At 74.0% G+C, this 112,019-nt stretch carries 97 protein-coding genes, 1 tRNA gene and 2 pseudogenes; 41 read left to right on the top strand and 59 right to left on the bottom strand.

Annotation, left to right across the window (positions count from 1 at the left end):
• The 5 genes from ACFQ6N_RS06615 to ACFQ6N_RS06635 all read right to left on the bottom strand — a co-directional run.
• On the bottom strand, window positions 1-3,127 hold a 3,127-nt coding region (locus tag ACFQ6N_RS06615; RefSeq protein ID WP_380647361.1), incomplete at its 3' end, for a hypothetical protein.
• Window positions 3,124-4,509: a DUF2398 family protein gene (locus ACFQ6N_RS06620; protein WP_380647362.1), complete on the bottom strand. Its 1,386-nt coding sequence runs from the start codon at window positions 4,507-4,509 to the stop codon at window positions 3,124-3,126. The genes ACFQ6N_RS06615 and ACFQ6N_RS06620, both read right to left, overlap by 4 nt.
• Window positions 4,506-6,140, bottom strand: coding sequence for a DUF2397 family protein (locus tag ACFQ6N_RS06625; RefSeq protein ID WP_380647363.1), 1,635 nt, complete (start codon window positions 6,138-6,140; stop codon window positions 4,506-4,508). Before ACFQ6N_RS06625 ends, ACFQ6N_RS06620 begins: the two co-directional genes overlap by 4 nt.
• A gap of 747 nt (window positions 6,141-6,887) precedes the next feature.
• Window positions 6,888-10,103 (bottom strand): AAA family ATPase, encoded by a 3,216-nt coding sequence (locus tag ACFQ6N_RS06630; protein ID WP_380647364.1) that lies wholly within the window; start codon window positions 10,101-10,103, stop codon window positions 6,888-6,890.
• On the bottom strand, window positions 10,100-11,422 hold the full coding sequence (locus ACFQ6N_RS06635; RefSeq protein WP_380647365.1) for an exonuclease SbcCD subunit D: 1,323 nt from the start codon (window positions 11,420-11,422) through the stop codon (window positions 10,100-10,102). The genes ACFQ6N_RS06630 and ACFQ6N_RS06635 overlap by 4 nt, the downstream gene beginning before the upstream one ends.
• Window positions 11,423-11,559: 137 nt before the next feature.
• Between ACFQ6N_RS06635 and ACFQ6N_RS06640 the strand changes: the two genes are divergently transcribed.
• The 4 genes from ACFQ6N_RS06640 to ACFQ6N_RS06655 are packed head-to-tail and all read left to right on the top strand — an operon-like array spanning window position 11,560 to window position 16,430.
• Window positions 11,560-12,393: a hypothetical protein gene (locus ACFQ6N_RS06640; RefSeq protein ID WP_380647366.1), complete on the top strand. Its 834-nt coding sequence runs from the start codon at window positions 11,560-11,562 to the stop codon at window positions 12,391-12,393.
• Between the two features lie 44 nt (window positions 12,394-12,437).
• Window positions 12,438-13,577 (top strand): hypothetical protein, encoded by a 1,140-nt coding sequence (locus ACFQ6N_RS06645; protein WP_380647367.1) that lies wholly within the window; start codon window positions 12,438-12,440, stop codon window positions 13,575-13,577.
• Window positions 13,574-15,085, top strand: a complete 1,512-nt coding sequence (locus ACFQ6N_RS06650; RefSeq protein WP_380647368.1) for a hypothetical protein — start codon at window positions 13,574-13,576, stop codon at window positions 15,083-15,085. The genes ACFQ6N_RS06645 and ACFQ6N_RS06650 overlap by 4 nt, the downstream gene beginning before the upstream one ends.
• Entirely contained in the window at window positions 15,075-16,430 is a 1,356-nt protein-coding gene (locus tag ACFQ6N_RS06655; RefSeq protein WP_380647369.1) for an AAA domain-containing protein, read from the top strand. The genes ACFQ6N_RS06650 and ACFQ6N_RS06655 overlap by 11 nt, the downstream gene beginning before the upstream one ends.
• A 326-nt stretch (window positions 16,431-16,756) precedes the next feature.
• On the opposite strand, the gene ACFQ6N_RS06660 is transcribed toward ACFQ6N_RS06655, so the two are convergent.
• The 9 genes and pseudogenes from ACFQ6N_RS06660 to ACFQ6N_RS06700 all read right to left on the bottom strand — a co-directional run bounded on the left by ACFQ6N_RS06660 (window position 16,757) and on the right by ACFQ6N_RS06700 (window position 27,451).
• Window positions 16,757-18,052 (bottom strand): hypothetical protein, encoded by a 1,296-nt coding sequence (locus ACFQ6N_RS06660; protein ID WP_380647568.1) that lies wholly within the window; start codon window positions 18,050-18,052, stop codon window positions 16,757-16,759.
• A gap of 563 nt (window positions 18,053-18,615) precedes the next feature.
• Window positions 18,616-18,987 (bottom strand): annotated as a pseudogene (locus ACFQ6N_RS06665) (DEAD/DEAH box helicase); the annotation flags it as partial.
• Between the two features lie 1,326 nt (window positions 18,988-20,313).
• Window positions 20,314-20,811: a hypothetical protein gene (locus tag ACFQ6N_RS06670; RefSeq protein ID WP_380647370.1), complete on the bottom strand. Its 498-nt coding sequence runs from the start codon at window positions 20,809-20,811 to the stop codon at window positions 20,314-20,316.
• A gap of 51 nt (window positions 20,812-20,862) precedes the next feature.
• Window positions 20,863-21,864, bottom strand: coding sequence for a hypothetical protein (locus ACFQ6N_RS06675; RefSeq protein ID WP_380647371.1), 1,002 nt, complete (start codon window positions 21,862-21,864; stop codon window positions 20,863-20,865).
• A gap of 98 nt (window positions 21,865-21,962) precedes the next feature.
• The gene (locus ACFQ6N_RS06680) at window positions 21,963-22,832 is read right to left on the bottom strand and encodes a hypothetical protein (protein WP_380647372.1); all 870 of its coding nucleotides are present in this window, start codon (window positions 22,830-22,832) and stop codon (window positions 21,963-21,965) included.
• Window positions 22,829-24,208, bottom strand: a complete 1,380-nt coding sequence (locus ACFQ6N_RS06685) for a hypothetical protein (protein WP_380647373.1) — start codon at window positions 24,206-24,208, stop codon at window positions 22,829-22,831. Before ACFQ6N_RS06685 ends, ACFQ6N_RS06680 begins: the two co-directional genes overlap by 4 nt.
• A gap of 74 nt (window positions 24,209-24,282) precedes the next feature.
• Complete coding sequence (locus tag ACFQ6N_RS06690; RefSeq protein ID WP_073818279.1) at window positions 24,283-25,110, bottom strand: ATP-binding protein; 828 nt, start codon at window positions 25,108-25,110, stop codon at window positions 24,283-24,285.
• Entirely contained in the window at window positions 25,104-25,871 is a 768-nt protein-coding gene (locus ACFQ6N_RS06695) for an ATP-binding protein (protein ID WP_073818276.1), read from the bottom strand. The genes ACFQ6N_RS06690 and ACFQ6N_RS06695 overlap by 7 nt, the downstream gene beginning before the upstream one ends.
• Window positions 25,868-27,451 (bottom strand): transposase, encoded by a 1,584-nt coding sequence (locus ACFQ6N_RS06700; protein ID WP_380647374.1) that lies wholly within the window; start codon window positions 27,449-27,451, stop codon window positions 25,868-25,870. Before ACFQ6N_RS06700 ends, ACFQ6N_RS06695 begins: the two co-directional genes overlap by 4 nt.
• Before the next feature lie 491 nt (window positions 27,452-27,942).
• On the opposite strand from ACFQ6N_RS06700, the gene ACFQ6N_RS06705 reads away from it, so the two are divergent.
• Window positions 27,943-28,266: a hypothetical protein gene (locus ACFQ6N_RS06705; RefSeq protein ID WP_380647376.1), complete on the top strand. Its 324-nt coding sequence runs from the start codon at window positions 27,943-27,945 to the stop codon at window positions 28,264-28,266.
• Between the two features lie 2,036 nt (window positions 28,267-30,302).
• On the opposite strand, the gene ACFQ6N_RS06710 is transcribed toward ACFQ6N_RS06705, so the two are convergent.
• From ACFQ6N_RS06710 to ACFQ6N_RS06720, 3 genes are all read right to left on the bottom strand, one after another.
• A complete protein-coding gene (locus tag ACFQ6N_RS06710; protein WP_380647377.1) occupies window positions 30,303-31,283 on the bottom strand; it encodes a hypothetical protein in 981 nt (326 codons plus the stop codon).
• Window positions 31,284-31,342: 59 nt separating this feature from the next.
• Complete coding sequence (locus tag ACFQ6N_RS06715) at window positions 31,343-31,912, bottom strand: RNA polymerase sigma factor (protein ID WP_380647378.1); 570 nt, start codon at window positions 31,910-31,912, stop codon at window positions 31,343-31,345.
• Window positions 31,913-32,315: 403 nt separating this feature from the next.
• A complete protein-coding gene (locus tag ACFQ6N_RS06720) occupies window positions 32,316-33,140 on the bottom strand; it encodes a maleylpyruvate isomerase family mycothiol-dependent enzyme (protein ID WP_380647379.1) in 825 nt (274 codons plus the stop codon).
• Between the two features lie 166 nt (window positions 33,141-33,306).
• Between ACFQ6N_RS06720 and ACFQ6N_RS06725 the strand changes: the two genes are divergently transcribed.
• Window positions 33,307-33,501: a hypothetical protein gene (locus tag ACFQ6N_RS06725; protein WP_380647380.1), complete on the top strand. Its 195-nt coding sequence runs from the start codon at window positions 33,307-33,309 to the stop codon at window positions 33,499-33,501.
• A 684-nt stretch (window positions 33,502-34,185) separates the two neighbouring features.
• On the opposite strand, the gene ACFQ6N_RS06730 is transcribed toward ACFQ6N_RS06725, so the two are convergent.
• Window positions 34,186-34,491, bottom strand: a complete 306-nt coding sequence (locus ACFQ6N_RS06730; RefSeq protein WP_380647381.1) for a hypothetical protein — start codon at window positions 34,489-34,491, stop codon at window positions 34,186-34,188.
• Between ACFQ6N_RS06730 and ACFQ6N_RS06735 the strand changes: the two genes are divergently transcribed.
• Both ACFQ6N_RS06735 and ACFQ6N_RS06740 read left to right on the top strand, forming a co-directional pair.
• Entirely contained in the window at window positions 34,481-35,089 is a 609-nt protein-coding gene (locus ACFQ6N_RS06735; protein WP_380647382.1) for a hypothetical protein, read from the top strand. The two genes, ACFQ6N_RS06730 and ACFQ6N_RS06735, sit on opposite strands and share 11 nt — an antisense overlap.
• A 199-nt stretch (window positions 35,090-35,288) precedes the next feature.
• Window positions 35,289-35,729 (top strand): hypothetical protein, encoded by a 441-nt coding sequence (locus ACFQ6N_RS06740; RefSeq protein ID WP_380647383.1) that lies wholly within the window; start codon window positions 35,289-35,291, stop codon window positions 35,727-35,729.
• 102 nt (window positions 35,730-35,831) lie between these two features.
• Here ACFQ6N_RS06740 and ACFQ6N_RS06745 read toward each other — a convergent pair whose 3' ends face one another.
• The 5 genes from ACFQ6N_RS06745 to ACFQ6N_RS06765 form a co-directional block, all read right to left on the bottom strand.
• Window positions 35,832-36,863, bottom strand: coding sequence for a medium chain dehydrogenase/reductase family protein (locus tag ACFQ6N_RS06745; RefSeq protein WP_380647384.1), 1,032 nt, complete (start codon window positions 36,861-36,863; stop codon window positions 35,832-35,834).
• A 143-nt stretch (window positions 36,864-37,006) separates the two neighbouring features.
• Window positions 37,007-37,867: a DUF3592 domain-containing protein gene (locus tag ACFQ6N_RS06750; RefSeq protein ID WP_380647385.1), complete on the bottom strand. Its 861-nt coding sequence runs from the start codon at window positions 37,865-37,867 to the stop codon at window positions 37,007-37,009.
• A 172-nt stretch (window positions 37,868-38,039) separates the two neighbouring features.
• Window positions 38,040-39,143: a hypothetical protein gene (locus tag ACFQ6N_RS06755; RefSeq protein ID WP_380647386.1), complete on the bottom strand. Its 1,104-nt coding sequence runs from the start codon at window positions 39,141-39,143 to the stop codon at window positions 38,040-38,042.
• Window positions 39,144-39,280: 137 nt separating this feature from the next.
• Entirely contained in the window at window positions 39,281-40,051 is a 771-nt protein-coding gene (locus ACFQ6N_RS06760) for a VOC family protein (protein ID WP_380647387.1), read from the bottom strand.
• A gap of 94 nt (window positions 40,052-40,145) precedes the next feature.
• On the bottom strand, window positions 40,146-41,042 hold the full coding sequence (locus ACFQ6N_RS06765) for an SDR family oxidoreductase (RefSeq protein WP_380647388.1): 897 nt from the start codon (window positions 41,040-41,042) through the stop codon (window positions 40,146-40,148).
• Window positions 41,043-41,141: 99 nt separating this feature from the next.
• Between ACFQ6N_RS06765 and ACFQ6N_RS06770 the strand changes: the two genes are divergently transcribed.
• Window positions 41,142-41,561, top strand: a complete 420-nt coding sequence (locus ACFQ6N_RS06770; RefSeq protein WP_380647389.1) for a MarR family winged helix-turn-helix transcriptional regulator — start codon at window positions 41,142-41,144, stop codon at window positions 41,559-41,561.
• A gap of 78 nt (window positions 41,562-41,639) precedes the next feature.
• On the opposite strand, the gene ACFQ6N_RS06775 is transcribed toward ACFQ6N_RS06770, so the two are convergent.
• Entirely contained in the window at window positions 41,640-42,119 is a 480-nt protein-coding gene (locus tag ACFQ6N_RS06775; RefSeq protein ID WP_380647390.1) for a MarR family winged helix-turn-helix transcriptional regulator, read from the bottom strand.
• Between the two features lie 104 nt (window positions 42,120-42,223).
• Here ACFQ6N_RS06775 and ACFQ6N_RS06780 point away from each other — a divergent pair, with 104 nt between their 5' ends.
• The 3 genes from ACFQ6N_RS06780 (at window position 42,224) to ACFQ6N_RS06790 (ending at window position 44,703) form a co-directional block, all read left to right on the top strand.
• Window positions 42,224-42,616, top strand: coding sequence for a nuclear transport factor 2 family protein (locus ACFQ6N_RS06780; RefSeq protein WP_380647391.1), 393 nt, complete (start codon window positions 42,224-42,226; stop codon window positions 42,614-42,616).
• Between the two features lie 93 nt (window positions 42,617-42,709).
• Entirely contained in the window at window positions 42,710-43,756 is a 1,047-nt protein-coding gene (locus ACFQ6N_RS06785) for an SPFH domain-containing protein (RefSeq protein ID WP_380647392.1), read from the top strand.
• On the top strand, window positions 43,753-44,703 hold the full coding sequence (locus ACFQ6N_RS06790) for a hypothetical protein (protein ID WP_380647393.1): 951 nt from the start codon (window positions 43,753-43,755) through the stop codon (window positions 44,701-44,703). Before ACFQ6N_RS06785 ends, ACFQ6N_RS06790 begins: the two co-directional genes overlap by 4 nt.
• Before the next feature lie 27 nt (window positions 44,704-44,730).
• Here the strand turns inward: ACFQ6N_RS06790 and ACFQ6N_RS06795 are convergent, their stop codons facing one another.
• Window positions 44,731-45,492, bottom strand: a complete 762-nt coding sequence (locus tag ACFQ6N_RS06795; protein WP_380647394.1) for an SDR family NAD(P)-dependent oxidoreductase — start codon at window positions 45,490-45,492, stop codon at window positions 44,731-44,733.
• Window positions 45,489-45,911, bottom strand: coding sequence for a VOC family protein (locus ACFQ6N_RS06800; RefSeq protein WP_380647395.1), 423 nt, complete (start codon window positions 45,909-45,911; stop codon window positions 45,489-45,491). The genes ACFQ6N_RS06795 and ACFQ6N_RS06800 overlap by 4 nt, the downstream gene beginning before the upstream one ends.
• Window positions 45,912-45,957: 46 nt before the next feature.
• On the opposite strand from ACFQ6N_RS06800, the gene ACFQ6N_RS06805 reads away from it, so the two are divergent.
• On the top strand, window positions 45,958-46,731 hold the full coding sequence (locus tag ACFQ6N_RS06805) for a GntR family transcriptional regulator (RefSeq protein ID WP_380647396.1): 774 nt from the start codon (window positions 45,958-45,960) through the stop codon (window positions 46,729-46,731).
• A 127-nt stretch (window positions 46,732-46,858) separates the two neighbouring features.
• Window positions 46,859-47,179: a hypothetical protein gene (locus ACFQ6N_RS06810; protein ID WP_380647397.1), complete on the top strand. Its 321-nt coding sequence runs from the start codon at window positions 46,859-46,861 to the stop codon at window positions 47,177-47,179.
• 25 nt (window positions 47,180-47,204) lie between these two features.
• Here the strand turns inward: ACFQ6N_RS06810 and ACFQ6N_RS06815 are convergent, their stop codons facing one another.
• Window positions 47,205-48,011: an alpha/beta fold hydrolase gene (locus ACFQ6N_RS06815; protein WP_380647398.1), complete on the bottom strand. Its 807-nt coding sequence runs from the start codon at window positions 48,009-48,011 to the stop codon at window positions 47,205-47,207.
• 204 nt (window positions 48,012-48,215) lie between these two features.
• On the opposite strand from ACFQ6N_RS06815, the gene ACFQ6N_RS06820 reads away from it, so the two are divergent.
• Window positions 48,216-48,428 (top strand): cold-shock protein, encoded by a 213-nt coding sequence (locus ACFQ6N_RS06820; protein ID WP_380647399.1) that lies wholly within the window; start codon window positions 48,216-48,218, stop codon window positions 48,426-48,428.
• A 166-nt stretch (window positions 48,429-48,594) separates the two neighbouring features.
• On the opposite strand, the gene ACFQ6N_RS06825 is transcribed toward ACFQ6N_RS06820, so the two are convergent.
• Window positions 48,595-49,500 (bottom strand): MBL fold metallo-hydrolase, encoded by a 906-nt coding sequence (locus ACFQ6N_RS06825; RefSeq protein ID WP_380647400.1) that lies wholly within the window; start codon window positions 49,498-49,500, stop codon window positions 48,595-48,597.
• A gap of 199 nt (window positions 49,501-49,699) precedes the next feature.
• Between ACFQ6N_RS06825 and ACFQ6N_RS06830 the strand changes: the two genes are divergently transcribed.
• Window positions 49,700-50,662, top strand: coding sequence for an AraC family transcriptional regulator (locus tag ACFQ6N_RS06830; RefSeq protein WP_380647401.1), 963 nt, complete (start codon window positions 49,700-49,702; stop codon window positions 50,660-50,662).
• A 305-nt stretch (window positions 50,663-50,967) separates the two neighbouring features.
• On the opposite strand, the gene ACFQ6N_RS06835 is transcribed toward ACFQ6N_RS06830, so the two are convergent.
• Both ACFQ6N_RS06835 and ACFQ6N_RS06840 read right to left on the bottom strand, forming a co-directional pair.
• Window positions 50,968-52,257, bottom strand: coding sequence for a hypothetical protein (locus tag ACFQ6N_RS06835; protein ID WP_380647402.1), 1,290 nt, complete (start codon window positions 52,255-52,257; stop codon window positions 50,968-50,970).
• Window positions 52,258-52,509: 252 nt separating this feature from the next.
• Window positions 52,510-52,821: a hypothetical protein gene (locus tag ACFQ6N_RS06840; protein WP_380647570.1), complete on the bottom strand. Its 312-nt coding sequence runs from the start codon at window positions 52,819-52,821 to the stop codon at window positions 52,510-52,512.
• Between ACFQ6N_RS06840 and ACFQ6N_RS06845 the strand changes: the two genes are divergently transcribed.
• Both ACFQ6N_RS06845 and ACFQ6N_RS06850 read left to right on the top strand, forming a co-directional pair.
• Entirely contained in the window at window positions 52,742-52,978 is a 237-nt protein-coding gene (locus tag ACFQ6N_RS06845; RefSeq protein WP_380647559.1) for a hypothetical protein, read from the top strand. The genes ACFQ6N_RS06840 and ACFQ6N_RS06845 overlap by 80 nt on opposite strands.
• 188 nt (window positions 52,979-53,166) lie before the next feature.
• Window positions 53,167-53,448 (top strand): hypothetical protein, encoded by a 282-nt coding sequence (locus ACFQ6N_RS06850; RefSeq protein ID WP_380647403.1) that lies wholly within the window; start codon window positions 53,167-53,169, stop codon window positions 53,446-53,448.
• 64 nt (window positions 53,449-53,512) lie between these two features.
• Here the strand turns inward: ACFQ6N_RS06850 and ACFQ6N_RS06855 are convergent, their stop codons facing one another.
• Complete coding sequence (locus tag ACFQ6N_RS06855) at window positions 53,513-54,550, bottom strand: glycosyltransferase family 2 protein (RefSeq protein ID WP_380647404.1); 1,038 nt, start codon at window positions 54,548-54,550, stop codon at window positions 53,513-53,515.
• Between the two features lie 354 nt (window positions 54,551-54,904).
• Between ACFQ6N_RS06855 and ACFQ6N_RS06860 the strand changes: the two genes are divergently transcribed.
• The 4 genes from ACFQ6N_RS06860 (at window position 54,905) to ACFQ6N_RS06875 (ending at window position 58,651) form a co-directional block, all read left to right on the top strand.
• On the top strand, window positions 54,905-55,105 hold the full coding sequence (locus tag ACFQ6N_RS06860; RefSeq protein ID WP_380647406.1) for a hypothetical protein: 201 nt from the start codon (window positions 54,905-54,907) through the stop codon (window positions 55,103-55,105).
• 160 nt (window positions 55,106-55,265) lie between these two features.
• Complete coding sequence (cynS, locus tag ACFQ6N_RS06865; protein WP_380647407.1) at window positions 55,266-55,736, top strand: cyanase; 471 nt, start codon at window positions 55,266-55,268, stop codon at window positions 55,734-55,736.
• Between the two features lie 93 nt (window positions 55,737-55,829).
• Complete coding sequence (ligA, locus tag ACFQ6N_RS06870) at window positions 55,830-57,932, top strand: NAD-dependent DNA ligase LigA (protein ID WP_380647560.1); 2,103 nt, start codon at window positions 55,830-55,832, stop codon at window positions 57,930-57,932.
• A gap of 107 nt (window positions 57,933-58,039) precedes the next feature.
• Window positions 58,040-58,651 carry a DUF3592 domain-containing protein gene (locus tag ACFQ6N_RS06875; protein WP_380647408.1) on the top strand — a complete coding sequence of 204 codons (612 nt, stop codon included), beginning with the start codon at window positions 58,040-58,042 and terminating at the stop codon, window positions 58,649-58,651.
• 31 nt (window positions 58,652-58,682) lie between these two features.
• Here the strand turns inward: ACFQ6N_RS06875 and ACFQ6N_RS06880 are convergent, their stop codons facing one another.
• Window positions 58,683-60,272 carry an alkaline phosphatase family protein gene (locus tag ACFQ6N_RS06880; protein ID WP_380647409.1) on the bottom strand — a complete coding sequence of 530 codons (1,590 nt, stop codon included), beginning with the start codon at window positions 60,270-60,272 and terminating at the stop codon, window positions 58,683-58,685.
• Window positions 60,273-60,500: 228 nt separating this feature from the next.
• On the opposite strand from ACFQ6N_RS06880, the gene ACFQ6N_RS06885 reads away from it, so the two are divergent.
• Window positions 60,501-61,268 carry a GntR family transcriptional regulator gene (locus ACFQ6N_RS06885; protein ID WP_380647410.1) on the top strand — a complete coding sequence of 256 codons (768 nt, stop codon included), beginning with the start codon at window positions 60,501-60,503 and terminating at the stop codon, window positions 61,266-61,268.
• A 104-nt stretch (window positions 61,269-61,372) separates the two neighbouring features.
• On the opposite strand, the gene ACFQ6N_RS06890 is transcribed toward ACFQ6N_RS06885, so the two are convergent.
• A tRNA-Glu gene (locus tag ACFQ6N_RS06890) sits at window positions 61,373-61,441 on the bottom strand.
• 142 nt (window positions 61,442-61,583) lie between these two features.
• Between ACFQ6N_RS06890 and ACFQ6N_RS06895 the strand changes: the two genes are divergently transcribed.
• The gene (locus tag ACFQ6N_RS06895; protein WP_380647411.1) at window positions 61,584-62,600 is read left to right on the top strand and encodes an AraC family transcriptional regulator; all 1,017 of its coding nucleotides are present in this window, start codon (window positions 61,584-61,586) and stop codon (window positions 62,598-62,600) included.
• A gap of 491 nt (window positions 62,601-63,091) precedes the next feature.
• Here the strand turns inward: ACFQ6N_RS06895 and ACFQ6N_RS06900 are convergent, their stop codons facing one another.
• The 3 genes from ACFQ6N_RS06900 to ACFQ6N_RS06910 form a co-directional block, all read right to left on the bottom strand.
• A complete protein-coding gene (locus tag ACFQ6N_RS06900) occupies window positions 63,092-64,105 on the bottom strand; it encodes a DUF4232 domain-containing protein (RefSeq protein ID WP_380647412.1) in 1,014 nt (337 codons plus the stop codon).
• Between the two features lie 191 nt (window positions 64,106-64,296).
• A complete protein-coding gene (infA, locus tag ACFQ6N_RS06905) occupies window positions 64,297-64,518 on the bottom strand; it encodes a translation initiation factor IF-1 (protein WP_380647413.1) in 222 nt (73 codons plus the stop codon).
• 43 nt (window positions 64,519-64,561) lie between these two features.
• The gene (locus tag ACFQ6N_RS06910) at window positions 64,562-65,383 is read right to left on the bottom strand and encodes a GNAT family N-acetyltransferase (protein ID WP_380647414.1); all 822 of its coding nucleotides are present in this window, start codon (window positions 65,381-65,383) and stop codon (window positions 64,562-64,564) included.
• A gap of 463 nt (window positions 65,384-65,846) precedes the next feature.
• On the opposite strand from ACFQ6N_RS06910, the gene ACFQ6N_RS06915 reads away from it, so the two are divergent.
• Window positions 65,847-66,110 carry a hypothetical protein gene (locus ACFQ6N_RS06915; protein ID WP_380647415.1) on the top strand — a complete coding sequence of 88 codons (264 nt, stop codon included), beginning with the start codon at window positions 65,847-65,849 and terminating at the stop codon, window positions 66,108-66,110.
• Between the two features lie 112 nt (window positions 66,111-66,222).
• On the opposite strand, the gene ACFQ6N_RS06920 is transcribed toward ACFQ6N_RS06915, so the two are convergent.
• The 4 genes from ACFQ6N_RS06920 to ACFQ6N_RS06935 all read right to left on the bottom strand — a co-directional run bounded on the left by ACFQ6N_RS06920 (window position 66,223) and on the right by ACFQ6N_RS06935 (window position 71,487).
• The gene (locus ACFQ6N_RS06920; RefSeq protein ID WP_380647561.1) at window positions 66,223-67,716 is read right to left on the bottom strand and encodes an SDR family oxidoreductase; all 1,494 of its coding nucleotides are present in this window, start codon (window positions 67,714-67,716) and stop codon (window positions 66,223-66,225) included.
• Between the two features lie 166 nt (window positions 67,717-67,882).
• Window positions 67,883-69,247: an FAD-dependent oxidoreductase gene (locus ACFQ6N_RS06925; protein WP_380647416.1), complete on the bottom strand. Its 1,365-nt coding sequence runs from the start codon at window positions 69,245-69,247 to the stop codon at window positions 67,883-67,885.
• 272 nt (window positions 69,248-69,519) lie between these two features.
• Window positions 69,520-70,617: a chemotaxis protein gene (locus ACFQ6N_RS06930; protein WP_380647417.1), complete on the bottom strand. Its 1,098-nt coding sequence runs from the start codon at window positions 70,615-70,617 to the stop codon at window positions 69,520-69,522.
• A 279-nt stretch (window positions 70,618-70,896) separates the two neighbouring features.
• Window positions 70,897-71,487 (bottom strand): lytic polysaccharide monooxygenase, encoded by a 591-nt coding sequence (locus tag ACFQ6N_RS06935; RefSeq protein ID WP_380647418.1) that lies wholly within the window; start codon window positions 71,485-71,487, stop codon window positions 70,897-70,899.
• A 465-nt stretch (window positions 71,488-71,952) separates the two neighbouring features.
• Here ACFQ6N_RS06935 and ACFQ6N_RS06940 point away from each other — a divergent pair, with 465 nt between their 5' ends.
• Both ACFQ6N_RS06940 and ACFQ6N_RS06945 read left to right on the top strand, forming a co-directional pair.
• The gene (locus ACFQ6N_RS06940; protein ID WP_380647419.1) at window positions 71,953-73,995 is read left to right on the top strand and encodes a hypothetical protein; all 2,043 of its coding nucleotides are present in this window, start codon (window positions 71,953-71,955) and stop codon (window positions 73,993-73,995) included.
• 172 nt (window positions 73,996-74,167) lie between these two features.
• Window positions 74,168-76,390 carry an MMPL family transporter gene (locus tag ACFQ6N_RS06945; protein WP_380647420.1) on the top strand — a complete coding sequence of 741 codons (2,223 nt, stop codon included), beginning with the start codon at window positions 74,168-74,170 and terminating at the stop codon, window positions 76,388-76,390.
• Window positions 76,391-76,485: 95 nt separating this feature from the next.
• On the opposite strand, the gene ACFQ6N_RS06950 is transcribed toward ACFQ6N_RS06945, so the two are convergent.
• The 4 genes from ACFQ6N_RS06950 to ACFQ6N_RS06965 all read right to left on the bottom strand — a co-directional run bounded on the left by ACFQ6N_RS06950 (window position 76,486) and on the right by ACFQ6N_RS06965 (window position 83,916).
• Window positions 76,486-79,605 (bottom strand): phosphocholine-specific phospholipase C, encoded by a 3,120-nt coding sequence (locus ACFQ6N_RS06950; protein ID WP_380647421.1) that lies wholly within the window; start codon window positions 79,603-79,605, stop codon window positions 76,486-76,488.
• Window positions 79,606-79,806: 201 nt separating this feature from the next.
• The gene (locus ACFQ6N_RS06955; RefSeq protein ID WP_380647423.1) at window positions 79,807-80,106 is read right to left on the bottom strand and encodes a hypothetical protein; all 300 of its coding nucleotides are present in this window, start codon (window positions 80,104-80,106) and stop codon (window positions 79,807-79,809) included.
• The gene (locus ACFQ6N_RS06960; RefSeq protein ID WP_380647425.1) at window positions 80,103-80,588 is read right to left on the bottom strand and encodes a hypothetical protein; all 486 of its coding nucleotides are present in this window, start codon (window positions 80,586-80,588) and stop codon (window positions 80,103-80,105) included. The genes ACFQ6N_RS06955 and ACFQ6N_RS06960 overlap by 4 nt, the downstream gene beginning before the upstream one ends.
• Window positions 80,589-80,709: 121 nt before the next feature.
• Complete coding sequence (locus ACFQ6N_RS06965; protein ID WP_380647426.1) at window positions 80,710-83,916, bottom strand: BTAD domain-containing putative transcriptional regulator; 3,207 nt, start codon at window positions 83,914-83,916, stop codon at window positions 80,710-80,712.
• Window positions 83,917-84,227: 311 nt separating this feature from the next.
• On the opposite strand from ACFQ6N_RS06965, the gene ACFQ6N_RS06970 reads away from it, so the two are divergent.
• Complete coding sequence (locus ACFQ6N_RS06970) at window positions 84,228-85,616, top strand: uracil-xanthine permease family protein (protein WP_380647428.1); 1,389 nt, start codon at window positions 84,228-84,230, stop codon at window positions 85,614-85,616.
• Window positions 85,617-85,769: 153 nt separating this feature from the next.
• On the top strand, window positions 85,770-86,492 hold the full coding sequence (locus ACFQ6N_RS06975; RefSeq protein WP_380647429.1) for a heparin lyase I family protein: 723 nt from the start codon (window positions 85,770-85,772) through the stop codon (window positions 86,490-86,492).
• A 72-nt stretch (window positions 86,493-86,564) separates the two neighbouring features.
• Here ACFQ6N_RS06975 and ACFQ6N_RS06980 read toward each other — a convergent pair whose 3' ends face one another.
• From ACFQ6N_RS06980 to ACFQ6N_RS06995, 4 genes are all read right to left on the bottom strand, one after another.
• A complete protein-coding gene (locus ACFQ6N_RS06980; protein ID WP_380647430.1) occupies window positions 86,565-86,777 on the bottom strand; it encodes a DUF397 domain-containing protein in 213 nt (70 codons plus the stop codon).
• 10 nt (window positions 86,778-86,787) lie between these two features.
• Window positions 86,788-86,985 carry a DUF397 domain-containing protein gene (locus tag ACFQ6N_RS06985; RefSeq protein ID WP_380647432.1) on the bottom strand — a complete coding sequence of 66 codons (198 nt, stop codon included), beginning with the start codon at window positions 86,983-86,985 and terminating at the stop codon, window positions 86,788-86,790.
• Window positions 86,986-87,187: 202 nt separating this feature from the next.
• On the bottom strand, window positions 87,188-87,400 hold the full coding sequence (locus tag ACFQ6N_RS06990; protein WP_380647434.1) for a DUF397 domain-containing protein: 213 nt from the start codon (window positions 87,398-87,400) through the stop codon (window positions 87,188-87,190).
• The gene (locus tag ACFQ6N_RS06995; protein WP_380647435.1) at window positions 87,397-88,227 is read right to left on the bottom strand and encodes a helix-turn-helix domain-containing protein; all 831 of its coding nucleotides are present in this window, start codon (window positions 88,225-88,227) and stop codon (window positions 87,397-87,399) included. The genes ACFQ6N_RS06990 and ACFQ6N_RS06995 overlap by 4 nt, the downstream gene beginning before the upstream one ends.
• A gap of 139 nt (window positions 88,228-88,366) precedes the next feature.
• Here ACFQ6N_RS06995 and ACFQ6N_RS07000 point away from each other — a divergent pair, with 139 nt between their 5' ends.
• Window positions 88,367-88,627, top strand: a complete 261-nt coding sequence (locus tag ACFQ6N_RS07000) for a hypothetical protein (protein WP_380647436.1) — start codon at window positions 88,367-88,369, stop codon at window positions 88,625-88,627.
• Window positions 88,628-88,674: 47 nt separating this feature from the next.
• Window positions 88,675-89,163, top strand: coding sequence for an NUDIX domain-containing protein (locus tag ACFQ6N_RS07005; protein WP_380647437.1), 489 nt, complete (start codon window positions 88,675-88,677; stop codon window positions 89,161-89,163).
• Between the two features lie 65 nt (window positions 89,164-89,228).
• Here ACFQ6N_RS07005 and ACFQ6N_RS07010 read toward each other — a convergent pair whose 3' ends face one another.
• Genes ACFQ6N_RS07010 through ACFQ6N_RS07020 form a run of 3 tightly spaced genes read right to left on the bottom strand, consistent with a single transcriptional unit; the run spans window position 89,229 to window position 89,885 of the window.
• Entirely contained in the window at window positions 89,229-89,441 is a 213-nt protein-coding gene (locus tag ACFQ6N_RS07010; RefSeq protein WP_380647438.1) for a DUF397 domain-containing protein, read from the bottom strand.
• Between the two features lie 9 nt (window positions 89,442-89,450).
• Window positions 89,451-89,663 carry a DUF397 domain-containing protein gene (locus ACFQ6N_RS07015; RefSeq protein ID WP_380647439.1) on the bottom strand — a complete coding sequence of 71 codons (213 nt, stop codon included), beginning with the start codon at window positions 89,661-89,663 and terminating at the stop codon, window positions 89,451-89,453.
• A gap of 12 nt (window positions 89,664-89,675) precedes the next feature.
• On the bottom strand, window positions 89,676-89,885 hold the full coding sequence (locus ACFQ6N_RS07020) for a DUF397 domain-containing protein (protein ID WP_380647440.1): 210 nt from the start codon (window positions 89,883-89,885) through the stop codon (window positions 89,676-89,678).
• A gap of 404 nt (window positions 89,886-90,289) precedes the next feature.
• Between ACFQ6N_RS07020 and ACFQ6N_RS07025 the strand changes: the two genes are divergently transcribed.
• Window positions 90,290-91,084 carry a GntR family transcriptional regulator gene (locus ACFQ6N_RS07025; protein ID WP_380647442.1) on the top strand — a complete coding sequence of 265 codons (795 nt, stop codon included), beginning with the start codon at window positions 90,290-90,292 and terminating at the stop codon, window positions 91,082-91,084.
• Between the two features lie 82 nt (window positions 91,085-91,166).
• Here the strand turns inward: ACFQ6N_RS07025 and ACFQ6N_RS07030 are convergent, their stop codons facing one another.
• Entirely contained in the window at window positions 91,167-91,727 is a 561-nt protein-coding gene (locus ACFQ6N_RS07030; RefSeq protein ID WP_380647444.1) for an NUDIX hydrolase, read from the bottom strand.
• A gap of 369 nt (window positions 91,728-92,096) precedes the next feature.
• Here ACFQ6N_RS07030 and ACFQ6N_RS07035 point away from each other — a divergent pair, with 369 nt between their 5' ends.
• The 3 genes from ACFQ6N_RS07035 (at window position 92,097) to ACFQ6N_RS07045 (ending at window position 97,814) form a co-directional block, all read left to right on the top strand.
• A complete protein-coding gene (locus ACFQ6N_RS07035) occupies window positions 92,097-93,479 on the top strand; it encodes an MFS transporter (RefSeq protein ID WP_380647445.1) in 1,383 nt (460 codons plus the stop codon).
• A gap of 229 nt (window positions 93,480-93,708) precedes the next feature.
• Window positions 93,709-96,555, top strand: a complete 2,847-nt coding sequence (locus ACFQ6N_RS07040) for an ATP-binding protein (protein WP_380647446.1) — start codon at window positions 93,709-93,711, stop codon at window positions 96,553-96,555.
• A 155-nt stretch (window positions 96,556-96,710) separates the two neighbouring features.
• Window positions 96,711-97,814, top strand: a complete 1,104-nt coding sequence (locus ACFQ6N_RS07045; RefSeq protein ID WP_380647448.1) for an NADH:flavin oxidoreductase/NADH oxidase — start codon at window positions 96,711-96,713, stop codon at window positions 97,812-97,814.
• Between the two features lie 118 nt (window positions 97,815-97,932).
• On the opposite strand, the gene ACFQ6N_RS07050 is transcribed toward ACFQ6N_RS07045, so the two are convergent.
• Both ACFQ6N_RS07050 and ACFQ6N_RS07055 read right to left on the bottom strand, forming a co-directional pair.
• On the bottom strand, window positions 97,933-99,084 hold the full coding sequence (locus tag ACFQ6N_RS07050; RefSeq protein WP_380647449.1) for a sensor histidine kinase: 1,152 nt from the start codon (window positions 99,082-99,084) through the stop codon (window positions 97,933-97,935).
• Complete coding sequence (locus ACFQ6N_RS07055) at window positions 99,081-99,755, bottom strand: response regulator transcription factor (protein ID WP_380647450.1); 675 nt, start codon at window positions 99,753-99,755, stop codon at window positions 99,081-99,083. The genes ACFQ6N_RS07050 and ACFQ6N_RS07055 overlap by 4 nt, the downstream gene beginning before the upstream one ends.
• 173 nt (window positions 99,756-99,928) lie before the next feature.
• Here ACFQ6N_RS07055 and ACFQ6N_RS07060 point away from each other — a divergent pair, with 173 nt between their 5' ends.
• The 3 genes from ACFQ6N_RS07060 (at window position 99,929) to ACFQ6N_RS07070 (ending at window position 102,789) form a co-directional block, all read left to right on the top strand.
• Window positions 99,929-100,660, top strand: a complete 732-nt coding sequence (locus ACFQ6N_RS07060) for a M15 family metallopeptidase (protein ID WP_380647451.1) — start codon at window positions 99,929-99,931, stop codon at window positions 100,658-100,660.
• A 248-nt stretch (window positions 100,661-100,908) separates the two neighbouring features.
• Complete coding sequence (locus tag ACFQ6N_RS07065) at window positions 100,909-101,799, top strand: endonuclease/exonuclease/phosphatase family protein (protein ID WP_380647452.1); 891 nt, start codon at window positions 100,909-100,911, stop codon at window positions 101,797-101,799.
• 159 nt (window positions 101,800-101,958) lie between these two features.
• Window positions 101,959-102,789, top strand: coding sequence for a M4 family metallopeptidase (locus tag ACFQ6N_RS07070; RefSeq protein ID WP_380647453.1), 831 nt, complete (start codon window positions 101,959-101,961; stop codon window positions 102,787-102,789).
• Between the two features lie 114 nt (window positions 102,790-102,903).
• Here the strand turns inward: ACFQ6N_RS07070 and ACFQ6N_RS07075 are convergent, their stop codons facing one another.
• From ACFQ6N_RS07075 to ACFQ6N_RS07095, 5 genes are all read right to left on the bottom strand, one after another.
• A complete protein-coding gene (locus tag ACFQ6N_RS07075) occupies window positions 102,904-103,956 on the bottom strand; it encodes a hypothetical protein (RefSeq protein WP_380647454.1) in 1,053 nt (350 codons plus the stop codon).
• Window positions 103,953-104,849: a hypothetical protein gene (locus ACFQ6N_RS07080; protein WP_380647455.1), complete on the bottom strand. Its 897-nt coding sequence runs from the start codon at window positions 104,847-104,849 to the stop codon at window positions 103,953-103,955. Before ACFQ6N_RS07080 ends, ACFQ6N_RS07075 begins: the two co-directional genes overlap by 4 nt.
• A complete protein-coding gene (locus ACFQ6N_RS07085) occupies window positions 104,846-105,769 on the bottom strand; it encodes a hypothetical protein (protein ID WP_380647456.1) in 924 nt (307 codons plus the stop codon). Before ACFQ6N_RS07085 ends, ACFQ6N_RS07080 begins: the two co-directional genes overlap by 4 nt.
• A 72-nt stretch (window positions 105,770-105,841) precedes the next feature.
• Window positions 105,842-106,753 (bottom strand): hypothetical protein, encoded by a 912-nt coding sequence (locus ACFQ6N_RS07090; protein WP_380647457.1) that lies wholly within the window; start codon window positions 106,751-106,753, stop codon window positions 105,842-105,844.
• A 281-nt stretch (window positions 106,754-107,034) separates the two neighbouring features.
• Entirely contained in the window at window positions 107,035-108,078 is a 1,044-nt protein-coding gene (locus ACFQ6N_RS07095; protein ID WP_380647458.1) for a GlxA family transcriptional regulator, read from the bottom strand.
• A gap of 71 nt (window positions 108,079-108,149) precedes the next feature.
• Between ACFQ6N_RS07095 and ACFQ6N_RS07100 the strand changes: the two genes are divergently transcribed.
• From ACFQ6N_RS07100 to ACFQ6N_RS07110, 3 genes and pseudogenes are all read left to right on the top strand, one after another.
• The gene (locus ACFQ6N_RS07100) at window positions 108,150-108,497 is read left to right on the top strand and encodes a cupin domain-containing protein (RefSeq protein WP_380647459.1); all 348 of its coding nucleotides are present in this window, start codon (window positions 108,150-108,152) and stop codon (window positions 108,495-108,497) included.
• 131 nt (window positions 108,498-108,628) lie between these two features.
• Window positions 108,629-109,303, top strand: coding sequence for a hypothetical protein (locus ACFQ6N_RS07105; protein WP_380647460.1), 675 nt, complete (start codon window positions 108,629-108,631; stop codon window positions 109,301-109,303).
• 331 nt (window positions 109,304-109,634) lie between these two features.
• Window positions 109,635-111,242, top strand: a pseudogene (locus tag ACFQ6N_RS07110) (M4 family metallopeptidase); the annotation flags it as partial.
• Between the last annotated feature and the right edge of the window lie 777 nt (window positions 111,243-112,019).

Consider the following 112,019-nt stretch of genomic DNA (forward strand, 5'->3'; position numbering starts at 1 on the left):
GCAGGGCGGCTAGACGAGCCCGGGTGGTCTTCTGCTGGGGGCGCGCATCGTCCAGCCGTTCCCGGGCGGAGGCGAGCGCGAGGTCGCAGGCGGTGAGGTGCTTCTCAGCTTCGACGGCGTGTTCGCGGGCTGATGAGAGTTCGGAGTCAAGGCTCGTCGCCTGGGCGACGGCCTGCTCGTAGCGGCGTGCCGCGTCGTCGGAGTCGCCGTGGGACTGTGTCTCGGTGAGCTCGGCCTGGGTCTCGAGCACCGTGGTGTGTGCGGTCCGGGCAATGTGCTGAAGTTCGGCGAGGTGCTCGGCGAGAGCGGTTTCGTCCGGGAGTGTCCGAAGGGCGCGCTCAAGTCTCGGCAGTAGCCGCGAGGTCATCTGCTGTGAGCAGTCGGTGAGTGTCTGGGTGCGTGTACGGCCGTCCTCGATCAGGTCGGCCAGGCTGTCGGGGTCGGCAGGCAGGTCCAGGCTCCGTGCGCGGGCCGTCCAGTCGGTGTTCCGGCGTTTGTGCTCGGCCGCGGCGTCGTCGGCGCGCTGGCGCAGGGCCCGGGCCGTGTCGTGGCGTCGGTGCGCTTCCTTGGCGGTGCGGGCCCGTTCCGCCTCGGCGTTGGTCAGCTCGCCTCGTGGAGGGAAAGCCCGCGCCTGACGGCGGACCGCGTCGCGCTGCCGTCCTCGATCGGCGGCGGTGTCGCGCTCGTGGCCGGCGAGGATTTCGAGTTCCTCGGCGGCCGCGTCGAGTTCGTCGGCTCTGACTCGTGCTGTTGCCAGACGCGTGCGGGCGCCAATGTGCGAAGCGGCGGGGATCTCGGCGACGGCGGCTCGCGGGTCTGCGGTGAGGGGGCCGATCGCGAAGGTGCCGTCGCGCCCGATGACCGGGGCGGCGGTACCTCGGTGGCCGGTGGCACTGTCGGCCAGGGCGATGCGTTCCAGGACTGCCCGGGCGAGTTCCGCCTGCGGATGGCTGGGGACGACGGTGAGGACGGCGGTCAGATTGCCCTCGCACGGGCTGGCGCCCGCAGGGCTGACTCGCCAGGCGTGAGTGGCGGCGCCGTCCGCGTGTAGATGGGCTCCGAGGATTCCCGAGTTGGCGAGCGCCAGCTCGATGAGTGCTTTCTGGTCGTCCTTGTGGTCGGCTTCGGGGTGCCATTCGAGCAGCGCGCCGAGTGCGGTGTCGTCGTCTCCGGGGCCGGCCCAGTCCGGGCGCGGCAGCGGGAGCAGCTTTCCGGCGCGCAGGCGGCGGGCGTCGTCGCGGTTCTGTCGGGCCGCGTGGTCATAGGCGGCTGCGGCTTCGAGGTGCTGCTTGGCTTGGTTGTCGTGGGCGGCTGCGGCGCTCTCGCCGGTGTGCAAGGCCTGCTCGGCCCAGGTGTTGAGCTGGTCGCGTACGGCGGAGGGTTCGGCGTGGGCGAGGGCTTCGACGTCGTCGGTGTCCCAGATCTGCTGCGCGTCGCGGTGGGTGGCCGGCTCGTCGGTCAGGCCGCGCAGATGTGGGTGTGCGAGCGCCCACCGGGCGACGTCGGCGAGTGTCTGATGGGCAGCCGAGCGGGCGGCCGCGGTGGCGCGCTCGTGGGCCTGGTCGGCTTCGTCGTAGGCGTTCTCGGCGTCGGTCGCCTTGCGATGCGCGGTTCGGGCTTCCGTGTCGGCGGCGGCGACGCGCTCGTGGTCCCGCAGGACGAGTGCGGCCTTGTCCGCTGTGGCGCGACGTTCCTGGGCTGCGGCCGTCCAGTCGGTGGCGAGGTTTCGCAGGCTCGCGTCGTCGTGTGTGAGGGTGATTCCCGGCCCCGGGTCGACGGCTTGGTCGGCGACGGTCCGGGTGGCGCGGGCCCGGGGGTAGTGGGCGATGAGGGTTTCGAGCGCGACGGGCCGGGCACCTGCGTCCTGCGCGGCCGCCGCGATCTCTTCGATGTCGCCGATGACGTCGTCGAGGGCGTCTCGGCCCGTCGCGGTCTGCTTGCGGGCCTGCTCGGCTGCGGCGCGCAGGCTGGCGTAGCTGCTGGCTGCGGCGCCCTGTTCGGCTTTGAGTCGCTTGCGGAGGTCCATGGCGCGCCCGTGGGACCGGTAGGCGTCGCTGGTTTCGATGGCACGGGCTGCGGCCTGGGCCGCGGTGTGGGAGTCGTTGAGTCGTTGGACCTCGGCGGCGGCCCGTCCGGCGGCGGACTGCGCTTCGGAGAGTTCACCGCCGCGCTGTTTGACGCGCTTTTCGCGTGTCCGGGTGTCGGTGTCTGACTGGCGGGCGGCGGTGTAGGCGGCGCGGGTGACGTCGACGACGTGCCCAGTCCACACACGGGCGAAGTCCTGCAGGTAGGTGGCGGCGTGTTCGTCACGTTCGAACGCGTCGCGGGTGGTGTTGGACTCGGCGAGGGCCTCGGCGGTGGCCGAGAGGACGTCGCCGGCCACACCGGGGAGGGACTGGCGCAGCGCGTCGGCGGCCGCGGCCGGGGAGACGTCGCCCAGCAGTGTCGGGTTGCGGACCTCGCGCAGGCGTGAGGCGAGGAGGCGCAGTTCGTCGGCGGTGGTGGACCAGATCCGGGCGGCGAGGTGCTCGACGTAGGACTCGGGGTCGGGGAACACGTGTCCGCCGGCGGCCTGGATGCGGGCGGTGAACTCGTCGATTTCGAGTGCGCCTCCGTTGGGGCCGCGCAGCGCCAGTTCCTTGAGCGGGCGGCCGGGCACGGTGAAGGGGACGACGTTCACGGCAGGTGTGGAGCTCGGCGAGTATTGGAGGCGGACGCCGAAGCTCACCACGGGGGCGGCGGTCCCCTGCGCGGCGCTCGCGGCTCGCTCGTCGTCCGGGGTGGCGAAGGTCAGCCACAGGTATCCGTAGCGGCGGCCCTTGGTGAGCGCTCCTTCGCTCATCAGCCCCTTCAGTGTGGTGGGACGTGCCTTGCCGGCGGCGAGCTTGGCCGCGTTCAGATCGAGCAGGTACGGCCACAGGGCCTCCAGCGCGGTGGTCTTGCCGGTCCCGTTAGGGCCACGCAGCAGCAGCCGTCCTGAGGCGGCTGGCAGGTCTAGATCGCCGTAGCGCCATACGTTCGACAGCCCTGCGCCGGTCAGGCGCCAGCGGCCGCCGAAGCGGGTTGCGTCTCCGGCCGGCGGAGGTGTCAGAGGGGTGCTGAAGTCCAGGTCGAGGATGTCGCTCACAGGAGGTGCTTCTCCGGGGTCTCGTCGGCTGCGGATTCGCTGAACAGTCCCTGCTGGACTTGGACGGGCCTGCTGTTCTTCGTGGCGGTTCGGCGACGGGTCGGGGTGTTGCGGGACCGCACGGTCTTGGGGACCGCGGTGCCCTCCGCCGCCCAGCGGCCGGCGGTGGGGGCGAACCACCAGGTGAAGCTGGCCTGTTCGCCTGCTGCGGGCTGCGACGGGGTGAGTCGGGCGAGGTTGGCGCCGGTCAGCAGGTCGCGGACTTTCCCGGCGAGCAGGGCCGGGTCTTGCGCGTACTCGGCTCCCCAACCGCCCTTCCCGGAGGCGTTGTTGTCCGCGAAGCCCGCCAGTGCGGCCAGCACCTGGTCCTCGGCCAGGCCGCGCCAGCCTGGTCCGGGGCCGCCGTCGCGGGTGCCGCCCAGGGCGGCGTGGTCGAGCAGCAGCAGTGCGGCATGCGCGATGGTGCCCGGTGCGGGGAAGGGGATGGGGCCGAGTTCGCGAAAGTGCCGGAAGGCGTCGTCCGGGACGACGAACGCGGCACCTTCAGCGCGGCGCTCCAGGACGAGCCCAAAAGCGTCGGCCAGGGGGCCGCCGTCGTCGCCGCGTACCCGCTGGCTCAGCCACTGTGCCTCGGCGTCGTCCAGGAGCGCGCTGTGCACGCAGGTATCGTCGACGAGCGCGCGGCGCATCCGGCGGGCCGCGTCCGGTTCGCGCTGCACCTGCTCAAGCCATGCGTGCGGGTCGGAAGCCGGATCGAGGGCGCCAGGGTTGGCGATGACGTAGGCCAGCCGGGTGTGGTGGACGGCGAGCAGCACGGGGGCCTGCTCGTCGTACAGGTAGCTGTCGAGATCGCCGTCGAGGCGCTCGATGACGCCGCGTTCGTCGAGCATGCGCAGGCCCGCGAGGATCGCGCGGCGCTCGGCCATGTCGTAGGCGACGGGAAGTCCGGCTTCTGCGGCAGCGGCGCGCGCCTGGGTGACGAGGTGCCCGACAGCGATGCGCGGCAACATCGACTCGGCAGCCGCCATCAGCAGGAAGAACCAGGAGCACACGGCGGGGCTCGGCCCTTGGGTCGCCCATTCCCGCGGACGCGGGGGCGGACTCTTCCGAAGCCGCACCAGGTCGCGTTCGATGATCAGGACCCAGCCCATGCGGGCCACCGCAGAGCGCAGGGCGGGCGCGTTGCGGCGTACTGCGGCGATCAGGTCGTCATGGCGGCCGCCGACCAACCACGGTGTGGCGGCCAGACGGCGCAGAAGCGTGGCGACCTCGGTGTCGGCCTCGGGTCGCCAGGCTTTTCGCCTGCGCAGCGGCTGGCGGGCGGGACTGGCATCCGGCCCTGGTCCGGGCTCGAGTGGCCCAGAATCCGTCCTCTCGCTCATGCTGCGCCTTCCTGTCGAATCACGGTGTCGGGGCCCTCATCCGCAAGAGGGATCAGTGGGCCGAGGCGCGGAGTGAGGCGCAGCGCGACGCGTGCGGCGGTGTCGTGTGCGGTCGCGGTGCCCGCGACCGCGGCGAGGGCAGCGGCCGAGGGACGGCGGCCGGGCTGGTGGAACAGGGCGATCCGGCCGGGCAGGAGGACGCGCCAGGTGGGGGCGGTCAGGGTGCCGGTACCGCGGCCGGTGTGGACGAGGGTGCAGGCGAGCCCGTCGCTGATCCCGGTGCGCCGGGGGCCTGTTGCGGTGGTTCGGGCGGCGGCCATGAGAGCAGCCAGTGCGGCGCGGGCGGCGGCCTCGTCCAAGTGCTGTCCTGGAATCGAGGCCAGGACCCTGGCAACGGCATCCGTGTGCTCGGCCTGCCGGCGTGCCCGGGCCTGGGCGACCTGTGCCCTGGCCGCCGTGTCGTCACGCGGCTTGGCACCCCCGCCTCGCGGGCCCGAGCGGCCGGTAGTGCGCAGCAGGGTCGGTACCGGGACTTGGGGCCCGCCGCGCCAGGACGGGTTGCGGCCAGTGTCGTCCTCGTCGGCCTGCCCGTAGAGCTTGCGCCAGGAGTGGTCACCCACTGCGGCTTGAAAGATCTGCACGCCGATCTCCGGTGTCAGCACCGCCCGGGCGAGGCTCAGAGCGCGGGTGCGGGTGGAGACAACCCCTGACGACGAGTGGAGCCGGCGCAGGTTGGCGTGCATGCTCGGCAGCGCCCGGACCAGGCGCAGCGAGAACCGTGCCGCTCGTCCGCCGCGGACGTCGAACCAGTTGCACAGTCCCTGCCAGTCTTCCGCGCGTCCTCCTCGGGAGGCGCTGAGAGCACCGGCGGCGATGAGGTCGCGGGCCTGGGAGGCGTCCACGGCGGCTTGGGCCAGCAGGCCGAACCACGGGCGGAGCACCGCCAGCGCTGCGGCCGCCCGTGCGGAGCCGGAGTCGAGCTCGGAGGCGACGCGGGTGGCGTAGTCGACGAGCAGGCCCTTGAGGTCGTTGGTGCGCTCTTCGTCCAGGTCGAACCGGTCGGCGAGGCCCACCAGCGCGTCCTCCGCGCCGACCAGGGCGGCGTCGAGGTCGTCATGGCTGGTGAATACCGTGCTGACCGCGTCCAGCATCGCGGTGTCGAGGCGAGTGGCGGCCAGTTCCCCTGTGCCCAGGGCTACGGCTAGCTGCTCGAGGTGGGTGACGATGCGGCTCAGTGACACGATCGGGATTTCCCGCACGGTCGCGGTCCCCGCCAGGACCTGCCGGTAGAAGCGCTGGACGTGTCGGCCTGCGGGACTGGCGGTGTAGCGCCAGTTCCGGGCGAGGATCTCGACGTAATGGCGGGCCCGGGTGGTGTCGGACCGCACAGAGACCGCTCCCATGGCTTTGAGCGCGTCCAGGCGCGCCTCGGCCAGGCGCGCCTCCATGCACAGTCCCGTCGCCGCCAGCGCAGCCGTGACCTCAGCGACCGTCAGGTCGGTGACCGACCCCTCCAACACATCCATGATCGCGATGTAGTCGCCGGACTCCGGCCGTACCAGGTATCCCACGACCTGGCGCGCGTCGCCCGCGCCGCTGGCCGCTTCGGGACTCTGTTCGTCTACTGTCACCACTCCCCCGGTCGCGCCGATAAGCGCATGCCCGATCTCCCGACGGAAAAGTAGCCCCCTCCCCTGACAGCGCATCGGGGTTCCCGTCAATTCACACAAATCTCCGCCGTCATGCATGACTGGAATGCGCTGCTCGACACTCGGAGCGGAACGCAGGACTGTGACCGGGCCACACCTGCACCGAAGAGGCCTCAGACCTGTTCATGAGCTGCGCTTTACGCACCCGAACGCACCGACATCCGAAGCCGGAGCGGCACCGCGGCACACGGGATCGCCGCAGTGCCACCTCACGAATTCAGCCATTCCCGCGAGTGCCTCGACAGTGGCTAGCATGCCAAAGAAACATGCCACAAATTCGATAGTGCGTTCTATTAATGCAGCCCCGTCGCGCCCAAGCCACCCAGTGCGCCGGGCCGCGTACGCCAGGGGCGATCGTTGCAGACCGAGTACCCGACCCTCGCCGCTCAGTTCGACGGCTGCGCCGAGAACCCTGGTCTGACAACCGCCATGCTCGCCCCCGCTCTGCCCTGGAGTCACGCTGGCGCTGCGCCAACTGCCGGCCCCCAGGGTCAAGTCGAGCCGGGACCGAATCGAGAGCTCCAACCACGGCCAATCGGCCTGCGACTTCCTGCTGGCAGCAAGCCGACTGCTGACCGGACATCCGGGCGACTGGGACGTCTGCTCCGCACGTGCGGGGGGCTCCCGCCGTCCGGATATCACCGTAGTCGGGCTCGGCATCGCTCCGCGCTACTGAGTCAGTGTCTGTAGGCCGCTTGCCAGGTCGGTCTGCACCAGTTCGTCGCGCTCGGCCGGTGTCAGCCAGCGAGCGGATGACCCGGCAGGGGACCGTTCCACCCAGAGCACGTCGTCGACGGCTTCGGCAACGGCGTGCAGGTGGCTGATCACCATGACGAGCCGGTCACCACCAACCTGAGTGCGCAGCACCTCGAGAGCCGCGTCAAGGGCGGCGGTGTCAAGGGCGGCGAAGCCTTCGTCAAGGAACAGAGAGCCGAGGGTAGGGCCGCTGTGGGAGTGCAGCTCGGCCAGCGCCAGCGCCAGGGCGAGCGAGGCGAGGAACTTCTCTCCGCCGGACAGCCGATTCGGGTGGTGGACGACTCCGGAGCTGCGGCTGATGATGTCGAGGTTTTCGGCGAAGCCGAATCGGTTTTCGGACATTTGCCCGAGCAGGTCGCTGGCCACGCCGAGCAGTGCATGGGTGCGCAGTGCGGTGAGGTGGCCCAGGAACTTGGCGTCGACCAGTTCGCGGCGCAGGACCTCCGATGCCTCGTAGCGGGCGGTGCCCGCAGTGATGGCAAAGTCCAGGTCAGCGGCCGGCTTGATCAGATTCTGTGCTTCCTGGCTCTTCTGGCGCTGGTGTTCGGCTTCTTTGGTTGCCTGTGCCACTGCGGCGACGAGGGGGTGGAGTGCTTGGGGTGCCGTCAGGTCGGCTACAGGATCGAACCCTTCGATGTCGGCGAGCGCGTGGGCGTGTTGGTCAAGGCTGCTCTGTGCGGCGGCTACGCGGTCGGTGGCGGTGTTGGCGTGTTCGGTGAGCTTGTCGCTCAGGGTCGAGGTGGTCGTCGACAGTTCGGCGGCATACTGGCGGACCTCGGCGATCGTCGGATCGGCCGAGATTCTCGGCACCTGGTGCCGGTCGGTCGCGTCGAGATGCGTGAGGGCGTCGGTAGCGGCCTGGGCCCATGCGTCCAGGTTGCCGCGCAGTTCGGTCAGCGGGCGCTCGAGTCTGGTGCGGGCCTCCTGGTCGAGGGCGCGCTGGTCAGCGAGCACCCCGGCCTTCTTCGCCCGTTCGGCTTCCCTCTGGTCGAACAACTCTTGGACTTCGGCTTGACGAGCAGCGACGGTGGTGGCGGCAGCGGCGACCTGGTCGGCGGCCACGTCGATTGCCTCGTGCGCCAGCATCGTTTGGATGCGGAGAGGAAGCGCGCGGACCTCGGCGGCAGTCTTGGCCACGGCGCGGGTGTGCCGTTCGGTGGCTTTCGCGGTGTCGTCGGTGTGGCGCCGATGGGCGTTCTTGCGCGCTGTCAGGGTCTTGCCGTCTGCCTCGATCTTGGCGGTGTGGCGGTGTACCTCGGCCTGCAGTTCCTCAGCGTGGTTGTCGGCTGCCTTTTCGCATGCGCTGATCATGTCCGTGACCGGCGTCGCTTCTCGCTCGGAGTGGTCAGGCTGTGTGGCACCGGTGGCGGTGCGGGCAGCCAGGACAGCGGTGGCCGCAGCCAGCGTCGCCGAAGCTGACTCGGTGTCGAATCCGGTACCGGTTTCGGCGGCGAGAGTCGCGAACTGCACGAAGGCGTGTACCGCTTCCACAGTTGCGTCTTGCGCCTTCTGCTGAGCGATCTGGTGGTCCCTCTCGCGTTCACGCACCGTCTCTTCGGCTGCGGCCGCAGCGGCGCGGGCCTTGGTGAGTCGGTTGGTAGTCGCGTCACGTGTGGTGCGCGCCTGGCTCAGCTGTGCTCTCGCTGCGGCCAGCTCGGCCGTGTCGGCCGTGTCGGCCGTGTCGGCCGCAGCTTCGGGTTCGAAGTCGATCGGGAGTTGCTGGTGGCATACGGGGCAGTCTCCCTCGGGGCTCAGTTCGGCGGCGATCGCGGCGGCCTTGTCGCGTAGTTGGAGTGCCTCCAGAACCGTCTGGGCGACCATGAGGCCGCTGTTCGCTGTGGCTGTTTCCTCTTCCAACGGGCCGAGGGTCTCCCGGGCGGATTCGCGTTTGACTACTGCGGCGGTGTGTGCGCTGGCGGTGTCGGCAACGCGGCGGGCCACCAAGAGGGCTTCTGCCACTCGGGTGCGGGCAGTGGTAGCGCTCGTGCGGATCTGCCTGCTCGTCACCGCCGCGGCGAGGGCTGCTTCTGCCAGCGGTTCACCGTGCTTGGCGCGTTCGGCCAGATCCGTTTCAGCTGTGGCGATGGCGGTGTGTTCGTCGGCGATCTGGTCGGTGAGCGTGGCGAGTCGGTCGCGCTCGCTGCGGTGTTCCTCGGCGTCCGCCGCGAGGGTCTCCAGGAGCATGGCGGCCTTGGTGAGGGCGTCCCGGCCTTCTCCTTGCGTGTCTGCCGCGGTGATCGCTGTGGTCAGCTCGGCTTCCAGGGCTTCTGCTCGAGCCACACGTCGGTTCAGGGTGTCATGCCGCGCGGCGATGTCGGTGGCGACGGGCTCGAGTGCGTCGAGGACGGTGTTGACGCCAGCTACCGTGCGCGTCGAAAGGCTTTGGGCGGCGGCGGCGGCGCTGGCCGCGACGCAGCGGGCTTCGGCGGTTTCGTTCCGCAACGCGGTGATGCCGTCGATGGCGGTGCCCAGGCGATCGGCGCGGGCTGCGGCAACGGCGGCGGCCGAAGCGGCCTGTTGGGCGTCCTGTGCGGGGCTGTCCGGCATCCCAGCGCGCTTGGCTTTCGCATCACCCAGAAGTGTCTGGAGTGTGCGGGTGTGGCGGTCAGCCATCCGGTGGACTGACTCCAGCGAATCGGCGCCGAACAGTTCGCGCAGCCGCTCGCTCCGCTCCTTGGGGGCAGCGGTGAGGAGTTGGTCGAACTTGCCCTGTGGGAGCAGCCCGACACGCAGGAAGGTGTCGTATCCCATCTGCAGCGTGGTCTGGATGCGGGTGTCCACGGCGGTGGCGCCGTCGGTTTCCTCTCCAGTGTCGAGGTTCGTGAGGTGGTGGCGGCCGGCGTTCGGGTTGGTGGCGTGCATGGTGCGGTGGACGTGCCAGCGTTGTCCGTCGTGGAGGAAGGTGAGGTCGACGCTCATGGCCTTGGCGCCGTCGGCGATGAGCTGGCGGGATTCCTTGGCGGCCCAGGTGCTCTTGCGGAAGAGGGCGTAGGTGATGGCGTCGAGCAGGCTGCTCTTGCCGGCGCCGGTGTCGCCGAGGGCGGCGACCAGGCTTTTGCCGGTGAAGTCGATGGTTGTCCGGCTGGGGTAGCTGCGGAACCCGGTGAGGTCGAGCGTCAGTGGCTTCATGCCGTCGCCTTGGTCGCGGTGGTGTCAGTTCCGGTCAACAGACTTGAGCGGTCGATGGCGTCGAGGGGCCGGCCTGCGATGGCCGCAGTCAGCAGGGTCTCTTCGCAACACGGTGCGGGGTCGTCGGGGTCCGGTTCGGCTTGCAGGTGCGCGAAGGCGGCCATGGCGCGGTCCAGAGCCGGGCCTGTGGTACCGCGGTCGGACAAGTAGTCGCGCAGCAGATCCTCGATGTCGGGCAGTTCCTGCGTGGAGGTCTTCCGGTCCAGGACGCGGTCGGGTGCAGCGGCGCGACGCTCGTCGATGGCGACGATCGTCGCTTTGGGCAGCATCTTGGCGAGGGTGTCGGGCAGGGCCGGGTTAAAGGCCTCCACGGTCACTACCGCTTTCACCCAGGCGTCTCCGACGCGGCCGGCGCGCTGCGCGATCTCTTCCAAGGTGCCCTCCAGGCGGATCAGGCGGCGGCCGGAGGACAGCGGTACAACGTCGATGCTCGGCGCGGCACCCGGGCCGATCTCGGCCAGCACAACGCTCTTGGTGTCGCCAGCCTCGCCGAAGTCCATCTGCAGCGGGCTGCCGGCGTAGCGGGCCGGGAATCCGGCCCGGCCGACGGATTGCGGCTTGTGGATGTGACCGAGGGCTCCGTAGGCGACGGCGGGCAGGTCAGCGGGTGCGGCCGCGTAGTCCGCGGCGATGGAGATCTGCCGTTCCGAGTAGGAGGGGGTGGCCCCTTCGACGAACAGGTGGGCGGCGAAGACGAGGATGTCCTGGGCGCGGTGCCCGGTGGCCAGGCGGCGGTAGACGTCGGCCTGGACTGCACGCATCCGCTCGGCGTAGGCCGCGGTCATCAGGGCCGGGTCGGTGAAGTCGTAGGTGAAGCGGTTGGGGTGCAGGTAGGGCAGTGCTCCGATGCGCAGGGTCGACTCGCTGTTCTTGGTGGGGTATTCGGCCACCAGCAGTCCGTCGGGGCGGGCGTCGGTAGCGAAGCGGACCCTGGCCTGGTCTCCTGCGCGGGTGCCCATGTCGTTGAGGACGAATTCCAGAAATGCCAGGACGTGGGGGGTGTCGTGGTTGCCGGCAACGACGACCACCGGGGCGATCGTGCCGAGACGGCGCAGTGCATGTGCTGCGCGACGCATGTCCTCCAGGCCCGGTCGCGAGCTGTCGAAGAGGTCGCCGCTGTGCACGATCAGGTCTGGGGCCCAGTCGACGGCGATCTCGATGATCTCGTCCAGGACGGCATCGACTTCGGAGTCGCGCCGGAAGCGGCCGATCTGGCGGCCGAGGTGCCAGTCGGAGGTGTGGAATACGCGTCCTGTCACGGGGCGCCTCCCGGAAATGGTGGCGCGGGGCGGTGTGGTCCGCGCCGCAGCGGTGGAGTGGGTCAGGCTCTGCCGACTGTACACCGCATCTCAGGAAGAAGTCTGGAAAACTCTGGAACTCTGGTAGCGTAGGGAACATGAGTGATCCGCTGGACGCACTGGAGAAGAGCATCAGCACCCTGCGCCGCGCGATCCGCGACGCGGCCACCGCCGGCGACACAGAACGGGCCGGCGAACTGCGGGCGCAACTGCGCCGCGCCGAGAAAGCGTGGGACACCCTCATCGACACCGGTGAGCCGGCCACCCCGCCTCCCCGGCCAGCACCGCAGGCGGCCCCGGTCGTCCACGGGTCCCGGCTTCCGGCGCGCGAGCACGTCCACCGGGCCCTGATGCTGCTGGGGACCCCGGCGGCACCGAAACTGATCGTCAGCGTGCACGAGGCGTTCTTCTCCGGAGAGCTGTCCGCCTCCAAGCTCTCCAGCCTGCGCCGGGACGAGGAACGCTCCTACCGCTCCAGCCCCGGAGCCCGCCCGTACTACCTGTGCCCGGCCTTGGCGCACGACCTGCTCTCACCGGTGCGCGCCTTGGTGACGATCAGCACCTGGCCCCTGGAGCAGCGCATCATCGGCCCCCTGTCGCAGCGTGCCGACTACCTCACCGGCACAATCGGCATCGCCGCGGCGGTGCGCACCTCGGGCGAAGCGGCCACCCCGACGGCCGTACAGCTGATGTGGCGGCTCGCCACGAACATCCCCGACGCGACACCGAAGAGCATTTCCAGCCTTGAGAGCGCACCGGACCCTCGGCGGGTGATCGAGGCGGCCCAGGCGGAACTGGACGTGCACGCCGACGCCGACCGCGCCACCCGGGCCGAGGCTGCGCGGCGGGCCCGCAAGTCGCTCAGTGATGACCAGCAGTTGTTCGGCGCCCCGCCGCACAATGTCACCCGGCTGCAGGCCCGGCGGGCCTGACGGCCGTCCCTCACCTCATCTCCCCCGCAAGGATTTCCGGCACCGTGAACGCACCAGTCGATGACCGCCTGACGGCGCTGCGCGGTTCCGCGCAGCGCCGGGCTTACAACGCCAGGTCCCTGGCCGCTCTGGAGAACAACCCGCGCTGCACACTGCGGGCTCTGCTGGACGCCTCCGGCTCCGACAAGGCCGCGATCGCCGAGCACGCCGGCTACCCGTCCGCCTTCGGCCAGTCCTCCTTCGCCCTCGCCCGCGGCAACGTCTTCGAGGCGCTGGTGAAGGCCAACGGCTACGCCGAGCTCCTTCGCGTCCTGCGCGAGACCTTGGGGCTGACGGTGGCGGAGGTGGGCAACAGGGACCTGAACGATGTCGGCGGCGACGGCCGGTGCGAGGTCCGCCATGCCCACACCACACAGTTGCTGGTGAAAGCCGCCCAGGGAACCGGCGACAGTGCCCTGTACGACCACCCGATGCTGCGCCTGACGGTCGGCGGGCACGCGGTGTTCCTGGAGCCGGACCTGGTGGCCTTCCGCGTGAACGATCGCTTCTACATCGTGGAGATCAAGAGCTTCCCGATCATCGACGGCCAGGCCGACCCGGTGCAGGTGAAGTCGGCGACCACGCAGGCCTGTGCCTACGTCATCGCCCTGCGCGACATGCTCGCCCAAGCCGGGATCGGCCCCGCAGCGGTGTCCGACCAGATCGTGCTGGTCGCGCCGAAGGACTTCACCAACCGCCCCACGGCGGCGTTCGTCGACGCCCGCAAGCAGGTCGCCGCCCTGACCCGGCAGCTGGCCCGCCTCGAGCGCATCAAGGACCTGGTGGACCTGCTACCCGAAGGCCTCACCTTCGACCTCGCCTCCGACGGGAAGAAGGCGCAGCGTCCCGTCGAGGAGCTGACCGAGGCCTTGGACCAGGTGGAGGCGGCGTACCGTCCGGACTGCCTGAACCACTGCGAGATGGCGTTCTACTGCCGCTCCCGCGCCCGTGAGCAGGCCTCGCTGGATGTCCTGGGACCGGCGGCGCGCGAGCAGTTCGGCGGCATCGACACCGCGACCATGGTCATGGGGCTGGCCCGCGGGGAGCTGACGCCGACCGCCGACCAGAGCGAGATGGCCGTCGCGTTGCGGCACGCCGCCCGGCTACGGACCGAGTTGGACCAGACGTTCAGGGGTGCGGCATGAGCATGGTGTCGGCGTTGGCGCGGGTGCAGGCGATGGAGTCGATGACGGCGATGACGGTGACCGCCTACCGTCACCGGCGCTTGTCGGACCGGCCGCTGGTGGTCATCCCTCTGACGATGGCCGGGGAAACGGGGGCGCCGCTGGCGGCGATGGTCGGTGCCTCCAAGAGGGACGCCACCTTGCTGGTCGTGGAGCAGCCCCGCAACCGCGACCAGCGGTTCGCGTTCGCCGCCGCACTGGGCGAGCGCGTGATGGACTACATCAACTCTTTCCGGCAGGACCGCCGCGGGGAGGGAGAGAGGTCCTGGTACAGCGACGCGCCTCAGCTCCTGGTCCCGAACACCGGTGGGATCAAGGCGTTGGCCGACCTCGGGCGCATGTGCCGCTTCCGATCGACCACCGGACCGTACGCGGTCGCGGACGTCGTGCCCGAGTTCGGCATGTGGCTGACGTTCCTGGTCGAGCGGGCCGAGCAGGAAGGCACCTGCCTGCTGCTGCCTGTCACCGGTATGCTCACCGAGCACTGGGCCACTGGCCAGAGCACCCTGGAGGACCAGAACCTCGCCTCCCTCATGGCCTGGATCTCCCCGCCTCCCGGAACGGACGTCGCGCAGGCCATGGCCGACGCGGAAAGCCCGGACATCTGTCCGCCTGCGGGCCCCACGACATCCCCCCAGTTCGACAACCGTGACCTGGCACCGGCGATCAAGCGCTTCGACGCCGCACACACCGCCGGGGACCCGGTGGCCCTGGCCGCCGCCCAGGCGGAACTGCGGGAGTTGATCGCCGAGCAGATCCAGCCCACCTGGCGCATGATGTGGGACGCCATCTCGTTGCTGCGCTCCGTCCCCGAGGCGCCGAGGGCCGCCGCTCGCTTCGGGCGCGACTGCGCCGCCTTCACCTCCTATTCCGACTACCGGGACGCCGGCGGACTCCCGCAGCGTAAGAAGGACACCGCGATCGGCGCGGCACGGCGTCTGGACCGGCTCGAGCAGGCGCTGGTCGAGTTCGAGTTCGACATGGCCTTCGACGACCCGTTCGTGCTGGCTGACCGGCGCAGCGCCGGGGAGGCGTTCGCGGGGACGGTGGTGGCAGCCGATCCCGGCCGGGTTGTCACCAAGGCCAGCACCCGGCGGGTGCTGCGGCCGCTCGTCACCATCCGCACCGACGACCCCGTGCGCCTGGCCGCCGACACCGAGCTAGCCAGCCCACACATGCCGGCCGGTCACAAGGCCAAGATCGTCTCCGTCCTGCCCGACGACGACTCGACTCTGGTCACCGTGGAGATCACTGGCGGTATGGGCCGCGCCCTCGTCCCGAAGCCGGGCAGTGTTCCGGTCCTGGACCATTACATCGCCTACCTGCCCGACCCGGGCTGGCGTCCGGCGGCGGAGTTCCCCGCGTCCGACAGCACCCCGTGGACGCATCACTCCCCGGCCCAGGCGCCAGACGCCGACGCCACCGAAGCCAAGAACGCCGCCGCAGAGGGATGGGGCCATGACGACTGACACCACCGCACCCGACCCGCACCCGGATCCGATCGCCGCCGCGAACGCCACCACCGCGCAAATCCTCACCGACCTTGCCCGCACCACGCAGCGGGCTGTCGTCGTCGACTCCCCGCCCGGCGCCGGCAAGAGCACCCTGGTCGTCCGCGCGGCCCGTGAGCTCGCCACCAGTAACGAACGCCCCATCATCGTCGCCCAGACCAACAACCAGGTCGACGACCTGATCGAACGGCTCGCCGAGGCCAACCCGGGCACGCCCATCGGTCGGCTGAGCTCCAGCGCCTACACCGCCCCACCGGCCCTGAACAACCTGACGAACCTGACCGTCGGCCGCACTCTGAACGACCTCTCCGGCTGTCGGATCATCGTCGGCACCGCCGCCAAGTGGGCCGCCGTCCGCGACGCCACGTTCAAGTGGGCGATCTTGGACGAGTCCTACCAGATGCGCTCCGACATGCTGCTGCGGATCGTCGAGCGTTTCGACCGGGGTCTGTTCGTCGGTGACCCCGGCCAGCTGGACCCGTTCACGGTTGTCGGCGCCGAACGCTGGATCGGGCTGCCGTACGACCCGACGCTGAACGGCGTCACCGTGATGCTGGAGCACAACCCGCGCATCCCCGTGCACCGGCTTCCGGTGTCCTGGCGCCTGCCGGCGTCCGCCGCCCCCGCCATCTCCCAGGCCTTCTACCCCTTCAACAGCTTCACCGCCGGAACCGGTGAAGGGGCGCGCACGCTGGAACTCACCACCGCCGGATTCGGCGGCGGGCACTTGGACGAGACGATCGCAACGGCTTTCACCACCGGCTGGGCCCTGCACGAGCTGCCACGCCGTCACGTCCCGCGCACCGACACCGAAACCCTTCAGACCGCCGCGGATCTCGCCGCCCGGATCCTCGCCCGCGGGGCGTTCGCCACCTGCGAGCGCTACAGCGACGGCCACCACCTGGGGGCCAGCGACATCGCCATCGGCGTCGCCCACCGCGACCAGGCCGACCTGGTCCGCCAAGCCCTGAACCGCACCGGCCACCCCGCCTCCACGCGCGTGACGGTCGACACCGCGAATCGGCTCCAAGGCCGCGAGTTCGAGATCGTCATCGTCGTCCATCCTCTGTCCGGACGCCGGGACGCCACTGCCTTCCACCTGGAAGCCGGACGCCTGTGCGTCCTCACTTCCCGCCACCGGCAGGCCTGCATCGTCGTCACCCGTGAAGGAATCGCCGACCTCCTCGACAGCCACCCCTCCACCGACCCTGTCCACCTGTCCGTGCCGGCCAAGTTCCCCGACGGCTGGGAAGCCAACCAAGCCATGCTCGCAAAACTCGCCCAGCACCGTCCTGCCACGTGACACCCCATGAGCATCCGTCAGAGGTCGCCGAGATCGCACCGCGCCGACCACCTCTGACGGGACGCCTGTCTCACCCGATAGCCATCCGTTGCACCGCCCCAGATCGGTGTCAGCTGAGATGCGACCCGTCGTACAGCCCGCCGGTTCCGGCACGTCCCCTCTTCGGCGTTGCGGGCGATGGGCGCCATCGGGTGCCGCGGGTCCGGTCAGTCAGCTACCGACCAGTGGCTCCGACTCGCTCCGGCTCGACTCAACATGCTCCCGGACCGGACAACACGGCCGACCAAGGGGGTCTGGGTCTCTTCCGGTTCGCGTTCCCGTACTGGTCAAACCGAGGTTCTGTTGTATGTGCTGGGCCAGCCAGCCGTGGTGCGGTCCCCTCGCGTGAAGACGGCGGCGCCGATTTTCCCTGCCGATGGATCATCGTGCTGCGGAGCCGGGTGCGGGATCTCGAGGACAGTGCTGGTGCTGGTGTGCCAGCTGGTCAAGGTTCCGTTCCAGGTGATCACGGTTGCTCCGCGCGGGGCCCGGATGTGGGCTCGGTCGGCGTGGAGGGTGATCTCGGTGCCTGTGGTACGGGATGCGAGGAGGGTTCGGTAGTCGGCCGGGGTGAGGCGGCAGGTGCTGGGCGCCGTGGTGCCGGGCCAGTCCGGTGAGTCGATGCCGCGGGCGCGGGCGGCCTGCCACATGGTGGGGACCAGGGCGTGGGTGTGGGCGGGGGTGGCCATCTGTTCGCACATCCACAGCAGTCGGCCGGCCCCGCGGGACGGGCCAAGGGTGCGCCAGCGGATGCGCTGGGCGAGGTCGGCGGCGGTGATGGCGATCCAGGGGTGGACAGTGGCGAGGGGGCCTTGGGCGCCGAGCCAGGCGAGGTAGCGCTGTGCGTCGTCGAGGACGGGGGCCATGGAGTCGGCGGGGATGCCGCGGATGTACGCGGGCCGGCCGCGGAAGGCGCGGGGTGCGCGGGCGACGAGGAGCAGGACGGCGCGGGCGAGGTCACCAGCGACTGGCTGCCAGTCCTCCTCCTCGTCCTGGTCCGCGTCTGTGGTGGCCTGGTCGGGTTGGCCGAGGGTACGCAGGACGTTGTAGAGCTCGGCTTTGGCGCGGTCGGTGAAGGGGGCTTGTTCGAGTGCGGGCAGGCGGGTGGCGAGGGTGGTGATGAGGGCGTCTTCCGCGGTGTCCGGGTTGTCAGGGACGGGGAGGTGGGCGGTGGCGTCGGCGAGGGTGGAGGCGAGGTCGGCGTCGACCATGAAGCGGCTGGTGAGGCGGCCGAGTTCGGTGGCTTGGATGCGGTCGTCGCCGCCGTCGGGGTCGGGGGTGCGGGTGAGGTAGGCGGTGTCGGTGAGGAAGTCCGTGGCGTCGTGGAGGGGGTCGAGGGGGTGGAGGCCTTGATGGAAGGCGAGAGTGCTCTTCCACCAGTTCTCGGCCTGAGTGGTGGTGGCGAGGCGGTTCTGGACGGCCTCGGCGAGAAGGTGGTCGGGCAGACGGTCGCGGATGCGGGAGGTGACGGTGTATCCGGCGGCGAGGCGTGCCTGCCAGTGGTGGCGTTCGCTGGGGGCGGCGAGCAGGTAGGCATGGCCTTCGCGTTCGCCAGCGCCGATGCGGCCTGCACGGCCGAACATCTGCTGGACATGGACACTTCGATACGGCTCATGCCGATCTGGGTGTCGCGGACGATGACGGCGCGGGCGGGGAGGTTGACGCCGGCGGCGACGGTGGAGGTGGCGACGAGGATGTCGGCCTGGCGGGTGCAGAAGGCCTGTTCGGCTTCGCGTTTGTGGGGCCAGTCGCGGTAGTGCAGGCGCACGCCGGCCTTGGTGCACAGGCGCTCCACGAGGTCGCTGTCGTCCGCGTCGGCGCCGGTGGTGTCGACGCCGCGGTCATGGGCCAGGGCGAGGGCGGTGGTGCGGACCGAGCGTTTGCTGCCGCAGAACACCAGGACGCTGCCGCCGTCGGCGGTGTGGTGGCGCGCGAGGTCGACGGTGCGGCGGGTGCGGGTATTGCTACGGGTCGCCCAGTCGGTTGCGTCGGCGTCCGGTGGCATGGCCGGGAGCTGCCAAGTCAGGCGGGTCGGGCGCCAGGGCGAGCGGATGAGGCGGGCGCCGAGCCATTCGGCGAGCTGGTCGGTGTTGGCGATGGTCGCGGACAGGCCCACGATCCGTACCCGGGTGGCGTCCTCGCGGACCCGGGCCAGGAGTGCCTCCAGGACCGGGCCTCGGACAGGGTCGCCGAGCAGGTGGATCTCGTCCACGACCAGGCAGCCGACCTCGGCCAGCGCGGCGCGCAGGGAGCCTGCGCGGCAGATCGCCTCGAACTTCTCGGTGGTGGCGACCCACAGATCGGCCTCGCGGATGAGGTCGGTGTCGACGGCGGCTTCGCCGGTCAGGCGGACCACGCGCAGCCCGGCGCGGCGCCAGGCGGTGAGGTCGCGGTCGAGTTCGTCGGTGAGGGAGCGCTGGGGGACGAGCCAGGCGGCTTTGCGGCCGCGCTGGTGGGCGGTGAGGGCGGTGACCATGCCGATCGCGGTCTTCCCAGCTCCGGTCGGGGCGACGACCATGGCGTGCTCGTCGCCGTCGGTGATGGTGGGGACGGCGGCGGCCTGGACCGGGTTGAACGCCGGGTGGGGCAGCAGCGTCTTCCACGCCTCGGGGACGATGTCCTCGACGGGCACGAACGCCTCGGTGTCGCCGACGGGGAGCTCGTCCAGTGCGTCCCACTGGGCGGCGAACGCGTCCCGGGCCGCGTATGCGGCGGGCCCTGCGGCCGGTGTCGCCGCGCCGCCAGGCCAGGCGGCCAGCTCGACGGGCGCACCGAGGTCGGACACCGTGGTGACCACCTCGTCCTCAACCCAGTGCGCGGCGGTGCGCACCTGGGCGCCGAGGCCGGTGAGGGTGTCGCGCAGGGTATCGAATCGCTCCCCCGCCGGGATGACGGCCCTCACGTCGGTGGCGGCGCGCAGCGCGGGCTCGGGCACGTTCCAGGCGGGGTTGGTGATCTTTCCCCACCACAGGGCCCGCGTCTCCTTCTGGGCGGGCAGGGGCAGGTCTTCGGGCCGCGCCGGGCCCACGGGGGCGGGTTCGCGGGAGGGGTGGGGCAGGCGGATCGCCGTGACGGTCACGCCGGGCCCGCTCGGGCACGGGCCCGTAGCGAGTCCCGCCGCCAGCCGTGCCGCGGCGCGGGTGGTCACCGCAGGAGGGGTTTTTGTACGCCGAGGTCCGGGGGCGGCGGCCGCCGCGGGTGTGGCCGGGGTGGTGGGGCGCAGGAGTTTGTCGTAGGTCTTCACGCCGAGGTCGGCGAGCGTGAACGCAGTTGGGCAGGCGGGGCAGACGATGGCGACGTACCGGTACTTGCGCCCTGCGGACTCGTACGGGCGGCGAAGCGAGTGCAGTACGCCGGCGCACTGCGGGCAGGGGCGGGGCACCTGCTCCTGGTAGGTCCAGCCCGGCTCGGTGAACCGCTGCTGCAGCCCTGTGGCCGGCAGGTCGCTCCCCCACTTGTCACGGACGAGCTGTTGGACCGTCAGATCGCTTGCCTCGGTGTATGTTTCGTGCACGGTGCTCACTGTGGCAGCCGGGTAGCCGCCCGTACCAGAGGCACTCGGACAGTGTCGCGGCCCCGTGCCGATAGCGCCGTCAGCGGCAGGGGCCGAACCTTCGTGCTCAGCGCCGATTTGGCCGCCTTCGCTGCCGGGCGGGATGCGGCCGGCGCGGTTCAAGGTGGTGATGCTATCCCGCTGGTGTTCCGGTGTACCGCAGAGGGCCAGGGAGCCCTTGTTGTTCGCCGGTGCGAGAGTTGGAACCGCGCTGGGGTTAGGCTCGGGGACGCGGCCCGCTCAACGTGGTGCTGGACAAGTGCCGCTGGGGTACGTCAGGGCTGGGGTTGCTCAGTGGAACAGTGCTTCGACCAGGGCTGCGCGGAACTGACGCTGCCTGACTCCAGTGGCGATGGCCTGCGGTGCCGGATCCCCTGTCAGGCCGATACACATGACGACGGCTCCGGTCTTCTCGAGCATGTGCCACATGTCGTCGGTGAGGCGAACAGGTACTGCGATGCGGACGATCTCCGGGTCGGTGCTGTGCTTTGACTCGTCGTAGAAGCCTTCGAAGGTACGGTTGGCCGAGTTGAAGACGGCCTTCCAGCCATGGTCCTGGGCGGGCACGGCGGGCGCGTCCCACACGGGCCAGCCGAAGTAGTCCTGCACAGCGGTGGTCGTTGCGGATGTGTGGCCGGACAGCACCAGGGTGACGGTGCGCACCTGATTTGCCGTGATGACGGTTGTCTTGCCTTGGAGTCGGGCGCTCACCTTGCCAGGCGCTAACAGGCCGATGTGCGTGACCGCCATGTTGAGCTGAGCCCACAAGTCCCGGGGACGTTCTGCCATGCCCCCAGCATCGGGTAGGCGGGGTGGTGTGTTGGGCTCTATCCGGTTGGTTCATTCTTTCGGGTGAGCCCGTGTACGCGGCGGGTTGGAACGCGCTTGGCTCCTGTTGAGAACCTGACGCTCGAACAGGCCGCAGATGTGGGCTGCTTCGTCCACGGCTCTCCTGTCCCATGGGGCGAGTTGCATGCTTTGGCGGCCGGGCGGTCTCCCGTCCAGCTCCGCGAAGCGGCCGGCTGCGGAGATCAGGTCGGCTGCCCAGGGCGGTACGGGAAGATCGCCGCCGCCGGTGCGGGCGACGGACAGCCGGAGCGGCGCGTCGGAGCGTCCGGTGACAATCCGCTGTGCCAGCGCGGCGGCGTGCAGAGGGTGGGCGACGCGTGTGTGAAGCCGGTGGACGAGCAGGACCGTCGCATGGTCGGGCTCGGGTGGAAGTCGCCCGCCGGCGGGCAGTGCGAGCAGCGTGCGGCCCAAGCGGCGGCCTGCGGCGGCCAAGCGGCTGTGGTCGAGCGGGTGGTGCGTGGGCTGGATGAAGCCCGGCTCATCCGCGTGGGGTGGGATGTGCGTGGCGGCCTCCCACCAGGCGTACCGGTCGGCCGGCGGTGGCGGGAGCGGTGCGCTGACGGCACGGCGGGCGCCATCCAGGGTGTGCACGTCGTGGTGCGGCAGGAAGGCCAGGGCGGAGGCGAGCGCGGGCGGGAGGGGTCCATGGCACAGCAGGGTCAGGTGGATCCCGGTGAGTTCCCGCAGGGCGAAGAGGTGCTCGAAGTGGCGGGAGCTGATGCGGTGGGCGCGGGTGACGATGACGTGCCCGATGTACAGGGCAGTGGTCCAGGCGGCGACAACGCGCCAGGCGGTGTCGGTTCCACCGGCCCAGTGGGCGGCCTCCTCGTTTCCCGGGAGCAGGTGCTTGTTCAGACTGCGCAGGAGGTCGTGGGCCAGGGATGCGGGGGCGGTGGCCACGGGGGTGGGGTGGACGGTGATGCGGCCCAGCGCCGGGGTGTGGGCGGTCAGGGCCGCCGACATGAAGGCGTGGTCGTCGTGTGCATCGTGCACCACGGTGAGCGCGGGCAGATCCGGATTACCTGGTCCCGGTGACCAGGTGGGCCGCCACTGCCCGGAAGTGGCGGCGGGTGCGGCGGCCGGACGCGTCGTCATCGCGATCCTGGTGGTTGCGGTATGGCTCCGGCGGGCACGGGCCTGGCCACGGGATCGGCGAGAACCGCGGCCGGGTAGTCGACATGCCGGAGCTGTTGCGGATCGGCCACGGCGGCGCGGTGGCCGAGGACTTGGCTGTCGGCTGGAGCGGGGGTGTCCGTGAGGGGATGGCGGGCCAGACCGAGGGCGAACAGCACGTCGGGGTGGACGGCCGGATGCCCGCCCGTGGGGGCGAGCAGGCGGCGGTTGGCCAGGCGCGGAATCTGCTCGGGCGACAGCTCCAGGGGAAGGCCCTCGGCGGTGCGGCGTAGCAGGCGGGTGACGGCGGCGGCCTCCAGCGGGCTGAGGGAGGCGGCAGTGTGGCCGGTGCTGTGGAGGTTCTGCCGCTGCTGGCCGGTGAGCAGGCCGGGCATGGTGGTCAGGTGGATGCTGGTGTCGGTGTGGACAAGCCGGTGGGGGCTGTCGTGCTGTTCAAGGTGTGCGGCCAGGGCGGTGGCGGCGCGTCCCAGACGGTGGGCGGGCCATTCCAGGGCGCTGGCCAGGTCGTCGGGGTGGATACGGCCGGCTTCCATGAGGGCCGCGTGCAGCACGATGGCGTGGGTGGCCGTCTGCGGGCCGGGGCGTGAGTCCTGGGCGTGGGTGCGCAGGAGGGATTCCGGGGAGGTGGAGAGGGCGTGGGCCAGGTGGATCAGGGCTGCGGCGGGGAGGGTCTGCGGGGTGAGATGGGTGTCCCAGTCGGCGGTGGGGATGCCGGTCAGTGCGGTGAGTTCGTCATCGCCCAGCCGGCAGTCCGTGGCGCGCTCGCGCAGGAACGTAAGGTCGAAGGCGAACAGACTGGTGCCGGTTGGCGGGGCTGGGGCGGTCACGGGCGTAACTCCACAAGGCGCGGCAGGACATCCGGGGTGGGCGGGGCTGGGGTGTGCAGGCGCCAGCAGCGGGCGGTGGTGTGCCAGTCGTCCCCGGGGTGGGGATGGACCAGGGTGGGGATGGCGAGCCCCGCGTCGGCGACGAGGGCCTCGAGGCGTGGCGTGGTGCCGAAGCAGTTCGCGAACAGGCCGTGGTGGTCGGCGGTGCGCGGGGATCGGCGACGGAATTCCACGGCAGCGCGCAGCAGGGGTCGGGCGCGGGGCGGGACGGCGTACATGTGCCGGGGACCCGGTGCCTGGCCAATGTTGATCCGTGAGTCGCGGTCGATGGCCACCGTGGCGTGGTGGTGGTCGACGCTCTCGATCTGGGTCATCGACAGCAGGTCACGGCTGGTGCCGGTGAACAGCATGGAGGCCAGCGCGGCGGCGCGCAGCGGGTTGGGCAAGCGCCAGGTGATCGTGTGCAGGACGCGCGGGGTCAGCGGCACGGTGGTCAGGCCGGGCCCCGCGCAGTCGGTGAGGTCGTCGGGTACGTCGAGCAGCACCGAGCGGCTGAGGAAGCCGGCCTGGGCGCCGCGCACGCGGGCCACGGTGTGCTGGGGGCTGGGGCTGGAGACGGTCAGGCGGGCCAGGAACAGGCGTACGGCCTCGGTCTCCTGGAGGGTGAAGGCGGTGGGCTCGGCGGTGCGTCCGTCTGCGGGTCCGGCGGTGGGTGGCGGGGAGGGCACGGTGCGGGCCAGCCAGGTGCGGGCGGCGGCGTAGCCGGCGCGGTACTGGCCGTCGGTGTGGGTGAAGTGGACGTCGTTCTGGCGGCGCCAGCAGTCCGCGCGGAACGCAGCCATGCCGCTGCGGGGCAGGGTGGGCAGCGGGTGGGCATGATCGCCCGGCGGAGGGCCGTGGCGGCGGCCGGTTGCTGGTGGCCCGATCGCCTCGAGGACGTCGTCCGCGCCCCGTACCCCCTGCGCGTCGGTGAGGCCGGCGTCGTGAAGGCGCGTCTGCAGGTGCTGCTCGTCGGCCGGCTCCGGAGCGTGGGCGATCAGGGTCAGGCGGATGCCGGTGTCCGCGCGCCAGACGGCGAGGCGGCGCAGGCGCTCGAGGGTCAGGCGGTGGGCGCGCAGCACGATGGCCTCGTGCACGTCGGTGGCCAGGGTCCAGCAGGTCACCGCCCGCCAGGCCGGGTCGGTGGACATCCGCTCGGCCTCGGGACGGGAGAAGCCGTCGCGGCCCATGGCGCGCAGCACATCCAGCGCGAGGTAGGCCGGACTTGTGGTGTGCGGGGTGGGATCGACGGTGATCCGGCCGCGGGCGGGATCGGCCCGCTGGTAGGCGGCCCGGTGCACCGCGTGGTCGTCGTCGCCGTCCAGAAGCAGCCTCACCGGCCACGGCGCCGCCCCCGTCGGCGGTGTGGTGACGGCCTGTGGGCCGGGGACAGCAGGGAGTGTGGGGGCGGTCATGGGCGCCGCCCGCCGTCGACCTTGTCGGCCACGGCCTGTAGCAGGCGCTGGTCGGGCGCGGCAGCTCCGGTTGTGGCCAGAGCCCGCTGAGCGTGGTGCGTGAGCACGACCCAGCGGCGCAGGCAGCCGTCGGCGACACGGGCGTCCAGCGCCTGCAGGTCGCCGGGCGCGACACTGCGCCACAGCGGATGCAGAGCAGGCACTGCCCGGGGGACCTGGTCGCGGGTGAGCGGCCAGATGAAAGGCCAGCCGGCGGTGCGGGTGGCGAGCATCCGCTGGGCACGCAGGTGCCGTTCGCCCCGTGACTGGGCGATCAGGACCACGCACAGCCCTTGGGGAAGGTCGTCGTGCAGGAAACGCAGGTACTCGAAGCACGACGCCGACATCCGGTCGGCGTCCTCGACCACGACGATCCGCGGCTTGAGGGCCAGAGCGCGGCGGATCCAGGCGTCGGCGGCCCCAGGGTCGGCAGGCGCCTCGCCGCGGAGCTTCAACGTCTTGTGCAGGCAGGCGCGCAGGTCCGTCGGCGCCGGCTGAGCCCGGAAGTCCAGCGGCAGCAGCTCACCGAGACGGCGGGCGGCGGTGTGGACGGCAAAGGTCTTGCCGACCCCGGCGTCGCCCAGCACGCACACAAAACGCCCCTGGGCGTACGCGTCGGCGAGCGCATCGCCCACGGCGGACATCCCCGGGGTGAGCAGCGTCCGCACACCCGGGGTGGCGAGGAAGTGCAGGCCGGGCGGGGCGGCGTCTTCCAGGACGGCGAAGAGTTCCGGGGCGGCGGCCGGCCCCGGGCCGGCCGGCGGCGGGGGCGGGGTGGTCAGCACCGGGCCAGGGCCCAGTCCACGATGCGGTCGTCGATCTTGTCGGCCTTGAAGTGCGCCATGCCCTTCAGCACGTGTTTGGTGACCTTCACCCACTCACGGAACGATCCGAGCGCGTACTGGGTGTCGATCCGCTGCAGCAGTGCCTCGTCCACGCCCTTCCACACGGGGTGGGAGTCGGGCACGGTCTTGAGGATCTCGTCCTCGGTCATCGCCAGGATCTCCAGGCGGATGTAGATCCGCGAGGCCAGCGCCGGATCGCTCTGCAGCGTCTCGTACGCCTCCCGGCCGCCGACGAAGAGGATGGCGGGCTTGGGGTCGCAGTTGTCCCACAGCTTGCGCAGGAACTCGAAGTTCTCCCGCCGGTACTGCTGGGCCTCGTCGCACACGATCACGTACGGACGCCGGGGCAGGGACTCACGCAGCAGCTTGTCGAACGCGGTCGGGGTGCCGGGCATCTTGCAGCTCAGGTTCATCTGGTGGAACAGCTCCTCGCGCAGGTCCTTCGGGCCGGGGCGGGAGCGGGCGAAGTCCAGCGGGAGGATCAGATCGGGGTTCATCTCCTGGATCGTGGCGCGGGTGCCGAAGCTCTTGCCGAGCCCGGCATCCCCGTAGATCACCGACATCGCCCTCGATTCGACGGTATCGACGACGGTGTCCTTGATCTGCAGCAGCGTGTCGGTGGCGACCAGCGACGACTCCTCAAGGCCGAGGAAGAACTGCGGTCGCAGGTCGGGGCGGCGCTGCGGCGCGGTGGTGGTCATGCGTCCTCCGAAGACGGATCCGAGGTGGTGGCGGCTTGGCCGGGGCGGGCCCAGCCAGCCGGGATGGGGGTCAGGGGCGAGTAGGGCTCCGCGCGCCGGCGCGGCATGGCAGGTGATCTTCCGCTGGAGCCGGCGAGTTCATCCCGTACCTCACGCTCAGTCATGCGCTTTGCCCGTACCGGAAGTTCGGCCTGGGTGGAGGGGAGGTAACGCTCCCGTTTTCGCTCGCCGGAGCGTTTCAGAGCCCGGCGCAGCGCAGCGCTGTGCTCATCACGGTCGGCCAGGACCTTGGCGCGCAGTTCCTCGGTGGCTTCGTCGCTGAGAAAGGCCCGGCCGAGGTAGCGGTTGCCACGGAAGGTGTACAGGTCGATCTCGTGGCTGTGGTGCGGCATCCACCGGACCCGCACCTGAACGCCGATACGGCCGACGCCCATCTCGGGCATGTAGCAGCGGCCCGCAAACTCCACCCCGTGACTGGTGATCTTATGAACCCGGTTGTCGCTCTCCAGCATGAAGGCGCGCAGCTCTACCGCACTGGGCTCCGGCCGGATCTCGGTAGGATCGGACAGCCACGCCTGCAGCGGTGTCATCTGGGTACGTTCCACCACGTGCTTCGTGTTGTGCTCGTGGACCCACGTGCGTAGCAGGTCGACGAACGCCTCGAACGTCAGCGGCGGGTCCTGGTCACCCACCAGCCGACGGTGATCGAGCAGGGGCGCCTTGCTGTAGCGGGGCAGGTCGGCGAAGAACCTGGTCACGCCGGTACGGTTCAGCCGCTCCACCCCGCCCTTGTGGCGGGCACTGCGCACCCGGTGGACCGGCACGCCGAGCAGCCCGAAGGCCCGCTGGACGGTCTTGGACAGGAAATCGGCGCCGCCGTCGATGCGCACCAGGCGCGGCAGCCCGCCGGCCGGCCCGTACGGGTCCTCGCGCAGCACCGCCGACCGCAAAGCCGCCAGGACCGATCCCCGGTGTGCGGAGCCTGCGGTGACCGCCCAGCCCATCACGTGGCTGGTGCCGCGGTCCTCGAACCACGTCACCCACACCTTCGAGGTGGTCTGGTCCGGCATCATCACCACCAGCGGGGCCTGCTTGTGGTCGCCCTCCCACACCTGGTTACGGGCCACCGGGGGCCGCTTGAAAGCCGGGTCGAAACCACGGGCGGCCGGGATGCCCTGGCGCAGACCCGCCATGAAACCCGGATCGAGGTCACGGGCGATCGCGTCGTGCAGTGTGGTCAGCCCCACCGGCTCCTCCCCCGCCGCCAGGGCCTCGCGTACCAGCTGCTCGTGGGCACGCCTCACGTTGCCCTGGTAGTCGGCGAGCACATCGACGATCTCGTCGGTGATCCGCAGACGCTTCCTGGCGGGCTTCTCCGACGTACCGCTCTCCTCGGCCTCCTTGAGCCAACGCCACACCGTACGGATGCTCACGCCCACCGCCCCGGCCACCAACCTCACGTGAGCGGTTGTCAACTCCCCCGCCCCGCGCAGCCCGAGCAACTGGGCCACCGCGGCAGGCCGGAGCTCATCCCGATGCCGACCCAGGCCCCCCGCCGGGGCGTCCTCCAGCGCGGTCACCGGAAGCAGCACCGGCGGGGCAGGCAGACGGATAACGAAACGGCGATCACAGCGCAGTCCCCAACCCCAACAGTGCTGGCATTCAAGCAAGTTCATCCCAGTGAGCTCACCGACAGGCGAACCCGAACGCGAGACTACGAGCCGAAAGCCAACCCCCGACCCAGCCACTCACTCGAACAGGTGACGCCTTGCCGTTCCCGTCACCCCGACGCGCGCGCGTGCTATCTGCCCCACGGCCACCACAGGTCCCGGGCGGCCGGGACCTCCGCAAGACCCGGCGCACCAGGGCCCCCGAGCACCAAGATCAATAAAACGAAGGAGATGCGGCGAGCACGACATCGGCCGATACGGCTTCATGTCACCGAGACATCCGGAGAGATATCACCATGATCGACCAATCAGCTGGCTTTGAGCAGCGCTGATACCGCCGCCCATCAGTGACATCCGATCCGAACATCCCAGTGACATCACGGCCGAACTTCACACCGTCTATGCCTGTCGAGCTCGGCATCCCGGAATTCCCCCACGAGGAGCTACCCGGCGGGATCACCTGCCGGCACAAGCCCTGGAACGGTGTCCTCGTCAGGGTGGACCGGATCCCCTTCGAGGCCGGAGACGGGCTCGCCTTCGACGTCACGGTCTGCAACGACGCCCACGGGCGGATCCCGGCCGCGACGATCCGGCACGTCGTGGACATCACCGCCGACACCACCACGGTCGACTACACCATTCCGATCGACAGCGCGGCCGACAGCAGCCTGGCAGGCAGCAGGCCGGACGGGCGGACCGCACGCCCAGACCGACCCACACGGTAGACGGCGAGCAGGGCACCACCAGAGCGACGACGCGCACGGGGCCGGGAACGGCGGGAACGGCGTGCCGCGTCCACCGAGGCCGGCAGCAGCCCGGACCACAACCCGAAACACGTCGCCCGAAACCACCCGGAGTACGGGCGCCGGAACCCCTGGTGACAACACCTGGTCCGCCGGGAAACGGCACCGAAACCCCCGGGGAAAGTCCCGCCGTGAAACGTCGTGACACACCCTCGGAAGAAAGAGCGGGAACAGGCAGGAAAGTAGGTTTCTCCCCCTCTTGCCCGGCTCGTCCGTCCGCCCGCCCGACAGGGACGACCAGGCCGACGGTCACGGCACGTGATCAGGGTCCGGTCCCGAGAGCGGGCCTGAACCCAACCGCACAGCATCCCGAATCGGTTGGACCAATCCCGCTCCGAGGCCAGGAAACCCCGAAAAAACGGGGATCCCCGCCACGCCGCTGGAAAAAGGTCACACACCGAGCCGACGGAACCGGACGCTCACAGGACGGGCCGGCGGGGCGACAGGCGAGACCCGGGGCGGACAGGCGGACGACACCGGGCCCGGCAACGGGCAGAGCGACCCGAGCGACCGGGGAGCTGCGGACAGCGGACAGCGGACAGCGGGGATGGCTCGGACGGGCACGTCGCTCCTGAGCAGTCGAACGGCCTCCGGCCCGGCGGACCGGCGGAACGGCGGCCGGAACGGCAAGCCGCGCCGACGAGAGCAGCCTCGGCCCAGAGGCGGCACGGTGAAAACCAGGCGCCGGCGCCGGAAGGGCGTGGCCTCGCCCGCCCGCTCGGCCTCCTGGCTCCGGACGAAGCAGCACCGCCAGGTCGAGACCGAACTCCTCGAGCAACTCCCGGCGCAGCGCGCCGGACGGGGTCCACACCGCCCTCGACCACACCACCGCGAAGCTGGTACCGGAGGCCGTCCTCCCCACTGACGGCCGACCAGGCAGAGACGGCCGTTGTGGATCAGCGCCGCACACACCCCCACCCACACCGGCCCGGTGGCCGGTGGTCACCGCCGGACCCAGACTGGCCAGGCGGGCTCCTGCCGGATGGCGCGGACGACCACCCCACCCAGGGTCAGATACTTGCCGGACCAGGCCCGGCAACACGCAGTGCTGCCCAACCGAGCCGGGACAATACGGACGACACGCCACGGCAGCAGGCAGCGGCGGCAGGCGCAGCACCCCGACACCCGGGCGCTGACGGGCCTGGGGGCCGTCACAGACGGCTGCGGCGCACCCCGGGCGGCCCGAAGCCGGCCTCCTCAGGCCTTGCCAGCCGCAGCAGCCCTCCCTCGCCCGGGACCCGGCGATCGCGGCACAGGCGACAGCAGCCGTGACCGCCACAGGCAGGGCAGCCATACCGACCCACGGCTCGTGGAACACGATCGCCACACAGCCCGCGACCGTGAACCGCCCAGATACCGGACGGCATCGAGAGGACACCGCCTGCAGGCCTCATACAAAGGCCAGACCCAGACCAAGGATCAGAAAACTGGACGACAGACCCCCGGGCCACCAACCCTGACCACGACCCGAACCACCCCGCCCCCACCACCACCAGAACCAAGACGACGACGGCCAGCCGGCAGGCGGCAGGCAGGGCCCGGGCCAGCGGGTGAGCGGCCGGCGGGTGAACAGGCAGGCGCCCGAGTCCTTCAGGAGTCCGCGCACCGCGCCCGTGTCCGTGTAACTGGCCCAGGGCCAGCAGCACGTCCCACAGGGCTTCCAGTTTCCAGGCAGGCAACGCGTCCAACGCCACCAGGCCGACACAGCCGGCCTCGGATACCGTCTCGGCCAGTGCCGTGGCGGTCATCACCGCGACCCGGTAGACGTGGGTGGGCAGCAGGAGGCGGCCTCCACCGCCCCGGCCCCCGCGACCGCGGCAAGGTTGGTCCGGCACTCGGCCGCCGAGGTAGGCGACACCCCGGGAGAGTCGCCCGTGTCGATGTCGTCGCCGTCCTCGACTGCGCTGTGGCTTCCACGGGCTGCAATGGGGTGGTGTTCTCGGCTGGGGGAGGGCGAGTCAGACTCTGGTCACGTCCCGGGTTCCGGTTCCTGGCCGAATGATGTAGATCCCGGAACCGGGCAGTGTTTCCCGTGAGTCCTCCCGGAGGCGGTCGACGCTGATCTCGGCGGGCCACCGGGTGCGCAGTTCGGACCAGCGGACTCCGGCGAGGTCGACGCGGGTGAGGTCGGTGGTGCTCAGGTCCGCGGCGGTGAAGTCGTCCAGGATTTCGGAGAGGAATTCCAGGTCCAGGTTTTCCGGTTCACCGAGTCCGAGGAGTTCTCCGACCTGCGCGGCGAGTGCCCGAGTGAGGTATTCCACCTCCTGTACGGCGCGGGTCAGATCGCCTCCGTGTACCGCGTACATGAACACCTGGCAGGCTCGCAGGAATTCTGCGATCGCCGGGTGTTCCGCGCTTCTTACGCGTTGGTCGATCGTCGCCGCCATTTCCCGTACGAGGACTTGTCCGACCTTCCCGGCCTGGTCGATAGCCGGGTAGTGGGGTTCGAGCAGCGCGACGATCTCGTGTGCCATGTCCCGGAGTTCCCAGGCGAGGGCGGCTCGCCGGTCCAGTTCGTGGGCGATGCCCTGGGCGACCCTCTGGGCGGCGAACACGGCCCTCTTCAGCGGCATCCGGTGGTAGCGGCCGAACCCGAGGCCGTAGGTGAGGTCCTGTGCCAGCACCACCGTTCGGATCAGCAGGTCGGCGAGGATCGCCGAGGTGACCAGTGGGTGTTCGCGTAGCGCGAGCCGCTGCTCGGGGCCGATCAACTCGAACCGCTGGTGCATCAGGCCGATGTCGTAGAGGGGGGCGGCTGTCTCGTCGAACTCGGTCCTGGTTGTGGTCCGGGACATGATGGACACCAGTCCGGCCTCGACGTCCAGTACCGTGTCCAGGCCGTCGGTGAGATCCTTGTGCCGGGCGCACAGCATTACCTCGCGCAGTCCGGCTTCCACGTCCAGGTGGCTTTCGAGCCCTTCCAGGAAAGCGGTCTGCAACGCTGTCAGTCGGTCCGAGAATTCACGCGTACGCCGTTCCGGAACGAAGTGCTCGCCCATCAGTCCCCCTCTCGATCGGTCATTCTGCTGGAAACGGCTGCGCGTGCTTTGAACAGACTGGCCCGGACTGCCGCCGCTTTCAGTCCCAGCTCGGCCGCGATCTCCGTCGGTGTGTAGCCGTCGAGCGTCCATGCCAGGACCTGTCGTTGGCGGGCGGGTAGGCCGCGCAGCAGGCGCAGGATCTCCTGTCGCTGTTCCCATGCGGCGGCCTCGCCCGGTGCGGGCAGCAGGGAGGTCGGTTCGAGGGCGAGTTCGTCGATGCTCTCCTCAACCTGGCTGAAGGCGCGCACCAGTTCACGGGAGGCGACTCTTCGGCTCCATGCTTCCGGTGACTGGATGCGGTCCCACCGCTCGAACGCCTTGAGCATCGTGTCCTGGGCCAGGTCCGAGGCCAGGGCCGCCGGGGCTCCCTGCCACATCAGGAACGCCGTCAGTCGGAGGACGAACGTGCGGTAGAAGTACGCGAACTCGCCGTTCCGGGTGTTGGTTTCGCTCTCTTGCCCGGAGGCCGAAAGGTGTCCGAGGGACGCCGCGGAGGTGGCCTCCCCGTCCGGACCGGTTTCACTCATGCGCGCCGCGACCCCGCTTGTCCTGTTCCGCCGGGCGGCCCGGATCGGCTTCGTCGGTGTCATGTGCGCGGAGCGCCAGGACGACCACTACCGTCGGGGGCGGGGGCGATGACGGCGACGGAGGTGGCTGGGGCCGGTCCCGCCGGCGGGGCCGCAACTGCCCCATGAGGGTGGCCAAGGCTCCCACCGCTCCCAGTGCAGCTGCCACAACCGAGCCCGTGACGGGGTCCACTGGCGCACTCTCCTGCTCTCGTTCGACGCTTCCATGACCAGGAGGCCCGGAGAGGGCGCAGCGTTAACCGGGCCGGGGATTTCGTGACACCTCCCGGCCGGGCTGTGGAGGAGGGTGGGGTGGGTGGGATGGGGTGGGTGGGATGGGGCGGGTGGTGGGTGGTGGGTGGGGTCAGGGGGCGGTGAAGAGGGTGGGGAAGGTGGGGGCCAGCCATGGGCGGCGGCCCCAGGGCAGGATCCGGCCGCGGGCGAGGGCGTCGCGGGCGCTGTAGCGGCCGAGGGCGATCAGGAAGAAGGTGACCGGGCCGGTGAGGATCGTGCAGTCCGGGCGCTGTGGCGGGTTCCGGTCCACTGTGGCCGTGCCGTCGGTGAAGGTGACGGTGAAGCTGTCCAGGCGGTGTATGCGCAGGTGGTAGCGGGCGTTGTGGCCGGCTGCGGCGCGCGGGTCGACCACTCGCGGCATGGCGGTGCGCAGGAAGGGCAGGGAGAGTGCGACGCGGTGGCGGTCGAGCGGGTGGGGTCGGTCCAGGGCCAGGGCGATGTCGTAGAGGTGGCCGAGCATGTGGGTCAGCAGGTAGGCGCCGAGGGTGTCGAGGTCCATCGGGCCCAGCGGGGTGCGGACCGGTGTGCTGCCCGCGCGTGGGCCGGCTGCCGCTGTGAACTCCCGTGTCCACCGGGCGATCCGGGTGGCGAGCACGTCAGGGTCCCGTAGCGGGTGGGCGGCCAGGGCCGCCGCGTTGGCCGCGGCCAGGCCCTGGGGTGTGCCGTCGCCGTAGGGCCGTTCCTCGCCCGCGGCCAGGGCCGCCATCAGTTCGTTGGCCGTCGCCAGGTGGGCAGCGGCTTCGGCCACCGTCCACTGGGCGCCGCGCAGCGCGGTGGCGCCCCGGCAGCCGGTGAGCAGGGCGGCGGCTTCGTCGCCGACCGTGGTCAGTGCCTCGAACAGTGCGGCGCGCGCGGCACCGGGAGCGGGCACGGGCTCGGGATGCGGGAGGGTCATGGTGGTGAACACTGGCCCGCCCCGCAGCCCTTTGTCCAGGCCCCCGCGCGTACGGGCGGTCAGGCGTCGCGGTGGTGGAGGGCGAGGTTCGCCGGCAGGGGAAGGAGGCAGGGGCGATGAGCAGGACGGCCCAGGCTGCGGCGGTGGAGGGCCCGAACCGGTCGGCGTGGCTGATGGTCAGGTGGTGCAGCGCGGTGTCCGGCAGTACCTGGTGGATGCGCAGCATCAGGCCGCGGTGATGGACGCGGCGCTGTGGCGCAGCAGGGTGGTGAGGGCGAGTCCGGTCAGTGACATGGCGGCGAGGGCATGGCTGACGCGCGCGGGGCTGGGAACGGCGGGGTTGGTGTGCCGCGTCTGCTGAGGCTGGCGGCTGCCCGGATCACCGCCCGAAACACGCCGCCGATCCGGCGCCCGGCACTCGGCGCAGAGAGAGCTCTCGACAGGGCGGCGGAAAGCTCCGGCGCTGCTCACAGCATCCCGTGATTCTCAACCGATCGCACAGGCCTGCGGGTCAGAAGTGCTCGGACGCCCCGCCGCCAACGCGTGCAGAACCAGCACGTACGTCGGGGCATGCGGTGGGCCCCACCGAGGGCTTCTCGATCTGTAAAGCCTCAGCCCATGAACAAGAGCGACCGGGGATCCACCGGCTACCCGCAGACGGGCGGTCTCGCCGTTCGGGAGGGGGATCCCACCGCGGAGAGGGTCGACGAACAGGGGCGAGGAACGTCGTGCGTTGCGAAATTGACGGTGGGAGAGGGAGGTTGGCAGGCTTGTCGGAGTCTCGGGGCCAGTGGTGGCGACGTGAACGGGCTCGGCGCTGTTCGGGGCCGGGCCCGCGTTCGTTCACCGGGCCGGGTGTGCCCGCTCTGGTATGTCGTGTCGGCCTGGGAGCTGGCTGCTGCAGTTGGTCAGCCAGGCGCCGAGTGCCGGGGAGGGGTCGCCGGCGTGATTCGCGGCGTAGTAAGTCCTGCTGACCGTGCTCTTGATGGAGCCGCCGGTGGCCGGGCCGACGATGCCGTCCGGGCTCAGGTTGTGCCCGCTCTGGTTAGTGCACGACGGCGTTGTAGGTCAGGTTGCCGAAGTCGTTGTCGATCTGCGGGCCCGCGCTGTCCACGTAGTCGAGGCCCTGTTGGAGGCAGTCGACGGCCGGGCCGGAGTTGCCCTTCGCGGAGGAAGCGGGCCGCCGGGTCGGGCGAGTATGGAGGGTGGCGTACGGGTGGCGGAAGGGGGTCCGTCGGTTGCGTGGAAGGCGTCGCGCCGTGCTTTCCTGTCGCGTCCGGTGGCGGCTGCGACAGGACGGGGCGGCAGGAGGCCGGGCGGGGGCCGGGCGGGTGTGGGCGTTGCTCGTCAACTGGGTTGGTGTCATTCTCGGTTGGCCGGTGCGGGGGTGGGGAGGGAGGGTGGGGCGGGTGCGGATGGTGGTGCGGGTGGGGGTGGGGGTGTTGGCGGCGGCGCTGCTGGGCGGGGCGGTGTGGTTGGCCTGGGTGGTGACCGCGCAGCGGATGGGTGCGGCGATGGGGCTGGGCCCGGCGGATGGTGTCGTCGTGGTGGAGCGGTGTTACGAGGTGTCCGACGGCGAGGGCAACAGTGACGGCACCGACTGCCAGGGCCGTTTCACCCCGGCCGGCGCCGGCGGGGACCAGGCCCGGCCGATCGTGGTGCGGGGCGCGACCGGGAAGCATCGGGCGGGCACCCGGCTGCCGGTGCGGCTGGCCCAGGGTGTGGCCCACGAGCCGTCGTCGTCGCCCGCCGTCAAGTACGGCGTCGTCGCCGGCATGATCCTCGTCGCGGGGGCTGTACCGGCCGGCTGGCTGTTGACCGCTGCCTGGCGCGGGCGGGCCCTGGAGGGCACCGTCCTGTTCGGCGCGGTCTTCGCTGGGCTCACGGCGGTGGCGGTTCTGGGTATCGCCGTGGGCTTGTTCGCCGGGATCGTCGAGGTGTTCCTCTGAACCGGGGGCGGGGGGCGGGCGGGTGTGACGGGCGGGTGTGGCGGGTGGTGTGACGGATTGTTTTCGGTCAGGTGTGCCGGTGCCGTGGTCCGGGGCTTCCGGGGAGTCGATCACCGCCGCTAGGGTACGGCCGTCCCCGCCCCTTCCCTCCCCCGCCGCCGTGGACGGCTCGGGGGACGAACGATCGGAACGCACCCACGTGACCACGATCCTGCGCCGGCTGACCACCCGTGTCGCGCGAGCCGCTGCCGTCGTCGGCGTGCTCGCCGCGGCCCTCACCGGCGCGACGGCCGGCAGCGCCTCCGCGACCGGTGGCTGGAGTTGCTCCGGGGCACCCGTCCCGGCCGGCTACGTCATCACCATGTACAACGCCGGTGGCTGCAACAACCACGGTGCGTGGTTTCAGCAGCCTGCCCAGAACCGGCTGTGGACCTGCTCGGGTTCGCCGATCGTCTCCGGCTACGTCCTGACGAACTACAACCCCCAGGGCTGCAGTGGTGTCGGCGCCTGGTTCCACGAGCTCGTCCGCAACGGTGTCTGGACCTGCCCTTACTCTCCCATTCCGGCCGGCTACCGCAGCACCAGCTACGACGCCCGTGGCTGCAACGGTCTCGGTGCCTGGCTCACCATCAAGGCTTGAGGCGCGGCAGGGCACGGGGGTCGGGGACGGCGGGGGCGGCGGGGCGCGGGGGACGGCGGGGGTGGCGGGAGACGGGGGCGGCGGGCGGGGGCGGGTGGCCGGTCACGGGGTCAGGACCACCTTGCCCGTGACCGTCCCCGACTCCGCCAGCCGTAGCGCCTGTGCCGCGCGGGCCAGCGGCAGCCGGGCCGCGATCGGGGCGGTGACCTCGCCCCGGGCCACGGCGGCGAACACCTCGGCGAGGTCCTGCCGCAGCCGCGCCCGGAACCGGCCCCCGTTCAGGGAACGGCCGGCCCAGATGTTGTAGAAGTACGCCCGCCGCCCGTTGGGCAGCGCGTTCCACCACCAGGTCCGGCCCAGGACCTTGAGGACGGGCCACTGCTGGGACCCGGTGTCGTCCCGGGTGGACGCGCTGCCGTAGGCGACCAGGACCCCGCCGCGTGCCAGCAGTCCCCAGGAGTCGACGACGCTGCGTCCCCCGACGTGGTCGAACACCGCGTCCACCCCGCCGGGTGCCAGCGCGCGGACCAGTTCCGGCACCCGGCCTGTCCGGTAGTCGACCGGGGCCGCGCCCAGTGCCCGGACCGCGTCGTGGTGGCGCTCGGACGCCGTGCCGATCACCCGCGCGCCCGCGGCACGGGCCAGTTGGACCAGCACCGACCCCACACCGCCCGACGCCCCGTGCACCAGCACCGTGTGTCCCGCGCGCACCCGGGCCCTGCGGTGCAGCATCTGCCAGGCCGTGATCCCGTTGACCACCACGGTCTCCGCCTGTGCGGCGCTCAGGCCGTCCGGGACGGCGACCGCGTCCGCCGCGTCCACGACCACGTGGCTCGCCCAGCCCCCGACCTTCACCAGCGCCGCGACCCGGCGCCCCAGCGTCTGCGGGTCGACGCCCGGCCCCGTCGACAGGACCCGGCCCACCAGGTCGTAGCCCGGGACGAATGGGAACGGCGGCTGGTCGTAGTACCGCCCCCGGCGCATCTGCTGCTCCGCGAAGGACACCCCGGCAGCCTCCATCACGATCACGACCTGCCCCGGGCCGGGTTTCGGCACGGCCGCGTGGCGGATCTGCAGGCCCTCCGGCTCCACGATGCCCGGCAGTACGACCTCGACAAGGCGCTCGCTGGTCACGGCCGTCCCCTTTCATAGAAGGTTTTGCGTTCGCTATAAGTTCTAACGCGCAGGGGCGTGAGAGTCAACAGCGATCGTGAGACCTTCTAACAAAAAGGGGTGGGGGCGTAACGAGGGACAGGGGGGAGGCCGGGTGTCAGGCCTCAGAGCAGGACGACGCCCGCCACGGCCGCGGCCGTCACGACGACCAGGCCCGCCACGTTGATCCCGACGTCCGAGCGCAGCGACCGCTGGTCGCCCGCGTGGTCCAGCGTGAACAGCGCCGGGTCGTCCGGCCGGTAGTGCAGCGTGACCTCCCGGCCGCGCGCGCCCGCCGGATCGGCCACCCCCGACACGCAGTACGCGGTGACGGCCTCGCCGTCCCGGGTCGTGAACGCCACCACCGGCGTGACGGTGGTCAGTTTCGCGCCCTCCGAGTCGGTGCTGACGTCCTTGAGCACCGCGACGAAGCGGCCCCCGGCCTCGACCATCGAGGCCAGCTTCTCCCGGCGCGCCCGCACGTCGCGCACATTGCCCGGCAGGTAGCAGGCGATCGAGACCGCCCACGGCCCGGCGAAGCCCACCAGCAGCCAGGGCCACCCCCACTCCAGCGCGGCACCCGCCACCAGCCCGGCCCAGACCAGGAACAGCGCGAACACCGGCAGGCCCAGCCCCCGGCCGGCCTCCTGCCCGGCGTCGGTGAACCGGTAGGCGTGCGGGTGCCCGGGCGGGTAGCGCACCCCGACCTCCCGGCCCGTCCACGCCGCGCTGATCCGGTCGCCGCGCTCGCCGTCGTTCGTCACCACGACCTCGCCGCCGGTGGCCGGATCGCGGTAGGAGACCACCACCGGTATCCCGTAGCGCCCCGAACCCCCGTGCCGCACCTCCCCCACCCGCACGATCCGCCCGCGCACCCGCACCGCCCGCTGGGCCCGGGTCGCCCCCGCCAGCGACCGTCCGAACCCGACCACCGCCAGCGCCCCGCACACCGCGCACCACAGCGCCAGATACCCGCGCCAGCCCATCCGCCCACATCCTCCCGCCACCACCACGGGGACACCCCCCGTGCGCAAGACCTACCACGCCGGACCTCCCAAGTCGCCCCGCTCCCTTCGGCCTTGGCGTACCGGCCGGCCTTGGCATACCGGTCGGCCTTGGCGCACCGGACCCGGCAGCCGGACGGGAGGAGGCAGGCACTCAGCGCACCGGGCTGCGCCGCACCACCTCGCCCCGGCCGTCCGCCTCCAGCGAGGCCGTGCCGCCCGACCCGGTCACGGTGACCCTGATCGTGAGGGAACCGCCCAGCCGGTCCACGGTCAGCTGCCAGCTCTGCGGCGAACCGGTGCCCAGGCTCCTCCTGGCCTCCTCCACCAGCGCGGGCACCCGGTCGTACGGCAGCGAACGCGGGTCGAACCGCGCGGCCCCCGCGCCACCGGGAGGGAACACGACCGACAGCAGCCGGTCCTGCACCACCACGGTGAGCGCCTGCCGGCTCTCCTCGCCCCCGGTGAGCGAATCGACGGCCCGCCGCAACTCGCCCTCGTCCAGCAGCGAGCGGCCCTCGCCGAGGGCGACCGTGCCGGACGCCGACGTCACCACCGTCGTCGTCGTCGAGGAGAACGTCGTGGAGGTGGTGGAGGTGGTGGAGACGGCCGACGGCTGCGCGGCGGGGTCCGCGTCGAAGAGTTCGGCGCGGAAGAGCGCCACCACCAGGGCCGCGCCGAGCAGTATGCCCAGCAGCGCGACGAAACCGCCCGCGGACCCGTCCACCCGGTCACCCGCCGGCGCCGGCCTGGGCACCGAGTCGATCCGGGCCCCCGCCGCCCGCTCCTCCCACGCGGGCGTCGGCCGCTTCACGATCCGCACCCGCCACGGCCGGTCCGGCGGGTACTCGACCACCAGGACGCCGCCCCGCCGGTAGTCCGGCAGATCGACCAGGTTGACGTCCTGGGTGATCCGGACCCGGAACGCGGGCCCCTCGTCCGGTGCGACCGTGAGGTCGAAGCGGACCGGGACGTCGCTGTCCTCGCCCCTCACCGCCGTCACGTCCTCGATCAGCGCCAGCGCCGTCCGGGGCACGACGGCCGCCTCCCGCGCCCGCCTCGGCGCACCCGCGAGGAGCGTCAGCAGGCCGTAACCCGTGGGCACGGCCAGGCTCGTGACGATCAGCGGCACGTCTTCGAGGACGCAGCCGACGGCGAACGCGGCGAGCGAGCCCCCGATCACACCACCCGTCAGGAGGCTCCGGGCCAAGCCGAGAGGGGTGTTGGGGGTGGGTGGCGCGGCCGTGGTCGTCGTCATAGGGGCGATTGTGGCGTTCCCCGGTGACAGGCGACAGGCCCCGGGCGCCACCGGCGGAAGAACGGGCCCCGCCCGGCACGGGCACGCCGGGCGGGCGGCGGGCGGGGCCGGGCAGGGGCGGGGCAGGGAGTGTGGGGTCAGCCGTCGGCGCGGGGGGCGAAGACTCCGAAGGCGGCGCCCTGGGGGTCGCGGATCACCGCGAGCCTGGGGCCGTTCTCCATCTCCACGTCGACGGGGCCGTGCAGGACCTCGGCCCCGAGCCGGGTCGCGGTCGCCGCAGCCGCGTCCACGTCGGCGACCGCGAAGAACGGGCTCCAGTGGGACGGGACCTCGGGCGGGACGGAGTCGTCCATGGCCATCACGCCGCCGAACATCCGGTCGGCCAGTCCGACCATCGGGTAGGTGCCGTGCGGCCAGACCCGCCAGCCGAAGACGTCGCGGTAGAAGGCGAGCGCGGCGTCCTTGTCCCGGGTCGACAGGTCGGCCCAGCCGAACGCGTTCGGCTCCTCCACCACGCCGAAGCCGCCGAAGGCGCGGGCCTGCCAGAGCGCGAACGGCGCACCCGTCGGGTCGCTGAGCAGCGCCCAGCGGCCCAGGTCGCCGACCTCCATCGGTTCCATCCACACCCGGGCGCCCGCCGCCGTGGCGGCCGCGCAGGTGCGGTCGACGTCGTCGGCGGCGAAGGACAGCAGCCACATCACCGGCTGCTGCGGGTTCATCAGCGGGGCCACGGCGGCGGCGGGCGCGCCGTCGTGGGAGAAGGTCGTGTAGCCGCCGTACTGGGGGTCCGGGTCGGCCTCGGCGCTCCAGCCGAACAGTCCGCCGTAGAACTGCAGGGCTGCGGGGAGGTCGCGGGCGCTCAGCTGCGCCCAGCACGGGGAACCAGGGGTGATCTCGGTCGCCTTCACCACACTGCCTTTCGACGTGGTTTCCTGCTGCGCGGTGTCGGTTCACCATTTTCGCCGGTCAGGGGGAAGGCGGCGAGTCCGGGCGGCGCCGCTGCTACGGGGCGACCCATCCGCCGGTGAGCGTCTGGACGGCCGATCCGTCGAGGTCCTTGAGCTTGGTGGCGGCGAAGGCACGCGCGGCGTCGGAGGTGAGCAGCCGGAAGGCGGGGCGCGTGGCGGTGAGCCACTCGACGATCCGGGTCGCCACGTCCTGCGGCGTCTGGGCGTTGGCGAAGGCGTCGCGGGTGCGGGCCAGGTAGGCGGACAGGGCGGGGGCGTACGGTCCGGCCTGCTGTTCGGCGTCGTGCGCGAGGCCCACGTTGGCGACGAACTCGCTGGCCACCGCTCCCGGTTCGACCACGCCGACGGACACGCCGACGGTCGCCGCGACCGGGGCGAGGGACTCCATGAAGCCCTCGACGGCGAACTTGGCGGCGCAGTAGGCCTCGTTGAAGGGCTGGCCGATCACGCCGCCGACGCTGGTCACGGTCAGGACGCGGCCCCGACTCGCGCGCAGCAGGGGCAGGGCGGCCCTGGTGACGTGCAGGACACCGAAGAAGTTGACCTCCATGACGGCGCGGACGTCCTGCACGTCCTCCTGTTCCAGGGTGCCGACGTGGCCGGCGCCGGCGTTGTTGACGAGCGCGTCCAGCCGGTCGAGGCCGGACAGGCAGGCTTCGACCGAGGCGGGGTCGGTCACGTCCAGGGCCCGGACGTCGACGGTGGCCCCGGCCCGGTCCGCGGCGGCGAGCAGCGCGTCCGCCTTGGCGGTGTCGCGCATCGTGGCGATCACGTGCCAGCCGGCGCGGGCGGCGGTGACGGCGGTGGCCAGGCCGATGCCGGAGGAGGTGCCGGTGATCAGGACGGTCCTGGTGGGCCCGGTCGAGTCGGCGGGGTCGGTGGTCTCGGTGGTCGTGGTGGTCTGGGTGGTCTGGGTGGTCTGGGTGGTCATCGGGGCGCCCCTCATATGCTTATGGTTCATAACCAATATGAGTCATAACTATGTGAGCCGACATTCAACCCTGTCAAGCACCTGGCTACGCTGGACCCCATGCCCAACCCATCGGATGACCTCACCGGGGAGGTCGTCGGCCTCTTCGCCGCCGTCAGCCGCCGCTACGCCCAGGAGTCCGAGGCCGCCGCCGCGGCCCACGACCTGACCCCGCTCCAGGCCAAGGCGCTGCTCGCCGCCGAGAGCCCGGTCCCGACCCGGCGCATCGCCGAACGGCTGCACGCGGAGCCGTCCAACGTGACCGTGATCGTCGACCGGCTGGAGTCGCGCGGCCTGGTCGAGCGCAGCCTCGACGAGGCCGACCGCCGGGTCAAACGGGTCGCCGCCACGGCGGCCGGCCGCGCCGTCGCCGCCGACCTGCGCGCCCGCACGCCCTTCGCCGCCGACCCGCTGGCCCGGCTCACGGCGCAGCAGCGCGAGGCCCTGCGCGAGCTGCTGCGGCTGGTCCTGGAGGCCTGACGCCGCACCCGGCGGGGCGGGGCGGGCCGGGGACGGAGGGGGGGAAGGGGGCGGGAGGGGCGGGCCGAGGGCGGGCCGTCAGCCGAGGAACGGGCCCTCGGTGAAGCGGCGCAGCTGTCGGGCGAAGGCCTCGGCCTCGCCGGCCGGCCAGTCGGCCAGGCCGGCGGTGATGTGGGCTGCCAGGCGCTCGCGCAGTTCGGCCACGGCCTGTCGGCCCGGTCCGGTCAGGACGAGCAGTTGGGCGCGGCGGTCGGCGGGGTCCGGTTCCCGGCGGACCAGGCCGGCGGCTTCGAGGCGGGAGGCCCGGCGGGTGACGCCGGAGCGGTCGAGTCCGACTTCGGGGGCCAGGTCGGCGGCGCTGCGCGGCCCGGTCCGGGCGAGGGCGCTGAGTACCGGGTAGGTCAGTTCGTCCAGTTCCCGGCCCATGCCCTCGGTCAGGCGCCGGTGCAGTCGTGTGCGGGTGGTGCGCCGCAGCAGGAGGCCCAGCGCGTCGGCGATCTCGTCCCCCGTCCCGTTTCCCGTACGGCTTGCGGTCTCGTTCTCTGCCTGGTTGTCCATGCCATCAGATTAGCGTGCACGGCGCACGCATTGGGTGTTACAGTTTCCGAGATGCGTGCGCAGCGCACGCATTTTCGGAACCACCCCCACCGAAGGGACATCCCGTGACCCGCACCGGCATCGAGGCCGCCCTCGCCGACCTCCTGTTCGACCGCGACCTCACCGTGCCCGAGGCCGTCGATCGCCACTTCGCCCCCGGCTACCGCCAGCGCACGAATGGCGAGTGGGCCGACCGCGCCGGGTTCGCCGACCACATCGCCCACCTGCGCACCCTCGTCGCCGACGGCCGCGTCGAGGTCCACGAGGAACTGCGCGACGGCGACCGGTACGCCGACCGGCACACCGTCCACCTCACCAAGAAGGACGGCTCCACCGTGCGGACGGAGGTGTACGTGTTCGCCGACCTGGCCCCCGACGGCCGGTTCAGCCGCCTGGAGGAGACCACCCTGATGCTCGAAGGGGCCGACGCCGACCGGGGCATCGGCAGCGCGCGCTGACGGCGCGGCCCGCCGGGGCACCCCTGTTTTCGTCATCTTGACGAAAACAGGGGTGCCCCCATATCGTCGACATGACGAGAAGGGGGCCCTGCGATGGCCGACATCACCAGACGGTTCGGGCTGCGCCACCTGCGCGCCGTCCCCACCGCGCACATCCGCCACCTGCGGCGGGGCCGGGTCACCCACGACGGGCCCGGGCTCGCGTTCTGGTTCCGGCCGCTGACCGCGGCCATCTCCGAAGTACCGGTCGACGACCGGGAACTCGCCATGCTCTTCCACGCCCGCACCGGCGACTTCCAGGACGTCACCGTCCAGGCCACGCTCACCTACCGGATCACCGACCCCGCCACCGCCGCCACCCGCGTCGACTTCGGCATCGACCCCGACACCGGCGCCTGGCGCACGGCCCCGCTCGACCAGCTCGCCACCCTGCTCACCGAGACCGCCCAGCAGCACGCGCTCGGCCTGCTCGCCCGCACCCCCCTCGCCGGCGCCCTCGCCGACGGGGTCGACGCCGTACGCGAACGGATGGCCGAAGGCCTCGCCGACGAACCCCGGATCACCGCGACCGGACTCGCCGTCATCGCCGTCCGGGTGGTGGCCCTGCGGCCCGAACCGGAGGTCGAACGGGCACTGCGCACCCCCGCCCGCGAACGGGTGCAGCAGGAAGCCGACCGGGCGACCTTCGAACGCCGCGCGGTGGCCGTCGAGCACGAACGCGGCATCGCCGAGAACGAACTCGCCAACCGCATCGAACTCGCCCGCCGCGAGGAGCAGCTGCTCGCCCAGCAGGGCGCCAACCGGCGCCTCCAGGCCGAGGAGGAAGCCGTCGCCGACCGGGTCCGCGCCGACGCCGAGGCCACCCGCCGCACCCGGCTGGCCGCCGCCGAGGCGCAGGCCGCCCGCGAACTCGGCGACGCCCGGGCCTCCGCGGAGGCCGCCTGGCTGACGGCCCACCAGCAGGCGGACCCGGCCGTACTGCGGGCCCTGGCCCTGATGCGACTGGCCGAGCACCTGCCGCGGATCGACAGCGTGACACTCACCCCCGACGTACTCACCGGCCTGCTCGCCCGCCTCGGCGCCCCCGGCCCGACCGCCGGAAGCGGGGGCACCGGCGGCGGGGGCGGGGGCGGGCGATGACGCTCGCACCGCGGGTGGTGCTGGTGCACCGGCGCACCGAGTACGCGGAACTGGTGGCCCGCCACGGCACCCCCGGCCAGGCCTCGTTCTTCCTCGCCTCCCGGGGCCGCTCCGCCCGGGACGTCGAACAGCGCCACCACCGGCACACCGCCGCGCTCGCCGAGGCGGCCGCCGCCGTCCCCCTGGACTGGCGGCGCACCCGGGTCGAACGGGCGGACCTGCCGCGCTTCCTGTTCGAGCCCGGGGACGTGGTGGCCGTGGTCGGCCAGGACGGGCTGGTCGCCAACGTCGCCAAGTACCTGGACGGCCAACCGGTGATCGGCGTGGACGCCGACCCGGGCCGGGACCCCGGCGTCCTGGTGCGCCACCGGGTCGACGCACTGCCCGCGCTGCTGCGGGCGGCGGCGCACGGCACCGGGCCGCTGGAGGAACGGACGATGGTCGAGGCCGTCACCGACGACGGCCAGCGGCTGCTCGCACTGAACGAGGTGTACGTCGGACAGCCCGGGCACCAGACCGCCCGCTACCGCCTGGGGACGGACGGCGGGGCTGAGGACGGCGCGGCTGAGTGCGGGCACGGCGGCGGGGCGGCGGACGGCGGCGGGGCCGAGGAGGCCCAGGCCTCGTCCGGCGTCCTGGTCGGCACCGGCACCGGCGCCACCGGCTGGTGCCGTTCGGCCTGGCTGGAACGCGGCGGCCCCCTCGCCCTGCCCGCCCCCGACGCGCCGGAGCTGGCCTGGTTCGTCCGCGAGGCCTGGCCCTCCCCCACCACCGGCACCGACCGGGTGCACGGCCTGCTGACCGCCGGCCGGCAGCTGGTGCTCACCGTCGAGTCCGAGCACCTGGTCGCCTTCGGCGACGGCATCGAGACGGACGCCCTGGACCTCACCTGGGGACAGAGCGTGCGGCTCGGCGTCTGCGCGAGCCGGCTGCGCCTGCTGGGGTGAGCCCGCGCGGCGCCGGCCGACGGCCGCTCACAGCCGCAGGTGCGACGCCCCGTTGAGGTCCAGGACCGTGCCCGAGGCCCAGGTCGCCTCGGCGGAGGCCAGGTACAGCACCGCCGCGGCGACCTCCTCCGCGGTGCCGACCCGGCCGAACGGGCTCTGCTCGCGCAGGGCCTGCCCCGACGGCCCGGCCAGCCGGTCGGCGACCCGGTCGGTGGCGGTGAAGCCGGGGGCGACCGAGGTCACCGAGATCCCGTGCGGCGCCAGCGCGACGGCCAGGGACTGGCCGAGGGCGTGCAGCGCGGCCTTGCTCGCGCCGTACGCGGGGTGGTCCGGCTCGCCGCGGAAGGCCCCGCGCGAGCCGATGTGCACGATGCGGCCCGGAGCACCGCGGTCGATCAGAAGGCGCGCGACGCAGTAGCTCAGGTCCGCCGCACCGAGCAGGTTGACGTCGACCATCCGGCGCCAGACCCGCTGCCAGTCCTCGTACGACACCCCCGCCACCGGGTGGGCGTTGTCCTGCGAGGTGGCCACGGCCGCGTTGTTGACCAGGACGTCCACGCCGCCCAGCCCCGCGTGCGCGGCCCGCGCGATGCGCTCGGCCCCGGCCGGGTCGCCCAGGTCCCCCTCCACCAGGACGTGCCCCTCGCCGGGCAGCGCGGCCAGGGTCCGCTCGGCCTCGGCCCGGCTCGACGCGTAGTGCACCGCGACCCGGTCGCCGGCGGCGGCGAACGCGTGCGCCACGGCCCGGCCGATGCCCCGGGAGGCGCCGGTGACCAGGACGCCCCTCATCGGGCGAACAGCCGGCTCTCGTCACGGAACGCCTTGAACTCCAGGGCGTTGCCGGCCGGGTCGAGCAGGAACATCGTCCACTGCTCCCCCGGCTGCCCCTCGAAGCGCAGGGACGGCTCGATGACGAACTCGGTACCGGCCTGCGCCAGCCGCCGGGCGAGGTCGTGGAAGGCCTCGACGTCCAGCACCAGCCCGAAGTGCGGCACCGGGACGGGACGGCCGTCCACGGTGCCGTGCCCGGCGGCACCAAGCCCGGGACCGGCGACCAGGTGCGTCACCACCTGGTGGCCGTGGAAGTCCCAGTCGACCCAGCCGTCGGACGAGCGGCCCTCCGGGAGTCCGAGCACACCGCCGTAGAACGCCCGGGCACGGGCCAAGTCGTCGACAGGGAAGGCGAGATGAAACGCGGGACGAGTCATGCCCTCCACCTTGCGCCCCGCTCCGACCCGATGTCAACATTCGGACATGAACGATGAACCCCTGCGGAAGGCAGTCCGTCGCGGACTCGCCGACGAGGTGGCGGACCGGGTCCGCGACGCGGTCTTCGACGGACGCTTCCCGCCCGGCGCCCCCCTGCGCGAGGCCGAACTGGCCGCGTCACTGGGCGTCAGCCGCGGCGCCGTGCGCGAGGGGCTCGCCCGGCTGCAGCACGAAGGACTGATCCGCACCGGCTGGCACCGGCCCACCACCGTCGTGGCGGCGACCGCCGCCGACGTGGAGGAGGTCTACCGCGTCCGCGCCGCCCTCGACCGGCTCGCCACCGTCACCGCGATGCGCCGGGCGACCCCCGGCCGGCTCGACGAACTCGACCGCCTCGTCGACGAGATGGCCGCCGAACTGGCCGCCGGCGCCGGAGTCCCGCGACTGCTCGCCCTGGACATGGCCTTCCACGACCGGATCTACGCGGCCGCCGGGAACAGCCGCCTCACCGAGGCCTGGCAGACCCTGCGCTCCCAGGTCTTCCTCTTCCAGCTCCAACGGGTCTCCCTGGCCGGCGGCCAGTACCGCGCCCTGGTCGTCGACGAGCACCGCGAACTCGCCCGCCTGCTCCGGGCGGGCGGCGGCGAGGAGGAACACGAGCGGCTCGACCGGCTCGCCGCCGAACACGTCGACACCGCCCGCCGCAGCCTCCTGGCCCTCCTCGCGCAGCCGGACGGGGCGCAGCCAGGCGGGGCAGACACGGACGGCACGGGCGGCACGGACGCGGGTACAGGCGGCGCGGCGGCGGCGGCCGGGTGAGTGCGGAGGGGTAGCAGAAGGGGGCCGTCGGCGCCCGCCGGGGCCGGAACCGGTTTGGATCACGCGGCGGCCGGGACGGACACTGAGGGCCGGTCAGCCGGATCCGGCGGCGCGGAGGGGGCGGGACGTGGAACAGGCCGTGCAGTGGTACGGGGTGCGGTGCGTGTTCGAGTGGACGGCCGGGGACGGGCGGACCTACGAGGAGCGGATCACCCTCTGGCAGGCCTCCTCCGCCGACGAGGCGATCGCCCTCGCCGAGGCGGAGGCCGGCACCTACGCGGCCGACAACCGCCTCGGCCACCTCGGCTTCGCCCAGTCCTTCCGCCTCGACGGCCCGCCGGGCCAGGGCGCCGAGGTGTTCTCCCTGCTGCGGGACAGCCCGCTGGAGCCGGACGCCTACCTCGACGCCTTCTTCGACACCGGCTCCGAACGCCGGCAGCGGCACTGAGCGCGCCCCGGCGGGCGGGGCGCGCTCACGGGCGGAGGATCCGCAGCGCCGCGTCGCGAACGGCGGCGGCCAGAACGCGGGGGCCGGTGACGTGGGCGGCGTGCCCCTGGCCGGCGAGCGTGACGGTCCGCGCGTCGGGCAGGACCCCGGCCAGATCGGCCAGCCGCCGGCGCAGGTGGGCGGGGCTGAGGTCGCCCTCGATCAGGGTCGTCGACAGGGCGAGTGCCGCGAAGCGGCCGACTCCGACGCCGAGCGCGTCCAGCGCCTCGTCTTCGGCGATCTGCGCGGCCGCGTACGCGCACAGCGCCGCCCGCAGGCGCGGGTCGGCCACCAGGGCCTCGGCCGTGTCCGCCGGCACCCGCACGATGTCCCGCAGGTGGATCCGCACCGCCTCGACCGGGTCCCCGGCGTCCAGCGCCGCCCGGGCCCGTACCCCCGCCGCCCCGGCGACCGGCTCCCCCGTCGGCAGCGGCGGTTCGTAAAGGACGAGTCCGGCGAACACGGACGGGGCCGACAGGGCGGCCTCCAGCGCGGCCACCGCGCCCGAGGAGTGCCCCACCAGCACCACCGGAGGCTCCAGGAGGCCCGCGACGGCGAGGACGTCGGCCGCCTCGACCGCCATCGAGTGCGGCAAGGCGATGTCCGCACCGGGAACGTAGATCCGCCGCCGGATCCGGACCACCCGGAAGCCGTCGGCGAGGTGGCGGGTGACGCCGTCCCAGGACGTCGCGTCCCCGCCGCCGGGGTGGACCACCAGCAGGACCGGTCCCGACCCCTCGTCGAGGGCGGTGACGGGTCGGCTGTCGTCGGAGGATGCGTGAAGCTCGGTCATGCCCGCCAGGCTCCCCCGGCCCGCCCGCATCCCGCTCTCGTCCCGCCGGGATCCGCCCCGGCCCACCGGCAGGACGCTGACAGACCGCTGACACGCCGCCGGGCAGACGTGACCGGCGGCACGCGCGTGACCTTTGGCACCCGTTCCCTCACCCAACGTGAAAGGATCGCGGTCGGCAACGGTTCGCATCAGCAAGGGGAGAACATGGCGGAGCGCCAGAACGGCACGGTCAAGTGGTTCAACGACGAGAAGGGGTACGGGTTCATCACCCCCGAGTCCGGCCCCGACCTGTTCGTTCACTTCCGGGCGATCGAAGGGGACGGCTTCAAGTCCCTGGTGGAAGGCCAGAAGGTCACCTTCGAGGCCGTCCAGGGCCAGAAGGGCATGCAGGCCGACAAGGTCCACGTCGAGAAGTAGGCCCCGGCGCGAACGGGCGAGTCCCGGCGTCCACGGCGCCCACCGGCTCCGGCCGGTGCCAGGGCGCCCGGCAGGGACGCCGGGCTCCCCGGCGTGCCCGCCACGGTGCGCGGGCGGACGCGGGCCGCACCCGGACGGGACCGGACGCGGCGGCCCGGGCGGCCCCTCACCGCACCCAGTCGGCCGCGAAACCCGCTCCCGCCTTCCTGACCCGCGCCGCGCCGGCCCCCGCGAAGTGCGCCGGTATCACCAACTCCCGCTCCGCCGCCGCCCGTTCCAGCACCCGCAGCCGGCTCGCCGCCGCCTGGGCCTGGTCCAGGCAGAAGCAGCTGTTGCACGAGGGATGCGCCAACTGCACCGGCGAGTGCATCAGGTCCCCCACGAACACCGCCCGCTCGCCGGCCGACTCCACCCGCAGCACGGACGAGCCCGGCGTGTGCCCCGGCGCCTCCTCCAGCACCAGCGCCGGGCCGAGGCGCAGCGACCCCGACCACTGCACCGCCTGTCCGGCCGCGATCACCGGCGCCACGCTGTCCTCGAACACCAGGTCCCACTCCGCCCAGCGGGCCGGGTCGACCGCGGCGCCGTCGCGTGCCGGGTGGCGGGCCGCCGGGTCGAAGAACGCCCGGTCGGCCGCCGGCAGGTAGTACTCCGCGTTCGGGAAGGTGGGGACCCAACTCCCGTCCTTCCCGGTGGTGTTCCACCCGACGTGGTCGGCGTGCAGGTGGGTGTTCACCACCGCGTCCACATCCTCCGGGCGTACCCCCGCCGCCAGCAGCTCCGGGAAGTGCCCCTCGCGCCGGTGGAACATCGGTGTCCCCGGGCGCTCGCGGCCGTCGCCGACCCCGGTGTCCACCAGGACCGTCCGGCCCGCGCTGCGCACCACCCAGGTCTGCAGCGCTCCGATGTAGGAGCCGGAGGCGGGGTCGTAGTGCTCGGGTGCCGGGACGGCGTCGCCGTCGGCCCAGGCCTGTTCGTCGAGGCCGGGCACGATCCTCGCCGCCGGTGCGAACGGGCCCTGGTACTCCAGCACCCGGATGATCTCCACGTTCCCCACCACGATCCGCTCCACGGCTCGCCCTCCACGTTCTGTTCGTGCGTGTTCCCGCTTGCTGTCTGCTCCTTGAGCCTAGGAAGCCCGGGTGAGCCGCTCAATGCGCCAGAAGCTCGCTCCGATACGCGATCGGCTCACCCCGGTGCCTGCGGCACCCGCCGCCGGCCCCCGCCCGGACGCCCCGCCCGGGCGCTCCGGGGGCGGCTACGATGGCCGGGTGGACGTGGTCAGCGACGCGATCGCCGCCGTACGGGCGGGCCGGCCCGCCTCCAACCGGCTGAGCGTGGCGGGGCGTTGGGGCGCGCGGATCCCCTCCTACGCGGGCGCGGGCTTCCATGTGGTGCTGTCCGGCAGCTGCTGGCTGCTGTCCGACGGCGGCGAGTCGCTGCGGCTGGGGCCCGGCGACGCGGTGCTGCTGCCGCACGGCAGCGGGCACGCCCTGTCCGACGAGGAGTTGACGGCCTCCCGGGCGGCGCGCCTGCCGGCGCTGGAGGACCTGCTCGACTCCCGCCGGGGCCCGGGCTCCGCGACCTCCCCAGGCGGCCCGCACGACCCGGCCGACCCGGGGGCCGTCGGCGCGGCGGACCTGCTGTGCGGCAAGTACCGCCTCGACCACGGGCTCGGGCACCCGCTGATGCGCGAGCTGCCCGAGGTCGTCCACCTGCCCACCCGCACCGGCGAGCATCCCGAGCTGCGTGCCGCCGTCGACCTGCTGGGTGCCGAGCTGGCCGCCGCGCGCCCCGGCGGCGAACTCGCCGTGCCCGGGCTGATCGACCTCCTGCTCGTCTACCTGGTGCGCGCCTGGACCACCCGGCGCGGCGCCGACGGCTGGGGCGCGGCCCTCACCGACCCGGTGGTGGCCGCCGCGCTCGCCGCCGTCCACGAGGAGCCGGCCCACCCGTGGACGGCCGAGGCCCTGGCCGCCCGCGCCGGGGTCTCCCGCGCCACCCTCACCCGGCGCTTCAGCACGCGCACCGGCCGCCCGCCGATGGCCTACCTCACCTGGTGGCGGATGACCCGGGCCGCCGGCCTGCTGCGCGACACCGCCGAGCCGCTGGAAGCCGTCGCCCGCAAGGTCGGCTACGCCAGCCCGTACGCGCTCTCGCACGCCTTCGCCCGGCAGTTCGGCACCACCCCCGGCCGCTACCGCGCCGCCCGGGACGCCGCCCGCGCGGCCTGAGCCCGCGCGCCTCGGGGCAGCCCGGCAGCGGCGCAGGCACGGGCCGACCCGGAGACGGACGCGGGCGAGGACGCGGGAACACGTGCGGGTGCGGATGCGGGTACGGGACATGGTGGCCCCCTTCCTCCGGCGGCCCCGGTGGCCGCCGTTGCGATACCCCCGAGCCTGGCCGGTGCACCCCCTCGCGCACATCTGCCGATCGGCACAACCGTGGCGCTCTCCCGGGCCGTTCGCCCTGCTGATCGGCAGGGCAGACGGCAGGGCGAACGGCAGGGCAGACGGCAGGGCAGACCAGGGCGGACGCCCTACGCCTGGGCGGCGAGCGCGTGGGCCTCACGCAGGGTGCCGGCCGCCAGGGCGTGCTCCTCCTGGACGAGTTGTGCCATGGCCAGGTCGGTGACCGCCCGGACCAGGCGCCCGGTGCCGCCCTCGGGGTCCACCTCGTGGAGGCGGCGCTCCAGGTCGATGCTGCGCCGCAGCCGGGGGACCGTGGTGCCGGCGTAGTTGTACGGGCGCTCCCCCAGGACCGCCATGCGCAGGTCGCGCCGCCGCCTGAGGATGCCGAGGGCGGCGAGCGGTTCGCGGCCGTCCGGCAGGGTCATCGAGCCGCGGGCGCTCTTGCCCTCGGGCATGCCGGTGCCGGCCTCGACGGCCCGGACCAGGTCGCCCAGCCCCTTCTGGAAGGACGTGTACAGGCCGCCGGACCAGTGGAGGTGGTTCACCCCCAGCACCGGCCGGAGGCGTTGCCCCGGATCGACGGCGACCGGCTCCGGCGCCTCGGCCGCGGCCTGTTCGTCCCGCACCCCGGAGCGGGCGAACAACGCACTCCGCACGGCTTCGTGGAAGCCGAAGTCGGCGGTGCGGGTCCGGGCCGGCAGCCGTTCGGCGGACCGCGCGGCCTCCTCCAGCAGGTCCCGGGCCTGAGCGGGGCGGCCGAGGTCGGCGAACCACAGCGCCGCGCCGGCCGCCCGCAGCGCCATGAGGGGACTTCGGTCCTGCCCTGCCTTCTGGTCGCGCTGGTGGGCGAGCGCCTCGTGTTCGACGGCGACGGCCTCCTCGGTGCGGCCGGCGAGGCGCAGCAGCACGGTGACGTCGAGCAGTCGCCACATCAGGTCGGTCCCGCCTTCCCCGGCCACCGCCCGGGAGCGGTCGGCCACCGCGCGGGCGGCGTCCACGGCCTCGTCGAACCGTCCCGCCTCGGCGAGGGCGTGGGCGAGGGCGGCGCGCAGCACGGCTGCTTGGCCGAGGTCCGGGACCGGCCGGTGCTCCTCGGCCCGCCGCGCCAGGTCGGCCGCCTCCTGGTGGGCCGCGAGGGCCTGGTCGTGAAGGTGGAGGCGAGAGTACTGCCGGGCGAGGGAGGACAGGGCGAAGGCGGCGTTTCCCAGGTGTTCGACGGTTCCGCCGGCGATCAGGGCGCGGTGGATGTCGGCGGCCTCCTCCATCAGGCGCAGGGCACCCTTCGCCCGGCGGTCGGAGCGGCGGTACGCCAGGCCCACCAGGGACTTGGCCAGCGCGGGCAGACCCGAGGCGGGGTCGGCGAGCGCCGCCTCCCGGCAGCGGGCGACGGTCGCGTCGGTGACCGGTTCCCGCTTCATCCGCGCCCTCCCGGCGTGGCGTGTCCGGACGGGGCTGCGTACGTGGTCGTCACTCGGTTTCCTTCCTGGTCAGTGGCACCGGGCAGCCCGCCCGGACGCCTCCCACTCCGAACGTCTTCCGCCCGGCGTCGGTTCCGGGCCGGAGCGGGACGGGCACGGCGGCGAACTCCGGTCGCGGGAAAGGGCGGTGACAGGGCCGTTGACCGCCGACGGCCCCGGTGCCACCATCGCGCGGTGACCGATGATCCCGGCTCAGCCGTCCGTATCGCCGCCGGCCTCTGGCAGCGCGTCGTCCTGTCCCTCGTCGCCGCGCTCTTCCTGCTCGTCGCGGTCGGCGAGGTCGCGTTGGAGCCCTGGGGCGCCAAGGTCTTCGGCACGGTGGTGGGCCTCGCCTCGGCGGTGCTGCTCTACCGGGCCCTGCGGATGGGACTGGGTCATCGACGGCTCCGGAATCACCAGCCGCACGCTGGAACGGACGCACCGGATCGCCTGGTGCGAGATCGCGTCGGTCGACCTGGGCGACGCCGGGTCCGCCGTCGGCCTCTCGACCGCGCTGACGCTCACCACCCGCGAGGGGCGCACGATCGTCCTGCGCGGCCTCGCCGGCTACGCGACCCGGGCCACCACCGCCCGCCTGCGGCAGCGGAAGGCGCAGCTCGACGCGTGGCTGGACGGGCACCGGACGGGCTGCGCGGACTGCGGTCCCGCCGGTCCCGCGTAGCCGCGCGAGGAGTCGGACGGGCCGGCTGCCCGCGCCGGTCCACCGGCCGTCGGCCGTCGGGCGACGGGCGCCGGCGCGGTCCGTCGCGCCGTCGGGAACGGGCCGCCGGGAGCATGCCGCCGCGGAACGGCCCGGGGATCCCCGGGTCGTGGTGATCACCACCGGTCCGCGCGCGGGAGAATGGGCGGGTGACCGACAGTCAGCCGCCCCGAGGCATCACCGCCCTGATTCCCGGCGCCCCCGCCCCCGCCACGCCCGGCGAACGGGCGGCGTCGCAGCTCGTCCACCTGCGCACCGCCGAGGTGCCCCTCCCGCTGCTGGCCGCGGCGGTGGAGCTGATCGCCCCGCAGTTGGAGAGCGAGGACCCGCTCACCCGCGCCGCCGCCGCCGACGTCCGCGCCCGGCTGCTCGCCGTACTCGCCGTGCCCGGCGACGCGGGGCCGCGCGCCGCCAGGGCGGGCATCGGCTGAGGGCCGACGGGCGGGCCGGGGCACCGGAGGAACCGGAGGAACCGACGCCCCCTGCCCGGCCGGCTCAGCCGCGTGCGGTGGCGGCGGCCTGGCGGGTGCGGCGGGCGAGGCGGTGCAGGCGCTGGACGGCGACGAAGCGGTGCATCCGGTCGGCCAGCGTCAGGCGGTACTTGAGGCGCAGCTGGGTGCTCAGGCCGGCGAGGCGCCCGGGGCCGATGGCCCGGATGAGTCGGCTGACGTGCTGCTGGTAGGCCTCGCGGTAGGCGCGGTCGCCGTCCGGGACGGCCCAGAAGAACATCGGGATCTCCTCGACCAGGCAGTTGCGGTCGTAGGCGGCCAGGTGCCCGGCGAACGCGGGTTCGGGGCGGGCGAGCAGCCACTCCCGGACGAGTTCCATCGAGCGGACCCGGTCGATCACGCCGCGCGGGTCGGTCTTCTTCTGGGTGATGGACAGTTCGCCGTCCTCGCGCACCCGCCAGTGGTAGATCGGCTCGGAGAGCACGTCGACGCGCTCGGCGAGGAAGTGGTGGGGCACGCTGACCGGGGCGTCCTCGTACAGGATGCCTTCGGGGTACAGGATGCCCGCGGCGTCGAAGAAGGAGCGCCGGTAGACCTTGTTCCAGGCGGTGCGGTCGGTGACCAGGGCGGGCAGTTCGCTGACGTGGGTGCGCAGCCGGGTCTCGCGGAAGGCGCGGCGGTGGCCGTGCGAGGGGGTGAGGCCGGTGGTGCGCAGGCGCAGCGCGTTGCCGGTGACGAAGTCGGATCCGGTCTCGTCGAGGGTGCTGACCATCAGCTGGTAGGCGTGCGGTGGCAGGGTGTCGTCGCTGTCGACGAAGGCCAGGTACTCGGTGCCGGGGGCGAGGTGGCGCCAGCCGGTGTTGCGGGCGGCGCCGAGGCCCTGGTTGTCCTGCCGGACCAGCCGGAAGCGCGGGTCCCGGTCGGCGTAGGCCTCGGCGATGGCGGGGCCGCCGTCGGTGGAGCCGTCGTCGACCATGACGCACTCGAAGTCGCCGAAGGTCTGGGCCGCGATCGAGTCGAGGCATTCCCGCAGGTAGCGCTCGACGTTGTAGATCGGGACGACGACGGACAGGCGCGGGGCCATCAGCGGCCTTTCGCTCAGGAGCGGACGGTCCGGTCGGGCCGGGCGGGTACGCACCGCCGACGGCCGATCACCGGCAGTGGCCCGAATGTAGGGATCATACAAGGCCGTTGGGCGAACGTCGGATGTCTTCGGGCCTGCCGGTCGGTGGAGCGGGCGTGTCCGGCGTCAACCGCTCGCGGATGTCGCGGGGGCCGGGGCGGGGGCGTCCCCGGTTGCCGCCCCAGGGGGGCGTCCGACGGCGCCATCTTCACCCGAATGGAGTAACTTCACGGTCCTCCACCCGCCATCGCCCGCGCTGCGGAACGACCATCGAAGGACTGTGCGTGCAGGCCTCCAGACGATGAGGTGAGGGACATGCGGGAAGCATCGGACGAGGGTGTGCCGGAGTCGTCCTCCGGGATCCAGCGGCGGCTCTACACCGGAGGGGAGCGCCCCTTCGACCCCGAGGACCTCGTGATGGCGTCGGGGCGCGACGTCACCCCGGGGCGCCTGTCCTGGGCGCGGCAGGAGATCGAGGAGAAGGGCGCCGCCGCGCTGGAGCGCTACCTCCCCTGAACGGACCGGGGCGCGGACCCGGGCGCGGACGGCGCGGCCCGGGCCCGGGCTCCGGACCGGACCGGCCCGGCGGCGCGGGAGGCGGGGTCGACGGGGGCGCCGGAAGGTGCGAGCGTGCGCTGTGGCATCGCCCAGGACCCGATCCCGGAGGACCCGCCCCATGGTGCACGCCCAGCTCGACCCGGCCGCCCGGCAGCAGCTCGCCCGGCGGGTCGTCGCCGCGAAGACCCGCAAGGACCTCACCTGGCAGGAGCTGGCGGACGCCGCCGGCCTGTCCGTCGCCTTCGTCACCGCCGCGCTGCTCGGCCAGCACCCGCTGCCCGCCGACGCGGCCGGGGCGGTGGCCGGGCTGCTCGGCCTGGACGAGGACGACGCGCTGCTGCTGCAGACCGTCCCGCTGCGCGGCTCCTCCCCCGGCGCCGTCCCCACCGACCCGACCATCTACCGCTTCCACGAGATGCTCCAGGTCTACGGCACCACCCTCAAGGCCCTGGTCCACGAACAACTGGGCGACGGCATCATCAGCGCCGTCGACTTCCGGATCGACGTGAAGACCGTCGAGGACCCCGCGGGCGGCCACCGCGCCGTCATCACCCTGGACGGCAAGTACCTTCCCGCCAAGCCGTTCTGACCCCCGCCTGGCCCCCGCCTGGCCCCCGGCTGCCCCCCGGCCGCGGCGACCGCCGCCCCGGCGCGGGGTGCGTTGTCAGTGCCGGCGGTGATGATGCCGTCCATGAACGACGCCGCTCCGCTCACCCCCGCCGGCTACGCCGACGCCGTGGCCGCCGCAGTCCGGGCCGCCGCCGCCTACTACACCGACGGCGCGACCCCGCTCGGCGACGACGAGTACGACGCCCTGCTGCGCGCCGTCGCCGCCTACGAGCGGGAGCACCCGGACGAGGTGCTGCCGGACTCCCCCACCGGGAAGGTCGCGGGCGGCGCGGTCGGCGGCGACGTGCCGCACAGCGTGCCGATGCTGTCGCTGGACAACGTCTTCTCCGCCGAGGAGCTCGTCGACTGGGCGGCCGGCCTGGAGCGCCGCCTGGGCCGCCCGGTGGCCGCCTGGTGCGTGGAGCCCAAGCTCGACGGCCTGGCGGTGGCCGCCCGCTACCGCGCCGGGCGCCTGCACCGGCTCGTCACCCGCGGCGACGGCCTGGCCGGCGAGGACATCAGCCACGCCGCCGACGCGGTGCTGGGCCTGCCCGCCGTGCTCGCCGAGCCCGTCGACGTCGAGCTGCGCGGCGAGGTCCTGCTCACCCGCGAGCAGTTCGAGCACGCCAACGAGGTGCGCACCGCCCACGGCGCCGTGCCCTTCGCCAACCCGCGCAACGGCGCGGCCGGCACCCTGCGCGCCAAGGACCGCCCCTACCGAGTCGAGCTGACCTTCTTCGGCTACGGCGCCGTGGGCCTGGGCGAGGACCTCGCCCACAGCGCCCTGCTGGAGCGCCTGGCCGCCCTGGGGGCCAACACCGCCGCCGCCACGGCCGCCGCCCCGCTGCGCTGCGCCGGCCTGGAGGAGGCCCAGCAGCGCATCGAGGAGATAGCCGCGCTGCGCTCCGGGCTGCCGTTCGGCATCGACGGCGTGGTGGTCAAGGCCGACTCCCCGCAGGACCGGGAGGACGCCGGCTCCGGCTCGCGCGCGCCGCGCTGGGCCGTCGCCCGCAAGCTCGCCGCCGAGCACAAGGTCACCCGGCTGCTCGACGTCGAGTGGAACGTCGGGCGCACCGGCATCATCGCGCCGCGCGCCGTCCTGGAGCCGGTGGTCATCGACGGCGTGACCGTCACCTACGCCACGCTCCACAACCCGGCCGACATCACCCGGCGCGGCCTGATGATCGGCGACCGGGTGTTCGTCTACCGCGCCGGGGACGTCATCCCGCGCGTCGAGGCGCCGCTGGTCGAGGAGCGCACCGGCGACGAGCGGCCGGTCGTGTTCCCCGAGGTCTGCCCGCGCTGCGGCGACGCCATCGACCGCGAAGAACAGCGCTGGCGCTGCGTCCGGGGGCGCAACTGCCAGGTGGTCGCGTCCATCGGCTACGCGGCCGGCCGCGACCAGCTCGACATCGAGGGCCTGGGCGGCACCCGCGCCGTCCAGCTCGTCGAAGCCGGCCTGGTCGCCGACCTCGCCGACCTGTTCTCGCTGACCCGTGAGCAGCTCCTGGGCCTGGAGCGGATGGGCGACACCAGCACCGACAACCTGCTCGCGGCGATCGAGACGGCCCGCAGCCGCCCGCTCAACCGGGTGTTCTGCGCGCTCGGCGTGCGCGGCACGGGGCGCACCATGTCGCGGCGCATGGCTGCCCACTTCGGCTCGATGGCCGCGATCCGCGCCGCCGACGCCGAGACGCTGGCGGCGGTGGACGGGATCGGCCCGGAGAAGGCCCGGGTCATCGTCGCCGAACTGGCCGAGCTGGCGCCGCTGCTGGACCGGCTCGCGGCCCGGGGCGTGGGCACCGCGGTCACCGCGCCGCAGGCGCCCGTCGCGGCGGCGCCCGTCGCGGCGGCGCCCGTCGCGGCGGCCGGAGGCGGCGAGGAGGAAGGGGGCGAGGAGGAGGGGACGAGCGCGGGCGGCCCGCTGACGGGCGAGGCGGTCGTCGTCACCGGGAGCATGACCGGGGAGCTCGCCGCGCTGTCCCGCAACGAGATGAACGAGCTCGTCGAGCGCGCCGGGGGCAAGGCGTCCTCGTCCGTCTCCAAGCGGACCACCCTGCTGGTGGCCGGTGAGAAGGCCGGCTCCAAGCGGGCCAAGGCCGAGGAGCTCGGCATCCGGATCCTCTCCCCGGACGAGTTCGCCGTGCTGGTCGCCGGGCACCTGCCCCGGGGCTGACGGCCGCCGCTGCGGCACCGGCGGAACCGGCGGAACCGGACGGGGACGATCATCGTCTCCCAGGCGATGGTCCGTACGTACGGAGAGCGGTTCCACGGGGGGTGGACATGTCGGATGGCGGTGTCGTGCAGTCGGTGTTCGGTGCCGGCGGGGTGGTCGCGGGGGCGGCGGCCCTGGTCGCGGTGGTGCTCAGGGTCCGGCTGCGGGCGCGGATCCTGGCGCAGGGGGTGACGGCGCGGGCCCGCTGCCTGGAGACCTATCTGACGGTGGAGACGCGGGGGGCCGGCACCGAGCGGCGGACCTCCACCGAGCGGCACGTGATCATGGGGTTCACCACCCCGGACGGCCGGGACGTCCGCTTCCGGGACCGCTCCGGCGTCCCCCGGGTGACGGGCGACCTGGTGCGGGTGCGCTACCTGCCCGAGCGGCCGCGGCGGGTGGTGTTCGCCGACGGGCACCCGTCGGGCGTCTCCGGACGGCTGGTCGCGGGGGCCGTGGGCGGCCTGGTGCTCGTCGCGGCCGGGGCGGTCCTCGCCGTCCTCGGCCTCACGGCCGCGCCGGACGCCGCCGCGCCGGGGCCGCTGACCTCCCCCGCCGGGCAGTCCCCCGGCCCGGGGTGGACCCCCGGCGGCCACCCCGGGGTGATCGTCTGCACCGGCGGGGCGGACGGCGCGAGCTGCCCCGACGGCATGCTCGCCAGCCTGCTCCCCAAGCACTGACCCGCCGGACCGCGCCGGGTCGGAAGGCGGGTCAGGAGGCGGTGAAGACCACCTGGTCGACCGTCCAGAAGGCGCTGTTGGTGCCGGTGTAGCGGAACTGGAAGCGGGCCGTGGCGGCGCCGGCCGGGACGGTGACGGGCAGGCGCTCGACGGTGTTCAGGTCGCTGCGGTAGGACTTCACCAGCTGCGGGGCGCCGTTGTCGAAGACCACGTACAGGTCGCCGGTCTGCGGGCCGTCGACCTTGTAGTCGGTGGCGAAGGAGAGCGTGCCCCGGCCCGCGCCGGCCACCGGGTAGGCGGGGCTGACCAGGGTGGAGTCGAACTGCCCGGCGCCGTGGGCCTTGTCGTCCCACTCGTCGGAGTCGGCGACGGCGAACACGTTGCGGGCGCGCACGTTGGTCTCGCGGGACTGGCCGAGCTCGGCGGCGGTCCAGAACTCGTCGGTGGCGAAGGTCCAGCCGCGCCACTCGGTGACGCCGCCGCTGGGCATCCTGGAGTTGTCGATGCTCCAGCCGGCCGGCGGGGTGTGCGTCCAGCCCTTCACCGCGGCCGGGATGCCGCTCTCGTCGACCCGGGTCTGCAGCACCGGGCGCAGCGCGTCGAAGGCGTCGGGGGTGATCTCGTCGATGGGCTGCCCGTCGAGCTTCCAGGCGGGGTCGACGGGGACGCCCTCGTGCTTGAGGACGGTGGGGGCGATGTCGACGGGCTTGACGTCGTAGCGGCGGGAGCCGGGGGTGTAGCCGGTGCCGTCGGCGATGAGGAAGGTCTGGCGCTCGTTGGCGCTGTTGCCGCCGTGGCCGCCGGCGTCGGTGTGACCGTGGTCGGTGGTGACGACGATCAGCCAGTCCTCGGAGCCGTAGGTGGGGCGGGACTTGACGGCCTGGACGACCTGGCCGACGAGGGCGTCGACGGTATGGATGGCGGCCAGGTAGTCGGCGCCGGCGCCGCCGTGGGCGTGGCCGGCCTCGTCGATGCCGTCGAAGTGCAGGAAGGTGGCGTCCGGGTTGCCGTGGGCGAGGTAGTCGGCGGCGTCGGCGGCGGTCTTGGTGTCGTTCTCGCTCTCGGGGACGCGCAGGTCGGCGCGGCCGTTGAAGACGTTGGCGGTGATCGGGTTCCAGGAGCCGATGACCAGCGTGGAGGTGGCGGGGTCGGCGTTCTCCAGGCGGGTGGCGAAGTCGGGGAACAGGTCGAAGCGGGCGCCGGTGAAGGCGTTGTCCTTCACCTTGTGCTTGTCGGGCCACGCGCCGGTGGCGATGGTCGACCAGCCGGGGCCGGAGAGGGTGGGCGCCAGCGGGTTGGCGTAGAGGTTGCCGGTGGCGGTCAGGCCGCCGGCCATCAGGGCCTTGAGGGCGGGCGCGTCGGCGGTGAGCAGCTTGTCGTAGCGGGTGCCGTCGATGCCGATGACGAGGGTCTTGGCCTGCTTGGTGCCGTTCGGCAGGCCCTGGTACGGGCCGTCGGCGGACGCGGACGCCGAGGCGGCGGAAGCGGCGGCAGTGGCGGTGGCGGCGGCAGTGGTGGCTGCGGCGGACGCGGTGGCGGACAGCGGGATCAGGGCTGCGGCGGTGGCCGCCGCGGTGGCGGTGGCGAGGGCGACGGTCCGGGTGGAGCGGGAGGTACGCAACGGGGGCTCCCAACTGAGCGGCGGCGCGGTGCAGTTGCACCGGCACCGAGGATGGGGCGGCCGGGCGAGGGCGGCCCCTCCCCGAGTCCACGGTTGTATGAACAACCGTCGAAATTCAGACCAGACCGGTTATCGTTCCGTGACCTTGGCCGTGGGCCCTTCCGTGTCCGCGGCCTTCACGGGCGGACGGCCCGGGGCCGCCCCCGGGCCGCTCGGTAGGCTTGCGCGGTGACCCACCCCATCCCCCGGTCCGGCCCCGAGGCCGCCCGCGCCGGCGTCCCCGAGCACGGCCGGGTGCCCAAGTACTACCTGGTCAAGGCCCGGCTGGAGGAGCTCGTCGACGAGCTGGGCCCGGGCGGGCGGCTGCCCACCGAGGCCGATCTGGCGCAGCGTCACGGCGTGGCCCGCGCGACGGTCCGCCAGGCCCTGCGCGAGCTGCTGCTGGAGGGCCGGCTGCGCCGCCAGGGCCGCGGCACGGTGGTCGCCGGGCCCAAGATCGAGCAGCCGCTCTCCCTCACCAGCTACACCGAGGGCGTGACCCGCCAGGGCCTGCGCCCCGGCCGCACCCTGATCACCCTCGACCGGCTGCCCGCCGACCCGGCGATGGCCGAGCGCCTGGGCGTCCCCGGGGGCGAGCCGCTGTGGCACCTGGAGCGCGTCCTGCGCGCCGACGAGGAGCGCGTCGGGCTGGAGTCCACGTACGTGCCCGTCGCCCGGGTCCCCGGCCTGGGGCGGGACTTCGACCCCGAGGGCTCCTTCTACGGCTACCTGCGCGCGCACGGCGTCCACCTCGGCGCCGCCGACGAACGCATCGAGACCGTCCTCGCCACCCCGCGCGAGGCCCTGCTGATCGGCACGCCGCCCGCGCTGCCGATGCTGCTGCTGCACCGCCGCAGCCTCGACGCCGCCGGCCGCCCGCTGGAGCAGGTCCGCACGCTCTACCGCGGCGACCGCTTCAGCTTCACCCTCGCCCTCGGCGCCCCGGCCGGGGACTGACCCGGCCGACGGCTGACCCGCCCGCCCGGAGAGCAGCGGGGAGACTGTCAGGAAAAGCGACAGGGGCGGAAGTCGAGAAAACGACTTCCGCCCCTGCGTATCGGAGCGCCGGGCCCGAATCGAACGAACCCTTCCCGCTGAAAGCGGGCGTGCTACCACTGCACCACCGACGCCTGCCCGGACGGGTTTCCGACCACTTCGTGATCTTGTCCCGCCGACAGGAAGAAAGTTACCAGCTCATGATCGGAAGAGGAAAATCGGGGGGACAGCCCCGGCCGTACGGCGGGGGACGCACGTGAGAAGGAAGCGACGAGAGTGACCGCGGAGAAGGGCGGCGTGTTCCGGGCCGAGGGCGTGCCCGCGAGGGAACGGTTCGACTACTGGCGGGAGTTGATCGGCCGTACCCGGGCCAGCGAGGTGACCAGCGCGCACGCCGACGACTTCGAGGCGGAGATGCGGCGGGTGGAGCTGGGGCCGGTGACCCTGCTCAGGACGTCGTTCCCGCCGACCCGGTTCCGCCGCAGCGAGGGCATGGCGCGGCGCTCGGATCCGGGCGTCTACCACCTGACGCTGCTGCTCGCCGGCGGCCTGGCGCTGACCCGCGGCGCCGGCCCGACGGCGGCCTTCGCGCCGGGCGACCTGCACCTGGTCGACAGCGCCGACCCGTTCGACCTGCGGGCCTTCGGCTCCCGCGCCGACGGCCGGCCCGTGCACCGGGTCGAGGCCCTCGGCGTCGACTTCCCCGCCGCCCTGCTGCCGCTGCCGCCGCACCGCCTGCGAGGACTGCTGGGCCGGGGGTTCCCGGGGCGGGAGGGCTCCGGCGCGCTGCTCGCGGACTTCCTGGTCGGCCTGGACCGGCAGGCCGCCGTCCTGGGGCCGGCCGAGGCGCCCCGCCTGGGCGGCGTCGTGGTCGACCTGGTGGCCTCCTGGCTGGCCCGGGAACTGGACGCCGAGGGCGAACTGCCGGACGACGCCCGGCAGCGGGTCATCGCGGAGAGCGTGCGGACGTTCGTCCGGCGCCACCTGCACGACCCCGGGCTGACCCCGTCGCTGATCGCCGAAGCGCACCACATCTCCGTCAGCTACCTGCACCGCGTCTTCACCCGGCAGTCGCAGGGCGAGACGGTGGCGGCCTGGATCCGCGCCCGGCGGATGGAGAAGGCGCACCGCGACCTGGCGGACCCGGCGCTGCGCGCCCTGCCGGTGCACGCCGTCGCCGCCCGCTGCGGCATCCCCCGCGCCTCCGACTTCAGCCGCGCCTTCCGCGCCGCGTACGGGCTGCCGCCCGGCGAGCACCGGCACCAGGCGCTGTCCGGCCAGGCGCAGGGGTAGCGGCGCCGGGCGGAGCGACCGGAGCAGGAGCAGGAGCAGGGAGTCGACGCAGTGCCAAGGAACTGTCGACGCAGTGCCAACGCGGCCGGGCCGCGCCCTGGCATCCTCCACGGTGGACACCGGCGGCCCGGCACGCCACGGGGGAGCGTGCCGGTCCGCCGGTCATTCGGGCGCGCCGGTGGCCGCGGGCCGGGGGTGCCGCGGGCCGGGTTGCCTCGGTCTTGGTCCGCCTCGGGTCGGCGTGGCCGGGACACGGGCCGGGGCCGGGCCCGGTCCGTCGGTGCGCTGCGGTGACTCTAGGGATCCGCCCGCCGCGGGGGCATATGACGGCGGGAAATGCACCGGCACCGCCCCGGGGCAGCGGCCTTCCGCCCGCGCCCCGCGGTCCCTGGGGCGCCACGGTGCCCCCGGGGCGCACGGGGCGCCTCCGCGCGCCCCGGAACGGCCGGAAACGACCGCTCCCCCGCCGCCGGGTGCCGCCGGGGCGCGGCTCAGCCGCTCAGGCCCAGTCCGGGGCCCGGCGGCCTGGTGGCGGGCGGGGCGGCGTTGGCGTCCTCCCGGGCCCAGGCGCCGACGCCGAGGCTGCCGGTGGTGCCCAGGTCGAGTTCCGGGACGACCATCACGGGGGCCGCGCCCGGGGTCGCACGGACCCGCACGTAGGGGGCGTTCACGGCGGTGCCGTCCCCGGTGGTGTTGCGCCACACCAGGGCGGCGCGGGCGCCCTCGCCCGGGCGCAGCGAGATCTTCTCCGGCGGGTTGTCCGCGCCGGTGCCGGTGGCGATCCCGGCGCCGCCGGACTGCAGCCGAACCCCGTCGACGGGCCGGTGCCCCTCGTCGAGCAACTGCAGGGTCGGGTAGCCGTCCAGGGCCACCGCGGCCGTGCCGCAGTTGCGCAGGTGCAGGCCGGCCACGCGCAGGCCCATCGCGGCGTCGCCGTCGTCCGTGTACACCCGCAGGCCGGACGCCGGGCAGGGGCCGTCGGGGTGCGGGGCCTCGGCGGTGGGCACGCTGCGGACCTTGAGGATCCTCACCTTCGGTACGGTGCCGGGCCGCGCCGGGCCGGCGGCGGGCAGGTCGATCCGGTCCTTCACGGTGGCCCCCGGGGCGACCGCCACGGCCGTGCGCGGCACGTTCCGCGCGCTGTCGGGGCCCGCCGGGGCGAGGCTGAACAGCACGGTGACGTCGTACGGTTCGGTGCCCGGGTTGGTCACCTCGTACTCGGCGCAGACCGGGCTGACGGCGGTGATCCGCACGCCGTCGCGGGCGAGCCCCTCCGGTGCCTGCGCTCCGCCGGTGGGCGGGGCCGACGGCACCCCGCACGGCCCGGCGCTGACGGACGCCGTCGGGGCGCCGGACCCGCCGGCGGACCCTGCGGACCCGGCGGACCCGGTCGCCTGGGATCCGCAGCCGGTGAGCAGGGCGGCGGCGGTGACGGCGATCACGGCCGCGGCCGGGACCGGCCGACGGCCCGTCAGCGGAGCGGGGGGCTTCTCGAACTGGCGCATCCGGAGAGTCGATCACGCTTCGCCCCCGAACGGCTGTGAGCCGGACCACTCGGTGTGCAACAGGTCCGCAATGACCGGGCGCCGGGCCCGACGGACCCGCCGAAGCCGACGGGCCCGCCCCGCCGCGCCCGGGACGGACCGGGGCGGGGCGGGGCGGGCCCGGAATGGGGCCGGGGGGCCGGGCGGGCGCGCTATGACCGGTAGCGGTAGCGGATCCGGCCGCGGGTGAGGTCGTAGGGGCTGAGCTCCACGAGCACCCGGTCGTGCGGGAGGATCTTGATGTGGTTCTTGCGGACCTTGCCGCTGATGTGGGCGAGCACGACGTGCCCGTTGGGGAGTTCCACTCTGAAGGTGGCATTGCGCAGGCACTCGGTGACGGTGCCTTCGACTTCGATGGCGTCTGCCTTGGTCATGGTCTTCACCTCTTCCGTTCGGTGGTGGTCGGGGGGCGGGGTGTCAGGGTCGTACGAGTTCCAAAGTGCTGGCGGCGCGCCGGGCGCCGATGCCCTCGAAGAGGGCGGTGGCGGCCGTGTTGGTCTCCGCGACCTCGGCCCAGGCCGAGTCGGTGCCGCCGCGGTGCAGCGATTCCAGTGCGTGGGCCAGCATCGCCCGGGCGATGCCCCGGCGCTGCCGGTCGGCACAGACGGCGAGCAGCCCGATCCGCGGGCGGCGGGTCAGCGGGGCGACGCGCAGCAGGCCGACGTACCGGTCGTCCTGGCGTGCCACCACGTACCGGGAGGGGTCGAGCACGGTGCGGCCCGCCGGGCGGGGCAGGATCTGGGCCGGCATCGCCGGCCAGCCGGGGCCGGCCTCGACCTCGTCGTGGACGACCCGGTCCAGGGCGCGCAGCGGGCCCTCCTGGGCCTGGCCGGCGGGCACGATGGCCACGCCCGCCGGGGGCCGGACCGGGCCGAGGCCGGTGGCCCCGGGGTCGGTGGGCAGGAGGTAGCCCCACTCTCGGCGTACGGGGGTGAAGCCGGCCCGCTGCCAGGCGGCGGTCGTGTCGTGGTCGGCCTCGTCGGTGACGGTGTGCAGCGGTTCGGGCAGGTCGGCGGCCATGGCCGCGGCGATGCGGTCGAAGACCGTGCCGTGCCAGGCGTCGACGCTGACGAAGAGGCGGCCGTCGGGGCGGCGGGCGGCGTCGCCGGAGCCGACCACGCGGTCGTCCTCCACGGCCTGCCAGCAGGTGTCCGAGAGCCGGGTGACCACGGGCGCGGGCCCGTCGGTGCCCGGGGCGCCGGCGGGAGCGGGGTCGGAGTCGGGGTGTGCGGGGTTCATGGTGGTGCCTTCCGGAGTGCCTGGTCTGAGGCGCTCCCGGGTGACACCTATGTCAACCGCCCACCGTGACGGAGAGGGGGAGCACCCACATGGATACGGCCTTCACGGGGCTCACCTCCTCTCGTTCTCTCACGGCTGCGCAGACGGTAGCAGTCGCGGGTGCCCGGGCCCAACCGGTTTTCCCGGGTCCGGGGGCGGGCGGGCGCCCGGCCGGCCGCCGCGACGGGCCCGCGCGGGGCGCCGCCGCCGTCCGCAGGGTGAGACGCCCCGTCCCACCGCGGCGGGTTTCTGCCAGCATGCGGGGCATGCAGCAGCAGCTGATTACCAGCGGCGGCGTGCCGGCACCGCGCCGGGAGGAGTGACCCTCCCCGGCCCACCGCCCGCACGCAGACCTCTCGCACTCCGCGAGGGGTCTTTCTGCTTTCCCGGCCCGCCAGTCCCATCCACAGACAGGACCGCCGCCATGGAGCACACCCGGCTCACCGTCACCTTGCGCCCCTCCACCGGGACGCTCGCCCGCCTCGCCTCCACCCTCAACAACCACCGGGTGCTGGACCTCTCGTTCAGCGCCGGGACGGCCGCCCCGGCCCGGGCCGTCCTGCGCGTGCCGGGGCCCGAGGCCGTCCGCGTCCAGCAGAAGCTGCGCCGGATGGTCGACGTGCTCGACGTGGCCCTGGAACCGGCCTGCCCCGAGGACGGCGCCGCCCGCCCGGTGGCGGCCGGGTGAGGGCCGGCCCGCTCCCCCGGGGCCGGACGGGCCTGGGCCGGACGGGCCTGGGCCGAACGGGCCTGGGCCGAACGGGCCTGGATCGGACAGGCCGGGACCGGACGGACCGGGGTCAGGCGGACCGGCCGGCCCGGTCGGTGATGTTGCGGGCCATCGCGTCGAACACCAGGCCGTGGAACGGCGCCATCGACCACCAGTAGGCGTGGCCGGCCAGGCCGTGCGGGTGGAACAGAGCGCGCTGGCGGTAGCGGGTTCCGCCCTCCCCGTCCGGGGCGACCCGCAGTTCGAGCCAGGCCAGGCCCGGCAGGCGCATCTCGGCCCGCAGGCGCAGCAGCCGGCCCGGTTCGATCTCCTCCACCCGCCAGAAGTCGAGGGCGTCGCCGACCCGCAGGCGGTGGCGGTCGCGCCGGCCCCGGCGCAGTCCGACGCCGCCGGCCAGCCGGTCCAGGGTGCCGCGCAGGGCCCAGGCGAAGGGCAGGGAGTACCAGCCGTTGTCGCCGCCGATGCCCTCGACCACCCGCCACACGGCGGCCGGGTCGGCGGCCACCCGTCGTTCGCGCAGGTCCTGGTAGAGGCTGCCGCCGGCCCAGTCGGGGTCGGTGGGCAGCGGGTCGCTCGGGGCGCCGGGCAGCGAGGCGGAGGACCAGCGGGTGGCGACGTCGGCGTCGCGGATGCGGCGCAGGGCGAGTTCCACGGCGCGGTCGAAGCCGGTGAGGCCCTGGGGCGGGTCGGGGATCCAGCGGGCGATGTCGTGCTCGTGGCAGACCACCTCGTGGCGCAGCGACTCCACCAGCGGCCGGGCGAGCGGGCCGGGGACGGGGGTGACCAGGCCGACCCAGAGGCTGGACAGGCGCGGGGACAGCACCGGCACGGAGACGATCAGCCGTCCGGGCAGGCCGGCCGCCCTGGCGTAGCGCCGCATCATCAGGCGGTAGGTGAGGACGTCCGGTCCGCCGATGTCGAAGGCCCGGTCGGCCTCGGGCGGCAGTGCGGCGGCGGCGACCAGGTAGGCCAGCACGTCGCGGACGGCGATGGGCTGGATCCGGGTGTCGACCCAGCGCGGGGTGACCATGACGGGCAGCCGCTCGGTCAGGTAGCGCAGCATCTCGAAGGAGGCGGAGCCGGAGCCGATGATGACGGCGGCCCGCAGTTCGGCGGTGGGCACTCCGGCGGAGCGCAGGACCCGGCCGACCTCGGCGCGCGAGCGCAGGTGCGGGGAGAGCGCGGCCTCGGGGACGCCGGCCGGCAGCAGTCCGCTGAGGTAGACGATCCGGGACACCCCGGCGCGGGCGGCGGCCCGGGCGAAGGCGCGGGCGGCGCGGCGGTCGGTGTCCTCGAAGTCGGGGCCGGTGCCGAGCGAGTGGACCAGGTAGTAGGCGGTGTCGACGCCGTCGAAGGCGCCGTCCAGGCTGTCGGGCCGGGTGACGTCGCCGACGACCGCCTCGACCTCGGCGCGCCACGGCTGGTCGCGCAGGCGTCCGGGGTCGCGGGCCAGGCAGCGCACCCGGTGGCCGGCGGCCAGGAGTTCGGGCACCAGGCGGCCGCCGATGTAGCCGGTGGCTCCGGTGACCAGGCAGCGCGGCCCGGCGGGGGCCTGCTCGTCCACCGTGCGCTCCTCTCGTCCGTACGGCGGGGCGTCGTCCTCACCGGCGCCCTCGCGGGGGGCGGGCCCGGGGCGCCCGGGTCCGGCGGGGGCGGTCACGGCCGTGAGCCTACGGCGCGGCGGCGGACCCCGCCCGGCGGGCCCCGGCGCCCCGGCGGGCGGCGGCCCGTCACGGCGGGCCCGCCCCGAGCAGGGCGTGGGCGGCGTCGAGGCCGGAGCGGCAGCCGTCCTCGGGGGACCCCCAGCCGTGGTGGGCTCCGGCGAAGGCCGTGCGCCCGGTGGTGAGGCCGGGCAGCAGCCGCTGGGCGGCGACGGTCTCGGCGGTGTGCAGGGGGTGCTCGTGGACGGTGCGGGAGATCACCAGGTGCTCGGGGACGGGGTCATGGGGCGGCTCGTTGCGGGTGACCAGGTAGTCCTCGGGGGCGTCCAGGCGCAGCAGCCGGTGGGGGTGGTGGCTGATCCGGGCGGCGCCGGCCGGGGCGGTGCAGTGCGGCATGCGGTAGTTCCAGGAGCCGCGGGCCCAGTGGGCGCGGGGCAGGAGGGAGGCGTCGCGGTGCAGGACGGCCGGGTCGCGGGTGTAGCGGAAGGCGGCGAGGAGCTGGCGTTCGGCGCGGGTGGGGTCGGCGAGCAGGTGCAGGGCCCGGTCGGCGCGGGTGGCGATGACGACGGCGTCGGCTTCGGCGCGGCGGCCGTCGGCGGTGGTGAGGGTGATGCCGTCGAGGTGGCGGTGGACGGCCCGTACGGGGGTGCGGCGGCGGACGGCGGCGAGGTGTTCGGCGATCCGGCGCACGTACGCGGCGGATCCGCCGGTGACGGTGCGCCGGGCGGGCGGGCCGGCGGCGCGGAGCAGGCCGTGGTGGTCCAGGAAGGCGAACAGGTGGCGGGCGGGGTGGTCGCCGGCCGGGTCGGGGGCGCCGGGGCGGGCGGAGGCGACCAGGGGCGCCAGGTAGTGGTGGGTGAAGTAGCCGGAGAAGCAGCCGTCCAGGAGGAAGTCGCGCAGGGTGGGGTCGCCGGCGCCGGGGTCGGCGAGCAGGCGGCGGGCGCGGCTGCGCAGGCGCGGGATGTCGGCGAGCAGGCGCAGGTAGCGGTGGCGCAGGGGCGGGTCGGGGCGGGCGAGGAGTCCGGCCGGTCCGTCGGCGCCGGCGTACTGGAGGCCGCAGCCCTCGCAGTGCACGGAGATGCTCGGGTCGCTGTCGCGGGTGGGGAGGCCGAGGTCGTCCAGGAGCCGGAGCAGGTGCGGGCGGGCGTGTTCCCGGTGGACCAGGAAGCCGGTGTCCAGGAAGCCGGTGTCCAGGGCGGGTTGGCGGCCGTCGGGGGCGGTGTCGGGCCGGGTGCGGGCGGGCCGGGCGGCTGGTCCGGCGGCTGGTCCTTCGGTGTCGAAGAGTTCGACGTCGGCGCCGGCGCGGCGCAGTTCCCAGGCCGCGGTGAGGCCGGCCACGCCGGCGCCGACGACGGCGATCCGGCGGGGGCCGGGGGGACGCGGGGTGCGCGGGGCGCGGGGGCCGCCCGGTGGCCCGGTCACGGGTGCGGTCATGGGTGCGGTCAACGGGGTTCCCCTTCCGGTCGGCCCGGTTCGGTGTCGCTGGGCGGCGCCGTCGGGGGCCGCATCCGCCGTTCGGAGCGGGCGGGGCGGCGGATTGGTCGGTATCCGGCCGGTTTCCGTACGGGAGGTTCCGTACGGGGGGCGCGGGAGGCACCGGAGGGGCGCGGCACCCCCGCCGGGCGCGCCGCGGCCGCCCGCCGGAGGGGTGGTCCGGCGGGCGGCCGCGGAAGGGATGCCCGGTGGGGGTGCCCGGTGGGCAGGGGTCAGTAGCGCAGGGCGGCGGCGATCCGGCCGCTGTCGGCGAGGGTGCCGTCGGGGACGAAGCCGACCTCGGCGCCGGTGCCGAGGGCGCGCTCGATCACCTCGTCGACGATGTCCTCGCGGGCCCCGGGCTGGTCGGCCTCGGCGGGGACGAGGTGGTCGCCGTCGTCGCGCACGGTGGTGCGGTAGTTCTCCTCGACGACCAGGCGGTTGATCCGGCCCTCGCCGGCGGCCCGCCAGACCTCGTCCAGGCCGGCGGCGAAGGCCTGCCGGCCGCGGGCCTTGTCGAGCAGGTCGAGGGCGTCGGCGACCTCGCGCTCGGCCTGGGCGCGCACGGCGGGCCCGACCACCTGGCGCACGGTCTCGGCGTCGGCCTGGGCGAGGCCGCCGTGCGGGATCTGCGCGGTGGCCTGCCGGGCGAGCGGGCCGACGGTGTCCAGCAGGGCGAGCGCGGCGGCCTCGCCGACGACGTACAGCGGGCGGGGGTCGGCGGCGAGCAGCTTGGCGATCCCGGCGTCGGCCTGGCGCAGGAAGGTCTTGGTCTCCTCGTCGCGGAAGGTGCTGGGGGTGTCGCCGATGCGTTCCTGGCGTTCGGGGTCGGGGTTGTCGTGGACGCGCACCAGCGGGAAGCCGTCGCCGTTCTCCTCGGTGACGCGTTCGCTGGTGCCGCCCCACAGGACCACCCGGTCGGCGGCGACGGCGACGACCCAGTGCGGGCGTTCGGCGGCGTGCGCGGCGACCAGGTTGCGGGTGAGGAAGGTGTCGGACAGGACCACCCGGGCGGGGGCGGTGCGCCCGAGTGACCAGACCTGGTGCTCGCCGGGCGCGGCGAGGATCGCCAGGCCGTCCTCGGCGTGCACCAGGTCGACCTCGGTGAGGGCCCGGTCGAGCTGCTCCAGCACGTCGATCCGGTCGGCCCGGGAGACCTCGGGGTCGGCCTGGACCCTCTCCTTCGCCTCGGCCAGCAGGTTGCGCAGCCGGACCGGGTCCTGCGCGTTGTCCGGCTCGCGGCGGTGCGTGGGCATCAGGATCGACACCGCCGGGTAGGGCCGGGGCCGGCGCAGCTCGGCGAGGACGGCGGGGCTGAGGGCGGGGTGCATGGAGACCCTTTCCGAAGGCGGTTCGGCCTTCTGTGCGTGGACGCGCGAAGCCTGGCGCTGCTCCCGAATGCCCTCAATGTACCTATCTGCGGCTTTTGACGGCGTGCGGCCGCCCGGGGTCGGCCTCTCCACGCCGGCGCCCCGCACCGGCGCCCCGCACCGGGTCCCGGGGCGGGCCGTACGGCGCCGCACGTGCGGCGTCCCGCCGGCGCCGCCCGGGGAGGGGCGGGCGCCGGCGGGACGCTGCGGCAGGTCGGGACGGCCGGTCGGGACGGCGGGTCAGAACAGGACGTCGGTGCAGGAGTAGAAGGCGTTGCCGGTGTCGGCGACGTCCCAGACGGCGACGACCACCTGGTGGCCGGTGCGGCCGGTGGGCAGGGTCGCGGTGTGGGTGGTGGTGGCGGCGGGCTGGCGGCCGTTGTAGGGGACGGTCAGGAACGGGGTCAGGTCCAGGGAGGCCCGGGTGATCGGCTGGGACGCGTCGTAGCCGGGCTTGGTGAGGAAGTACCGGAAGTTCGTGGTGGAGTGCCGGGCCTCGATGGACCAGGTGAAGGTGAGCTGCTGGCCGCCCGTCACCTTGGTGGTCGGCCAGGCGCCGCCGTGCGGGTCGTCCAGCGGGGCCCAGCGCCCGTCGGCGCCGGCGCAGATGGTGCCGTCGGCGGGGCCGCGGGAGGGGAAGCCCTTGGGGCCCTCGACGCTCTGCGGCTCCCACTGGATGTCGCCGCAGTCCCAGGGGACGGCGTTGGCGCCGCAGAGCGCGGAGCGGCTCGGCGGCTGGCCGATGAAGCCGTGCGACTGGGCGGGCAGGGCCGTGGCGAGCGGCAGGGCGATCGCGGCGACGGCGACCGCCACGAGATGGCGTGTGCGCATGGTGCTCCTCCGTGGGGGTGGATGGAGTGTGCGCCCGGCGCGGGGCGTGCGCGTGGGGGTGCGCACGGGCCCGTCGGGACATGGCATGCCCGCGCCAGACTGGTTGCCCGACACCGTAGGAGCTGACTTCCCGCGCGTCAATGGTCTGAACCATTCCGGCAACTCCCAAGCGCCGCAAGGGAGGTCACCGCCGCGTCGTCCGCAGCGCCCGTCGCGACGGCCGTCCCCGCCCCGGCGACCGCCCCCGTCCCCGCCTCCGGGCCCGGCCCGGCGCCCGTCCGCCGGCGGCACCACCGGCACCGCCCGGCACCGGGCGGCCGCGCCTCGCCCGTACCGGGCAATTTCCGCCGCGTCCCACGGCCGGTCGCGCGCGGGCGGCCCCGGATGTGGCAGGCAGGAGGACGGCGGCCCCGCCCGCACCGGGCACCCGGGCCGCCGTCTCCCCTGCGACCGAACGGAGCCCCCATGCGCCGACGCCGCGGCGTCCTGCTGACCGCCGCCCTCCTGGCCCAGCTCGCCGCCGGACCCTCCCACCCCGCGTCCGCCACCGCCGGACCGGAGCCGGCCGACCAGTGCGGGGTGGTCCGCAGCGGCGACACCCCGCTCGGCGGCGCCGAGGTGACGCTCTACCAGGCCGGGGACGGCCGGGGCGCCCCGCCCCGGGTCCTGGCCCGCACCCGCAGCGCCGAGGACGGGCGCTTCACCCTCGACTACCGCCGCCCGCACGACCCGCACGCCGTGCTGTACGTGCTCGCCGACCCCGGCCGCCCCGGGAGCCGGACCGGGGGCCGCCCCGGGGCCCGCACCCCGCAGGGCGGGCCCGCCGTGCTCGCCGCCGTGCTCAGCGGCGCCGACGCCCCGCCCGAACTCGTCGTCAACGAGCGCACCACCGTCGCCGTCGCCTACGCCCTGGCCCGCTTCACCGGCCCGGACGGCGTCGCCGGCACCCGCCCCGGCCTGCAGAACGCCGCCGCCGTCGCCCACAACCTGGCCGACACCGGCACCGGCGGCATCGCCGCCACCCTCGCCGCCCCGCCCAACGGCGCCCTCACCTCGACCCTGGCCGAGGTCAACACCCTCGCCAACCTGCTCGCCGCCTGCGTCACCGACGCCACCGACGCGACCGACGCCACCGCCACCGGCGACGCCTGCGACCGGCTGTTCGACCTGGCCCGCCGCCCCGGCCGCGACCGGCCCCGCGACACCCTGCGCGCCGCCGTCGACATCGCCCACGACCCCGGCCACAACGCCGCCGCCCTCTTCGCCCTCGCCGACACCGCCCCCCGCTACCGGCCCGCCCTGCCCGCCGCCCCCGACGCCTGGACCGTCGCCCTGCGCTACGACGGCAACGGCCACGAGCTCGACGGCCCCGGCAACCTCGCCTTCGACGCGGACGGCAACGCCTGGGTCACCAACAACTACGTCTACGGCGCCGACCCCGCCGTCCCGGTCTGCGGCGGGCGCAGCGTCCTGAAGTTCACTCCCACCGGCCGGGACGCCCCCGGCGCGCCCTACCCGGGCGGTGGCCTGTACGGCGCGGGCTTCGGCGTCACCGTCGACGCCGCGGGCACCGCCTGGGTCGCCAACTTCGGCTTCCAGGGCCGGGGTTGCCCGATCGACCCGACCCCGCTGGAGCGCAGCGTCTCCCGGTTCGCCCCCGACGGCACCCCGCTCTCCCCGCCCGAGGGCCTGCGCGCCGGCGGCATCGCCCAGCCCCAGGGCATGGCCGCCGACCGCTCCGGCACCGTCTGGGTCGCCAACTGCGGCGGCGACAGCGTGACCCGGATCCCCGACGGCGACCCGACCCGTGCCCGGGAGGTCCCCGTCCCCGCCCTGGACAAGCCCTTCGGCGCCGCCGTCGACCCCGCCGGGCGGCTGTGGGTCAGCGGCAACGGCAACGACAGCGTCCAGGTCCTCTCCCCCGACGGCACCCCGGAACGGACCGTCACCGGCGGCGGGCTGCGCCGCCCGCTCGCGGTCGCCACCGACAGCGGGGGCAACGCCTGGGTCAGCAACAGCGGCATCCTGCCGGTGCCCTGCGCGGACTCCACCGCCGACGACCTGGCCGCCGCCGCCGGAGCCGACGCCGGCCCGCGCCCGGGCGCCTCGGTCACCCTGATCGGGCCCGACGGGACCCCGGCCCCCGAACCCTTCACCAACGGCGGCCTGTTCCTGCCCTGGGGCATCGCCGTCGACGGGGACGACACGGTCTGGGTCGCCAACTTCGGCGGCCACCGCGTCGCCCGGCTCTGCGGCACCGACCTCTCCGCCTGCCCGCCCGGGTACCGCACCGGACAGCCCCTCTCCCCGCCCGACACCGGCTACCCCAGCGACGGGCTGGAGCGCAACACCGGCCTGCGGATCGACCCTTCGGGCAACGTCTGGCTGGCCAACAACTGGCGCACCGTCCCCGTGCAGACCAACCCCGGCGGCCACGAACTGGTCGTCCTGGTCGGCGCCGCCGCGCCCGTCCCCGTCCCGGAGCTCGGCGGCCCCGCCCGGCCCTGACCCTCCCCCGCCGCCACCGCCGCACCACCGGCCCGACGGCCCCGGCCCGGACCCGGCCGGGGCCGTCGGGGCGACTACCCGCCGGTACCGGTGGGCCGCCCGGGCCGCCGGGAACACTGCGCCGATCCGGCGCGCCACCGCGCACCACCGCGCAGCAGACCCGGGAGCCCCCATGCCGACGCCTGCCCGCCCCGCCCCCTCGGCCGCCGCCCGGCCGGGCCGGCGCGCGGCCCTGCGCCGCCTGGGCGAGTGGTGCGCACGCCACTCGCTGACCGTCATCGTGCTGTGGATCGTCGCCCTCGCCGGCGTCCAGGCCGCCAACAAGACGGTCGGCGGCACCTACTCGGACGACTTCTCGCTGCCCGGCACCCAGGCGCAGCAGGGCCGTGACGTGCTCCAGGCGCACGAGCCGGGCGCCGCGGGCACCAGCTCCCAGGTGGTGCTGCACGACGCCGCGCAGCTGACCGGTTTCCAGCCGCAGATCGCCCAGGCGGTGGCCTCGCTGCAGCAGCTGCCGCACGTGGTGTCGGCGCAGGGCCCGCTGCCGCCGCCGGGCCAGCCCGCCGCGCCGGGCGGGCCGCTGGCCGCCGACGGCCTGACCGGGTACATCACGGTCCGCTTCGACACCACGCCGACCCTGCTGGGCACCGACTACCTGGCCGGGGTGGACGCGGCGGTGGCGCCGCTGCGCCAGGCCGGGGTGCAGGTGGAGTACGGCGGCCCGCTGGGCGAGCTGGCCCGGCCGGCGCCGGACGACCGCTCCAGCGAGGCGATCGGCTTCGCGGTGGCGGTGGTGGTGCTGCTGGTGGGGTTCGGCAGCGTGATCGCGGCCGGGCTGCCGCTGGTGACGGCGCTGTTCGCGGCGGTGGTCGGGCTGGGGGCGCTGGGGCTGGTCGCGGCGCTGTCGACGTTCGCGACGGTGGCGCCGACCCTGGCGACGATGATCGGTATCGGGGTGGGCATCGACTACGCGCTGTTCCTGCTCACCCGTCACCGGCAGAACCTGATGGACGGCGTGGACCCGGTGGCCTCGGCCGGGCAGGCGGTGGCCACCAGCGGGCGGGCGGTGCTGGTCTCCGGCTGCACGGTGATCATCGCGCTGTCCGGGCTGTCGGTGTCGGGCATCTCGTTCATCGCCAAGCTCGGCGCCGCGGCGGCCGTCACCGTGGTGTCGGCGGTGCTCGGAGCGCTCACCCTGCTGCCGGCGCTGATGGGGCTGATCGGGCGCCGGATGGACCGGTTCGCGGTGCGCCGGCCGATCGCCGAGGCCGGCGGGGGCGGGGAGGCGGGCGGGAGCTGGCACCGCTACGCCCGGCGGGTCGAGGCGCGCCCCTGGTGGTACCTGGTGGCCGGGGTGGCGGTGCTGGCGGTGCTGTCGGTCCCGTTGTTCTCCATCCAGCTCGGCCACATCGGCGACGGCGCCGACTCCACGGACTTCACCGACCGGCGCGCCTACGACCTGATGTCGCAGGCCTTCGGGCCGGGTTCGAACGCGCCGCTGACGGTGGTGGTGGACCAGGGCGCGGTGGCCGCGGGGGCGCGGCCGGGCGTGCAGTCCTCGGTGCAGCAGGCGCTCACCGGCCTGCCCGGCGCGGCGAGCGTGGCCCCGCTGCAGACCAGCCCGGACGGCGCGGTGCTGTTCACCACCGTCATCCCGGCGGGCGCGCCGCAGGACCGGGCCACCACCGACCTGGTCAACCGGCTGTCGGACACCGTGCTGCCCGACGCGGTGGCCGGCACCGGCGCCAGGACCTACCTGACGGGCAACACCGCCGCCCAGGTCGACTTCCTGGACATCGTGTCGAGCCGGCTGGTCCTGATCATCGCGGTGGTGGTCGCGCTGGCCTTCCTGATCATCCTGGCGGTGTTCCGCGGCCTGCTGGTCGCGCTCAAGGCCGCGGTGCTGAACCTGCTGTCGATCGCGGCCTCGTACGGGGTGGTGGTGGCGGTCTTCCAGTGGGGCTGGGGCGGTCCGGCGCTCGGCGTGGCGGGCAAGGTCCCGATCGAGAGCTACGTGCCGATGATGATGTTCGCGATCGTCTTCGGGCTGAGCATGGACTACGAGATCTTCCTGCTCTCGCGGGTGCACGAGGCCTGGCTGCGCACCGGGCGCAGCCGGGACGCGGTGGCGCACGCGCTGGAGATCACCGCCCGGGTGATCAGCTGCGCCGCGCTGATCATGGTGAGCGTCTTCGCCGCGTTCATCGTCAGCGACAACGTGGTGATCAAGATGATGGGGCTGGGCCTGGCGGTGAGCGTGCTGGTGGACGCCACGGTGGTGCGGCTGCTGCTGGTGCCGGCGGTGATGACGCTGCTGGGTCCGGCGGCCTGGTGGACGCCGCGCTTCCTGGACCGGGTGCTGCCGCACATCGACACCGAGGGCGAGGGGGCCTGAGGCGAGGGGGGGGTACGGGGCGTGAAGCGTGGGGCGGCCCCGGCGGTCGCGGTGGCGAGCGCCGGGGCCGTCGGGGCCGCGGTGGTGACCGGGGGTCAGCCGGCCAGGGGGCGGGTGTCCAGGCGGATGTGGTCCACGGCCCAGTACCAGTTGTTGCCGGCGTCGTACATCCGGAACTTCAGGGTCACCGAGCGGGCGCCCGCCGGGACGGCGAAGCGGCGGGTGACCTGGGTGTTCTGGGCGTCCTTGCCGGCGTTGTCGTTGCCGGTGGCGTCGGAGCTGTAGAAGACCAGGCGGCTTTCCGTGCCGTTGTCGAACACGGCGGTGACGGAGGCCTTCTGCGGGGCCTCCTGGCGGTAGTGCGAGTCGAAGGCCAGGTACAGGGTGTCGGCGCCGGCCGGGAGCGGGACGGCGGGCGAGACCAGGGTGGAGTCGAAGACGCCGGTGCGGGAGGGGGAGCCGGTGTCGTCCCAGTCGTCGGGGTCGGCGACGGCGACGACGCCCAGGGCGCGGGTGAAGTTGCCCCGGTCCTGTCCGGCGGGCACCGACCACTCGCGCTTGGTGTGGAAGGTCCAGCCCTGGAGGCGCACGGTGCCCTGGGGCATGCCGGGGGCGTTGGCCACCGTCCAGCCCTCGGGGGCCTGGGCCGTCCAGCCGAGGACGCCGTCCTGCGGGCGCAGGGCGCCGGCCAGGGACTCGAAGTCCTCGTCCAGCAGGTGGCCGGTCATCGCCGGGGCGGGGCGGGCGGCGAGTTCGCCGTCGGCGACGGCGAAGCGGGTGCCGGCCAGGGCCCGGGCGGTGACCAGGACGCGGTGGGTGGCGCCGGCGGGCAGCTGGGCGGGCGGGGTGACCTCCCAGACGGCGGTGGCGCGGGCTCCGGCGGCCAGGGCGGCGGGCGGCGCGGTGACGGCGGTGGCCGTCCAGCCGGGCGGGAGGACCGGCTGCGCCTCGAAGCGGGTGAGCGCGGCGGTGGCGGTGAAGGTGGCGGTGACCTTGGCGGGGCGGCCGGGCAGCAGGACGGGCTCGTCGATGGTGGCCGAGGCGGCGCCCAGGGCGACGTCCACGGTGAGCGGGTCGGCCAGGCCGAGGGCGGGGTCGGTCACCGTACGGTCGTCCCAGGGGAAGCGGCCGGCGATGCGGCGGCGGAAGGCCAGGTCGCCCTGGACGCCGACCACGACGTCGTACCAGCCCTCGGGGCCCACGGCGAGGTTGACGGTGCGGTCGTCGCCGGCCGCGACCCGGACCTCGCGCAGCCCGTCCCCGTAGGCGAGGTCGCCGACCAGGAAGGTCTGGGCGGTGCGGGAGCGGTTGATCACGTCGACCTCCAGCACCTTGCCGCCGCCCTCCTCGGAGAGCGAGACCTCGTAGGCGGAGGCGGTGTCGCCGCGCAGGTGCCACAGCGCGCCGTCGGGGCCGTGCACGCGCAGGTCGTAGCCGGCCGGGCCGACCTTCCAGACGTCCGAGAGCCGGCTCTTCGCGGCGACGGTGTAGTACCGGGGCGCCTCGCCGGGGGCCGGGTAGAGCGCGAAGACGGCGCCCTGGCGGCCCTGGTTGACGAAGTCGACGGTCAGTTCGTCGCCCTTGAGGCGGGGCTTGACCAGCAGGTCGTACGGCGCGGGGCGGGCCGTGCGGGTGCCGCGCTGCTGCTGCGGGAAGACCTGCGGGCTGGGCACGGTGGGGGCGGGCAGCTTGCCCGTGTCGACGACCTTCTGCCGGTTGCCGCTGGTGTCGGGCAGCTGCGGCCAGGCGGGGTCGCGGCCGGAGAAGTCGAAGACATCGGTCAGGTCTCCGCACACCGAGCGCCGCCAGGCGCTGATGTTGGGCTCCTGGACGCCGAAGCGCTGTTCCAGGAAGCGCAGCACCGAGGTGTGGTCGTAGACGGTGGAGTCGACGACGCCGCCGCGGGTCCACGGCGAGACCACGACCATCGGCACCCGCACGCCCAGGCCCATCGGGTACGGGCCGGAGAGGAGGGTCTCCCCCGCCGGCAGGGTGGCGGACCAGGTGAGCGAGCCGTCGGCGGCCTTCACCCGGCAGCGGCCGTCCTGGCCGACGACCCGGTGGTAGGTGGAGCCGCCCTTGCCCACCCGCACGACGACCTCGCCGTCGACCGGGACGTTGGACTTGCCGCGGCCGGCGGCCGGCGGCGGGACGGGCGGCAGCTGGTGGTCGAAGAAGCCGCCGTGCTCGTCGTAGTTGAGGATGAAGACGGTCTTCTGGAACACCTCGGGCTTGGCGGCGAGCGCGGACAGCAGCCGGGCGGTGAGGTGCTCGCCGTTCGGCGGCGCGTAGTCGGCGTGCTCGGACAGCGCGGCGGGGGCGACGATCCAGGACACCTGCGGGAGGCGGTCGGCCCGGACGTCGGCGGCGAACGCCTCCACCAGGGCGTCGCCCATCGCGAAGGGGTCCTTCTGCTTCGCCGGGTCGCCGACGGCGCGCATGCCGCGCTCGTACAGCGGCTCGCCGGGCTTGGCCTTGACGAAGGGGGTGAACCAGGCCAGCGCGTTGTCGTCGAAGTTGTCGAGCGCCTGGTAGGTCTTCCAGCTGACGCCGGCCTTCTCCAGGCGCTCGGCGTAGGTGGTCCACTCGTAGCCGCCGGGGATCTCGGTGTTGTCGGTCACCGGGGTGTCCCGTACGGTGCCGCCGCTGGTCCCGGTCATCAGGTGGTCGCGGTTGGTGTTGGTGTTGCACTGCACGGAGGCGTAGTAGGCGTCGCAGACCGTGAACACCGAGGCCAGCGCGTGGTAGAAGGGCATGTCGGCGGGCTCGTAGTAGCCCTGGCCGAGCCAGCCGGAGGAGCGGCGGGTGACGGAGCCGTCGGCCCGGCCGTCGTTCCAGGCGTTCATCGAGTCGACGAAGCCGAAGGCGGGCGCGCCCTGCTGGTAGGCGTTGGTGTGCGCGGCGTTCATCGCGAAGGGCAGCAGGTAGCCCTCCTTGCGGCTGGGGTCGGGCTGGTGGAACACCGAGCGTCCGTCGACCCCGCGCACCGCCGTCCGGTCGCCGAAGCCGCGCACGCCCGCCAGGGTGCCGAAGTAGTGGTCGAAGGCGCGGTTCTCCTGCATGAGCACCACGACGTGCTGGATGTCCGCCAGCCGGCCGGGCCGGGCCGGCGCGGCGAGCGCCTCCTGGACGCTGAGCGGGAGGGCGGACAGCACGGCGGCCGCCGCCGCGCCGCCGAGGAGGCTGCGGCGCGACAGTTCGGGCATCGGACTCATGGGGTGGGGCTCCTTGCTGACGGACCCTGGGGCTTCGGTACACCGGCCCGGGCCATGCGGTTCAGGCCAGACCCGTTATGTGTACGAGACCGAGGTGGACGCAGCCGTGGTGTCCGATGACGAACCGATGACCGGCAATGGGCCCCGAGCTGTACAGACAACTTGACGGTTGATGATCAAGCTCGGGGCCGGCCGCGCTCCTCAGGCGGTGGGATGGCCCAGTCTTCGGGCGGCGGTGCGGATGGCGCTGGTGTAGGGGGCGTCCAGGGCCCGGGTGGGGGCGTCGAGCTCGTCGAAGGCCACCAGGGACTTGTGGGTGTCGTCGGTGGACTGGGCCCAGGCGGTCCAGGCGTTGTGGACGTCCTCGTCGGTGACCTGCTCGCCCTTGGCCTGGAGCAGGACGGCGTAGATGCGGAAGAGGTCGTCGGAGCCCGCGGGAGGCCTCGCCTCCGAGGGCAGGCAGGCGCGGATGAGGTCGGCGATGGGGTCGAGGTGGCTCATAGGGCCAGTGTGCCGGTGACCAGGGTGCCGGTGAGCAGGATCAGGTGGGCTGCCGCGAACACCACCGGCACGGCCCGTTCGGTGGTGCCGAGTTCGGTGTAGTGCTTGTGCCACCGGCCGCCGCGGGAGACGTTCCTGAGGGTGTCCCACTCGTCGGTGTAGATCCGGGCCGCGAGCTCCTCCTCCAGGGCGTTGATGACCCCGAACTTGGCGGCGTTGAGGTCCCGGTAGCTGCGCAGCTGCATCCACCAGGCCGCGGACAGGGTGATCCCGGCCAGCGCGACGGCCGTCGGCACCCACCACGGGGACTCGGAGAGCTTGGGTATGCCGAACCCGATCAGGGTGACCAGGGCGGTCTGCACGGACAGGAAGAAGGTGTTGGCGGTGCCCCGGCGCGCCGAGACGCGGTCGGCCATCTCCACGGCGAGCTTGTAGAGCTCCAGCAGTTCGGTCTGACGGTTCCACTCCGGCGGCACGGTCATCGCGGCTCCCTCGGGCGGGCGGCGGGCGGGCGGGCGCCAGGCGCGCGGGCGGGCGAACCGTTCGGACACGGCGCTGCCCCCGTCGGCTGACGCGACCTCACCTTCCCTGCGGGGGGCCGTTTTACGGCAGGCGGACGGTGCCCGGCGGCGTCCCGGGGCGGGACGGGAGGGCGGCGGCCGACGCGGTCGCGTGCGCGGGCGGGGAAGCGGGCGCGGCCCTGGGCGCGGGCGCGGGTGAGGGCGCGTACGCGGAGGCGGTCCTGGGCACGGGCGCGGCGGCGGACATGGTGGCGGTGGCGGTGGCCGTCGCGGTGGACCTGACCGCCGCCGGTGCCGTCACGGCCGCCGTGGCGCCGGCCGTCGTCGGCAGGGCGTGCAGGGCCGCCAGGGCGGCGGCCTCGCCCTCGGCGAACCGGTCGGCGCGGGCCGCCCGGACGGCGGCGTTGAGGTGCAGGACGGCCTCCTCCGGGTGGCCGGTGGCGGCGAGGGCGCGCCCGTAGAGGGTCTGGAGCAGGACGCGGCGGGCGGCCGGGAAGGGGTGCTCGGCGACGGCCAGGCCGCGGGAGGCGTGCTGGACGGCCTCCTCGGCGGCGCCGGCGGTCAGGCACTCGTGGGCCAGGTGCTGGCGGGCGAGGGCCACCAGGTCGGCGCGGTCGGCCCGTTCGGCCAGGTCCAGGGCGCGGATCAGCAGGCCGCGCACCCGGGCGTTGCGGCCGTAGCGGCCGAGGGCGACGGCCAGGTTCATCAGGGCGACGGACTGCGCGGTGCCGTCCCCGGCCAGAGCGGCGAGGTCGGGGGCCCGTTCCAGGTGGACGAGGGCCTGTTCGTGGCGGCCCTCCTCCAGCAGGACCCAGCCCAGCAGGGCGCGGGCGCGGGACTGGGCGGCCGGGTCCCGGTCGGCCTCGGCGGCGGCCAGGCCGTGTTCGAGCAGCGGCACCCAGCCGTCCCGGACCTGCCACACGATCAGCGGCCACTGGAGCAGCGCCAGGCGCCAGGCCCGGCCGTGCAGGCCCGCGGCGACGGCCGCCTCGACCGCGCCGCGCAGGGTGTCCCGTTCGCCGGCGTACCAGGCGAGCGCGCTGTCCCGGTCCGGGAAGGGGCGCACCTCGGCCGGGCGCCGGCTGCCGGGCGGCAGGGCGCAGCAGGGCTCGCTGCCGGGCTCGGCGGCGTCGCAGGCGGCGATGAGGGTGCTCAGGAGGTGGTCGAGCAGCCGGGGCAGCACGTCCTCGTCGGTGTCGCCGGGCAGGCTGCGGGCGTAGAGGCGGACGAGGTCGTGCAGGGTGTAGGAGTCCCGGCCGATCTCCACGAGCAGGTGGGCGGTGGCGAGTTGGCCGAGCGCGGCGGAGGCCTCGTCGAAGCGGCAGTCGGCGAGGGCGGCGGCGGTGCGGCCGTCGAGGGTGGTGCCGGTGTGGGCGCCGAGGTGGTGGAACATCCGGCGGGCGGGTTCGGAGAGGTGGTGGACGGTCAGGGCCAGGGCGGCGGCGACGCTGGTGTCCTCCACGTCCAGGATGCCCAGCCGGCCCTGCTCGTCGGCCAGTTCGTCGGCGAGCGCGGCGAGGTCGCGGGCCGGGCCGGTGGCGACGCGGGCGGCGGCGAGGCGCAGGGCGAGGGGCAGGCCGTCGCACAGGCCGGCCAGCCGGGCGGCGGCCTCGGGTTCGGCGGCGACCCGGTCGGCACCGAGGGTGGCGGCGAGCAGGGTGACGGCCTGCGGGGGCGACAGTTCGGCGAGCGGGACGGGGCGGGCGGCGTCGGAGGCGACCAGGCCGCCGAGCCGGTCGCGGCTGGTGACCAGGGTGACGCAGTCGTCGCCGTCGGGCAGCAGCGGGCGGACCTGGTCGGAGCGGCGGGCGTTGTCCAGGACGATGAGCATCCTGCGGTCGGCGGTCAGGTCGCGGTAGCGGGCGGCCAGCGCCTCGGGGGTGGTCGGCATCTGTTCGGCGGGCAGGCCGAGGCCGAGCAGGAGCTCGCGCAGGACGGCGGGGGTGGAGCGTTCGGGCAGCGGGCTGTGGCCGCAGAGGTCGACGAACAGGCGGCCGTCGGGGAAGTCGTCCTGGCGGCGGTGGGCCCAGTAGACGGCCAGGGTGGTCTTGCCGATGCCCGCGCCGCCGGTGACGACGGCGATCGCACCGGGGGCGGCGGCGGCCCGGTCGAGCGCGGCCAGGGCGTCCTCCCGGCCGGAGAAGCCGCGGGGGCGCCGGGGGAAGGGCCAGGGGGTGCCGCGCGGCGCGCGGGCGGCGGGGGGTGCGGGCGGTGCGGCGGCGGGGGCGGGCGGTGCGGCGGCGGGCGGTGCGGGCGCTGCCGGGGCGGGGACGGGCACGGCGGTGGGCGGGGCGGCGGGGGCGGGCACGGCGGTGGGCGGGCCGGCGGGGGCGGTGGGTGCGGACGGCCCGGCGGTGGCGGGTACGCGGACGGGCGCCGCGATCGGCTCGGGAGCCGGGGCGAGGGCCGTGCCGGGGGCCGGTGCGGGAGCCGCCGCCAGGGCCGTGCCGGGGGCCGTCGCCGGGGCGGGCTGCGGGTCGGGGACGGAGGCCAGGCCGCCGACGGTGGGCACCCGCGGGGGCGGGACCCGGTCGGAGCGCAGGGAGGCGGCGGGGGTGCGCAGCAGGGAGTCGTAGGCCTCGACGAGTTCGGGGCCGGGGTCGATGCCCAGTTCCTCGGCCAGCGCCCGGCGGGTGCGGTGGAACCAGTCCAGGGCTTCCGAGCGCCGCCCGGCCCGGCCGAGGGCCAGGACGAGCGCGGCCACCAGCGGTTCGCGCAGCGGGTTCATGGCGGCCTCGGTGGAGAGCACGCCGGCCGCCGCGCCGTGGTCGCCGAGCCGGCCGTGGGCGCGGGCCAGTTCCTCCACGCTGGCGAGCCGCAGCTCCTCCAGGGCGTGGGCGGCGCACTGCAGCGGGACGCTGGGCGCGGTGCCGGCGAGCGCGGGGCCGCGCCACAGCGCGAGGGCTTCCCGCAGGGCCGCGACGGCCTCGCCGTCGGGCAGCGAGCGGGCGGAGCAGGCGAGGCGTTCGAAGCGGTCGGTGTCCACCGCGAGGTCGGGTACCCGCAGCCGGTAGGCGCCGCCGTCGGTGAGCAGCTCGACGCCGACGGCGGGTGCGCCGTGCGCGGCGAGCAGCGCGCGCAGGCCGGAGACGTGGTTGTGGATGACGGTGCGCGAGTGCCGGGGCGGTTCCTCGTCCCAGAGCGTCTCGGTGAGCCGGTCGACGGTGACGGGCGCGTCGGGGTTGAGCAGCAGCATGGCCAGCAGGCTGCGGCGCTTGGCCGATCCGAGCGGCAGCTCCCGGCCGTCTGCGGCCACCGCGGCCACCGAGCCCAGCAGTCGGAAATCCAAAACGCGCCCCCCATTTGATCTGACAAGCATATGACAGTAGGCGACCCGTCGATCACAGGGCGTCGCCTGGGTGACACCCAGGTGGCGCCCGGGTGACATCCGGGCCGTTCCGGATACGCACGGCACCGCCCCTGCGGTGGCACGGCAGCGGGCGGGCGGCGGCGCCACTCCCCCGGGCTGCGGGCCACGGCGGCCGGGCTACCACACGTCCCCGCAGCTCACGGGCTGGGCGGGTGGCCGCCCGGACACCCCGCGGCCACGAGAATGGTGCGGACGGTTCTTCGGAAGTACAGAGAAAGCGATACCTCACCATGGATCTCGGCGTGCGCTGGAAGCTGCACGGTGACGGGCGCACGCCCGCGCCCGGGGCGGTCGTCCGCCCCGACGAACGGCTCTCCTGGCCCCGCACGGCAGGGCTCGGCGCCCAGCACGTGGTGGCGATGTTCGGGGCGAGCTTCGTGGCGCCCGTGCTGATGGGCCTCGACCCGAACCTCGCGATCATGATGTCCGGCGTGGCGACCGTGATCTTCCTGCTGTCCACCCGCGGCCGGGTGCCCAGCTACCTGGGCTGCTCGCTGTCCTTCGTGGGCGTCGCCGCGGTGATCCGGGCGCAGGGCGGCAGCAGCGCGACGGTGACCGGCGCGGTGTTCGTCGTGGGCGTCGCGCTGTTCCTGGTGGGGGTGGCGGTCCAGCGGTTCGGGGCGCGCATCATCCACGCGGCGATGCCGCCGATCGTCACCGGCGCGGTCGTCATGCTGATCGGCTTCAACCTGGCCCCGGTGACGGCGTCGACCTACTGGCCGCAGGACCAGTGGACGGCGCTGCTGGTGATGCTCTTCACCGGACTGGCCGTGGTCGGCCTGCGCGGCTTCTGGTCGCGGGTCGCGATCTTCCTCGGACTGGTCTTCGGCTACGGGATCTCCTGGCTGTTCGACCGGGTCTTCGGGAAGATCCACTCGGTGGACGCGAGCGGGCACCTGACCGACCACTGGCGCCTGGACCTGTCGGGCGTCGGCAAGGCGGACTGGATCGGCCTGCCCACCTTCCACGGCCCCTCGTTCCAGTGGTCCGCGATCCTGGTCGCGCTGCCCGTGGTGATCGCGCTGGTCGCCGAGAACGCCGGGCACGTCAAGGCCGTCGGCGAGATGACCGGGGACAACCTGGACGACAAGCTCGGCACGGCGATCTCCGCGGACGGCGTCGCCTCCATGCTCTCCACCGCCGTCGGCGGCCCCCCGAACACCACGTACTCCGAGAACATCGGCGTGATGGCCGCGACCCGGGTCTACTCCACCGCCGCGTACTGGGCGGCGGCCTGCTTCGCCCTGCTGTTCGGCCTCTGCCCGAAGTTCGGCGCGATCGTGGCCGCCATCCCCGGCGGGGTGCTCGGCGGCATCACCGTCATCCTGTACGGCATGATCGGCCTGCTCGGCGCGCAGATCTGGACCAAGTCCGGCGTCGACCTGCGCAACCCGCTCAACCTGGTGCCGGCCGCGGCGGGCATCATCATCGGCGTCGGCAACGTGACGATGAAGTTCACCGACACCTTCACCCTCAGCGGCATCGCGCTGGGCACCCTGGTCGTCATCACCGGCTACCACGCGCTGCGGGCCCTGGCCCCCGCGCACCTCAAGACGCAGGAACCACTGCTGGACGAGGGCACCTCCTCGTACGACAAGCAGGCCGGGGACGGCAGCTGACGGACCCTCGGGACAGCCCGGCGGTACATCGGCGGAAGTGACCCGGGTTACTTCCGCCGGTGTTTCCGCCTGGTTCGCGGGCCCGGTCGGTGGTCGAATCGCTGCGTACATCCACGTCGCCCCATCGACCGCCCACTCGACCCCGGGAGAGGCATGTCCCTTCTGTCCGACCGCCGCAAGCTCGCGTACGGAAGCGTGGCCACCGCCGTGCTCGCGCTCTCCTGGGCCACCGTGACCCCCAGCAGCGCGGCAGGCCAGGTCCTGTGGACCCCCAGCACCAGCAAGGGGGCGTCCTCCTTCCCCGCCGTGCAGTGCGCCTCCGGGAACTTCAAGGTCGTCAACGACACCGCCAAGGGCAAGGTGTGGCGGGCCTACCAGGCCGCCGGCGAGGAGCGCTGCGAGACCGTCGGCCCCGACCTGAAGAACGGGGACACGTTCTACCTCGGCTGGTCGTCCAAGGTGGACATCAAGGACTCCAACAGCCGGTACGTCTTCCAGCTGAAGTGCTCGCCGAGCACCGACACGGCCAACCACCCCATCGAGATCGACGCCACCGACGGGCGCATCCGGCTGCAGGAGTGGGACACCGCGCACGTGTCGCACACGCTGTGGACCGCGCCGACGGTGAACGGGCAGTGGCACTCGTACGCGCTGAAGATCCGCCTGGGACGGACCGACGGCACCATCGACTTCTGGTTCGACGGCAAGAAGCAGACCTTCAACACGGGTTCGGGCACCTTCAAGGGCACCACCTGGGACGGCGACCGCAACTACCTGAAGTGGGGCTCGTACCACCCCTCCACGGGCGACGCGACGAACACCTTCACCAGCCCGATCATGGCCACCACCCTGGAAGCGGCCACCGCCGGCTCATAAGGCGCGTGGACGAAGGACGCAGGCCCGGACCGCGTGGGAGCGGCCCGGGCCTGCGGCTGTCAGGACTGCGGGTCAGACCTCGCCGAACTCGCCGCTACGGACAGCGGAGACGAACGACGCCCAGGCATCGGACGGGAAGACCAGGGCCGGGCCCTGAGGGTCCTTGGAGTCACGGACAGGCAGCAGGCCCGGGAAGCCGGAAGCCACCTCGACACACTGCCCACCGTTGCCGCTGTAGCTGCTCCTGAACCATGCGGCGCCGGCCAGGTCCATGCGATCAGTCATGCCGTTCCTCTCAGACCACGCCGAACTCACCACTGCGGACGGCGGCAACAAACGAAGCCCAGGCATCGGACGGAAAGACGAGAGCCGGGCCCTGAGGGTCCTTCGAGTCACGGACCCTGCCCGGGTGCGCGTCGTCTACCTCGATGCAGCCGCCCCCACCGTTGCTATAGGTGCTCTTGCGCCACTTGGCGCCCGTTGGGTCATGCATGGTCCAGTTTCCTTCCGTGCCTTCCGGATCCAGGCCAAAGTATCCGGTTGGCTGAGCGCGTCGACCTGGAGTCGATCGCGCTTGCCGGCTTCCCTACCCACCTATGCCCTGGCCAAAGCCAAGAGCCACCTGCCCAGCCCACCACACCGCAGGCCCGGACCGCGTGGGAGCGGCCTGGGCCTGCGGCTGTCAGGACTGCGGGTCAGACCTCGCCGAACTCGCCGCTACGGACGGCGGCAACGAACGACGCCCAGGCATCGGACGGGAAGACCAGGGCCGGGCCCTGAGGGTCCTTCGAGTCACGGACGGGGGCAAGACCGGGGAAGTCAGGAGCCACCTCAACGCAAGACCCGCCATTGTTGCTGTAACTGCTCTTGAACCATGCGGCGCCGGACAGGTCTACAGGGGGAATCATGACGTTCCTCTCACGCCTTGCTTGCGGATCTTCTCCAGTGACGCAGCCTTCGACAGCGCTTCCACCTGGAGCTGATGGTAGTCCCGATCCCAGGCCTGAGCGGTATCAGCATCCCGCGAGAGGAAGCCACGCAACTGGCACTCCGAGTATGCCAGGATCGTTCGATCCGCCAGAGTCAGCAACGTGACCATCATGGTGAACGGCAGCTCTTCCGCGAGCGAGAACGGCGCCACCTGGATCGTGACGTTCGGACGACTCGCAAGGTCTTCAAGATGCGCCAGCTGCCGCGCCATCACCTTGGGCCCTCCCACCGTTCGCAGGAGAGCTCCTTCATCCAGAACGAAGTGCAGGCGCGGCGCCGGCCGCCGGTCAAGCAGCTTCTGCCGCGCGGCGAGGAAGTCGAGTCGATCTACGGCCTGTTCCTCGGTGATACTGCCGCGCCGTACGGCTGCCGACGCAAAGGCGTTGGCATACTCCATCGTCTGGACCAGGCCAGGCAGGATGCCCAGCTCGAAGTGGGAGATGCCATGAGCTTTCGCCTCTTGCTGCGCGTACTCGGGGAACCCTTCCAGCAACGATGACCCACTGAGAGTCCAGTACGTCAGTTCGAGTGTTCCACCGGCATCAAGAGCCTTGTCAGCGCTACGAACCCATTCGAGCGTGGGATTGCGCGTCCCTCTTTCGAGGTTCGAAATCTGACTATCACTCAGCTGCGTCCGCCTGCCGAGTTGGGCCTGCGTCAGGCCTGCTGCCTTACGCAGCCTGCGTAGTTGGGCCCCGAACGCCTTGAGGGGCGAAGCCGACGGATCCAGCTTGGACTCACGCATCGTCAGACCTCCATCGCCAAGCGAATGCCACAAGAAGAAACTGTCAAGTGGGAAAGCCTTCCGATAGTAGAGGCAATCACGCCACCATGGCTACACCCGGTAATCCACCGGAAGCGCAGCGCAACCTTCGGAGATCCCCATGCCTGACGCCCAGAATCGCGACACATGGTTCCAACTCCACGAAGTGGTACGTGACTTCAGCTGTCCGGAGAACGGGAAACCGCGCGAGGGCGTCTTCGTGGAGGTGGCCTTCGGGAAGGCGGTGCTTCGCCCGCTGGGTGCGACCGGTCCCGAGTGGCGGGTCGAACTGGGGGTGATCCGCTCGCTCGACCCGAGGGAGACCGCGCCCGGTACCTGCGGGAAGCCGCGCCGCCGACCCTTCAGCGGATGGCCGCTGTGACCGCCGAATTCCTCACATCTGGAGCAGAGTTGAGCAGGAACCGCATCATGGGCAGGCCTCCCGGCCGGCAGTCGGGCCAGCAGGTCTTCGCCCTGCTCGAAGACCCCGACGGGTCGGACGAGTTCTCCGTCCTCCTCGTCGATCGCGTCCACAGGAACGGGCTGACCCTGCCCGGCGGCAGCGCCGAGCAGGACGAGCTGCCGCACCTCGCGGCCCGCCGCCACCTCGAAACCGAGACTGGGCTCGTCCTGCCGCTGCGCACGATCCTCACGGTCGACTACGTGCCGGCGGCCGAGTTCCCCGAGGGCCTCGACTTCGTGTACGCGGGCGGGATGATCACGCCCCGGCAGGCCGGGATCGTCCACCGGCACCAGCCGCCGGCCGACATCCGCGGCCTCCACTGGGTGCCGCAGGCGAAGCTGCGCGAGGCCATGGCGGAGGACCAGTGCCGTCGGGTCGAGGACGCCTGGGACGCGTGGGAGCACGGCGCCGGCCTCCCGCTCCTCGTCCGGGGCGTCCCGGTCCCGGTCGGCTGATCAGAAGCCCCGGCCGGCGACGCGGACGGGCCCGGACCGCCACGAGCGCGGCCCGGGCCCCCGGCTCAGACCTCGCCGAACTCGCCACTGCGGACGGCAGCGACAAAGAACTCCCAGGCCTCGCCGGCGAAGACCAGGGCCGGCCCGTCCGGGTCTTTGGAATCACGGACGGGCATCACACCGGGGAAGCCGGGTGCCACCTCCACACAACTGCCCCCGTTGTTGCTGTAGGTGCTCTTGAACCATGCGGCACCGGACAGATCTCGTCGGTCGGTCATGACGCCCCCTCACACCTCGCCGAACTCGCCGCTGCGGACAACAGCAACGAACGACACCCAGGCCTCAACCGGGAAGACCAGCGCTGCCCCGTCCGGGTCCTTCGAATCACGGACGGGCATCACGCCAGGGAAGCCCGGGGCCACCTCCACGCAGTTGCCCCCGTTGTTGCTGTACGTGCTCTTGCGCCACCCGGCTCCGGTCAGATCAACAGAAGAAATCACGACGCTCCTCTCTCAACTGCCACCGAACTCGCCGCTGCGGACAGTGGCGACGAACGACTTCCAGGCCCCGGCCGGAAAGACGAGGACAGGACCGTGGGGGTCCTTGGAGTCGCGGACGAGCGCCAGTTCACGGGGGCCGCGTGCGATCTCCAGGCAGTTGCCGCCCTGTTGGCTGTACGTCGACTTCACCCACGAAGCGGTAGTCGGGCCGAGATCAGTCATGGGATTCCCTTCGGGCAGCGTGCGCGATCGCATCGGGTGAAGCCACCGTCGACCTCGGATCCAGCGTAGGACGGCGGCGGCTCCCGAGGGGGGCCGCCGCCGAACTTCACTGCCGATGCGTCACATCCGGGGCGCGACGCTCGGCCCACCCGCCCCCTGAGGCAACCCTCCGCCTGCCCAGGAAGTCGACCCCGCGACGCTGCTGGCGAAGTCGTTTGGTGTGGCGCAGCTCGGGGCCGGTGCCGATCGGGTTGAAGTACCACGGGGTGACAGCCCGTAGGCGTGCCACCGGTGAGCCCCGAGAGCGAAACAACGGACCGTGCGCAGCTGATCACACACAGTTAGTTCTAGCTCTAATATCGAGACCGGCCTGACGCCGAAATCACCGACCGGAAGAGAGCTCCGTGGAGAAGCCGCCCGCCCACTACCGTCAGCTTGCCGACGACCTGCGCACCGGCATCGTCAACGGCCTGTACCCGCCCGGTACGGTCCTGCCCAGGATCGCCGACCTCGCCGAGGAGTACGGCATCTCCAAGCAGACCGCCCGCGAGGCGATCGCCGTCCTCGAAGCCGAGGGCCTGGTCGAGGTCGTCCGCCGCCGCGGCACCGTCGTACGGAGCCTTCCGCAGCGCCGACGGCTCTCCCGCGTCCGGCAGGTACTCCGGGACGAACGCGGCTACTATTTCGATCCCGCCGCCCAGCCCTGGGTCGCTCTGCGCAAACCCACCATCACCTGGGCGCCGGCACCGCGCGACCTCTGCGCCCTCCTCGACCTCGCGCCCAACGCGGATGTCCTGGTCCGAGACCGCCTCATGGGCTCCCCGGACAACCGTCAGCCCACCCAGCTCGCAACCAGCTACCTGCCCGCCGCCGTCGCGCGCGGCACCCGGCTCGCCCAAGCGGACACCGGCCCCGGCGGCATCTACGACATCCTGGAACGTGAGCTCGGATACGGGCCCCTGGCCTGGCACGAGACCATCACCTCCCGCATGCCGACCCCGGACGAGAGCACCGCCCTCCAGGCCCCCAAGGGCACACCGCTGCTGCGGATCATCCGCATCGCGACGAGCCCCGACGGAACCATCGTCGAGGTCAACGACACCCGCATGCGGGCCGACGAGTACGAGATCGGCTACCCGATCACCCGTCACCCCACGGCCGAATGGCCCGGAAACCGCCCGACCGATCCGACGGTGTAGCCGGATGCAGAAGGCCCGCCAAGCGGCGATCTGTATATGATGATTCGTCAAAAAAGAGCCCGCCGCGACGAGCCGACGCCGATCAGGCCGCGCTTCCTCCGGGCCGCAGGAGGTCCAGCGCGTCCAGGGCGAGGTAGGCCGCGGCGGCGTCGGTCAGCTCGCCTCGGCGGAGCACGCGGGTGCGGAACTCGTCCAGCGCGAGGGTGACGACCTCGATGAACTCGGTCGGCTCCGGCCGCGGTTCGGCGACCTTGACGCAGTCGGTGGCGAAGAAGGCGTGGCGCAGGGCGTCGGAGTAGGCGTCGTGCCAGTACCGTCCGGCCGCGTGGACCTCGCCCTGGTAGCCGGTCTCCTCCAGTAGTTCCCGGGCGATGGCGTCCGCCGCCCGCTCTCCGGGTTCGATGACGCCTCCCGGCAGTTCGTACAGCACGCGGTCGGGGCCGGGGCGGTACTGGCGGGCGAGGATGACGTGCCGGTCGGGGGTGAGGGCGAGCACCGCGCCGGCCGGGCGCTCACGCTTGAGGTAGAAGTCCTCCTTGCGTCCGTCGGGCAGCTCGAAGTCGACACGGTCGACGGACCGGCCGAACTTGCTGAAGACGGTGGTGCGTTCGATCTCGTGCCACGGCGCGGTGGTGTCGGTCATGGCCAGGACTGTACGGGCCCGGGGGTGCCGGTGTGATGCGGGCCACAGGGGAAGGAGCCGGTGAGGGGCCCGGAGTGAGAAGGGTCACCCCTCCCGTGTTTTCGGGGCTCCGGGCGGCCGCAGGCCGGGGTGGGACTGGGCAAGGGCGTGATCGGCACGGGCGGAGGGCCTGTCCGCTTCGGGACCTTGGGCATGAATCCGGTCGACCTTCGGCCCGGTGGTGACCCCTGCGTACCCGGGCAACCGTGGACGGTCGCCCGCTGTGATCGGGCGGCGGCGCCGTCCGCCGGGCGGCGTCGTTCCTGCCGTCTACCCGGCGCATGGAAGCGGGAGTGCCCGCCGCCGTACGCTCCGGAGGACCCCAAGTACATGTCCCAGACCATCGACAACGCCCCGTATACCGCCTTCCACCGCAGGTTGGCCCTCGCCTGTTCCGGTGGGCCGCTGCTGGACGGCTACATCCTGAGCATCGTCGGCGTCGCCCTGATCGGGATGCGTCCCGAGCTCGGACTGTCCACCGCGGAGGTCAGCCTGATCGGCGCCGCCGCCCTGGTGGGCATGTTCGTCGGCGGCGCCCTGTTCGGCGTGCTGACCGACAAGATCGGCCGGGAGGTGATGTACACCGCCGACCTGCTCGTCATGGTCGCCTGCTCGGTGCTCTCGTTCTGGGTCGACTCGGTGTGGGCGATCACCGTGCTGCGCTTCGTGCTCGGCATGGCCGTGGCCGCCGACTACCCGATCGCGACCTCGCTGCTCGCCGAGTGGCTGCCCGCCAAGCAGCGCGGACGCCTGCTCGGCAAGCAGATCATCGCCTGGTACGCCGGTTCCGTCCTCGCCTACGTGGTGGGCTACCTGTTCCTGGAGCTGGCCGGCCCGGGCAGCTGGCGGTGGATGCTCGCGAGTTCCACGGTGCTGTGCGTGGTGTTCCTGGTGATCCGCCGCGGCTCGCCGGAGTCGCCGCGCTGGCTGGCCGCGAACGGGCGGGTCGGCGACGCGGTGCGCGTGGTCGAGAAGCACCTCGGCGTACGGGTCGACGGCCGCGAGCTGATGCCCGACCCGGCCGAGGCCGGCCGGCCCGCCGGGCTGCGGCTGCTGATGACCCCGCCCTACCGGCGCCGCACCCTGTTCTGCGGGCTGTTCTTCCTCTTCCAGGTCGGCCCGCTGTTCGCGATGCTCACCTTCGGCCCGCAGATCCTGTCCTCCTTCGGCATGCCGGGCGGCACCGTGATGGAGACCCTGGGCACCGGGCTGATCAGCATGGTCTTCCTGCTGGGCTGCTACCCGGCGCTGCGCCTGATCGACACCCGCGGCCGCCGGCCCGTCATCATCTGGTCGTTCGCGCTGATGACCGTCCCGCTGGCCCTGCTGGGCGTGTGGCCCACCGCCCCGGCCGCCGTCGCCCTGCTGGCGCTGTGCGCGTACGCGTTCCTGTGCGGCGGGCCCAACGTGCTCGACTGGACGTACCCGAATGAGCTGTTCCCCACCGAGATCCGGGCCACCGCCGTGGGCGTGGCCACCTCGGTGAGCCGGATCGGCGCGGCCGTCGGCACCTACCTGCTGCCGCTGTCCCTGACCGGGCTCGGCACCGGCCCGACGATGCTGATCGCGGCTGGCGCCACCGCCCTGGGGCTGCTGGTGTGCGTGCTGTGGGCGGAGGAGACCCGCGGCACCGCCCTGGGCGCCTCGCCGGCCGCCGCCAAGGGCCCGGCGCGCACCGTCCCGGCCCCGCGCGTCCCGCAGCCGGTGCGCTGACCCGCACCCCGCCGGCGCGCTGACCCGCGCCGGCCGACCGCCGCCGGCCTCCCGGACGCCCCCACCGCGGGGACCCGGGAGGCCGGCCCGCGTCCGGCGCCGGGCCCGGCGCTCCCCCTCCCCCTCCCGGGGTGCCCCGCGACTTTGTCAAGCCCGTACCGGAGGCGGCCGGGCGGCAGTACCGTCGGCTTCTCAACGACCGTTCCGGCACGGTGAATTGGAGGCGAAGGTGACCGAGGCGAAGCCCGTCGGCGGCGGTGGGGCGGGGAGCGAGCGCACGGCGCTGCACGAGCGGGAGGCCGAGATCCGCTCGGCGGACCGGGCGATCGGGCAGCTCACCGCACCCGACGGCGCCGAGGCCGGGGAGCTGCTGCTGTACACGGGCGCGGCCGGGCTGGGCAAGACCGCGGTGCTGGCCGAGGTGCGGCGGGCGGCGCGGCGGGCGGGCTGCACGGTGCTGTTCGCCCGGGGCGGGCAGCGGCAGTGCCACGAGCCGTTCCACGTGGTGCGCCAGCTGGTGCGCCCGGTGCTGGCGGCGCTGTCCGAGGAGGAGCGGGCCCGGGTCTTCGGGCCGTGGGAGGACGTGGTCGGCCCGGCGGCGGGACTGCGGCCGCCGCGCGGGCAGCTCGATCCGCAGGGGGTGCGGGACGGGCTGGACTTCGTCCTCACCCGCCTGGTGCAGCTGCGCTCCCCGCTGGCGGTGCTCGTCGACGACCTGCACTGGGCGGACCCGGAGTCGCTGGGCTGGCTGGCGGGCTTCGCGCTGCGCGTCCGGGAGCTGCCGGCCCTGCTGGTGCTCGCCTGCCGCGACGAGTTCCCCGACGACGCCCTGGCACTGCAGCACGGCCTCGCCGAGCGGGCCGACCGCCGGCACGAACTGCGCCCGCTCCAGCCCGCCTCGGTCGCGCACCTGGTGCGCGCGGCCCTCGGCGAGGAGGCCGAGGACGCCTTCTGCCGGCACGTCTGGGCGGTCACCGGCGGGAACCCGTACGAGACCGCGGCACTGCTGCGCGAGGTCGCCGACCAGCGGCTCGACCCGGTCGAGGAGAGCAGCGGGCAGCTGCGCGAACTCGCCGCCACCGCACGGGGGATGACCCTGCGGCACTGGGTGGGGCGGCTCGGCCCCAGCGCGCTGCGGTTCGCCTGGGCGGCGTCCGTGCTGGACACCGACATCCGCCCCGACCTCGCCGCCGCCATCTGCGCCCAGGGCCCGGAGGCCGCCGCCGAGTCCGTACGGGAGCTGCGCCGCCACCGGGTGCTGACCGGCACCCCGGCGGGCCGGCTGGAGTTCGTCCACCCGCTGGTCGCCACCTCGGTCTACCAGTCGATGCCGCCCTCCACCCGGACCGGGATGCACGGGGTCGCCGCCGTCGAGCTGGAGAACGCCGGCCTCGGCCTGCTCGCCGCGTCCCGGCACCTGCTGGAGATCCTGCCCGAGGGGGACGGCGCGATCGTCGACAAGCTGCGCCGGGCGGCCCGCGAGCACCTGGCCATCGGCGCGCCCGAGGCGGCGCAGCGCTGCCTGCGCCGGGCGATCAGCGAGCCGCCCGCCGACCGGGACCGGGCCCCGGTGCTCTACGAGCTCGGCTGCTCGGCGCTGCTCACCGACCCGGCGACGACGGTCAACCAGTTGCGCCTGGCGCTCGCCGACCCGTACGGGCTGGGGCCCGAACTGCGGGTGGACGCGGTCTTCCGGCTCGCCCAGGCCCTCGCCCACGGCAACCGGGTCGGCGAGGCCGCCGCGCTGTGCGCCGAGGAGGCGGCGCGCACCGGGCCGGGGCCGGGGCGGCTGCGCCTGGAGGTGGCGCACTTCATGTTCTCGGCGTTCCGTTCCGAGGACGAGGACGGCCCGGGGCGTTCGCGGCGGCTGGCGGAGTTCGACCGGATGCTGGGCACGGTCGGGCTGGCCTTCAGCGACACCGATGCCGGCGGCGATGGCGATGGCGGCGGTGCCGGTGGCGGTGGCGATGCCGGGGCCGGGGCGGCGGCTGGCGGCGCGGCGGTGTTCGCGCGCGACGGGCTGTCCCACGCGGTGGCGGTGCTGCGCTGCTGGGACCTGACGCTGCGGGGCGTGGACCGCGCGGAGGCGATCGCGCTGGCCGAGTCCGCGCTGCCGGGCGGGCGGCTGCCCCGCAGCCTCGGCTGGACGAACACCACCTGGGGCTTCGAGCTGCCCGGGATCCTGGGCATCAGCTACCTGTACGCCGACCGGGCGGACCGGGCGGAGGAGCTGTTCGGCGAGGCGGTGCGCGCCTACGAGGTCGCCGGGTGGAGCGGGGGCCACCTCGGCTTCGCCTACCTGCTGACCGGCATGCTCCGGTTCCGCTGCGGCGACCTGGCCGCCGCGGAGGACTACCTGCGCCGGGCCCTGCGCATCGCCGAGCGGATCGGCCCCGGCATCCCGCTGCACTGGGACGCGGTCGGGGCGCTGGCCGAGACCGTGGCCGCGCGGGGGCGGCTGGCGGAGGCCCTGGAGCTGGCGCGCGGGCACGCCTACGGCCCGCCGTACCCGACGGTGATGGTGCTGCCGGACGCGCCGACGCTGTACGGGCGCCTGCTGCTGGCCCGGGGCGACACGGCGGGCGCGGCGGCGGCGCTGGCCGCCGCCGGGGCGGTCCTGGACGCGCGGGGGTGGCGCAACACGGTGTGGGCGCCGTGGCTGGGGCACCTGGCGCGCGCGGTGGCCGGGGAGCAGCCGGAGCGGGCCCGGGACCTGGCCGAGGAGGCGGTCCGCCGGGCCCGGGAGTCCGGGACGGACTCGGCGGTCGGCAGCGCGCTGCGGCTGTGCGCCGGGGTGCACGGGGGGCGGCGCGCGGTCGGGCTGCTGACGGAGGCGGTCGGGCGGCTGGAGCGCTCGCCGGCCCGGTACGAGCACGCGCTGGCCCTGGTCGACCTGGGTGAGGCGCTGGGCGGCGCGGCGGGCGGGGCGGCGGGCGGCCGGGCCGCGCTGGCCCGGGGGCTGGAGCTGGCCGACCGGTGCGCCGCCGACGGCCTGGCCGCGCGGGCGCGCGGCCTGCTGGGGTCGGTGGGCGGCCCGGTGGGCGGTTCGGTGGGCGGCCCGGTGGGCGCGGGCTGAGGGCGCGGGCCGAGGGCGACCCGGTGGGCGCGGGCCGAGGGCGACCCTTGCAGATGCCTGCGCGCGCAACTATCTTTAAGATCATAAGTTGCAGCTGCAACGAGTTGCGGGTGCGCCCCTCGCCCAGGCGCCGCCGACCCACCGGGAGTCCGAACATGAGCACCACCCTCTTCACCCCGTACACCCTGCGGTCGCTGACCATCCCCAACCGGGTCTGGATGGCGGCGATGTGCCAGTACAGCGCCGCACCGGACGGGCCCGGGGCCGGTGTCCCGACGGACTGGCACTTCACCCACCTCGCCGCCCGCGCCGCCGGCGGCACCGGGCTGATCATCACGGAGGCCACCGCCGTCAGCCCCGAGGGCCGGATCAGCCCGTACGACCTCGGGATCTGGAACGACGAGCAGGTCGCGGCGTTCCGCCGGATCACCGCCTTCCTGGAGTCCCAGGGCACCGTCGCCGGGATCCAGCTCGCCCACGCCGGGCGCAAGGCCTCCACCGAGCGGACCTGGGTCGACCGCGGGCGCCCCCTCGCCGCCGACGAGGAGCACGGCTGGACCCCGGTCGGCCCCGGCAGCGAGGCCTTCTCCCCCGCCCACAGCACGCCGGACGAGCTGACCGGGGAGCAGATCGGCGAGATCGTGCGGCAGTTCGCCGACGCCGCCCGGCGCGCCCTGGACGCCGGGTTCCGGGTCGCCGAGATCCACGGCGCCCACGGCTACCTGGTGCACCAGTTCCTCTCCCCGCACACCAACCGCCGCACCGACGGCTACGGCGGCTCCTTCGAGGGCCGGATCCGCTTCGCGCTGGAGGTCGTCGACGCGGTGCGCGCGGTGTGGCCCGAGGACCTGCCCGTCTTCTTCCGCGTCTCCGCCACCGACTGGCTCACCGAGAACCCGCAGGACGCCCGCGAGGGCTGGACCTCGCAGGACACCGTCCGCCTCGCCAAGGAGCTGCGGGCGCACGGCGTGGACCTGCTCGACGTCTCCACCGGCGGCCTCGTCCCCGACGCCCTGATCGAGGCCGCGCCCGGCTTCCAGGTGCCCTTCGCCGAGGCGGTGCGCGGCGAGACCGGGCTGCCGGTGGCGGCCGTCGGCCTGATCACCGAGCCCGCCCAGGCCCAGGCCGTCCTCGCCGAGGGCCGGGCCGACGCCGTGCTGCTCGGCCGCGAGCTGCTGCGCAACCCGTACTGGGCCCGCCACGCGGCCGCCGAGCTCGGCGCCGAGGTCGCCGGCCCGGTCCAGTACCACCGCTCCTGACGGGCCGGCTGGCAGGAGATCTTTCGGCTCGGGCCGGGCGTGTGATGCCATTTCAGGGGGTCCGGGCCGAAGGATTTCCTGCGGGGTGGGACGCGGCGGGACGCGGCGGGACGGCCCGTCAGCCGGCGGGCGCGGCCCCCGGCGGGGCCTCGGGCAGGGTGAGGGTGGCGTGCAGGCCGCCGTCCGGGGCGGGTGCCAGGCGCAGTTCCCCGTGGTGGGCCTCGGTGACGGCCGCCACGATCGTCAGGCCCAGCCCGTGGCCCCGGCGGGCCGGGTCCGTCCCGGCGGTGCGCCCGCGCCCGCGCAGGAACGGTTCGGTGAAGGTGGCCACCGCCTCCGGGGTGAGGAGGGGGCCGGTGTTGGCGACGGTGAGGCGCACCCGGCCGGGCCGCTCGGGATCGGCCCCCGTGGTGACGGTGGCACTGCCGCCGGCCGGCAGGTTGTGGCGCAGCGCGTTGTGCAGCAGGTTGGCGGCCGCCTGGCGCAGCAGGACGGGGCTGCCGGTGGTCGGGGCGGGGCGCAGGTCGGCGGTGAGGGTGACGCCGAGGGCCCGGGCCTCGTCGCGGACGGCGGCCAGGGCCTCGCGGGTGGCGGCGGCGAGGTCGGTGGGGGCGAGGTCGGGCGGGGCGTGGCCGAGGTCGGCGAGCTGGAGCAGGGCATCGCTGGTCTCGATGGCGCGCTGGTTGGTGTCCTGGAGGCGGGTGACGAGGACGCCCCAGTCCTGGCCGCCCGGGTCGGCGGCGGCGACCTGGAGCATGGTGCGGGTGATCGCCAGCGGGGTGCGCAGTTCGTGGGAGGCGTTGGCGGCGAAGCGCTGCTGGGCCTCGAAGGAGCGCTGGAGGCGTTCGAGCATCTCGTCGAAGGCGTCGGAGAGTTCGGTGAACTCGTCGCGCGGGCCGGTGAGGGCGATGCGGTGCTCCAGCGCCCCGCTCGCGGCGCGGTGGGCGGCGCGGGTGATGTCCTGGAGCGGGCGCAGCACCCGGCCGGCGATCAGCCAGCCGCCGACCAGGCCGACGGCGGTCATCAGTGCGAGGGCGTAGCCGCCGGCGGCGAGCAGGGAGTCGAGGATCTGCTGGCGGGAGGGGGCGTCGGAGCGGTAGCGCGGGTTGGAGGAGGTCAGGGGGTAGTTGGGGATGTAGCGCATGCCGACGTAGACCACGGCGAGGGACAGGGCGCCGGCGGCGACGGCGAAGAGGGTGTAGCTGAGGGTCAGGCGCATCCGGGCGGTGAGGCGGCGGGGGCGCTTGCGCGGGCCGGGAGCGGCGGTCACCGGGGGGTGTCCTCGTCGCCGAGGCGGTAGCCGACGCCGGGCACGGTCTGGATCACCCAGGGGTGGCCGAGGCGTTTGCGCAGGCCGGAGATGGTGATGCGGACGGCGTTGGTGAAGGGGTCGGCGTTCTCGTCCCAGGCGCGTTCCAGCAGGTCCTCCGCGCTGATGACGCCGCCGCGCGCCGTCATCAGGACCTCCAGGACGGCGAACTGCTTGCGGGACAGGGCCACGTAGCGGCCGTCCCGGTAGACCTCGCGGCGGAAGGGGTCCAGGCGCAGCCCGGCGTACTCCAGGACGGGCGGGGCCGCCTGGGCCGGGCGGCGGGCCAGGGAGCGCAGCCGGACGACGAGTTCGGCGAGGTCGAAGGGCTTGGTGAGGTAGTCGTCGGCGCCGAGCTCGAAGCCGGCGACCTTCTCGCCCAGGCGGGCGGCGGCGGTCAGCATCAGGACGCGGCAGCCCAGGCCGAGCCGCACGATGGTGCGGCAGACGTCGTCCCCGTGGGTGCCGGGGATGTCCCGGTCGAGGACGACGACGTCGTAGCTGTGGACGGCCAGGCGCTCCAGCGCGGCGTCGCCGTCGGTGACGATGTCGCAGGCGATCGCCTCCAGCCGCAGTCCGGCCTGGACCGCCTCGGCGAGGTAGATCTCGTCCTCCACCACCAGGACCCGCACGCGCTGTTCTCCCGTTCGTCTCGGCCGTCCGTATCGGTCGGTCGTATCGGTCGTCCGTACCCCATTGGACCCGATGGGGCCTATCGAAAACGTATCGGCCTGCGCAGACGCTCCCGCAACACCGCGCCCCCTCGAATGGTCCGGGAACGGACAAAGGACACCGGGAGGCAGGAATGGGCACGGCGGGAACGGGTGCGGAGCGCACGGTGACGGAAGCGGCGGGACCGGAGACGGCGGCGGGCGCGGGTACGGGTACGGGTGCCGGTACGGGTGTGGCCGGGACGGACGGCGCGGACCGCAGGACCGCCCGGGGCACGGCCCGGGGCAGGCGGCGGCTGGCCGTGGGCGCCGGGGCCGCCGCCGTGCTGGTGCTGACGGGCGCGGGCGCGTGCGCCGCCGACCCGCCGGGCGCCGGGGCCGTGCTGCGGACCCTGGCCGCCGGCGCCGGCGTCGCGACCGCCACGGGGGCCGGGGACGACGGGGAGATCCCCGACGGCACCAAGCTGAGCCCCTTCGACACCGAGGCCCCGGCCGTGCGCAACCTCGACGCACCGCTGCTGGCCGCCCTGCGGCAGGCCGCCGGCGACGCGCAGGCCCAGGGCATCGCGATGACCGTCACCTCCGGCTGGCGCAGCAAGGCCTACCAGCAGCGGCTGCTGGACCGGGCGGTGACCAGGTACGGGAGCCTGGAGGCGGCCCGGCGGTTCGTCAACACACCGGACAAGTCCGCGCACGTCACCGGCAAGGCGGTGGACGTCGGCGCGACCGACGCCGACTACTGGCTGATCCAGCACGGCGCCCGGTACGGGCTGTGCCAGGTGTACACCAACGAGATCTGGCACTTCGAGCTGCGCACCGAGCCCGGCGGGACGTGCCCCGCGCAGTTGCCGGACGCCGCCGGGTGAGCGGGCGTGCGATGCCCCCCGCCGCGGTGCCCCCCGCCGCCGCGGCTGCTGCGGCGAATGCCGCTGCGAGTGCTGCTGCGCCTGCGGCGGACGGCCGTCCGGCTCGTCGGCGGCGCGCGGCGTCCCGGTGGCGGGCGGCGTCCCGGTGGCGGTCGGCGGCGCGGCCGTGGGCGGCTTGGCGGTCGGCCCGTCGGCGGCGCCCGGTGCCCCGGCGGCGGCGCCCGGTGCCCCGGTGGCGGCGCGGGTACGTGCCCGCCGCGTTGGGGCTGCTCGCCGCGCTCGCCCTGGCCGGCCACCGGCTGGTGCCGGACCTGGGCGTCGGCCTGGGGAGCCTGTGGGAGAGCGCCCTGCCCTGGAGCGGGCTGGTCGCGGCGGCCGTGCTGCTGTGCGCGGCGCTGCGCCGGGCGCCGGTGGCGGCCTGCGCGGGCGCGGTGGCGGCGGCGGTGTGGGCGGGCGCGTTCGGGCCGGTGCTGCTGTCCGGCGCGGTGCCGGCGGGCGGGGCGGGGCTGACCGTGGTCACCCACAACGTGAACGCCCACAACCCGGACCCGGCCGGCACCGCCCGCGCGCTGCTCGCCGCCCACCCGGACCTGGTCGCGCTGGAGGAGGTCACCGACGCCGCCCTGCCCGCCTACCGGGACGTGCTGGACCGGGCGCTGCCCCACCACGCCCGCACCGGCACCGTCGCGCTGTGGAGCCGCTACCCGGTGACGGACTCCCGGCGGCTGGTCATCGACCCCGGCTGGAACCGCTCCCTGCGGGCCGAAGTCCAGGCCCCCGGCGGGCCGTTGGCCGTCTACGTCGCGCACCTCGCGTCGGTGCGGCTGACCGCCGGCGGCTTCACCACCGCCCACCGCGACCGCGACCTCGCCGCCCTCGGCCGGGCCCTGGACGAGGAGCCGCTGCACCGGGTCGTCCTGCTGGGCGACCTCAACACCGCCGCCGACGACCACGCCCTCGCCCCGCTCACCCGCCGCCTCACCCCGGCCCGCACCGGCTTCGGCTTCACCTGGCCCGCCGCCTTCCCGCTGGCCCGCATCGACCACGTCCTCACCCGCGGCCTCCCGGCCGCCGGCACCTGGACCCTGCCCGCCACCCCCAGCGACCACCGGCCACTGGCGGCCCGCCTCGGAACGTAGCGGCGGGACGTAGCGGGGCGGGACGTAGCGGACCGGGACGCCTTCGCCGGAGGCCTCCCATACATCCCAACACCGGTTCCCCGGCGGGGAATCCGTAAAGATCACTCGATCCAGTGAGAGCCGGCGTCTCGGTGACGGTCCGCTGCCAGGATGACGATCATGACTTCTTCTCCCGCCCTGCCCGCACGCCAGATATACGACGCCCGCAGCGGTGATCGTCCGGGCAAGCTCGTCCTTCAGGACGGCGGCACCACCCAGGACGGCCCGGCCACCCGCGCCTACGAGAACCTCGGCATCGTGGCGGGCTTCTTCCAGGAGCAGTTCGGCCGCCGGTCCTACGACGGGCAGAACGCCGTCCTCAAGGCAGTCGTCCACGCCGGGACCGGCGGCAACGCGTACTGGGACGGTACGCACTTCAATTTCGCCGACGGTGACGCGAGCAAGGTCGGCGATCCCGCCACGGTGCTGGACGTGGTCGGCCACATGTACACCGAGGCCGTCATCCAGACCACCGCCGGCCTCGAGTTCTACGGGCAGTCCGGCGCGCTCCTCCTGTCGATCGCGGACGTCCTCGGTCTGCTCGTCAAGCAGAAGCACCTCGGGCAGACCGTCGACAAGGCCGACTGGCTCCTGGGCGTCGGCCTCTTCAAGGACAAGCCCGACACGGGCATCCGCTCGCTCAAGGACCCCTCCCTCCACAACCAGCCCGCCCACCTGCGGGACTACGACGACACCCCCTCCGACAACGGCGGCGTGCACACCAACTCCGGCATCCCCAACCACGCGTTCTACCTCCTCGCCACCGACCTCGGCGGCCAGGCATGGGAAGCGGCGGGCAGGATCTGGTACGCCGCCCTGACCCGGTACGCCGGCCAGGACACCGACTTCGCGGGCTTCGCGCAGGCCACCGCGGCCGCTGCCAAGGACCTCTTCGGCGACGACCACGCCCGCCGGGTCCAGGCGGCCTGGAAGTCCGTCGGCATCGACTGAGCCGTCCTCCCGCACACCGCGCTCGCGGCGGCCGAGCCGCACCGGGGGCGCGGGAACCGCGGCGCGCAGGAAGTCGGCCGGGCCGACTTCCTGCGCGCGCTCGCCCGGGGGTCGTCAGGCCAGCAGGTCGGACTGGAGGGTGACGACCTGGCGGAAGGGCGAGACGGGGACGCCGTCGGGGTTGGTCATGGTGATGACGGCCAGGACGTCGGCTGCGGAGAGGTAGGCGACGCGGGCGGTGGGGGCGCCCTTGGGGGCGTTCGTGGTCGACTCCATGGCGGTCAGCTCGATGCCGTCGACCGTGTCCCAGTTCTCGTGGTTGGTGCTCTTGGTGTCCGGGGCGGCCTTGGGACGCCCCTTGGAGCGCAGGGACGAGAAGGTGCCCCAGGACTCGCCGACGGAGGCGAAGCGCAGCAGCCGGATCTGGGTGCGGGTGCCGTCGGAGGCCGTCCACTCCCGGACGGTGGCCGCGCGGCAGGCGTTCTCCAGGAGGAGTTCGCGCAGCTTGGCCGGGTCCTGCTGCTCGGCGAGGATCGCGTCGCAGGGGACCCAGTCGGCGGTCGCGGCGGCGGCCGGGGACGCGGCGGGGGTGGCCGGGGCCGACGGGGAGCCGGTCGGCGAGGCGGCCGGGGACGCCGTCGGGGAGCCCGAGGAGGCGGGGCCCGCGGCGGGGGCCGGGAAGGTCGGCGCGGTCAGGGAGCCGCCGGCCTCCTTGGGGGCGGGCAGCAGCAGGTGGCGCAGGTCCGCGTAGTGCAGGGCCTTGCCCTTGGCGTTCGACGCGCTCTTGCCGGAGGGCAGCGGCGGCAGCGCCAGCGGCGGGAAGGTGTAGCGGCCGTCGCTCGCGGTGGCCAGGCCCGGGATGTCGGTGCGCTCGGGGGCGGTGACGGCCAGGGCGGTCCCGGTGCCGGCGAGGGCGAACACCAGGGCGGCGCTGCTCCAGCGCACCGCGGCCTTGCGGCGGCGGGCCCGGCGGGCCTCCTGCTCGGCGAGCTGCTCGGGCGTCAGGGCGGGCGCGGTGAACTCGACGGCCCCGATGGCCTCGGGGGCCCCGGGCGGCAGCGGCGGGGCCGCGGGTGCGGCCGGAGCCGGCGGGGCGGCCGGGGCTGCGGGCACGGCCGGCGGGAGCGGGTCCGACGCGGGCTGCGGCGGGGTGGCGTGGTCGGTCATACGGACGCTCCCGGGCGGGCGAGGCGGTCGAGCTGCAGGGTGAAGAGGGCGACGATCCTGTCCTTGGGCAGCGGCGCGACGCCCTCGGCGTTCATGACGACCAGGAGGTCGCCCTCGGCGGCCGAGCACTCCAGGTAGTCGATCGGCGCGGACGGCGGCGCGGGCATCAGGTAGCAGTGCGCCTCGGGGTGGCCCGGGATCGACGGGCCGATCCGGAAGAGGCCGGTGTCGCCGGTGAAGACCGCGGTGTACTCGTTGATCCGCTGCACTTCCTGCTGGTTGAACTGGCGCAGCTTCAGGCCGATCACCAGGTCGTCCCCGGCGGAGCGGTAGGTGCGCACGCCGGTGGCCTTGACGTGCATGCCCTCCCAGTAGGCGCGGAGCTTGTCGCGCTTGTCCTTGGGGATCTGCTGGAGTTCGGCGTCCAGCTGGGCGGACAGCTGCTCGCCGTTCAGCTCGGTGTCGTTGCCGTAGGAGCCGTCGTCCGGGCCGAGTTCGTAGCCGGCCGGGACGGGCAGCAGCAGGTCGCGCAGCGAGCCGAAGTGGCTGCCGTTGGACTTGGCGCCGTACGGGGTGGCGGTCGCGGTCGGGGCGGGCCCGGTGGTCGCGGTCGGGGCGGCGGCGGCAGCCGGGGCCGGGTCGTCGTACTGGGTCTTGATGATGCCGACGCCGATGACGACGCCGACCAGCGCGGCCGCGGCCGTCGCGGCCCCCGCGCGCAGCAGCCGGCGCGAGCCGGGGTTCGGCACGTCGGGCCCGGGCGCGTCGGACTCGCCGCCGGCGGGGCCGGGCACGGGCCCGACGGCGGTCGCCGGGTCGACGGCGGGTATCGGCGCGGGCGTCGGCTCGGGCGCGGACCCGCCCGGCTGCTCGGTCACGGTGTCGTCGTTCATCCCAGCCGCTCCCACTGCCGCTTGGCGAGGTCCTTGAGGGTGTCGGGGTTCACCGGCTGGGCGCCGAAGACCTCGACCGTCATCTGCAGCGAGCCGCGCTTGGCGACGGCCTGGCCGTAGTAGTACTGCTCGGTGCTCTCGGCCCAGTGCCGGGCGGCGCTCTCCACCTTGTAGCCGCCGTTGGCGCCGGAGGCGGCGTCGGCGAACGGCTCCCAGATGACGGACTTCGCCTCGTCGGCGTGGTCCGTCGCGAACTGGAGCAGCGTGACGCGGAAGCGGGTGTCGTCCTTCTTCCAGTCCACCTCGGCCGCGCGCCGGAAACCGCGCGAGGTGAGGTCCTTGAACTTGAAGACGGAGTCGCCGGCCCGCTCGGCGACCTCGCCGACCGACAGCCAGCTCGGCTTGTCCGGGTAGTCGGCCCAGGGGGAGCTGCCCTCGGGGGCGGTGACCAGCAGCTTGGTCAGGTCGCCCTCGATGGACGGCGGCGCGGGCTGCTCGGCGATCAGGGCGGCCGGGTCGACCGTGTCGGCCGGGTAGGACGGGCGGGCGGCCTGCAGCGGCGGCAGCGGCGTGGGCGGGCGCTGGGCCTGCACGCCGTAGCCGACGCCGCCGCCGGCCAGCACTCCGACCACCAGGGCGCAGGCGGCCAGCAGGACCGGGCGGGGGCGGCGCGGGGCGCGGGGCGCGCGCTCGGGGCCGGCCGCCAGCAGGTCGCCCGGCGCGACGACGAACGGCTCGGCGAACGGCTCGTCGGCGAACGGTACGGCAGCGGACGGTGCCGCGAAAGGCGCGGCGGACGGCGCGGCGAACGGCTGGGCCGGCGGCGGGGCGGCGGGCGCGGGAGGGGCGGCGGGCGGCGGGGCGGCGGGCGCGGGAGGGGCGGCGGGCGCCGGGACCGGCTCCGCGGGTTCGGTGGTCACGGGTGCGGCTCCAGAGGAGGGAGGTGAGGGGTGGCGTCGGTGGACGGGCGGCGGCGCGCGTGGGCGCGGGGCTCAGCCGCCCGAGGCGAGCCAGTCGCGCTGGCGCTTCATCAGCTCGCTCAGCAGCGCCTTGTCGGGCGTCCCCTTCACGTCGACGTCGATCGTGTACTGGACGTCGCCCTGGCTGCCGATGCCGGTCATCGAGCCGGTGTACGCCTGCTGCTTGGGCGTCTTCAGGTAGCCGTGGGCACTGGGGTCGCCGTCGATGTCGATCGGGTCCAGCGACTTGACCTTGTAGCCCTTGACGAACTCGGTCGCCATCGCGGTGGAGCCGAAGTGCAGCAGGGTGACGGTCACCTCGGCCTTGCCGTCGGCGGTCCGGTACATCCGGGTCGCGCCCTCCTTGTAGCCGTAGGAGGCGAGGATGTCCTTGATGCCGTCCTGCTTGCCGAACACGTCGGCGACGTCCGCGTCGGTCATGGTCATCCCGTCCGCGGGCCCGTACGACTCGCCGCCGGCGGGGATCGGGAGCAGGAAGAAGCGCAGGTCGCCGCTGTGCTTGCCGCCGCTGACGGTGCCCTTGACGGTGCTGGCCGGGGCGGGCTCGGCCGGGGGCGGGGTCGGCACCGGGACGGGCTCGGGGGTGGGCGAGGCGCTCGCGGTGGGGCTCGGGGTCGCCGGCGGGGCGGTGACGGGGGCCGGGGCGGCGGCGGGACGGGCGTCGGGCTTGCCGACGGCGACGGTCACCGCGGCGCTGGCCGCCGTGACGGCGAGCAGGCCGGCGGTGGCCAGGGCGACGCCGACGGCGCGCGGCAGGCGGCGCGCGCCGGGCTGCGCGGCGGCGGGCTGCGGCGCGGCGGGCTGCGGTAGGGCGGCAGGCTCCTCGGCGAGAGCGGGCGCGGGCGCGGGCTCGGAGGCGGGCGCGGGCGGCTGGGCCGGTGCCGGAGGTCCGGCGGCGGCGCTCTCGTTCTCGGGCTCGGGCAAGGGATTCCCCCAGTGAAGAATGCGGAGTCTCCACGCGCGGGGCCCTCCTGGGAACCACTCCCCCGGCGGGTTCTCCGGACCGTCCGTCACGCGTGTCAGCAGGAATTATGAGAGTCGGCTGAGACCACTGCCAACAAAATCAATCACCGCACTCTCACCCAATGGCCGTGAACCGGACACGCCGTGATCTAACCGCAATGGGGCGCCGCCCCGGGTACGGGCAGGTAGGGGCGGGTGGGACGGGTGGGGACGGCCGGCGGGCCCGCCCCGGTGGCGCCCCGTCAGGCGGCGGGCCGGTCGCCGAAGGCGCGCCGGTAGGCGCCGGGGGTGGTGCCGAGGGCGGCCCGGAAGCGGCGGCGCAGGTTGACGGCGGAGGCGAGGCCGACCCGGGCGGCGACGGCCTCCACCGGCAGGTCGGTGCGTTCCAGCAGGGCCCGGGCGGCGTCGATGCGGCGGGCCAGCAGCCACTGGCCGGGGCTGGTGCCGAGTTGTTCGGCGAAGCGCCGGGCGAGGGTGCGGCCGGACATCCCGGCGCGGGCGGCGAGGTCCTCCACGGCCAGCCGCTCCCCCAGGCGCCGTTCGGCCCACTCCAGCAGCGGGGCCAGTGACTCGTCGGCCCGGGCCGGTTCCGGGGCGGCGGCGTACTGCAGCTGGCTGCCCTCGCGGTGCGGGGGCAGCACCATGTGCCGGGCGACCTGGGCGGCGTAGGCCGCGCCGTGGTCGCCGCGCAGCAGGTGCAGGCACAGGTCGATGCCCGCGCCGCTGCCGGCGCTGGTGGCGACGTCGCCGTGGTCGACGTACAGGACGTCCTGCTCCACTTTCAACGCGGGGTACTGGGCGGCGAGTTGGGCGGTCCGCCGCCAGTGGGTGGTGGCGCGGCGGCCGTCCAGCAGCCCGGCCTGGGCGAGGACGAAGGCACCGGTGCAGATGGAGACGATCCGGGCTCCGCGCGCGTGGGCGGCGCGCAGCGCGGCGAGGACGGCGTCCGGGGCCGGGGAGCCGGGCGGGTGCCAGCCGGGGACGACGACGGTGTCGGCCCGTTCCAGTGCCTCCAGGCCGTCCTCGACGAGCAGCGGGACGCCGAGGGTGGTGGGGACGGGGCCGGGTTCCGGGGTGCACAGGCCGAAGTCGTAGTGGGTGGCGAGTCCGGACCGTTCGGTGCCGAAGGCCTCGGCGGCGCAGGCGAGTTCGAAGGGCGACTGGGGTGCGCCGAGCAGGGCCACGACCCGGTGGCGGCGGGCGGCGCCGGGGGCGGGACCGTCGGGGGCGGGGGTGTCGGTAGCGTCCGGGGCGTCGGGGGCGTCGGGGGCGGCTGCGGCGCTCATGGCAGGAATGTACCTGAGGATGTCTTTCCGGACACTGGGGCGGCGGGGGCGGTCGCGGACACAGTGGGGGCATGGAGAACAGCAGCGGAACGGAACTCAAGACGTCGGTCCTGGTCGAGGAGGTGGAGGCGGTCGAGGTCGGGCCCGGGGTGGTGCGGCGCAGGCTGGTGCGCACCGGGCACGCGCGCGGCTGGGTGGTCGACTTCGCGCCGGGCAGCCAGTGGCCGGTGGTCGACCTGCACGCCACCGAGGAGCGGTACTTCGTGCTGAGCGGGGAGGTGATCGAGGGCGAGGAGCGGCACCCGGCGGGCAGCTACGTGGTGTTCGCGCCGGGCAGCAGCCACCGGCCGCGCAGCGAGAGCGGCGCGCGGATCCTGGGGATCACCGTGCTGGAGGGCCGCCCGGAGGACGGCGTGTGACGATGTCGCGGTCGCGTCACCGCTCGGCACGGAAACCGGCCCGGGGGTGTGCCCCGCCCCCGGCCGGAGCACCATCGGCGGGGGCGGCCGGACCACCGGGGGAGGCCGGGCCCACGGGGGAGGGCGGCGGGGTGACGGGCAGTGGGCGGACGGGCGGCGGCGGGCGGACGGGCGGCGGGCGGACGGCCGCCGTGCCGACGGCGGTGGCCGCGGCAGCGGTGGCGGTGCTGGCGGTCGCGGGCGGGGCGGCGGTGTGGGCGGGGTCGCAGGACGAGCCGGTGACCCCCGCCCTGTCGTGGGTGTGCGCCGTCGCGGGGGCGGCCGGCCTGGCCGCCTCGGCGGTGCTGCGCCGGGAGGACGCGGGGGGCAGGTACGCGGGGACCGGTGTGCGGGTGGCGGGGTTCCTGCTGCTCGTGCTGGTCACGGTGTTCCTGGCGGCGCAGGTCGCGCTGACCGTGCGGTCCCGGCTGCACGAGCCGCGCAGCGTGCCGGCCACCGTGACGCACTGCCGGGTGACGGGCCAGGTGCCGGTGGAGGGCGGCGGCCTGGGCGCGAAGACGTACGCCTGCACCTTCCGCTGGAGCGTCGACGGGCGGGAGTCCAGCGCGGAGCGCCCGGAGGGGCCGTACCCGGAGGGGAAGGAGGCCCGGGTGTGGCTGGACGACGACGGGCGGATGTCCACCGGCCGGCCGTCCCTGGGGTCGGTGCTGGTGTTCGGCGTCCCGGCCCTGTTCTCGCTGGCCGGCACGATGTTCCTGGGCGGCTGGCTGCTCACGGACGCGCGCACGGCGGCGGGGCGGCGCTGAGGGGTGCGGCGGGCGTCCTCGCCGAGGGGTGCGGCGGGCGTCCTCGCCGAGGGGTGCGGCGGGCGTCCTCGCCGAGGGGCAGTCAACGGATACAGGCAATCGATCGACATATGCCGTTCGACTGCCTATTGTGGGCGGTGCGGTGGCCGCCGTGCCGCCGCGCTCCCGAACCGTGCGCGAGAGGACCGCCGTGCCCCGACTCCCCCGTACAGCAAGCACATTCGCCCTCGGCGCAGCCGCCGTCGTGACGCTGACGCTGGCCGTGCCGCCCGCCCTGGCGCTTCCGGCGGCGGGCGCGCCCACCCCGGACGCGGACCCGGTCCCGGCCCTGGTGGCCGGGCGCGACACCGCCGCCCCGCAGCTGGTCACCGGCCTGTCCGAAGCGGCCCCCGGCGATCCGGCCGCCGCCGCCCTGGCGCACCTCGCCGCCCACCCCGACCGCTACCGCATCGACACCGGCGAGCTGGCCGCACTCGGCTCCAGCGCGGGCCCCGACGGGCGGCGCACCGTCAGGTTCGAGCAGCGCCACGGCGGGATACCGGTGCTCGGCGGCCAGTACCTGGTGCACCTGTCCGGCCAGGGCGCCGGGCAGCGGGTGCAGTCGGCGGGCGGGCGGTACTTCACCGGGCTGAACGCCCCCACCACCGCCACCGTGCCCGCCGAGGCCCTGCGGCAGGCGGCCCTCGCCGCCCTCCCCGCCCTCCCCGGCCCGCAGGCCCCAGCGGCCCCGGCCGCCGCCAACGCGACCGGCGCGACCGGCGCGACCGCCGAGGACCACGGCCCGGTGATCCTGCCCGGCGGCGGCGGGCGCCTCACCGAGCACTACACCGTGCGCGCGGCGGCCCCCGGCACCTCCCGGGAGGTGTACGTCGACGCCACCACCGGCGCGGTCGCCCTCGCCCACGACGCCCGCGCGCCCCGCCCGGCGAGCGCGCCCGGCTCCGCGACGGCGACCGGCCCGGGCGCCGCCGCCCAGGCCCCCGCCGACCCGGCCGGAGTGCTCCAGCCCGCCACCGGCACCGCCCCCGACGCCCACGGCCGCGCCACCGCGCTGAACATCGCCAAGCGGGCGGACGGCGGCTACCAGCTCACCGACCTCACCCGCCCCGCCGCCGTCACCACCTACGACGCCGCCGGCCGCGACGCCGCCGACTTCGACAAGCGGATGCCGGCCGACGCCGTCCCCGCTTCCTCCCCCACGCCCGACTTCCCCGCCGCCACCGGCGACCACGGCGCCACCGACGCGCACGTCAACGCCGGTCTCGTGTACGACTTCTACCGCGACCGGCTCGGCCGCGACGGCCTGGACGGCCAGGGCGGGCCGATCGTCTCCGTGGTCGACGTGAGCGACGGCGGCAGCCCGTTCCCGAACGCGTTCTGGGACGGCAGCAAGATGATCTACGGCACAGGACCCGGCTACTACCCGTTCTCCGCCGCCCTGGACGTGGCCGGGCACGAGATGACCCACGCCGTCGTCGAGCACACCGCCAAGCTGCTCTACCTCGGCCAGTCCGGCGCCATGGACGAGGCCATCGCCGACTACTTCGGCAACGCCGTGGAGGTCACCGCCCGCGGCCTGGCCATGGACGACCCCGCCGCCGCGCTGCTCGGCGAGGGCCTGTGCCGCACCGGCACCCCGCAGGCCTGCTCCCAGCGCCGCCTGGACGACCACCGCACCACCACCGCCGACTACCTGGGCACCCGCTACGAGATCGACTCGGGCGGGGTCCACCTCAACTCCACCATCTTCGGCGGCGCGCTGTGGGACATCCGGCGCACCCTCGACCCGCTCACCGCCGACCGCGTCGTCTACCACGCGCTCGCCGACTACCTCACCTCGACGGACGACTTCCTCGCCGGCCGTGACGCGGTCCTCGCCGCCGGCCGCGACCAGGGCCTCAGCCGGGGCCAACTGCGCACCCTGGCAGCCGCGTTCGACGCCCACGGGATCCGCCCCGGCTGGCAGCAGCGGCTCGGCACCGACAGCCGCACCCTGCTGAGGAACGTCTCCAACGGCCAGGCCTCCCCGGCCGTCGCGCGCGGCCACTGGGTGGTCCTCGGCGACGGCGACGCCGGCACCGGCCTGTACACCGGCACCGTCGACGGGCGCGGCACCCCCGTACGCCTCAGCCCCGAGGACGGCCGCACCCACAGCTGGGCCGCCACTGACGGCACCAACGCCGTGTGGACGGCCATGGGCGGCCCCCAGGGCACCGGCCAGGACGTGCTGACCGCCCCGCTCAGCGGCGCCGGCCCCGTCCGCAGCCTCCTGCACTCCGCCACCGGGCAGTTGAGCAGCGCCCGGATCTCCGGCCCGGACATCGTCTTCACCGCCACCGAGCGCGGCGGCTCACCCCGGCCGTACCTGAGCCACGACGGCGGCGCCCCGGTCGCGCTCCCGCTGCCCGAGGGGCACGGGGTGTCCGAACTGACCCTCAAGGACGGCCTGGTGGGCTGGACCGAGACCTGGCAGGACGGCGAGCGGCGGGTGACCGTACCGACCCTCTACTCCGTCGCCACCGGGCAGGTCACCGCCCGCTACCCCGACCACGCCCCGGCCGGCTCCGGCCCGAGCGACGCCGGCTCCCTCACCCTGGCCGGCGGGCGCCTGCTGTGGGTGGACCTCCCCACCGAGCCCACCGCGCGCGCCACGATCCGCTCCGCCGCCCTCGACGGCTCGGGCATCGTCGACCTGCTGGCCGCCGGCTCCCCGCAG

This window comes from Kitasatospora sp. NPDC056446, assembly GCF_042796115.1.
Lineage (GTDB): Bacteria > Actinomycetota > Actinomycetes > Streptomycetales > Streptomycetaceae > Kitasatospora.

Excerpts from the sequence above, each read along its gene's own strand:
- ACFQ6N_RS06975 (WP_380647429.1), top strand. The coding sequence starts at position 85,770 with ATGTCCCTTCTGTCCGACCGCCGCAAGCTCGCGTACGGAAGCGTGGCC.
- ACFQ6N_RS06815 (WP_380647398.1), bottom strand. The coding sequence starts at position 48,011 with ATGACCGAGCTTCACGCATCCTCCGACGACAGCCGACCCGTCACCGCC.
- ACFQ6N_RS06800 (WP_380647395.1), bottom strand. The coding sequence starts at position 45,911 with ATGACTCGTCCCGCGTTTCATCTCGCCTTCCCTGTCGACGACTTGGCC.
- ACFQ6N_RS06970 (WP_380647428.1), top strand. The coding sequence starts at position 84,228 with ATGGATCTCGGCGTGCGCTGGAAGCTGCACGGTGACGGGCGCACGCCC.
- ACFQ6N_RS06650 (WP_380647368.1), top strand. The coding sequence starts at position 13,574 with ATGAGCATGGTGTCGGCGTTGGCGCGGGTGCAGGCGATGGAGTCGATG.
- ACFQ6N_RS06750 (WP_380647385.1), bottom strand. The coding sequence starts at position 37,867 with ATGGGCTGGCGCGGGTATCTGGCGCTGTGGTGCGCGGTGTGCGGGGCG.
- ACFQ6N_RS07070 (WP_380647453.1), top strand. The coding sequence starts at position 101,959 with ATGACTTCTTCTCCCGCCCTGCCCGCACGCCAGATATACGACGCCCGC.
- ACFQ6N_RS06945 (WP_380647420.1), top strand. The coding sequence starts at position 74,168 with ATGCCGACGCCTGCCCGCCCCGCCCCCTCGGCCGCCGCCCGGCCGGGC.
- ACFQ6N_RS06755 (WP_380647386.1), bottom strand. The coding sequence starts at position 39,143 with ATGACGACGACCACGGCCGCGCCACCCACCCCCAACACCCCTCTCGGC.
- ACFQ6N_RS07060 (WP_380647451.1), top strand. The coding sequence starts at position 99,929 with ATGGGCACGGCGGGAACGGGTGCGGAGCGCACGGTGACGGAAGCGGCG.
- ACFQ6N_RS07030 (WP_380647444.1), bottom strand. The coding sequence starts at position 91,727 with ATGACCGACACCACCGCGCCGTGGCACGAGATCGAACGCACCACCGTC.
- ACFQ6N_RS06860 (WP_380647406.1), top strand. The coding sequence starts at position 54,905 with ATGCGGGAAGCATCGGACGAGGGTGTGCCGGAGTCGTCCTCCGGGATC.
- ACFQ6N_RS06765 (WP_380647388.1), bottom strand. The coding sequence starts at position 41,042 with ATGACCACCCAGACCACCCAGACCACCCAGACCACCACGACCACCGAG.
- ACFQ6N_RS07035 (WP_380647445.1), top strand. The coding sequence starts at position 92,097 with ATGTCCCAGACCATCGACAACGCCCCGTATACCGCCTTCCACCGCAGG.
- ACFQ6N_RS06660 (WP_380647568.1), bottom strand. The coding sequence starts at position 18,052 with ATGTTCGGCCGTGCAGGCCGCATCGGCGCTGGCGAACGCGAAGGCCAT.
- ACFQ6N_RS06620 (WP_380647362.1), bottom strand. The coding sequence starts at position 4,509 with ATGAGCGAGAGGACGGATTCTGGGCCACTCGAGCCCGGACCAGGGCCG.
- ACFQ6N_RS06900 (WP_380647412.1), bottom strand. The coding sequence starts at position 64,105 with ATGCGCCAGTTCGAGAAGCCCCCCGCTCCGCTGACGGGCCGTCGGCCG.
- ACFQ6N_RS07045 (WP_380647448.1), top strand. The coding sequence starts at position 96,711 with ATGAGCACCACCCTCTTCACCCCGTACACCCTGCGGTCGCTGACCATC.
- ACFQ6N_RS07080 (WP_380647455.1), bottom strand. The coding sequence starts at position 104,849 with ATGAACGACGACACCGTGACCGAGCAGCCGGGCGGGTCCGCGCCCGAG.
- ACFQ6N_RS06795 (WP_380647394.1), bottom strand. The coding sequence starts at position 45,492 with ATGAGGGGCGTCCTGGTCACCGGCGCCTCCCGGGGCATCGGCCGGGCC.
- ligA (WP_380647560.1), top strand. The coding sequence starts at position 55,830 with ATGCCGTCCATGAACGACGCCGCTCCGCTCACCCCCGCCGGCTACGCC.
- ACFQ6N_RS06985 (WP_380647432.1), bottom strand. The coding sequence starts at position 86,985 with ATGCATGACCCAACGGGCGCCAAGTGGCGCAAGAGCACCTATAGCAAC.
- ACFQ6N_RS07000 (WP_380647436.1), top strand. The coding sequence starts at position 88,367 with ATGCCTGACGCCCAGAATCGCGACACATGGTTCCAACTCCACGAAGTG.
- ACFQ6N_RS06925 (WP_380647416.1), bottom strand. The coding sequence starts at position 69,247 with ATGACCGCACCCGTGACCGGGCCACCGGGCGGCCCCCGCGCCCCGCGC.
- ACFQ6N_RS06820 (WP_380647399.1), top strand. The coding sequence starts at position 48,216 with ATGGCGGAGCGCCAGAACGGCACGGTCAAGTGGTTCAACGACGAGAAG.
- ACFQ6N_RS06930 (WP_380647417.1), bottom strand. The coding sequence starts at position 70,617 with ATGCACCCCGCCCTCAGCCCCGCCGTCCTCGCCGAGCTGCGCCGGCCC.
- ACFQ6N_RS06655 (WP_380647369.1), top strand. The coding sequence starts at position 15,075 with ATGACGACTGACACCACCGCACCCGACCCGCACCCGGATCCGATCGCC.
- ACFQ6N_RS06630 (WP_380647364.1), bottom strand. The coding sequence starts at position 10,103 with ATGAAGCCACTGACGCTCGACCTCACCGGGTTCCGCAGCTACCCCAGC.
- ACFQ6N_RS06640 (WP_380647366.1), top strand. The coding sequence starts at position 11,560 with ATGAGTGATCCGCTGGACGCACTGGAGAAGAGCATCAGCACCCTGCGC.
- ACFQ6N_RS06785 (WP_380647392.1), top strand. The coding sequence starts at position 42,710 with ATGGCCGACATCACCAGACGGTTCGGGCTGCGCCACCTGCGCGCCGTC.
- ACFQ6N_RS07005 (WP_380647437.1), top strand. The coding sequence starts at position 88,675 with ATGGGCAGGCCTCCCGGCCGGCAGTCGGGCCAGCAGGTCTTCGCCCTG.
- ACFQ6N_RS06770 (WP_380647389.1), top strand. The coding sequence starts at position 41,142 with ATGCCCAACCCATCGGATGACCTCACCGGGGAGGTCGTCGGCCTCTTC.
- ACFQ6N_RS06940 (WP_380647419.1), top strand. The coding sequence starts at position 71,953 with ATGCGCCGACGCCGCGGCGTCCTGCTGACCGCCGCCCTCCTGGCCCAG.
- ACFQ6N_RS06995 (WP_380647435.1), bottom strand. The coding sequence starts at position 88,227 with ATGCGTGAGTCCAAGCTGGATCCGTCGGCTTCGCCCCTCAAGGCGTTC.
- ACFQ6N_RS06715 (WP_380647378.1), bottom strand. The coding sequence starts at position 31,912 with ATGAGTGAAACCGGTCCGGACGGGGAGGCCACCTCCGCGGCGTCCCTC.
- ACFQ6N_RS07010 (WP_380647438.1), bottom strand. The coding sequence starts at position 89,441 with ATGACCGACCGACGAGATCTGTCCGGTGCCGCATGGTTCAAGAGCACC.
- ACFQ6N_RS06855 (WP_380647404.1), bottom strand. The coding sequence starts at position 54,550 with ATGGCCCCGCGCCTGTCCGTCGTCGTCCCGATCTACAACGTCGAGCGC.
- ACFQ6N_RS06990 (WP_380647434.1), bottom strand. The coding sequence starts at position 87,400 with ATGATTCCCCCTGTAGACCTGTCCGGCGCCGCATGGTTCAAGAGCAGT.
- ACFQ6N_RS06955 (WP_380647423.1), bottom strand. The coding sequence starts at position 80,106 with ATGAGCCACCTCGACCCCATCGCCGACCTCATCCGCGCCTGCCTGCCC.
- ACFQ6N_RS06915 (WP_380647415.1), top strand. The coding sequence starts at position 65,847 with ATGGAGCACACCCGGCTCACCGTCACCTTGCGCCCCTCCACCGGGACG.
- ACFQ6N_RS06835 (WP_380647402.1), bottom strand. The coding sequence starts at position 52,257 with ATGAAGCGGGAACCGGTCACCGACGCGACCGTCGCCCGCTGCCGGGAG.
- ACFQ6N_RS06980 (WP_380647430.1), bottom strand. The coding sequence starts at position 86,777 with ATGACTGATCGCATGGACCTGGCCGGCGCCGCATGGTTCAGGAGCAGC.
- ACFQ6N_RS07100 (WP_380647459.1), top strand. The coding sequence starts at position 108,150 with ATGGAGAACAGCAGCGGAACGGAACTCAAGACGTCGGTCCTGGTCGAG.
- ACFQ6N_RS06910 (WP_380647414.1), bottom strand. The coding sequence starts at position 65,383 with ATGAACCCCGCACACCCCGACTCCGACCCCGCTCCCGCCGGCGCCCCG.
- ACFQ6N_RS06875 (WP_380647408.1), top strand. The coding sequence starts at position 58,040 with ATGTCGGATGGCGGTGTCGTGCAGTCGGTGTTCGGTGCCGGCGGGGTG.
- infA (WP_380647413.1), bottom strand. The coding sequence starts at position 64,518 with ATGACCAAGGCAGACGCCATCGAAGTCGAAGGCACCGTCACCGAGTGC.
- ACFQ6N_RS06935 (WP_380647418.1), bottom strand. The coding sequence starts at position 71,487 with ATGCGCACACGCCATCTCGTGGCGGTCGCCGTCGCCGCGATCGCCCTG.
- ACFQ6N_RS06705 (WP_380647376.1), top strand. The coding sequence starts at position 27,943 with ATGCCTGTCGAGCTCGGCATCCCGGAATTCCCCCACGAGGAGCTACCC.
- ACFQ6N_RS06670 (WP_380647370.1), bottom strand. The coding sequence starts at position 20,811 with ATGGCAGAACGTCCCCGGGACTTGTGGGCTCAGCTCAACATGGCGGTC.
- ACFQ6N_RS06790 (WP_380647393.1), top strand. The coding sequence starts at position 43,753 with ATGACGCTCGCACCGCGGGTGGTGCTGGTGCACCGGCGCACCGAGTAC.
- ACFQ6N_RS06950 (WP_380647421.1), bottom strand. The coding sequence starts at position 79,605 with ATGAGTCCGATGCCCGAACTGTCGCGCCGCAGCCTCCTCGGCGGCGCG.
- ACFQ6N_RS06805 (WP_380647396.1), top strand. The coding sequence starts at position 45,958 with ATGAACGATGAACCCCTGCGGAAGGCAGTCCGTCGCGGACTCGCCGAC.
- ACFQ6N_RS06695 (WP_073818276.1), bottom strand. The coding sequence starts at position 25,871 with ATGACCACCACCGCGCCGCAGCGCCGCCCCGACCTGCGACCGCAGTTC.
- ACFQ6N_RS07020 (WP_380647440.1), bottom strand. The coding sequence starts at position 89,885 with ATGACTGATCTCGGCCCGACTACCGCTTCGTGGGTGAAGTCGACGTAC.
- ACFQ6N_RS06720 (WP_380647379.1), bottom strand. The coding sequence starts at position 33,140 with ATGACCCTCCCGCATCCCGAGCCCGTGCCCGCTCCCGGTGCCGCGCGC.
- cynS (WP_380647407.1), top strand. The coding sequence starts at position 55,266 with ATGGTGCACGCCCAGCTCGACCCGGCCGCCCGGCAGCAGCTCGCCCGG.
- ACFQ6N_RS07095 (WP_380647458.1), bottom strand. The coding sequence starts at position 108,078 with ATGAGCGCCGCAGCCGCCCCCGACGCCCCCGACGCCCCGGACGCTACC.
- ACFQ6N_RS06775 (WP_380647390.1), bottom strand. The coding sequence starts at position 42,119 with ATGGACAACCAGGCAGAGAACGAGACCGCAAGCCGTACGGGAAACGGG.
- ACFQ6N_RS07075 (WP_380647454.1), bottom strand. The coding sequence starts at position 103,956 with ATGACCGACCACGCCACCCCGCCGCAGCCCGCGTCGGACCCGCTCCCG.
- ACFQ6N_RS06960 (WP_380647425.1), bottom strand. The coding sequence starts at position 80,588 with ATGACCGTGCCGCCGGAGTGGAACCGTCAGACCGAACTGCTGGAGCTC.